Origin of the sequence: Pseudomonas sp., assembly GCF_040514055.1 — a bacterium.
Lineage (GTDB): Bacteria > Pseudomonadota > Gammaproteobacteria > Pseudomonadales > Pseudomonadaceae > Aquipseudomonas.
The window spans coordinates 114,617-226,864 of the sequence record NZ_JBEVDL010000079.1; the positions used below are offsets into that span (position 1 = coordinate 114,617).

The following is a 112,248-nucleotide window of genomic DNA, read 5'->3' on the forward strand; positions in this document are numbered from 1 at the left end:
AGCTGCGGGTGCAACCCGACCTGGACCACGGCGCCATGCTGATCGGGAAATTCCAGCTGGTCGGTGGCGTCCAGCTCCGCCTCGAGCTTGAGGGTTTCCACCGGCGGGCCTTTCAGGCGCAGTGGCTCGCTCAGGGCGGCGCTGCCGCCGGTGCTCTGCGGTTGCAGGCTGCGGGTCAGCAGGTCGGGGGTGTACTGCAGGGTGATCACCCGCAGCACCGCGCCGCTGGACGGGTCGATCAGGATCAGGCCGCCCTTGAGCAGCCGCGGTGACGTGCTCAGACCGGTCATGCCTCGCGCTCCTCTGATTTGGCGTCGCCGAACAGGCTGGACAGCATGCTGCTCGGACTGAGATTGAGCTCCGCCGGCTCCGGCTTGATATCGGAGAGTTTCGGCATGCGGAACCCCTCGATGCTGTCGTAGTGCAGCGGCATGCGCACGCCCAGGCTGAGCCCGGTATCGAATTTGCCGCCCAGCAATTCCCAGGTCTTTTCGGTGCGGACCTTGAACTTCCAGACCCCGGCCTCGGCATACACCCGGGCGTTCAGCTTGGCCGCCAGCACCACGCTGCCGCCGATATAGGCGCTGGCATCGACGCTGAACTTGTCCTTGCTGTAGGCGATTTCACCGCCCAGTTCGGCCTTGCCTTCCAGACCGGCGCTGGCCTCCACGTTCAAGCCGCCGCCGACCTCGGCGATATAGGCGTCGATCACCACGTCGGCGCCGACCTTGCCGGAGATGCCGCCGCCGGCCGGGATGCTGGCCTTGGCCTTGAGCGAGAAACTGAAGTCCGGGTTGTCCTCGAACGGGCTGAACTTGACCGCGGCCTTGATCCCGGTGAGCACCCCGGGACCGACATAGTAGTAATACCCCAGGCTGCCCCAGAGCTTGACCTTTAGCCCGATGGGCCCGATCGAGGCGCCGGGGATCGGAATGCTACCGGAGGCGGAAAAGATCGGCGTGACCTCCTTGCGCTCCGGAAACCGCTTGAACAGCTGGATATCCGGAAAACTCAGCTCGCCATCGAAGGTGATCTTCTGGTTCTCGTCGACCGTGATCGCGGCGCTGGCGACCATGTCCTTCTTGATTTCATAAGACAGCCGGCCCTTGCCGGTGATTTTTTCATTGGGGTGCAACTCGACGACTATGTTGCCTTTGGCGCGGCCCTTGTCGATCTTGATATCGCCCTTGCCGTAGACTTTTTCCTTGCCGTTCTTGTTCTCGTAGGTGGCGTCCACCGTGCCGTCCAGACCGGCAAACGCGAAGCCGGCCTCGCCCTTGGCGACAAACAGCTCGCCGTCGTACCAGAGGCTGGCCTGGATGGGCTTGAGGTAGGGACTCTTGACCTTGATCTTGCCGCGTCCCTGGAAGATCCATTTGCTGCGGGTGTAGTTGAGCTCCAGGGAGGCCTCGTTGCCTCCCGGCAAGTCCAGGTTGACCTTGCCGGTGGCGTCGATCTTGCCGCCCTTGAGGAAGACATCGACCGCGCCGCTCTTCACATAGGGGATCTTGCCGGCCATCTGGCCGGACTCGATATGCACCGCCCCGCTCCACTCGCCGCCCTGGTATTTGACCTCGCCCTTGGCCTCGTCCACCCCCGGCAGATAGACGAACAATACGCCGTTGAACAGCAGGCCATTTTCGTCGGCGCTGACCTCCACTTTGCAGGCCGCGAGTTTCGTCGCGCCGCCGAACTCGAACGCAATGCTGCCCACCGGCTTCAACTTGGGTGCCAAGTCCAGCGCCAACGAGGCCTCGGTGAGTTTCACCCCGGCAAAGGGCGGTTGCAGCTTGCTCTTGTCCAGCGGCGCCTTGAGGCGGAAATAATCCGGCCCGAAGGACACCTCCAGGCGTTTGAGAAATGGCACCTTGGTCGGCGTGATGTAGCCCTCCCCGGCCACGCCACCGGCGACCTGCTCGAGCTTGGTAAAGCGTCCAGGGCTCAGGTAGTCGTAGGTAAAGGCGATACCGGCATCTTTCTTGGCCTTGTCGGAGAGCTTCAGGCTGCCGTCCTCGGCCACGTCCAGCCCGACCTCCTGACCTTTGGCCGGCAAGGTGATCGGCAGGCGCGTGCGATCACGGGCGTCGATCTGGGCGCCAATACTGTCCTTGCCCTTGCCACGGCGGTGCAAGGTCATCAGCAGCAAACCCGGGATGATTTCGGCACCCGCCACATTGGCCGGCTCGCCGGACTCGAAAATCGGCGGGTTCTTGGTTTTTTCGCTGACCCGCAGCACCACGGTGTTGCCACCGGCCATGATCGGATAGTCGATCAGGATTTCGGTGGACTTGTCGGCCTTGCCCTCCGCCGTGGGCTTGCCGAGTTTTTTCGCCGTCTCGCAGCAGGGCCCGCATTTGCCGGCCGCCTTCATCTTGGCGTCCTTGAACACCAGCCGGACCTGAGCCGGGAGTTCCTCGCCCGCCTCTTCCATCTTGCCGGCGATGCTCTGGGCCAGGCCGAACACCTGCTGCTTGATCAGGCTGCCGCTCATACCGTTGTCGGTGCGGTCGAGGACCTGGATGTTTTCCTGGGTGTTGTCGCCGCCAACCTGCAGCTCGATGATATGGTCCATCTCGCAGGTACCGCCGGCCGCCTTGGGGAACTCGGCATCGCCGCCGGCCTTCTGCCAAGCCGCGTTCAGCGCATCGCCGGCCTTCCAACCGCGCTTGTTCAGCCAACGGGCGCGCAGCTCATCGGAGCTCACGCGCATCTGCCACAGGCCCGCCTCCTGGGCCTTGCTGCCGGCCAGGGTGATGGTGCCGCGCAGCGCACGGGCCTTGGACTTGCTTTGCCACTCCTTGAGCACCGGACCTTTGACCTCGTGCAACTCCAGGTGGTCGACCTCGAACGAGGCCAGCTCCTTATCCTTGGTCCCGACCTTGGCCGTGGTCTTCTTCTCCGGCGTGACCTTATGCCCAGTGGTCATTTCCACATCGCGGTAGCGGCTTTCGATCTCGTGATCTTCGCTTTTGCCAGTCCCGGGCGCGGGTGGTGCCGCCGGCTTGGCGGGTTTGCGCGACAACCGCGGCCCGCCCTGGCTCAACTGACCCGATGCCAGCGGCTGGCCGCGCATCACCGTGTCAGCCGCCACATCGGCCTCGCGCTCCAAACGCCAGTAGTCGGCCCCCTGGTCCGCCAGGTTGCTGATGCCCGCGCGCTGAAGGCCCTGCTGTTGCAGCGTGTGGGCCAATTCGTGAGCCAGCAGATGACGGCCCTCGGCGCTGTGCGGTTGATAACGCCCATGGTCGAAGACCATATGCTGTCCAACGGTGTAGGCCTGGGCATCCACGGCCCGAGCCGAGGCGGCGGCGGCACTGTCGTCATGCACCCGCACCCCGGCGAAATCGCTGCCGAAGCGATCTTCCATAAAGGCCCGGGTATCGGCATCCAGGGGACGGCCGGGGCGCGACAGGGTGTCGTCGACGGCAGCGGGCAATGCCGGCTGCGCCTGGTTACCACCGCGCCGCTGCAGGGCCGGGCGCGCCGCGCAACTGTCGCACTCACCGCTGGCGCCCGCGGAAGCCCCACAGGCGCATTTGCGTTGCAGCAACAGGCTGTGCGTGGCCTTGTGCGGCGGGGCCTTCGACGAGGCCGCTTCGCGCTCAGCGGGTGGAACCAGGGCATGTTCGGCCATGACGCTCCTCAGGGCTGCAACTGTTCGGCGATCGCCCGTGCCAGGCGGCGGCCGGTGCGCTCAGGGCGTTCGCCCGGCGCCAGGAAAAAACGCGGAATCTGCAGGCTCTCGGTCTGCCGACTGGGTCCGCCGGCCGGCGCTTGGCTCAGCAGGCGTGACAACTCGCGTTCGAACGCGCCAGCCAGCCGCGCGCCCTCGCGCGGCGTATACCCGGGCAGTACCAGACTGCCTATCTGCAGACGGAGCGCCGGAGCGCTGCTGGCCGGCGGCAAGCCACGTGACGGCCCGGAAGCGAGGGGGCTCATGCCCAATCGCCTATTTCGGCCATGGGCAGGGGCCGTTCCAGCTTGGCGAACTCCGATTCCGCCGCCAGTCGCAGGTGCCCCATGCTGATAGGGCTGTCCTGGTCGGCCGCGAGAAACGCCGCATTCAACGCCAGGTTGCGGATGTGTCCGCCGGACAGCGACAACCGCGCCAGCTTGTCGATGTCCAGGCGGGCCACCGGCGTGGCAGCGGGAAACACCCGTGCCCAGATGGCACCTCGCGCCTGGGCATCGGGAAATGGAAACTGCACGATAAACCGCAGGCGCCGCTGGAAGGCAGTGTCGATGGCCTGCTTGAGGTTACTGGTGAGTATCGCCAACCCGCGGTAGGTTTCGATTCGCTGCAGCAGGTAACTGACTTCCAGGTTGGCATAACGATCATGGCTGTCGCGCACCTCGCTGCGCTTGCCGAACAAGGCATCGGCCTCGTCGAACAGCAGGATGGCACCGCTGGTTTCCGCCACCGCGAACACCCGCGCCAGGTTCTTTTCCGTTTCGCCGATGTACTTGCTGACCAGCGCCGCCAGGTCGATGCGATAGAGGTCCAACTGCAATTCGTTGGCCAACACCTCCGCGGCCAGGGTCTTGCCCGTGCCGCTGCCGCCAGCGAACAGGGCACTGATGCCCAGGCCTCGACCGCTGCGGGCGGCAAAGCCCCACTCGCGATAGACCCGGGTGCGCTGGCGCACCTGGGCGGCAATGGCCCGCAGGCTGGTCAGCGCGGCGTCAGGCAAGACCAGGTCGGCCCAGTCGGCGCGAGCCTCGACCCGCTCCGCCAGGTTCTCCATGCCCCGGCGTGCTTCCGCTCGGCAGGCGTCCCAGAGTTGCTCGGCAGTCAGGCCCGCGTCGACGCCACAGTATTGGCTGACGCGGGCTATCGCGCCGCTGGACAACTGGAACTGCTCGGCGAGGGAGCCCAAATGGCCGTTGAGCCCATCAGCCTGTACGCCCAGGCAATGCTGCCAGGTTTGCAGCCGAGTGCCCGCGTCCCCCCCCAGCCAGGCCAACGGGCGCTGCGGCCGGCGCAGGGGCAGGTGGGCCGAGCCGGTAACCAACACCAGGCCCTGCAGGTGCTCGATAAAGTCGCCGAGGCGCTTGTTTTCCAACGTGCTGGACTGCTCCACATCCAGCCATAACAGCGCATTGTGCAGCAGGGCCTCACGCTCCCAGAGCCGCGCCAGCTGCTCACGCTCCAGTGCCGAGGCCGGCAGGTTGTGCTCGGCCAGACGGAACAGTTTCAGCTCCAGCTGGACCGCCAGGGTATGGGCGCAGCTTTCCCCATCGCCCTGTTCCAGTCGCGCGACCACGGCTTGCGACAGGTTCGCGGCCGCCTGCCACTCGAGGCCAAGCAACGCCACTTCACTGTCGAACGGCACGTTCTCTGGCGAGGGCAGCGCCTGTAGGCGAAACCAGGGTTCCAGACGGGGCTCGACATAACGCAAGCCCGCGATCCGGTGCAGGGTCGATTCGTCCACCAGCAGGCGGGCGTGCAGCGGGCCACCCGCACCCACCGGTTCCAGCAGGTTCCAGCGCCGCAGCCGGGCGGCCGGCGTGATCGCACTCCAGTCAGCGTGGGGCAGCAGCAACAGGGCCAGGTTGAAACTCAACCAGGGTTTTTCCGGATCGCCCTGGGCCTTGGCCAACAGGGGGCGCATCCGCGTGTCGAGCTCGGGCGCCGCCGCCAGCAACAACAGGTCCAGCTCGAAGCGACTGAGTTCCAGGCACTCGCCCAGCGCCGCCAGCGCCGGCGGCACCTCATGGTAGGTGCCCAGCGGCGCCGGTTGGCCCGCCAGCCGCAGGTTGATGTAGAGCATCAGCTCTTCCAGCGCCGTGGCCAGCGCCCGTCGATTCTGCGCGAACTCATGACGCACGCTCATGGTGCCACCTGCGGGCCGCTGAAACGCCCCTCGCCATCGACCTGCAACGGGCTGCTGCCGGCATCCACCTGCAGACGTGCCAGGTAGTTGCCCTGCACCACCTGCCGGTAGGCAATGCTCAGGGTCGTGCTGGACTCGGCGGGCGGGACAATGCCGTTGCCGTCGCTCAGGGCAAAACTGTAGGCATGTGGCGGTCGGTCATTCGGCGGCGCCAGCTCATTGAGCAGCAGGCGCACCCGCTGCCGAGCATCGACCGCTGGCGTGCAGTTCACCGTAATGACCCCCGAGCGGTAGATCACGCCGTTGACCGGCGTGCTGATGCCCCCTGGCTCGACGGTGAAATTGGCCTCGGGGTTAAGGACAAAGGCCTGCAGGTTGGATTCCACGCCCCGGTGCGCGACGGCAGGCGACCCCATCAACTGCGGATGCACCACCTGCACCGTGCAGACACCCGCGCGCAACCCCGGCGCCAACACGGGCGGGCCTGGCACGGGCGGTGGCAGCAGAAAACCGAACTCCAGGCGATCGTTGTCGAGTTGCTGCAGCGCGCCAGTCAGGTCGAGCCCGTTGACCCGCAACAGCACCTGCGGTGCTTTCAGATTGGCGCCACTGAGGCTCAGCAGCGAGCTGGGCAGAATGGGCACCGCCGCGCCATCCAGCGCCTCGACCCGATCCAGCCGCGGTGCACGCAAGGGCAGCGCATAGAGGTTGCGTGAACGCACGGGCAAGGGAGTCCGCGCACTGCGGCTGGATTCCTGCAGCAGCACGCTGATCAGGTAGGCGGCGCTGGGCCGTGCCGGCACCTGGATCGCCGACCAGATACGCGACAGTTCATCGGTGTTGTGATTGAGCGGTGTGATCCGCAGCTGTTCCACTTGGTCCGCCAACCCGGCCAGCTCCAGCTCCTTGGGCAAGTTGGGTTTGTTGGCACCCGGCTTGAGCGCGGCCCGAATGCCCTCGCGACCGAGGCCGGGCGTTTCATGCAGGATCTGCATGGCGGCGCCCAGCAGGATCTCCGCCTGAAAGTCGGCAACGCCATAGGCGCTCAACAGGAAATGCAGATCCAGCGCCAGTGGCGGGTTGGCGATCCGCTCGCCACGGCTGTCGCGACTGGGCAACCCCTGATTGGCCCAGCCGGGATTGCGCGTCTGGTTGTAGAGGAACAGGTTGAGCTGGCAGCTGTTGGCATCCAGGTCGATACGATCAGGCGCGATGCAGCTGACGGTCGGGGTGCCTCCCAGAACATCGTCGAGCTTGAGCGCGGCGAAGCCATTGACCAACAGCTGCTGCAGGGCCGCGGCGGTCGCAGCCAAACCAAGTGCGCTGCTCATGGGCGCCCTCCCCGGCCATTACGCTCACTCAGGTAGGCCTCCAGGGATTGCGCGTCACGACGCGTCACGGCGCGTTCGGGGGGCGCCACCTGCGCGGGGGGCGCCGACGCAAAGAGCTCGATACGGCCGATGCTGATTTCCACGACGGGTACGCTGGCCGGCTCGCGAGCTGCGGCGACCACCAGCGGCGCTGGGGGGGGCGACGCCAAGACGCCGGCCATCGGACTCGCCGCCGCGGTGGCGACTGGCACCAGTCGCTCGACACGCTGTTCGATCAGTTCGCGAGTCACCCGGTCCCGTTCAACGGATTCAATGGAGTGGACCGTTGCTGTCGTCGGCCCGGCCTCCGGCTGCGCGACCGCACCCAAGGGCGTCTCCCTGGTCGCCGCCATCGGCGTAGCCGACAGCGCCCCCGACAGCGGCACCGGTTGGGACAAACTGGGCTGGGTCACCCGCGGTATCGCCGCCATCACCGACAGCTCAAGGGGCTCGATGGCCGCTGGCACTTGCCTCTCGCGAGGCAGTTCCGCCCTGACGGCAGGCTCGGGCAGATTCGCGGCCAGGCTGTTCGCCCCCGACTCCGACTGACTCGGCATTCGGGCGGACTCGACCTGCCGCGGCGCAACCCATTCACTTACCTCCGGCGGGGTGTGCGGCGGCGCCGTCAAGGGCGCCTGCGTATCCCCCTCGAAACGCGACAGTCGCCGCGGGCGAAGGGTGGTCGGGGCCAAAACCCGGCGCGCCAGCAAGCCGAGAAAGTCGTTCATGCAAGCACCCGGGCCAGGTAGCTGGCGCGGCGGGCCGGGCTCAACGCCAGCACCTGGGCCTCGCTCCAGCCGTAGCTGTGGGCCAGCAGGTGAACTTGATCGAGGGTCCGCTCCGCCCATTGCCCCAGGCTTTCCAGCAGGAAACCGCCAATGTCGAACGCCTCGCGCCAGGCGCCGCTGCAACTCGGGCAGACCAGCTCCAGCTCCAGCGCCGCCTGGGGGTCCAGCGTCGCCATGGCCTCGACCAGTTGCGTCCGTAACGCGTCGGGGAGCTGCTCGAACCTGATAGGGACACCGTCCTGTTCGGCGCTCAGCACGCAGCGCCGCAGCAGCCGCTCGCGGGCCTCCTCCAATGACTCGTCGGGGTCGAGGGTCGCCAGATCGTCACTGCAGACCAAGCGGTAATCCACCCGGTAGTTCAGCCAGTCGAGTTGCAGGGCGCAGGTGTCGAGTGGCGACAGCGGTTGGCGCAACGCCTCGCTACTCAGCGCCAACTCCAGGACCTCACCACAGCCTGGGCAAGGCACCACGGCATTGAGCTGGGGGCCGAACAACGCGGTATTCAGCTCCAGCAGCAGCGCATCACGCCGCCCAATCGCGAGCTGCTGGGCCGCCGGCTGCCCATCGGGCAGCAGTGGCGCCAGCAAGGCACAAGGTTGCAACACCGGCGCAAGCGTCCGGCTGTGCTCCCAAACGTCCAGCCAGTCGGCGGCGCTGAGTGCAGGCATGGTGGTGGTCTCCCTTGGGCGAAAGCGCGGAACCGGCTATACCGGGCGCCTGCCATCCTTGACGGGGCAAAACGCCGACGCGGCAAAAACCATCCAGGTTTAGGCGATGTCCTTTAACTCGGTTCGATAAAACTCGGCTCGCTGGGCTCGACCACCTCGTAGTCGCGCTCCCACCCTTCGTTCTCCAGCTTCAATCGCGCGATGGCCACCGCGTTGGCGTTGGCGTCCAAATCCGGCAGCGACTGGAACTCACTGACCCAGCAGCGAAACACCTTGTAGCTCAAGGCCAGTTGTCCGGCTTCGTTGTACAACTCGATGATCAGGTCCTTGCGAAAATCCTTGAGCGAGACCTCCGCGCCCAGCCCCGAGGCAAAATTCCACACCTTGTTGGCCCATTTTTCGAATTCGGTATCGTGGGTCACGCCGCGCTCGAGCGTAATCGCCTCGTACTCGGTGCGGCCAGGGGATTTGCGGCTGCTGCTGGGGTCGCCCCCTTCGCGGTGCTTGACCACTTCGGTGGTGCGTTTTAGAGCCGAGACCTTGCTGATACCGGCGACATAACGACCATCCCACTTGACCCGAAATTTGAAGTTCTTGTACGGGTCGAAGCGCTGGGCGTTGACGGTGAATTGGGCCATTGTGCTGTTCTCCCTACCTGCCTGGCGGGCCTATGGCCCGCGCGAAATCGACCACCCCGCCTCGTAGGGCGGAGCGTCCCTGATCAAACCTGGATCTGCCCAGCCAACTGCTGGATCTTGATCACCACGAATTCCGCCGGTTTGAGCGGCGCGAAGGCCACCAGGATGTTCACCACACCCCGGTTGATATCGTCCTGCGTGGTGGTTTCCCGATCGCACTTGACCAGGTAGGCCTCGCGCGGTGTCTTGCCTTGAAAGGCGCCCTGACGGAACAGGCTGTTCATGAACGCCCCGAGGTTGAGGCGGATCTGGGCCCACAGCGGCTCGTCATTGGGTTCGAAAACGACCCATTGGGTACCGCGATACAGGCTCTCCTCGAGGAACAAGGCCAAGCGCCGGACCGGCACGTACTTGTACTCGGAGGTCATCTGGTCAGCCCCCCGCAAGGTTCGCGCCCCCCAGGACACCGCGCCGTACACCGGGAAGGTGCGCAGGCAATTGACGCCCAAGGGATTGAGGCTGCCGTTCTCCCGATCGGTGAGTGAATAGTGGGTCGCTTGCACCCCAACCAAAGTGGCCTCGGTACCCGCCGGCGCCTTCCAGACGCCGCGTTCACCGTCGGTACGGGCATACAACCCGGCGATGGTGCCGCAGGGTGCACTCAGGCGCAGCCGGCCATTCTTCAACGGATCAGCGATAAACACCCAGGGGTAGTAGACCGCCGCATGATCCGATTTGGGCAACGCGGTACCGGACACCGCGGCGACCATCTGCTCGGGCGTGGTCACCGAGGCGGGCGCATCGATCACGAAGAAGGCCCGACGCTCCTCGCAATAGGCCGCCGCATCCATCAGCACACCGGTATCGGTCACTCCGGGCAGGCAAAGAATATTGAACAGGTCCACTTCCTCCAGCGCGTACAGGCCCTGGCGGGTCGCACGATCACCGATAAAGGCGGGATACAGGTCGGCGGCCGTATACGGGGTTTCGCTGCCGCCTTTCAGGGTCTGATTGGCCGGTTGGCTGCTGACGGCCCCACCCAGCAGGTGCAGCTCGCTGGCGATGCTGTTGAGCGGCGCGGCACTGATCGCCAGGCTCGACGCGGCCCCCTGGGTGCCGGTGGCCAGCACCAGGGTGCTGCCCACGCGTTTTGCCCGGAAGTGCTGGTAGGCGGGGTGCGCGGGTTTCAGTGCGCGTACCGCGGCCTGAAGCCGACTGGCCACATCCTCCAGTTTGGCATCGAGGTCCGCCCCCGCTGCCGCCGCATCCCCGATGTTCACAGTGTCCGGGCCCACCCCATCGAGGCTGATGCGCAGACTGTTGTGGGTGGCATCCGGCAGGGCATTGAGGTCCGCCGCCGCATACGCCGCACTGGTCAGGGTGGCCGGTTCCGGGATGGGCATCGGCCGCAGGCTGGCCACTGCGTCGACGTCGACACCGCCGCCCTCGCTGCCCAGCTTGAGCACACCGCTGGCATTGTTCTTCTGCCCCGGCAGAATCCGCACGCTGGAAAACTCGCCGCCGACACCGGCGGTCATAAGGATTTGCTGCGTACTACCAGGACGGGCACAGGTGAAGGCCGAATAGGCGGTCTGACTGTTGGCCTGCGCCCGCACCTTGGTCTCGATGGCGGCGCACAGGGTATCCAGCCGCTGAGTAGGCGTTCCGCCGCCGACATCCGCCGGCAAGTTGATCTGCACGATCACCGGGGCCAGACCATTGACGCTGACACGAAACTCCCGGTGGCTGGCATCCAGCAAAGTCGCGACATCCGCCAGGGTGGCGCTGCGCGAGGTGCCGGCGGGCAAGGCATCGAGATCGGCCTGACTGGCACTGCGGGTCAGCCGCACCAGTTGGGAAACCCCGTTGACCTGATCCACTGCATAGCGGGCGTCAGCCGAGTTCAACGAGACATTCGCATAGGCCTCCGAGCGTGAATCACTGGCACGTAACAGGGTCAGGTTAAAGGTGCTGCCCGGATTGCTGGTGAGGTGATCGACCCGCACTTCGATGCCGTTGCCCGCGGACCCAGCGTCCAGTGCCAAGACTTTTAGCACATCGACCAACGCCTCGTTCTGCAGCGTCAGCTCGGCGCTGGTGGCGCTTTTAACGATTCGGATGGCATACGCCTCGGTGCCACCGTTCTGGAAGAACTGGCGTACCGCATAGCCCATCTCGGAGTCGACCGCCAAGCCCCCGAAGCGTCGCTCGTAGTCGGCGAAACTGAACAGACGTTGGGCGCGGTTGATCGGCCCTCTCGGCGCGGCACCGGCAAACGCGGCTACCGAGGTAGCGACACCCGTCAGGGTACGTACCCCACTGGGTAGCTCTTCGATATAGACGCCGGGATAGCTGAGTTGTGCAGGCATGCGGGGACTCCTTCCTGGATAGAAGCGGCAGTCGAATAGAGTGCTTTGAGGCTTTCAGATAGGGGGTCGCTAATACGACCCGGTTCCCTACAACTCGACTAGATCCGCATCCCATCCACAGCGCGGAAGACTGTTGACGATCTGAAAACCAAACAGGTATTGCCTGATGATTCTTTTGCTGCCCAAAGGCACAGATAGCTATAGATCGCTTTATTGATTACGTAAAACCCCTTGTAGTTATATTTTTTGGCAATCGGAAAAACTTAGCGGCGATTGATTAAAAGCCATTAAATAGCCATGTATAAAAACGCTATAGAGTTTATTTTAAATATAAATAACGATGTAATTTGACGCCTTCCCATTGACGCCATTTCCCATACGCCGCGGTTGTCCTGAGGCTGCACAAGAAGGGCCAGCCGAGGGCGCCAGGACGGCCTCCCAGGTCGGGATACGCGGTTCAATGGGCGACTCGCTGGGCACCACTGTCCCGGTAGCGGCGCATGCGCGGGGCGTTTGCCCCGCGCCCGACGAAAGCCCCGGCACATCCACGCTGCGGCGCAGGCGGCCAAACAAGCGAGCTCAGACTGCGTAGCCGCACCGAAGGAGTGACCCAGTGAAGCCAAAGCGCCGAGGTGGCCAGGCTGCAACAGCCGCAGGCCCTAGGCTTTAACCGGAATCAACTCCGGTACCCGGGTAATCGTCGGCAGCTGCAAGTACTGCCAGATATCGCTGTCGGTCTTCAGGCTGTCATCCAGCAGCTCCAGCAACCAGGCCAGACCGATACCCCCGAACAGACCGACCAATAGCACGCCGATCAGCACCAACCAGAGTTTTGGACTTACTGGCCGATCACTGGCCACCGCCCAGTTGACCACCGAGACGTTACCGATCTGCGCCCCCGCCTGAGCGGATTGGAAGCGGGTTTCCTCGTTTTTCTCCAAATACAACTTACGGGTATCGCGCAGCACGTCCAGTTGTTGGACCAGCTGTTTGTACTGCGCCTCGGAGGCGTTCAGCTCCGCCATCCGTGCCCGCGTCTCACCTTCCAGCGCCTGCCAACTGGTCAATGCCTGCCGATACCCGGCGAGCAGGGCTTCGTTTTTCAGCAGGTCATCGCGCACCCGGGCATGCAGCGGGTTGATGCCCTGCTGGGAAGAGCCATACCGCTGCGCCTGCTGACGGGTCAACAAGCCGTCGACCACGCTGATCTCCTCGCGTAGGGTCTGCAACCGCGGATCGCTGCTGGAGAACCGCGCGCCGATATCCGCCTCCTGGCGCTTGAGGTCGGCCAGTTGTTTGTTCATTTCGCTGATGGCAAAGCTGTTGGAGGTCTGGGCTCCGCTCAGCTCGGTGGTCGATGGCATTGACGCCAGTTGTGCGCGGAGCACCTGGCTCTGGCGTTCGCCCTGCTGCACCGACACCCGGAATTCATCCAGGCGCTTACGGACATCGTCCAACCGGTCGATCTGCAGGCTGCGCTGGCGCTCCACATCGACGATCTGTCGTTGGTCGCGGTACTGCCGGACCGCGGCCTCGGCTTCGGCCAGTTGCTGGTTCATCTGCCCCAGCTGCTCGGAGAAAAACGCCGTCTGCTCACGCTGGAAGATCCTTACACGCTCGGTGAGGTAGCGCTGCACCAACGTATTGACACCCAGCGCAGCCGAGTGCGGATCCTTATTGCGCAGCGACACCTCGATGATGTTCGAGCTTTTGAGCGCCGTCGCACTGAGATCGTTGCGCAGGCGATTGACCGCCTTGTCGACCAGGCTACGGTTGGCCGACAAAGGGAAAAAATAATCCTCCACACGGCCGTACCACCGGGTCAGGGTTTGCGCCACGCCCTTGGGCGTATACCAGGGGTGCTGCAGATCGATACCCGGAAACAGCACTGCTGGAGTCAGCTCGTCCACCACTCGGCGGGCCAGGGTGGCACTGGTGAGAATGGCCGCTTCCGAATGCAATTGCTCCTCACGGACCACCGACATCATGGGCGTGCGGAACTGACTGGAGGCCAGCGCGGGCATGTAGATATCTTCCTGACCGATACGCACCAACAACCGCGCGGTCGATTCATAGGTCGGGGCGATCAGCGAAAGGCCGGCGAAGCCGCCGGCCAGTGAGGCTAGAAAAAAGCAGACGACTACTAGCTTGCGTTTGAACAAGAGGTTGAGAAGGTCTCGAGTAGTCATCGTAGCTTCCTGCTAGTGGGTGAAACTGCGGAACATGCTGGCAGCGGGACGTTCGGAGCCATCCTGGCGATAAAAACCGAACGTGCCCATGCCATCGGGTGAGGGGTAGTCCTCAAGGGCGAACCAATAGACCCGCTGGACGTTGGCGGCCAAGTTGCGGATGCCAATGCCATAGGGAATCACGGTCAAGCGTGAAAGGATGAATTGCAGGGTGGTCTGCATGCGGTCGGCGGCGCCCTGCTCAGTCAGACCCAGGTGTTGACTGCCAACGATATAGCCCATTTCGGTGATCCAGATCGGCTTGGGCGAGCCCTTGAGCGTCATCAGCAGTTGCAGGTTGAAGACTTTGCCCAGGTAGCCCGGGTCGGTGACGCTGCCCACGACCCCCAAAGGCGCAAACTGCGGCTGGTCGGCATCCATGGCATCGGGCTGGCGGATGCCATCGCGCCAATCGAATACATAGGGGTGCACGGCCATGACGTCGAAGGTGTTGCCATAGGCGCTGTCGGCCTCCCACAGCTGCCACAGGAACAACACATCGGCTTTGGACAGTCCGGCATGCACCAGCTGGATACTGCCCCGCACGTCGGCGGTTTCCTGCTGTACCCGACGCATTAACCAGGCAAAACTGCCGGAGTTCGGCTCAGGGCCCCAGAACTGCTTGAGGTTCGGCTCATTCCAGATCTGCCAGTGCACGATCGGGGTAAAGGGCACGCCCGCATTGCCTCCCGGCCCGTAACGCTTGATCGACGCCTTGACGAACCGCGCGTAGGCGTCAAACGCCGCTTCCGCCGGTGCCATTTCATAGACATCGTTGGGCTTGATTCCCGCCACCTGCGCCCAATTGGGCGCGTAGTGAATGATCGGCAACAATTCGATGCCCTCCTGATGGGCAACCTGCACCAAGGTGTCAAGTTGCTGCCATTGGTACTGCCCCCGCACCGCTTCGACCTGACGCCATTCCCAATCCAATCGCACGCTTCTGACCCCCAGGGATTTGGCTTTCCTGAAACGACTGCTCAGGCTTTGGCTATCCCCAGGGCCCCACATGGTGTTCAAGCCATAACTCAAGGGAGCGGCCGGGGACGGTACGGCCCAGGCCAGCAGGCACAGGGACAACAGGGCGGCCAACAGCCGGGGCAAGGGGCTGGATGAATACATATTTTTTATCAATGTCAGTACTCCACACCTATGACACGGATTGAACGCTACCGGGCCCATCCCGGTACTGCCATTCAAATCGCCCCCGGAGCCTACACACAAGCGCTCCATTACGCGCCCAACTAGCCAAATTTAGCGATAAGCGGTAGATTTCACTATTGACATTTATAATAAATGTAATATCAAAAAAATATCATTTCATAGCCATCAGTCGTCATCGTCATCGTTTTCCTCGATGACATAGTTGACCCCGAACCCGAGCTGCACCCCTTTGAACAGCACCAGATCGGTGATGTACTGCTGCACCCAGAGGTTGGCATTGGCGATGGGGGAGCGCGGCACGTAGATGACATCGGAGGGCGACAGGGCGACCTGAAGGTCCGGCAGCCCCTGCTCCACCGCCTGATCGCTGAGGTTCAGGTGGTAGGGTTGCGGCTTACCATCATCCCCCTTGCGAATCAGGATGATCGAATCCATGTAAGCCGTGGGCAGGTTGCCACCGGCGCGGTAGATCGCCTGCAGTACCGACATGCCACCCTCCAATGGCACCACCTGGGGCACGGCGACCTGGCCGCCGACATAGGCACGAAAGCCTTTGAATGAGCGAACCATCACCGAGACATTGGGTTTCTTTATGTAGGGCCGGTATCGGCTCGTCAGCTCTTCATCCAGCTCGTCCGGGGTCAACCCAGCCACTTTGACGTCGTCGAGCAACTGCAGGGTGATAAAGCCATCGGGGCGAACCGAAGCAGTCTCGTTCAGCTCCCGGGTGTAGAAAAACTTGATGTCCAGGTCATCCCCGGGGCGAATCCGGTACTGCTGCTCCGCAACTCCTCCGGCCGTGCCCACCAAAGGCAACCCTTCGGCACCCGGCAACTGCGTGACCTCGATCGATGAGCAGCCACTTACGACCGCCAGCAGCATCAATCCCACGACGTGTCCCGCGCGAATCCAATATCCATTTGCTTGCGCCACAGTACGTCCTCCCTTAGAGCCACCGGTACAACCAATCGGGAATGAAATTGGCGCTGCGATTGAGCACCACACCGAGAAACTGGCCCCCGCTTTCTTCAAGCCGGTCCCGCACATGGCGGGCCACCGGACGCCGTGTTCGACCGGCCTGGGCGACCAGGATGATGCCGTCCAGCACCTTGGCCGCGACCAGCGCAACGGAGGTGACAGTGGGCGGCGGCATGTCCCAGAGCACGACCGGGAATCGCTCGTGCAAGCGGGTCAGCAACCGGCGCAGCTCCTCGTTCTCCAGGCTGAACAGGCGCAGGCCGGTGTTCAGCGACAAGCGCGTTCGGGCCACCAGGCTGCCGCTCGACACCAGGTGCTCGAGGTCCCCATCGAGGCGATGGTCATCGCGACCCTCGGTGCAAAGCTCGATGATCAGCACTTGCCCGAAGACCTCCGCCAGGTGACTGGCCGCCTGCTGGGCAACAAAGCTGGCGCCCACTCCCCGTGCAACACCGACCACCATCAACTGACGCATCGGACGCGTGCGGTTTTCGCGCAACACCCGCGCCATCAGCTCCTGCATCGGCCGGGTCAATTGTGGGTCCTGGCTAGCCGCCAGCCCCAGCGTTTCCTGATTGACTAGAATATTCATAGACCACCTCCCTGTAGGGCTACCCTGGCCGAGCCGTGGATAGGCGCTTGCCCAGTTCGATAACCGGTTTTTCCAACCAACGGTGGGTAGCCAACCCCACCGCGATAGCCAACACCGCCGCCAGCCCGATCGCCAGCCCCCCTGCCAGCGGGGACACATCGAGATAGGGAAAAACCTTGCCGCACACGGCCAGCACAAACGGATGGGACAGGTACAGGGAATAGGACGCATCGCCCGCCTGTACCAACCAGTCGCGCGTCAGGGGCATCCGTCCCTGGGCACGCAAATGCCGCTCGCGGTTGAGCAGCGCCAACAGCACAAAGCCGTAACCGAACCCGAATGCCAGTACCCGCAGCGGCCATTCGCGATTGATTGAGCCAGACTCGGCAAACACCGCCCCCACCAGCAGGCACAGCGCGCCCAATGCCAATGGACGCTTCCAGCCATCGGATGGACGGCCCACCCAGTACCGGTACAGGCAGGCGCCCAGGGTGAACTGGGCGATGTAGAGGGACAGCAGGTGGTAGTCCCAAAAATCCACGCCGGTGTAATGCCGCAGCAACCACTTGGCGAACGCCAACAAGGTCAGGGTCAGCAGTACCGTGGTCAGCCAGGGCGGCGATAAAAAACGCGCAACGACGAATACCAGGCTGTAGAACACCAACTCGTGCTCGAGCGTCCAGCCGACGAACAACAAGGGCAAACCGGGCTGCGGCAGGATCAACAATGAGCGCAGCACCGACCCCCAATCGTGCTCACCTGAGCCCATGGTCATGGCCGGGTTGTAGAGCCAGAGCACGACGACCAGCCCGATGAAGAACATGGCCATCGGGTAAATACGAATGAACCGGTTGATCAGCCAGCGGCGTGGCTCGAACGGCATACCAAAGGTGATATAGGTCATGATAAAGCCGCTGATCACAAAGAACAGATCAGGGGCCGAGTAGCCGATGCAGCGGGAAAACAGGCTATGGAAATCCGCCCAGCCGGGCAGTTTGCGAGCAACGTCCTCGACGTGGAACGCCAACACCATCAACACCGCGACGCCACGCAAACGCTGCACACTCAAGAGCTCGTTCTTCAACACCCGCGACTTGTCCCGCGGCCTCGCGTACAGCCCGCTGACCCCGCGCCAGAGAGCCGTCATGGACGCCCCCCGCCCAGAGACCGGCTCGAGGAACGCGGATCGGGCCGGGGCGGGGACGGCCGCCTTGCCGGAAGCATCCTCATGTTCTGTCACTCCGCACCTGCCCCCCAGGTCAGTGGCCGCCAGATGGGCAGGGATTCATACAGGCGATGCAACCGCGCCACATGCGCCTCCCGAGTATGCTGATGGGTCACCAGGACCCGTCCCGCCTGGCCGAGCCCGGGCAAGCGGGCGCGTTCGGCCAGCGCATGCTGCAGCCACAGCGCCAGGCTATCTGTCGAGGCGTGCTCGGTGAGCCAGCCGGTGACGTCATGCAGGACATAATCGGCAATCCCTCCCACCGGGAACGCCAGCACCGGCGTCGCGAAGGACAGGGACTCGATGCCTACCAGTGGCCCCGGATCGTCCCAAATCGAGGGCAGCACGAACAGATCGGCCCAGCGGTAATAGCTCGCCAGCTGGTCCTGGGGCACCCACTCGATAAAGTCGACCTGAGCCGCGATGCCCAACCGTTGCGCCAAGGACTTGGCCTGCGACAATCGCGGGCCGGCGGCAACTGCTTTCAACTGCCAGGCGCCCTGCACCCGAGCCAGGGCACGCAACAGCACCTCCAGGCCCTTGCCCTTGATCGCCTGGCCGGCAAACAGCAAACGCAAGGTGCACGGCGCTGGCGCATCGGCCAAGGCGTCGTCGGGGGGACCTCCGTAGCCCAGGGCCTGGCGATCGAAACGACTGAAATAGGGCAGCACGTGCACCTTTTCGGCGGCGAATCCATTGAGCAGGAGCACCTGGCGCATATGCTGACTGCCCACCACGGCCATGGCGAACTCCCGATACAGCGCCCGCTCCCGCAACTTGCCCGGCAAATTCGCCAGGCCGGGCCGGTAGCCGCCGGGCAACGGCGGAGCAATGCCGCAGCCATAGGCCAGGCATGACCAGCCCAGCGGACGCTGGCAGCGGTCCCCTGGGAAGCGCCGACGTCCACGCCGCAAGCACAGCGAGCTGTAGTCATGGAAGGAGCGCAACAGCGGCACCTCCAAACGCGGCAATGCTTCGAGCAATGCCAGCGCGCTGCACAGGTGCACGTGCACCAGCGTCGGTTGCCAGGCGTGCATGCGGCGCAAGGCCTCGGTCGCACCGCGGTCCGTGGTCAGGGGCTCGCTCGCCAACCGCAGCAGCTCCAACCCTGCCGTATCCAGGTGCGCCGGCAGCGTGAGGCTGGCGTGGGCAACCGCCACCTGATCGCCATGGGCGGTAAGCGCCCGGGCCAAAGCCAGCACGTAGTTGGGCAAGCCGCCGATGCCCAGGGTCTCCACCAGCAACAGGATCCTCATGGGCTACCCCCCTCGGCGGTCGACGTTCGCGCAAGCCCATCCGAAGCCTCCGCCTGCTGCAGCAACCCCAGAGACAGCAGCAAGACCAGCAGAAAATGCATGTTCTGCAGCAGCAACATGTCGACCATGGCAAACACCAGGTACGCGCTCAGGGTCCCGATCGCGGCCAGGGTGAAGAGATTCGCCTCGCCAGGGTCGGCCGGCGACCAGCGCCGCAGCAGCGCCCGCCCGACCGACCAGAGAAACCACAGGTAGGCGAGCAAACCCAGGGCACCGGTACCGGCCAGTATTTCCAGAAAGGTGTTGTGGGCATGCAGGGACGGGTAGCCCAGCTCGACATTCAAGGCCACCGGATGAGCAAAAAACGCGTCGCGAAAGTTGCCCAAACCGACCCCCAGCAACGGGTGTTCGGCAAACACCTGCCAGACGACGCCCCAGAGGATCAAACGGTCCTGAACCGCAGCCTGACGGCCCGGCACCAGCCCGGACAAGCTGCCATCCCAACCGGGTAGAAAGCCCAGGACCATGACTCCCGCCACAACCGTCAATGTCGCCAGCCACAGCAGCGGTGCGCGCCAGGCGGGCTTGAGCATCAACAGCATCACCGTCGCCACCGTCACCGCCCCCAGCAGGCCACCGCGCGACTGGGTGGCCGCCAGACCGGCCAGGCTGATCAGCAGGCTCACACCTGCCAACCGGCGTAACCAGACCGTGGCGGCCCGCAGCAGGTGCGCGATCGACACGCTCATGGTCATCACCAGGAACATTGCCAGCCCCTGGGCGCCGCCAAAGGTGCTACCGGCCCGGCCGGAAATATCGAAGGTATGGCGGATCTGGGCCTGATCGCCGTCAGGTACCGGCACCCCAATGCCCAGCATTTCGGTCAAGCGCTGGCCGTCGCGGGCCCACTCGATCAGACCGTCCAACGCAAAAAGACTTGGCACCACCAGCAGCAGCACAGCGACAAACCGCCAGAAGCGCGGATCCGGTGTGAATACCAGCAACAGCAGCGGCAACACCACGAACCATTCGACGATGCGCAGCAGTTGCTTGAGGCTGCCCTGCCAGGCGATCGACGTCGCTTGGGCCAGCGCCACGGCCAGGACAAACGGCAGGACCGCCTTCACCAGTACCGGCAGGTGCAACCGGGCGTTTCGGCGTAGCAACAGCCCGGGCAGCAGCAGGCACCACAGCAGCACTATGCCGTCAGCGGTATTTAACGGCAGCCCTGCCAGCGTTCGCTGCACGGGCAACGCCAGGCTCACGACAAAACCCAGCAGCAATAGACTCGGCCAGCGAACCACCGACAACAGGCCGCACAGGGACATCCCCAACAGCAGTCCCGGCACCGGCCAGGCCACCGTAATCAGACTGATGCCAAAGCCCAGTAGCAGGCTGACGGCCAGCGCCGGCGCGGCCAGCATCGACAGCGGTCGTTCAGCGATCATCCGCGGCTCCCGGCAGGCTGAAGGGGTTGAGCCCGAGCACGCGCATGTTGGAGCGCAACAGCGCGGCAGCGGCGTCGCGCCGGCTCGGGCGCAACAGCCACTGCAGCGCGGGCCGCAGGCTTGTCAGCAGAATCATCAGATCGGTCAATAGCTTGAGAACACAGAGCTCCCAGGGATGACAGTGCTTGCGGTACAAGCGATAGCGGCTGCGCCGAAGCTCGTAACGCATGCGCAGTGCTGTCTCACTGAGGGTCTGGTGCCCGCGCAGACCCACCGGCAGCCGCCCGGAGGAGCTGCCCCCGTGGTGCAGCACCCGGACATGCGGCAGCAGCCACAGCTGCCAACCGGCCCGCCGGGCGCGTACGCACCAATCGACGTCCTCGTCGTACATGAAAAAGCTCGCGTCCAGCAGACCGACCGTACTCAGCAACGCCCCACGCCACATCATGCAGGCGCCATGCAGGCGCTCCAGCGTCACCGGCCCCTGCTGCCCGGCAGCCGGGTACTGGGCGCCACAGATCGCACGGCGCAACATCTCCAGCAGCGAGGGAAATCGGCTGGGATAATCCTGGTCGGCGTGGTCCGAGGCGTTGACCACCCGCGCGCTGACGGCCCCGACCCAAGGGTTATCCAGCAGGGCATGCAACATACCGTCCAGCGTACCGGCTTCGACCCGCGCGTCACTGTTGAGCAACAGCACAAAATCACAGCGGCAGTCTCGCAGCACCTGGTTGTTGCCCGCAGCGAAACCCAGGTTGTCGGGGCAGGCGATAACCCGGACATCGGGATGGGCGGCGCCGATCACCTGGACACTGCCGTCACCCGAGGCATTGTCGACCACGACGATTTGCAGCGCGGCGCAACTGGGCGCAAAGGCCTTAAGCGAGTCGATGCACTCGATCACCAGTAGCGGGGTTTTGTAGTTGACGATCGAGACGATCAGACTATGCATGGGAATGCCCCTCTCGCCTCGCCCAGGCGCCGACCAAGGGCCCGGCAGTAGTCGCGCAGCTGCGCTTGCCCGCAGCCCGCAATCGCAAACGCCTGGGTTGCTGCGCCAATGTCCAACCAGAACGGATCGTGCTCGCGTAGCTGGCTGACCACCAGCTCGCCTCCACCAAAACCCTCGATCAACCATTGGGCGATACGACCGGTTGGCGTGCCCTGACCAGCGCCGATGTTGAACAGTCCCGGCCGCAGTCGTCGAACGATGCCGGGCAACCAGCCCGCCAGCACCTCGACCGGCAGAAAATCGCGCTCGACAAAGGGGCTCATGTCCAGCGTCACCCGCCCTCGTTCGAGCAGGCCGCGCTGGGCGAGGGCAAAAAAACTCTGACGTCCTTCCTGGATTTCGAAGCCGCAGATATTGCTCAGGCGCAGCACGGTCAGGCGCGGTCCTAGCAGGGCCGATAGACGCTGCTCGGTCATCAACTTCGCCTGTCCATAAAGGGTGGCGGGGCGCGCCCGTGTGCGCTCCTGAAGACGGCCACTGAACGGAGCAGGCCCGTACACCTGACGCGAACTGAGCATCAGATAACGGACCCCAGGCATCTCCAGGACCCGCTGCGCCAGATGCATATCGACATCCAGGGCGGGGTTATAGGGCGAGCTTTTCAGCTGGGGATCGTAGGCGCAATTGATCAGCGCGCTGGCGCCTGTCAACCACTGATCGGACCCCAGGGCTTCGCTGGTCCTGACAAAGCTCCAGCCGGCGGTTTCCTTGCGCTGGCGCAGGCTACGGGCAATAAAGCTGTTCCGACCGACCACGACGACCGTCATGCGCGCCCCCACTGAGCCGCCGCGCAAGTAGGCAGAACGGACTCAGAACGCATTTTTGCCTCCGAAGCCGCCCAGCAGTGTTTTGCAGACAATCCAGATATCCAGTTCGATGGACCAGTTCTGGATATAGAGAATGTCGTAGGCAAAGCGCTCGGTCAGATGCGCCTCGGTAAAGGTGTTACCCCGCAGCCCATTGACCTGAGCCCAGCCGGTGATACCGGGATGCACCTTGTAGCGTTCGGCAAAGTCAGCCTCCACCGCCTCATAAGGACGCTGTCCGGCCTTGACCCCCGGCGGATGTGGGCGCGGTCCCACCACCGACATCTGGCCCAGCAGCACATTGATGAATTGGGGCACCTCGTCGAGGCTGGTCCGGCGCAGGAACGCCCCGAGACGCGTCACTCGCCGATCCTCGCGTTCCGTCAGGCGTACCGCTTTGCTGGCACCGGCAGGGTCGTAGCGCATGCTGCGGAATTTATAGATCTCGAACAGTCGATTTCCGAGCCCGTAACGCAACTGCCTGAAGAATACCGGTCCCGGGCTTTCCAGCTTGATCAGCAGGGCGATCAGCACGCCCAAGGGCAAGAACACCAACAGCGCCGACAGCGAGAACAACAGATCGAATAGGCGCTTGAGGACACGCCCCGAAAAGGGCAGGCGATTCACGCCCAGCACCAGCATCTTGTGCGGCCCCTCGCTTGGCCAGTGCGCAAAGGTATGACGCAGCATCGGCAGTTCCGGCGCAACGTAAATATTCTCGAGTTTCACCCGCAGCCGGGAGGCCAACTGACAGGCCCGTTGCGCCGCACTGCTGGGCAGCGCGATGATTACGCCGTCCAGGTCGGGCGGCAGCCGCTCGAGCTCGAACGTACTTGCCAGCAAGGGGAACGGCAGGTTCCTCAGGTCGATGCGGGACAGGCGGTCATCGATAAAGCCGACAACCTCGATGGCCGGCTCATGCTCGATCAGATAACGTGCGCTCGCCTGGCCGAACTCCCCCGCGCCGAGAATCGCCAGCCGAAACGGGCGGTTCCAGGGCCTGAGCAGCCACGCGATCAAGCCCCTGGCGCCCAGCGATCCGAGGCTCGCCAGGCCAAACAGTGTCCCCAGGAACACAGGTCCGGCTAACGCATGCCCGGCCAACCCGAGCAACAGCTGGACGCCACCAACCAGCAACAGGCTTTCGAGCAGCGTTCTGATGGTCACCAGAATCCCCGACAGTCCAGGGCCGCCCAGCGCGGCGTATGACTGCAGCGGACGACAGGCGCTGGCCGTCGCCAATAACAGCCCCCATAACCGTGGATCCGCCACCGTTGGAACGGCGAGCGCGGTACAGAGGGCGAGCGCACAGTAAGTCGCCAGCAAGGCCGAAGCCGCTTGCGTCAGGCGAAACAGGAGAATGCCGACGCCTACCGGGGCAGACGAAGTGCTGATCGCCGAATTGATCACCGGACGCAGCAGCGATTGCGGCAGCCGATACTCGGCGCCGCCAGGATGGGGCTGGTCGAGGGTATTGGTGCGACTGTCCATGTCCATCCGTCCTTGCTCATCCTGAGCTCAGGGCTGTTTGATCCACCGCGGGCATTACGCCCTACTGAGCGAAGCCCAGGTTCACTCCGTTATGAACCGGCCTCCACAACGTAACCATCCGCGGCGCCCTGCAACAGGGCGAGGCTGTTATCGAGCAGCGGCGGCGGCGCGAATAATTCGCCGTAGCGATCCAGATGGTTTCGGTACCACTCCACCAACATGCCAAGGTCTTCCACCAGTCGATTTTTCGGGGTCCATCCCATTTGCGCCAACTTCCCCCAGGAAATAGAGTAACGGCCATCATTAAAAGGGCGGTCCGCCACGAAATCCGAAACGTCATCCAATGATTTTCCGAAGAACGCACAGACCAGTTCCGCCACCTGCAGGTTACTGTACTCTTCACTGGTCCCGATGTTATAGGTCTCCCCGACTACGCCTTGATCGGCGATAAATACCACCGCTTCGGCGAAGTTCTTCGCGCTGAGGTAATGCCGACGGTTGCTGCCATTACCATGCAAGGGCAAACGGCGTCCCGTCAACATATGGCAGATAAAACGCGGAATTATTTTTTCGGGAAACTGCCGCACACCGTAAAGGTTATTGGCTCGAATAATCACGATAGGCTCGTGATAGGACTGCACATAGCCGCGCAGAATCATTTCCGCGGCGGCTTTCGACGAAGAGTAGGGATTGGTCGGGCGTAGCACGTCGTTTTCAACCGCCGCACCGCTCATGACCTCGCCATAGACTTCATCAGTGCTGACATGCACCACCTTGGGCACTTTTTCCTGGCGACAGGCCTCCATCAAACTGTGAGTGCCCAACACATTGGTGCGGGTGAACTCCAGGGAGTTGCCAAAAGAGTTGTCGACATGGCTTTCCGCCGCCGCATGGATCACCAGACTCGCCCCCTTAACGGCACGTCGGCAAAGCTCCAGGTCAATGATATCGCCAACCAGCAATTGCACCCTCTGCGAGAAAACATGATGGGATATGTTCCGCACGTCTCCGGCATAGGTCATCTTGTCGAGGACCACTATGCGGGCTTCTGGAAATTGTTGGCAGACTTCATCGACGATATGCGAGCCGGCAAAACCGGCACCACCGGTAATGACTATTTTGCGCATCTAACACCCCTCTTCCTCCCGCCCTCGGTATTTAAACCGCCGCACTGGAGGTTTCGACGATAAGCAGCACTCGCAACTTTGCAAATACCGCCCGACTTTAGAGAAAGCATTGACCGCACAAGAAAAAACAGCTGTGCACCGAAGCCAACCGCACGCTTTTCTGACCGTATCGATAGCACTAACAGTGACTGCGGATACGACCCAGGAACAGCAGGACCAGTACCAACAACGACGCCAAATTAACACCCGCGTACATCGCGCCCAAGACCTTAAGCGACAAATGGTCTGAAAACACTACTGCCGCGAACACCGATAGCGACAGCGCCGTGGCATGGTAGTAAAGATTGGTGACAGGTGCCCTGACGGCAAGCAGCGCAAGTTGTAACGGCGCTGATACAGCTATTGAAACTACCCCCACCCCCAACCAGGCCAAGGCTGTTCCCGCCTCGCGATAATCCACACCATAGACCAGTTCCAATAAGGATCCACCCCATCCCAGGCATATCAGGGCATAGGCCAAGGACGGCAGCAGGAAATACACTAGCCGCCACGCGGTATAGTGCGCCAACTCCCAGCCACGCACCGCTACCGCGCGCTGCATGAAATGAGGTCGAAAATAATTGGTCAAGCCCACCAGCAGCGGGTTGATCAGATTGGCCAAGGTGCTGCAGGCGGCGAACAGGCCCGCCTGGCGCGCGCCACCCCCGACGAGCGCCAACCAGGGATACAATTGCACGCTGGCAACATGACAGGCGCCACCGACCATCAGCCAACGCCCGTACTGGGCAAACGCCCGGATCCATCGGGGTGCCTGTGTGCCCAAGCTTGTCGGCTGCCTACGCAGATGGCGCGGCAGCAGGTACAGCAAGGGCAGCCCTGCGGCCAGCAGGATCGCGACAAAGGCGGTCCACGCCGACAATTCGCCGCAGAACCCCAGCCCGCCGACCAGCAGCACCTGTAGGCAAGCCGACACTGCATCCAGGCGCCAGGCCTGGCGCAACAGGCCCATCACATAGCAATGCCGTCTCAGCAGCTCCCGCAGCACCAGCACCAGCATCGCGGCGGGAACGACCACGGCCAGCCCGTCCAGACTCTGCAACCCCAGCGCCAGGCTCAACCAGAACAGTGTCGCGACCAGCAACGCGATGCCGACGACACCCGTCAGCGCGGCGCTGAACAGCGGCGCCTCGACCTCCTCCCCGCGGGCAGTGAAATAGGTGTAGGGCGTGGCGATCAAGGTATCGCTTAAGGAGATCGCCAAAAAGCAAAAGGAATAACCCAGGGCAAAGGCGCCCAGCGCCTCCTGGGACACCAGTCGCCCCAGCGCGATCGCGCTGATAAAACTGGCGATGCTCTGCACCGCCTGACCTGCCACCACCCACACTGCCCCCGAAAGCCGGGGCTGCAATCCATTGCGCGCCTGTGCGTCCATGGCCACTCCATCCCTCGATACCGCCCCTGGGATCGGCCGCTCGGGCCACCCCTCTACGCGCGAAAGCCAACCCTCCCGGCCCGACCTCGCCTGACACACCATAGCCGCTAACCGGCCGTATAGAAGCCTGCAACGCAGTTCAAGGCGAGGTTCGCCGGCTTACCCGCGGATAACGAAGGATGTTATGTTGGCCCGCCCGCGCTGCAGCCCCCGCGTCACCATGAGAGTCAGATGAGTAATCACAAGATCGGCATCCGCCTCAAGAACACGGAAAGGATCCTGCTTGCCGCCGAACAGGTGTTCGCCGAGCAGGGTTTCGCCGGCACTTCGATGCAGGACATTGCCCAGCTGGTAGGCCTGCCCAAATCCAACCTGCATTACTACTTTTCGACCAAGGAAGAGCTGTACCGTGCGGTATTGCTCAGCCTGCTGGAGTTCTGGAAGCAGGATGCCCTGTGCTTCGAGATGTTCGACGATCCGCGAGTGGTCTTGACCGGCTACATTCGCGCCAAAATGAACCATTCACGCAGTCGACCCCATGGTTCCAAGGTCTGGGCCGACGAGGTGATCCATGGCGCCCGGCACCTGGGCAACGCACTGGACGGTAATCTCTACGACTGGGCCAAGATCCAGGAAGCGAAAATCCGCCAATGGGTCGACGACAAGCGCATTCTGCCGGTGGAGCCCGCCTACCTGCTTTACATGATCTGGGCATCCACTCAGCACTACGCGGACTTCAGTCACCAGGTCGCCATCCTCAACGACCAGCAACCGCTATCGGACCTGCAATACGAGCGCGCCGTGCAAACGGTCACCAGCGTCATACTGCGTGGGATTGGCCTGGAGCCCTGACCGGTTCTACTTCCCCAGGCTCGCCGGGCATGGTCTTTTCACCGGGCTCCTTGCCCTCGCGGGCATGGTGTTCGATCACCGCATTGAGCTCGGCGCCAAAGAGCAACACGGCCGACGAGATGTACAGGTAGAACAGGAAAATGATGATCGCCCCGATACTGCCGTAGGTGGCGTTGTAGTCGGCGAAATTCTGTACGTAAAAGCCGAACGTCACCGACGCCGCGATCCACACCACCACGGCGAGCACCGAGCCAGGCGTGATAAAGCGAAACTCCTGCTCGACATCGGGGGCAACGTAATACACCCCGGCGACCACGACCATCAACAGGACCACCACCAGGGGCCAGCGTAACCAGGACCACAGCACCACCACGATCTGCTCGATGCCGACTTGATAGGCCAACCAGCCCATTACCCGCGGTCCCACCACCATCAGGGCCGCCACCAGCAACAACGCAACGGCGATCAGCACCGTATACAACAGCGACAGCGGGATACGTTTCCAGGCCGGCCGTCCCTCCTGCACGCCGTAGGCGCGATTCATCGCATCCATGGTGGAGCGCACCGCGGCCGAGGCCGTCCACAACGCGACCAAGATGCCCACGGAAAACAGGCCCGCCTTCTGGCTTTGCAGCTGGTCAATGGCAGGATTGATCAGTTCCACCGCCGCCTGGGGTAACACCAGCTCCGCTTGCTGGCGCAACCAATCGAAGAAGGGCTGCAGGTCCAGCACACTGATCAGGGCGATCAGGAACAGCAAAAAGGGAAACAGCGAAAAAAACAGCTGGAAGGCCAAGGCCGAGGCGTAAGTCGGCAACTCGTCAGTGACAAAATCCTTGACCGTGCACTTAAGCAAGGTACCGGCACCGACACCGCGAAGGTCCGGAAAAAACATGACATCTCCTTGATCGCTCGGGCTTTCACCCCTCTTTGATGATGGGACGGCCGCAGGCCACAGGAGTTCGCGCGAAATTTCAGGGGCTTCCCAAGCGTCGCGGCGTTGCCCGCCATGCGGCATGGTCTACTGGCTGTTCGCCAAGACAGCAGTGACTATGCTTGATGGGAGGTCCGCGGGTGGACCGGGGGGAGATCTGCATGCGCGCCGTGATTTCCGCAACTTGCCTGGGCCTGGGGTTATCCGTCGCCTGCATGGCGGCCGAAGTGGTGACCCTGACCAATGGCGAGTATCCGCCATACCAATCCGAGCATGCCCCCCACTATGGCATTGCCTCCCATGTGGTTAGCGCGGCCTTCGCTCTGGAAGGGGTCACCGTCCAGTACGTTTTCCTGCCGTGGAAGCGCGCCTACCAGGAGGCCGAGAACGGACGCTACGACGGCTCCCTGGTCTGGACCATCGAAGCCTCTCGCCAGCAGACATTCCATTTCAGCGACCCGGTGTTCGACGGTCAATCGGTGTTTTTCCAGTTGAAGAGCAACCCGTTCAGCTGGCACAGCTTCGATGACCTGGTGGACAGCAAAATCGGTGGCACCCTGGGTTATACCTACGAATTCGAGAAAGACCCCCGAATTAAGGTCGAGCGGGCCAGGACCGATGTGGAGAACTTCCGCAAGCTGCTGGCCGGGCGTTTCGACCTGTTTCCCTCCGACCTGCAGGTGGGTTACGCAGTCTTGAAGCAAAATTTTTCCGCCGAAGAGATCGCCCGCATCACCCACAATCCCAAGGTCTACAACAGCACCACCTATCATCTGATCCTCAACCGGCAGCACCCGCGCAATCAACGACTGATCGCTGTGTTCAACCGCGGCCTGCAGAAGCTGCGCGACTCGGGCAAATACGCTGAGTACTTCGCGCTACCACCCTAAGGTGCTACCCCACAGCCGGACCGGCGCCCTGTTTTGACAGGGAGACGAGCGATTGGGCAAAACGCCGCACGTTCATCTAATCGCAATCTGCGCACGGCACCCTGGCAGCCCTTCCCACCTTGTATTGGAATAGGCATGTCCATGCTCAAACCCCTGACCCTCGTCCTGCTCACCAGCCTGCTCGGCGCTTGCGTCCTAGCCCCGCAGGACAGCGGCAAACCCAGCGAAGCCAAGCTCAACAACGAGGACTGGTACCAGGTCCGCAGTGAGACCCAGCTTTACCTGTTCGACGACCAGCAGGTGTTCCAGGACTTCCTGCGCACCGGCCGCGCGCCTTATGTGAAAGACCTGGGGCAACAGGACAAGTATGGCCAGGCCATCCTGCTCGGCTTGCGCGCCGAGGATCAGAACACGCCGCTGGAGCAGCTGAGTGCCTACCGCTTCCTCCAGGTGGCCCAGCCGCCCGCAGCGTCCTTCTACGGCGAGATCCGCCAGGAAGGGGTGATTTATGTGTTTGCCCGCTATGGCGACATGGTCGACATGAACAAGATCGGTGAGCCCACCTTCAGCCATACCGAGATCGGCAGCGGCCCCAAGGGGGAGCGGGTGGTGTATGTCCTGGCCAAGGAAGAAACCAAGCCAGTGGAGCAAATCAAGCGCTTCCAAGCCCGCTATAAGGGCGCCTAAGCCGCACCACAGGCTGGGGGCTGGGCCGTGCGACCCCCACCCGCAAGGACGCTCTTTCGCCACGCGTCGGCTCTGCTAGGATTGCGACTTTGCTCGCCGGAGCCGCTCCACCATGCAGCCACTGCAGTCCCAGCACACCCAAGCCTATCTCGCCCACCTGGGCTCGCCGGACACGCGCCATCTCGATCGCCCGACACTGGACCTGTTGATCCAGGCGCAGCTGCAACGGGTGCCGTTCGAGAACCTCGATGTGCTGCTGGGCCGCCCCATCGTACTGGACACCGAGGCGCTGCTGAGCAAGGTGGTCGAGCAGGCCCGCGGCGGCTATTGCTTCGAAGTCAATGGGCTGTTCGCCCGCCTGCTGTCTGCACTGGGCTACCGAGTCAGCCTGCTGGCGGCGCGGGTGCGCTGGGGGCTGCCGGACGATGCGCCGCCGACCATGCTCTCGCACCTGATGCTGCGGGTGGAACTGGTGGACGGTCCTTACCTGGTCGACGTCGCCTTCGGCGGTCCCTCGCCCTATCGCGCCATCGCCCTGCTGGACCCCGGTGCGAAGACGCCAGACTTTCCTTATCGCCTGTGCGGTCCGCAGGGGGCCGAAGGCCTGTACCGGATGCAGGTGCACTACAAGGGCGCCTGGGTGGAGATGTATCGCTTCGACCTGCAGCCCCAGGCATGGGTCGACCAGATCGCCCGCAGCTGGTACAGCTCGACCCATCCGGAGAGTATCTTTACCCAGGTACTGACCGCCGCCCGCAGCGAGGGCGATATGCGCTTGAGCCTGCGTAACGACAGCTTCAGCCGACGCTTCGCCGATGGCCAGACCGAACAGCTGACGCTTGCCAGCGCCGAAGCGGTGGTCCAGGTCCTGGCAGAACACTTTCACCTCGACCTGGGCGCGGACCGGCCGCGACTGCTCGCGCGCGTCCGCCAGCTGCTGGACAGCGCGGCGGTGGATGCCTGACCCACGCGCAGACCAGCCACGCCGTTGCCACGGCCCTGTCGACCATCGCCTGGCGGTGTATCCCATCCAGGGGAGGCGCGGCCCCGCGGCCAGTGCCGACAAGCCGGCCCGCTGCCCTGGCGCGGCGGGCAGGCATGGCGCACACTTTGGCCAACCGCGGTCGCGCATAAGCCTGTCGCGCCCTACCTCCGTATCGTTGCGAGAATCCTCTGCATGGCACCGCTGCTGTACTGGCAACTCGATGTATTCGCCGAATGTCCGTTGGCCGGTAACGGCGTGGCGGTTTTTTCCGACGCTCAGGCGCTTTCGCCCACGCTGATGCAGGCCCTGACCCAGGAGTTGCGTCAATTCGAATCGATCTTCCTGATACCCGGCAGCCAGCCGCAGCACTACGACGCGCGCATTTTCACCATGGAGGAGGAGCTGCCCTTCGCCGGTCATCCGATCCTCGGGGCCGCCGCCTTGCTCCATCACCTTCACGGCCCGCTCGCCGAGCAGCAGGCCGAATGGACCCTGCACCTGACGGCCAAGTCGGTGAGGGTCAGCACTCATAGACGGGGCCGTGGGTTCTATGCGCAGATGGACCAGGGGGAGGCCGAATTCGGTGAGCGACTCAGCCTCGCGCAGGCGCAGGCGATAGCGGCCGCGTTCTCCCTGGGCGCCGCTGCGCTGGACCCTTTCTACCCCGCCTGCGTGGTCAGTACCGGCCTGCCCTACCTGTTGCTGCCCGTCACCGCCGAGGGCTTGGCGCGGGCGCGCCAGACCCAGGCGCTGGACACGCAACTGGCATCCTGTGGTGCGGCCTTTGTCTTCTTGCTGGATGTAACCGCCCACGAAGGCCGGACCTGGGATCCGCTGGGCGTGATCGAGGACATCGCCACCGGCAGCGCCGCCGGACCAGTCGCCGCCTACCTGGTGGAACTGGGGCTGGAGCGGCCTGACCGACCCTTCACGCTGCACCAGGGACGCTTCCTCGGACGCCCCAGCCGCCTGGACGTCTGCGTCGCCGGGAATGGCCGGATCAGCGTGGGCGGCGCGGTGCAACTGCTGTCACGCGCCGAGTTGCTGATTGACAGCGACGCACTGCAGAACCCGGCACGGTAACACTAAACCATCCGTCGCCGACGGGGTCGAAGCCCCGTGGCCCAGGCACCGAAGGCACACCGCCCGAGACCTCACCCCCAGGAGTACGCAAAGATGCGCTGGCAACGAGCACGACGCAGCGACAATGTGGTGGATGCCCGCGGCAGTGGCGGCGGTGGCGGCATGCGCTTGGGCGGCAAGGGCCTGAGCCTGGGCGGCATCGCCATCGTGGTGATCATCGGCCTGCTTAGCGGACAGGATCCGATGCAGATTCTCGGCCAGTTGGCCGGACAGGCGGTACAGCCCAGTGGGGAAGTCCACAGCGAAGGCGCGCCACCGGCCAAGGATGAACAGGCGGAGTTCGTCCGTGCCGTGCTGGGCGATACCGAAGACACCTGGCGGGCGATATTCCAGCAAGCCGGACAGCAGTACCAGGACCCCAAATTGGTGCTGTTTCGCGGTGGCGTCAACTCGGCGTGCGGCTTCGCCGACGCCGCGGTCGGCCCTTTTTATTGCCCCGGCGACCGCCAGGTTTACCTGGACCTGGATTTCTTTCGCGAGATGGCGCAACGCTTCGCCGCCGCCGGCGACTTCGCCCAGGCCTACGTGATCGCCCACGAAGTCGGTCACCACGTACAAACCCTGCTGGGTGTGTCGGCCAAAGTGAACAGCGCCCGTCAGCGCGGCGAACGCCTGGAGGGCGCCAATGGCCTGCTGGTGCGTCAGGAATTGCAAGCCGACTGCCTGGCCGGCGTCTGGGCCTTCCACGCGCAGCAACGCCTGGACTGGCTGGAGAGCGGCGACCTGGAAGAAGCTTTGAACGCGGCGAACGCCATCGGCGATGACCGTCTGCAACGCCAGGGCCGCGGCCAGGTGGTGCCAGACTCCTTTACCCATGGCACCTCGGAGCAACGCATGCGCTGGTTCAAGACCGGCTTCGCCCAGGGTCAGATCGGCCAGTGCGACACCTTCAAGGCCGCGCGTCTGTAAAAGCCGGTCAACCGCCAAGCGGGGAGAGGGCACGCGTGCGGCGTTAGCCATTCCCTCGGCACGCCGCTGGTCCGGGCGACTCGCTCTGGAGTCCGCGCGGTGCCCGCTAGCGGTCGTCCAGGGTGGCGGAATAGACCTTGGGCGACATGCCGAACCAACCCTTGAACGCCTTGTAGAAGGCACTGGGCTCACTGAAGCCCAATTCGCGGCTGAGCTGCTCGACCCGGCAACCGGGTTGCGCCAGGCGCAGCACGCTGTGGCGACGGCGAACCTCCCCCAGCAGCTCGGAAAAACTGCAGCGCTCAGCCCGCAAATGACGATGCAAGGTCTGCCGGCTGATACCCAGACGACGGGCCAGCCGCTCGACCGACAGTTGACCGCCGGGCAAGTCCTGCTCGATCAGCCGCAGCACCTGACCACGTACAGTGTTCTGCGCGGGCAATTCTGCCTGCATGGCGCTGACTCGCTGCTGCATCAGACCTTTCAGGTAAGGGTTGGCCCCCAGCACCGGCAATAGCAGGTCCGTCTGCAGCCATTCCAGGTAATCGGTGGCTTCGGCGAAGCGCACCGGCACGCCGAACACCTGGCGGTAGATCGCCGGCGCCACGCGCGGCGCATGGCAAAAACCCACGGCTTGCGGCACCAGCGGCAGGCCCGTGAGCTGCCGCACCCAGCACAGTGCCGAACTCAGGCTGTGTTCGCTGATCACCGCGTGGCCAAGCAGGGGCGTCTGGAACAGAAAGTGAACACGCACTCGCCTGGCCCGAGGTTCCACCCGCAGGTGTTCGCTTTCGCTCATCACCGTGATATAGCAACGAAACAACTCCAATGCCTCACCCAGGGTCGCGCTCTGCGCGGCCAAATGCGCCACCGGTCCCCGGGTATGCAGGCCCCGTTGCTGACCGATCCGCAAACCCAACTCGGGGCCGGCGCCGCGCCTGGCCGCAAGCTGCCACAGGCGCAGCGCCCAGTGCACCGGCACGCGCATTTCCAGGTTTTCCAACTGCGCCGGCTCGATCCCCAGCTCGCGCACATCATCCGGCCCCACCAGCCCCCGGCGTTGCAGCGACAGGTAGAGGTCGAGCAGTTGCGAGGCCGTGGCGCTGGGGAGGTTCGCCATCCGCATGGAGCCATCCTGTTGGCATCGAGGGTCGCCGATTGTGCATCGCGACTGAGACCAATTGCCAGTGTCGTGCAACCGGCGGCTATCCACAGCCGCCGCGCGAGCGGCGTAGATTGACGAACAACAATAACGAGTGCCCAGCACTGGAGCCTATCGCCATGAGCCCCCCCGACCTGATCACGCTACCCCGCCTGCTCGCCCGCCTGCCGTACCTGCTGAGCCACCTGCCGGCCATTCTCAAGGGGCTGCACATCGGCAATCGCAGCCGCGGACGCAGGCCCGGTGGCTTGGGGCACTGCGTGGAGCAAGCGGCCGCCCGTAACCCGGACGGCCTGGCGCTGATCCAGGGCGACGAACAGCTGAGCTATGCCGCGTTCAACCAATGGGCCAACCGCCTCGTGCATTACCTGCACGCACGGGGATTGCGCAAGGGTGACACTGTGGCGCTGATGCTGGAGAACCGCCTCGAGGTGCTGGCCTGTGTAACGGCCTGCGCCAAGCTCGGCGTGGTCAGCGCGCTGATCAACAGCAGCCAACGCGGCCAGGTGCTCGCCCACAGCCTGAAGTTGGCCACGCCGCGGCTGGTGGTGGTCGGCGAAGAGTTGCTGGACAGCTTCCTCGCCATCGAAGCAGACCTCGGGTTGCCGGCCGAAGCCCGGGTGTTTTTCGCCGATCGGCCGACCTGGCGCGATCCCGGCCGCGCGCCGGCCGGCTGGCAGCATCCGGCCGCCGAGCTGCATGCCTATCCCGCGCACAACCCGCAGCCGGATCAGCCCGTACGCGCCGAAGATGCCTGTTTCTACCTCTACACTTCCGGCACCACCGGACTGCCCAAGGCGGTGGTGTTCAACCACGGACGCTTTATGAAAGCCTATGGGGTCTTCGGCTTCAGTGCCGTCCGGCTCAAGCCAAGCGATCGCCTGTACGTCAGCCTGCCCTTTTATCACGGCACGGCCATGGCGGTGTGCTGGGGCTCGGTGCTGGCCGGCCAGGCCACCTTGATCATGGTGCGCCGATTCAGCGCCAGCCGTTTCTGGGACGAAGTACGGCAGCACCAGGCCACCGCTTTCGGCTACGTCGGCGAACTGTGCCGCTACTTGCTGGACCAACCGCCGCGCGATAGCGATCGCGACAACGGGATCCGCGTCATGGTCGGCAACGGGTTGCGAACCAGCCTCTGGCAGCCCTTCAAGCAGCGTTTCGGCGTCGGTCGGGTCATGGAGCTGTACGCCTCCAGCGAGGGCAATATCGGCTTTAGTAACCTGCTTAATTTCGACAACACCGTGGGGTTCTCCCCCTACCCCTACGCCATCGTTTACTACGACCGGGAAAGCGAAGCGCCGGTACGTGACAGCCGAGGCTTCCTGCAACCGGTGCGCAAAGGGGAAGCAGGCCTGCTCATCGGCCAGATCACCGACAAGACCCCTTTCCATGGCTACACCGATGCCGGCAAAACCGAGAGCTGCATCCTGCGCGACGTGTTCGAGCCAGGCGATGCCTGGTTCAACAGCGGCGACCTGATGCGCGATATCGGCTTCAAGCATGCGCAGTTCGTCGACCGCCTGGGTGACACCTTTCGCTGGAAAGGGGAAAACGTCTCCACCTCCGAGGTCGAAGCCATACTCGACGGCATCGAGCAGGTCGGCGAAGCCGTGGTCTACGGGGTGGAGATCACCAACACCAATGGCCGTGCCGGCATGGCCTGCATCCGCCTGGACGTACCCGCTCAGGACTTCGACTTCCAGGCCTTGCTCGCACGCCTGAAGCGCGAGCTGCCCGGCTACGCCGTGCCGTTGTTCCTGCGGCTGAGTGCCCAGGTAGAGACCACCGGCACCTTCAAACATAAAAAAGGACCGTTGCGCGAACAGGGTTTCGACCCGAACCGCTGCCCCGATCCGCTCTACGCCTGGCTGCCCGGCGGCGATCGCTATGTGCCGCTGACTGTCGAATTGCAGGCGGCCATCACGGCCGGCGCCTACCGCTACTGAAGCGCCGCAGCGGGATCGAACAGCGCCTCGAGCAAGGCTTGGCAATCGTGGGCATGGACATCGGTCAACTCCGGCCAGGGATTCTCCGCCAGGTTGACCAACACGCCCCGGGCACCCGCCGCCCGGGCGCAATCGAGGTCGAAACGGTAATCGCCGACCATCACCAAGTCCCGCGGAGCGACGCCCCAGTGCGCGGCCAGGTGCAACAAGCCGCCTGGGTCGGGCTTGGGTGGCGCTTCATCACGGCCGAGCACCAGCTCGGCGCTAAAGCAATCGGCCAGGCCGATAGCCTGCAGCGTCAGCAAGGCCAGTTCACGGGCATTGCGGGTCAGGATGCCGAGCCGACAGCCACGTGCCTGCAGCTCACGCACCAACTGCACGGCGCCGGCTGCCGGTTGCGCGGCCAGCGCCAGCTCGCGCTCGTGCTCCAGCAACCAGGCGTGCTTGGCGGCGGCTTCCGCGGCCGGCAAGCTCGCCAGGTGGTGCAGGATATCGGCCGCCAGAGGGATCTGCAGCGCGCGCTTGATCGCCTCGAAATCATGCACCGCCACCGTCAGGGTGCCATCCATGTCGAACACCCAGTGGCGTGAGCGGGCCAGTGCCTGGCCAGTGGAGTCGGTCATCGTCATGCACCCTGGGCTGAAAGCCCACAGCATACCCGCCCGCGCCGCATCTGCCTCGACAACCGCTCATAGGCTGCCGCTAGCGAGTCGCTGCCAGAACGCCAGCCGGCTATTTCCAGTCTTCGCGCACCCGGGTCAGCCCTTCCTGGGCCACCGAGGCCACCAGCTGACCGGCACGGTTGAAGATGCTGCCCCGGGAAAAGCCGCGGGCATTGCCGGACCAGGGGCTGTCCATGGCGTACAACAGCCAGTCGTCCATGCGCAGGTCGTGGTGAAACCAGATGGCGTGGTCCAGGCTGGCGACCTGCATGAATTTCTGGAACACCGACACCCCGTGGGGCTGCATCGAAGTGGTCAACAGGTTGAAGTCCGACGCGTAAGCCAGCAGGTACTTGTGCAGTTGGGATTCCTCCGGCAGGGCGCCATCGGCCTTGAACCAGACATACTTGACCGGCTCGCAAGGTTTCGGGTCGAAGGGGTTGATCAGCGTCACCGGACGAATCTCGATGGGCTTGGCGCTGGTGGCCCGTTCACGCATGCCTTCGGGAATCATCGGCGCCACCAGGCGCGCCAGCTCGGTTTCCGACTTGAATTGCTCGGGGCCAGGCACGTCGGGCATGGAGTTCTGGTGGTGAAAGCCCTCCTCGTCGTACTGGAAGGAGGCGCTGCAGGTGAAGATTGGCTTGCCCTTCTGGATCGCCGTGACCCGCCGGGTGCTGAAGCTGCCGCCATCGCGGACCCGGTCGACCTGGTACACCACCGGCAGGCTGGCATCGCCCGGACGCAGAAAATACCCGTGCAAGGAATGCACATGGCGGGCCTCTTCGACCGTCTGGCTGGCCGCCGACACGCACTGCCCCAATACCTGACCGCCGTACAACTGGCGAAAACCCAGGTCCTGGCTGGTACCGCGAAAGAGGTTTTCCTCGATCTGCTCCAAACTCAGCAGCGCCACCAAGTTGTCGAGTAATTGGCTCATGGGTACTTCCTCATAGATCACGGCAAGGTCAATTATCAGGGGGACGCCGGGGTGGAGCAGCCGCTGGCGAGACCAGGCACTCGTCGCCACTCCCAGGGTTCTGGATGAAATGGTAAAGGCTTTGCCCGCCGCTGTCGGCAATCCCCGCGCAATTAGTATGCCCATGGAGCAAAAAACCGCCTGGGGCGATGGCGAGCACCTCCGCGAGTTCGGCGGTACCGGTGCGAAACACCGCCGGCATGCTAGATTCGCCGCTGTTCAACCCAATGCCGCCCGCCCCATGCCTTTGCCGCTGATTTACCACGACGACTACAGCCCGCCCTTTCCGGTTGCGCACCGCTTCCCCATGGAAAAGTTTCGCCTGCTGCGCGACCACCTGATCGACAGTGGCTTGACCGAAGAAAGGGCGCTGTTGCGGCCCTCCTCGTGCCCCGCCGAGGTGCTGGCCCTGGCCCATGACCCGGCCTATATCCGGCGCTTTCTCGACGGCGCCCTGGGCCACGAGGAGCAGCGCCGCCTGGGCCTGCCCTGGAGCGAAGCGCTGGCCCGGCGCACCGTCCGCGCGGTCGGCGGTTCGCTGCTGGCCGCTGAGCAGGCATTGCGCAATGGCCTGGCCTGCCATCTGGCGGGTGGCACCCACCATGCCCACTACGATCATCCGGCCGGTTTCTGCATCTTCAACGACCTGGCGGTGGTCAGCCGTTATCTGCTGCACAGCGGCCAGGCGGACCGGGTGCTGATCGTCGACTGCGACGTGCACCAGGGCGATGGCACCGCGCGGATCCTGGCGGACACGCCAGAAGCGATCACCCTGTCGCTGCATTGCGAAAAGAACTTTCCGGCCCGCAAGGCCCAGAGCGACTGGGATATCCCGTTGCCGATGGGCATGGGCGACGATGACTACCTCAGGGTGCTGGAGGATGCGCTGAATTACCTGCTGCCGTTGTATCGGCCCGATATCGTGCTCTACGACGCGGGCGTTGACGTCCATCAGCACGATGCCCTGGGCTACCTGAAACTCACCGACCAAGGCCTGGCCCGCCGCGACGAAACCGTCATGCGCCAGTGTCTGGGCCGCGATATCCCGGTGGTGGGACTGATCGGCGGCGGCTATGACCCCGATCGCCAGGCCCTGGCCCGACGCCATGGCATCCTGCACCACAGCGCCCAGCGGGTTTGGCAGGATCTGGGCTTGTAACGCAAGCGCAGCCTTGGGGGGGCGATAAGGTCTTGATACACTGGTGGCCTCCTGCCGCTTCCTCACTGGATACCACCCCGATCATGGATGCCAAGCCTTACCAGGCGCCTCAAGCCGAACTGACCCCCAACGTGTTCTGCCGCCAGTGCGGCGCCCCTATCACCGCCAGCGCCAGTCAATGCCCCAGCTGCCACACCAGCCAAAACCTCAATCCAAAAAGCAAAGGCACCGCCGCCGTACTGGCACTGCTGCTGGGCGGGCTGGGCATACACCGCTTTTATCTGGGCCAATGGTGGGGCATCTTTTACCTGCTGGCGTTCTTTACCTGGATTCCCGCCGTGATCGCCATAGTCGAGGGCATCGTCTTTCTCTGCACCGATGACGCGCGCTGGCAACAGAAGTATGGCAACGTCAAGGGTGGCTCTTCTGCCCTGGTAGCGATAGTCGCGGCTGTGGTGGTCGTGGCCATCATCGGCATTCTTGCGGCCATCGCCATCCCTGCCTATTCGGATTACACCAAACGCGCCAGAGCGGCAGCGGAACAGGCGCAGCAACGACAATCGCAGCCACAACCCTGAGGCCCGCTCCATGCGCAGTCTGAACATCGGCCTGATCGGCGACCATGACGCCTCGGTCATTGCCCATCAGGCCATTCCCCCGGCCCTGCAACTGGCCGCCGCGGCCCTGGACGTGAATCTGCAGGCCCAGTGGCTGCCCACCGAGCACCTGGACAGCGACGCGCGTCTGCGGGGGTTCGATGGGCTGTGGGCGGTGCCCGCCACCCCCTACCGGGACATGGACGGCGCCCTACTGGCGATTCGCTTCGCCCGTGAACGGGGCGTTCCCTTTCTCGGCACCTGCGGTGGTTTCCAGCACGCACTGATCGAATACGCGCGCCATCAGCTGGGTTGGGCCGACGCCGAACATGCCGAAACCGCTCCCGAGGGCGCCCGGCTGGTGATCGCACCGCTCAGCTGCGCACTGGTCGAGGTGCAGGGCAATGTACGCTTCTCTCCCACCTCGCGCCTGGCACTGGCCTACGGTAGCGAGCAGGCGGACGAGGGCTATCACTGCCGTTTTGGCCTTAACCCGGCCTTCAGCGAAGCCCTGGCCAGCGGTCCGCTGCGGATCACTGCGGTCGATGGCTTCGGCGACGCGCGCGCCCTGGAGCTGGACGACCATCCGTTTTTTGTCGGCACCCTGTTCCAACCGGAGCGCGCCGCCCTCAAGGGTGAAGTACCACCCCTGGTCAAAGCCTTTGTCCAGGCCGTCGTTCGGCACGCCCAGACCTGATGCCACGGGACGGCCCGCCCCCGCACAGCCCCCCAGGAACGTCCGCCATGGCCGCCGTCCGCACCTTGCTCGCCGATCAATTGGACCATAGCCGGCGCAAAGCGCCGGGCCTGTCGCCGCTGAACACGCTGGTCTGCGTACTGATCCTGGTCTCCGCCCTGCTGACCATGGTCGAAACCGAGGACAGCGTCCGCCTGGGCCACGAGGGACTGTTCGACTCGATCAACCTGATCTTCAACGCCCTGTTCCTCGCCGAGTACCTGATTCGGCTCTGGGTCTGCGTGGAAAACCCCAAGTACCAAGGACCACTGCTGGGCCGTCTGCGCTATGCTTTGACGCCCGCCGCATTGATCGACCTGCTGGCCATCGTCCCTTCGCTCCTGATCCCCACGGTCAACGAAACGTTGCTGCTGCGCATCTTTCGCGTACTGCGCATCCTGCGCCTGGCGCGGCTGGGACGTTTCACCCACGCCCTGGGCCTGGTCAGCGCGGCATTGCGCGAACGGCGTTTCGAACTGCTGCTGACACTGATGGCCGCGGCCTTCCTGCTGGTATTGACCTCGACCCTGCTGTACCTGGTGGAAGGGGGCGTGCAACCCGAGGCGTTCGGCTCCATCCCCCGCGCCATGTGGTGGTCGATCGCCACACTGACCACCGTTGGCTACGGCGACGTCTACCCAATAACGGCACTGGGTCGGACACTGGCGGCCCTGACCGCCATCACCGGCATCGGCCTGATCGCCATGCCCACCGGCATCCTCGCGGCGGCATTCAGCAGCGCCATGCAACACCGGCGCGACGCAGCCGCCTCGCCACCGCCACCGACCGAGCCCTGAAGCGGTCGCCGGCCACGGCCCGGTAACGAGTGGGCCGGCTGGGGTAGAATGGCCGCCTTTCCCCAGACCTGCCGTTGCCGCCATGACCGTCGCCCCCCCTCGTATTTCTGCCGTGATCATCGGTGGCGGCCCCGCCGGCCTGATGGCCGCCGAAACCCTCGCGCAGGCCGGCGTGCGGGTCGAGGTGTTCGATGCCATGCCCTCGCTCGGCCGCAAGTTCCTGCTGGCCGGCGTGGGCGGCATGAATATCACCCACGCCGAGGGCAAGGCGGCGTTCCTGTCCCGCTATGGCGAACGCGAGAAGGCCCTGCGCGCGCTCCTGGAGCCGTTCGACGCCGATCACCTGCGCGAATGGATCCATGGGTTGGGCATCGACACCTTCGTCGGCAGCTCCGGTCGGGTCTTTCCCCGCGATATGAAAGCCGCACCGCTGCTGCGCGCCTGGCTCAAACGCCTGCGCGAACTGGGTGTCGGGCTGCACACCCGCCGGCGTTGGCTGGGTTGGAGCGAGGACGGTGAGTTGCGCTTCGCCACGCCGGAGGGCGAGCAGCGGCTCGCAGCCGACGCGGTGCTGCTGGCCCTGGGCGGCGGCAGTTGGGCACGGCTCGGCTCGGACGGCGCCTGGGCGTCGCTGCTCGCGCAACGAGGTATCGCGGTGGCGCCGCTGCGGCCCAGCAACTGCGGCTTCGAGGTGGAGGGTTGGAGCCCCTGGTTCCGCGATAAATTCGCCGGGGCGCCGGTCAAGTCCTGTGCCCTGGCCCTGGCGCCCGCGGGCCCGCGCCTGGGCGAGTTCGTGATCACCACCCAGGGCGTGGAAGGCAGCCTGATCTATGCCCTGTCCGCCGCCATTCGGCAGCAAATCGAACGCCAAGGGACGGCGACACTGCACCTGGACCTGCAGCCCCAGCGCAGTCTGGAACAGGTGCAGAACCTGCTGCGTCGACCCCGTGGCAGCAAGTCCTTGAGCAATCACCTGCGCGTGCAACTGGGGCTGGATGGTGTGCGCGCCGGCCTGCTGCGCGAGCTGAGCGACCCAGCGACGCCTGCCGATTTCTTGCGGCTAGCGGACGCGATCAAGGCCCTGCCGCTGACCCTGGTGCGCACCCGCCCCCTGGACGAGGCCATCAGCAGCGCCGGTGGCGTGCCCTTCGAGGCCCTGGACGCCAACCTGATGCTGCACCAGCTACCGGGTCTGTTTTGCGCGGGCGAGATGCTCGACTGGGAAGCCCCTACCGGCGGCTACCTGTTGACCGCCTGTTTCGCCAGCGGGCGAGCGGCGGGGCTGGGGATGCTGGCCTGGTTGCGTGGCCAACGCCCGTAGCGCACCTAGGGTGCAAGGACCGCTACTGAAGGACGGAGGATTAATGTACGATCGTTCCAACTTTGCCAGACTGCCCTTCTGGAGCGCGCCATGTCGCTGTCCTTCCGCCCCGCCCAACCGGGCGATGCCGATCAGGCCGTGCCGCTGATCTACAGTTCGGGGCCCGCCGCCTTCGACTACGTCTTCCGCCACCCGCGCCGTGGATCGGCCGAAGACTTCCTGCGCAGTGCCTTCAGCAGTCCGCAGGGGGAATTCAGTTACCGCCTGCACCAACTGGCCCTGCTCGATGGCCGCGTCGTCGCGTGCGGCATGGCCAGAGCCGGCGGTTCGAACCTCGCCCATACCCTCGCCGCCCTCGGTCAGATCCTGCGGTTCTACGGCCCACGCCATGCCGCCGGGGTGATCCGCCGCGGCCTGCAGGTCGAACGCACCGTTCAGCCGCCCAAGGCCGGGGTGTTTTACCTGGGCCATCTGGGGGTCGACCCCGCCTTGCGGGCCCAGGGCCTTGGCCAGGCACTGATCCTCGAATTGTTGCGCCAGGGCCTGCACCAGGGCCTGCCCACCGCCGCCCTGGACGTCGCGGCCAGCAATCCACGGGCCGAAGCGCTGTACACGCGCCTGGGCTTTCGCACCCGTGCCGAACGGCCTGCGGCCGTGGCAAGCATCACCCCGCATCGCTATATGGAACGTCCACTGCGAGAAGGCACGCCCTGAGGCTGGGGCCCACGCATCAATGCCAGCGGCTATGCTTGTTCTGAGCCGGCCGTATCGTCGGCGTTAGCCCGCAGTGGTGACCTGTTCGTGATACCTCTTCTGGTCTGTGATGACTCCATGATGGCGCGCAAGCAATTGATTCGCGCGCTGCCGCCGGAATGGCCGGTGTCCATCACCCAGGCCAGCCAGGGTGAAGAAGGCCTCACCGCCATTCGTCAGGGCCTCGGCGCCGTGGTCCTGCTGGACCTGACCATGCCGGTGCTGGACGGCTACCAAGTGCTGGCGCAACTGCAGGCCGAAGGCCTCCATCCCAAGGTCATAGTGGTGTCCGGCGATGTCCAGGAAGATGCCGCCCGCCGGGTTCTGGAACTGGGTGCCCTGGCCTTTATCAAGAAACCGGCCGAGCCGGAGATCGTCCGCCAGACCCTCGAGCGCCTCGGCCTGCTGCAACCCATCGCCGTCGACGACCCGGTACCGCTGGCGCAGCCACGACCGGAGTGGTTGCTCAAGGTCAATTTTCGCGACGCCCTGCGTGAGGTCACCAATATCGCCATGGGCCGCGCCGCCGCGCTGCTGGCCAAGGTGCTGGGGGTCTTTGTGCAGCTGCCCGTACCCCAGGTGAACATCTTCGAGGTCAGCGAGCTGCACATGACCTTGGTCGACGCCCAGCGCGGCGAGCGCTTCAGCGCCGTTTGCCAGGGTTTTATCGGCGATGCCATCGCTGGCGAGGCGCTGCTGCTGTTCCACGATTCCGAGGTCCGCGACATGGCCAACCTGCTTGGCTGGCAGCCACGGGACGACAACGACACCTCGGAAATGCTGATGGACCTGGCCAGCATCCTGATCGGCGCCTGCCTGGGCGGTATCGCCGAACAGATCGACGTGCGTTTCTCCCAGGGGCACCCGCAACTGCTCGGCCAGCATTCCTCCATCGAGCGGTTGATCAAGGTCACCCAGCAACGCTGGCGCAAGACCCTGGCGGTGGAGATCAGCTACAGCCTGGAAGGGCACAGCATCCACTTCGACCTGTTGCTGCTGTTCACCGAAGACTCGATCCAGCGCCTGACCAACAAGATTCGCTACCTGATGGACTGAGCCATGCCCGCGCAGATCGACATCAAAGAGGTTCACTGGCTGCTCGATATCGTGCAGTGCCTGGACGTGGGCGTGGTGGTACTGGACCGCCAGTGCCGCATCGAGGTCTGGAACAGTTTTATGGAAAACCATTCCGGCCTGGGGCCCGATACGGTGCAAGGCAAGAGCCTGTTCGAATTGTTCGGCGAAATCGACGAGGCCTGGTTGCGGCGCAAGATCGATACGGTCTTCGAGCTGGGGACCCGCGCCTTCAGCCTGTGGGAGCAGCATCCCTATCTGGTGCATTTCAAGACCTACCAGCCCATTACCGGCCAGGAAGATTTCATGTACCAGAACGTCACCCTGCTGCCCCTGGCGGCCGCCCATGGACCGATCGAGCACCTGTGCCTGGTGATCTACGACATGACGGCCGCCGCCCAGCACAAAAAACAGTTGGCCGCGCTGCGGGCCGGCCTGGACGACTCGGCGTGACGGCAGGCGTCCCAGGCACAAAGCCTAACCTTGGAAGACAGGTCGGCCCGGCGATGGTTCCCCGCTTGAGACCAAAGCGTTAACCATCGCCCACCGCGGGTGTCGGCCGTCGGCGCGGCGCTCGCGCGACTTGCACCCGGGGATTTCACGGCTTTAACTTCTTCACCGGTACAGGCGCCATGGCGCCCGCCCGCCCGGGTTTCCCGAGTGCCGATCAGCCCACAGGATGTTGCTGATGCGACCGTTGTTCCTGACCCCGTTGGTAAGCTGCCTGCTCAGTACCCCGCTGTTCGCCTTCGAGGAACTGCGGGTCACCCAGACCGGCGACAGCCTGGACGGCCGGTGCGACAGCCACTGCACGTTGCGCGATGCGGTCCAGGTCGCCAATCAACTGCCCGGCACCCAACGCATCCTGCTCGGCGCCGGTGTCTACCGACTCGAACTGCCAGCACCACAAGACGCCCAGGGCGTGCCCTACGATGAAGACGCCAACCGCAACGGTGACCTGGATATCCTCGATCACCTGCTGATCCAGGGCAGCGGCGCCAGCCAGCTCAGCGGCTCGGCCGCCAGCCGCGACCGGTTGCTCGACGTGGCGCCTGGCGTCAGCCTGGGCCTGCTCAACCTGTCACTGGAAAACGGCAGTAGCGCCTACAACGGTGGCGCCGTGCGTAACCGTGGCCACTTGCACCTGGGTAAGGTCGATGTGCGCAACAATCGCGCCAGCACCCAGAACCCCAGCTACCAGGAGATGCCCGGCGAGCTCGGCTATCGCTCCGGCCAAGGCGGCGGGATTGCCAACTATGGCACCCTGATCGTGCACGCCTCGCGGTTCGAGAACAACCGTGCCTGGGGCTACGGCGACAACAACCTGGGCCGCGGCGGCGCGATCTTCAACCGCGGCAGTCTGCAGGTACGCGACAGCACGTTCAGCGGCAACAGCGCCGCCGACGAGTCCGAACGCAGCGCAGGCGGCGCGCTCTACAATGCCGGCGTGGCGGACGTCGCCCGCAGCATCTTCAGCGCCAATCGCGGCTCCGAGGGCGGCCGCGGGTTTGCCATCGCCAACGACGACAATGGCCAGCTGAAGCTGAGCAACAGCACCCTTAGCGGGCACTATGGCACTGGTGGTGCCCTGAGTAATGGCTACTACGCCAACCCCGCGAGCAACGACCCCAGTGCCCAGTTGATCCATGTGACCATCGCCGGCAACAGCGGCTTCGGGGTGCGCAACAGCGGCCAGCTGCGTATTCGCAACAGCCTGATCGCCGGCAACCTCGGGGTCTACGAAGACGAGGTGACTAACTGCCGCAATGAAGGCCCACATTACCGCTACCAGGCATCTGGCCTGCTGCTCAACAGCGAGCCGAGCGACTGCAGTGCCGACCTCTACCTCGACTACGCGCAAACCTTCGAGCAATTGCTGCTGCCCCTGGCCGACAACGGGGGCCGGACCGCGACCTTTGCCCTGCGTCCGGGCAGCCTGGCGCTCGATGCCGCTGTGGGCTCCTGTGCCGGTCACGACCAGCGCGGCCTGCCGCGACCCCAGGACGGCGATGGCGACGGCGTGGTGGCCTGCGACCTGGGGGCGTACGAACTGACTTCACCCTGAAACCCGCCAACCGGAACGCTCGCCGCCACCCGGACGGCCAACCTATCAGCAAGGACGCCACCTATGTTCGCTCTGCCCCGCACTACGCTATTGGGTCTGATCATGGCACTGCCCCTCGCCAGCGCCGAGGCTGCCACCTGGCGGGTCACCACCACCGCAGACGGCGACGACGGCTACTGCACCCAGCAGTGCACGTTGCGCGAGGCGGTGGCCAGCGCCAACCGTTCGGTCGGCGCACAGGTGGTGCTGCTGCCGGCGGGTATTTTCACACTCAGCCTGCCGGCGCCACTCGATCCGCGCGGCGCCCCGCTGGACGAGGACGACAACCGCCACGGTGATCTGGATATCAGCGGCGAGCTGCGGATCCAGGGGGCCGAATCCCTGGCTAGCCGCATCCAGGGCGCGGGGCATGGGCGCCTGCTCGAGGTCCGCCCCGGTGGCCGCCTGGTGTTGCGCGACCTGGTGCTGGAAGGCGGCCACAGCGCGGATAACGGCGGCGCGGTGGAGAACTACAGCCAGTTGCAACTGCGCAATGTCCTGGCACGGAACAACCGCGCCATGACCCCGGATACCGCCGGGGTGCCGCTGCCCGAAGCCGAAGCCTTCGAGCATGGCCAGGGCGGCGCCATCGCCAACTATGGCGACCTGCAGGTGGTCGCCTCGCACTTTCACGACAATGTGGCCTCGGGCGCCTTCTGGAACAACAACCTCGGCCGCGGCGGAGCCCTGTTCAACCGTGGCAGCCTGCAGGTGCTCAACAGCGAATTTAACGCGAACCGGGTCGACGACCAGGGTGACCGCGGGGCCGGCGGCGCCCTCTACAACCAGGGTACGGCCACGGTCGGGCGCAGTCTGTTCACTGCCAACCGGACGGCCGAAATGGGTCTGGGCGGCGCTATCGCCAACGAGGCCGGTGAGCTGCTGCTGTACAACAGCACCTTGAACGGCAATGGCGGCGCGCTAAGCAACGGTTTTCCCGGCAATCCGGCGCTGCCCCAGGCCAGGGCCACGCTGATGCAGGTCACGGTGGCCGGCAATGCGGGATTCGCCGTGCTCAACTGGGCCACCCTGCTGCTGCGTAACAGCCTGGTCGCCGGTAACTTCGACCTCTACACCGACGGCCCGGCCAATTGCCGCAACCTGGGGCCACACTTTACCTACCAGGCCAAAGGCCTGCTGTTGAACAGCGAAGCGAGCAATTGCCGTGGCGACCTGTTTATCGACTACCCGCAGACCTTCCAGCAGTTGCTCTTTCCCCTGGCCGACAACGGCGGACCCACCCGCACCCATGCCCTGCGGCCAGGCAGCCTGGCCCTGGACGCGGCCATCGGTAACTGCAGTCAACAGGACCAGCGCGGCGTCTCCCGTCCCCAGGATGGCAACGGCGACGGCGTGACGATCTGTGACCTGGGGGCCTACGAATTGTTTCAGCCCTGAGCCCAGGAGCGAGCGCCGATCGAGGCGGTTCCTGCGGCGCGTTCTTTTCTCCATCACGAGGTAGCGTCATGCCCATGCCAACAATCGGCGGCCATTCAGTCGCCCAGCGCGTCGTCCCACTGCTGCTGACCGGAGTCTTGGCCGGCGGGTCGTTGAACGCCCTGGCCGCGGATTTTTCCGTCAGCACCGGCGAAGACCAGTTCGACGGCATCTGCAACAGCCATTGCTCCCTGCGCGATGCGGTGGCAGCAGCCAATGCCCTGCCGGGCGCCGACCGCATCCTGCTGGGCGCGGGATCCTACACCCTGAGCTTGCCGGCCGACGTGGGCGGCGAAGGTGAATCCCTCGACGAGGACGCCAACCTCAACGGTGACCTGGATATCGACGACGAGCTGAGCATCGTCGGCCTGGGCGCCGAGCAGAGTTTCGTTCGCAGCACGCCCGCCGCCCGCGACCGGGTCTTCGAAGTCCTGGGCAACGGACGCCTGCTGCTGCAACGCCTGGCGGTGGAGAACGGGCGCACCTGGTTCTACGGCGGGGGCCTGGAGAACCACGGTCAAGTGCGTCTAGATCGGGTCCACTTCAATTTCAACCGGGCCTCCGGGGCCTTCGAGCCCGGCAACGGCGGCGGCATCGCCAACTACGGCAGCCTGATGGTCGACAGCTCGCGGTTCCAGAATAACTCGTCTTCCGCGGGAGAAGGCTCGTTCGGCCATGGCGGCGCCATCCTCAACCGCGGCAGCCTGACGGTGCGCGACTCCAACTTCAGCGGCAACAGCGCCTCGGACGACGACGACGCGGCCCTGGGCGGCGCCATCGCCAACCAGGGCCAGGCCGATATCACCCGCAGCGTCTTTGTCGGCAACCGCGTGCCGACCAATGGCAGCGGCGCGGCGATCTCCAACGACAAGGGCGGCGTGCTGAAGTTGACCAACAGCACCCTGAGCGGCAATTTCGGCCCCGGCAGTGTCAGCAACGGCCAGTACTACCCGCCTGGCGGTGGCATCCCCCGTGCGCAGCTGATCAACGTCAGCATCGTCGGCAACACCGGCTACGGGCTGAACAACTTCGGCAAGTTGTCGCTGCGCAACAGCCTGATTATCGGCAACCACGACGAATATGAGGAGGAAGCGCTCAACTGCAACAACATTGGCCCGCAAGCCAGCTACCAGGCCTCTGGCCTGCTGTTGGGCAACGGTCCGGGCAACTGCACGGCCGAGCTGTACCGCGAGAACAGCCAGACCTTCACCCAGGTGCTCTACCCGCTGGCGGACAATAACAACCCGGCGTTGCCAACCCATGCCCTGCGGGCAGGCAGCCCGGCGCTGGATGCCGGCCTGGGCAGCTGCACCCAGCATGACCAGCGCGGTGCCAGCCGGCCCCGGGATGGCGACGGTGATGGCGTGGCGGTGTGTGACCTGGGGGCTTACGAGCGGCCCAAACCCTGAGATCCGCTGAAGTTCTGCCATCACTGTTGCTGTTGTCCATACCAGGAAAAATAATGCACAAACCAGCCATCTATCCAGGCACCTCGTGTGCCTGCGCCTTGCTGACCGTTGCCCTGTCCAGCCTGTCGCTGGCCGCCAACGCCCTCGACCTGGCGGTGACCACGGGCGAGGATCAGTTCGACGGTGTCTGCGCGGCCCATTGTTCGCTGCGCGATGCCGTGGTCGTGGCCAATGCCCGCCCCGGGCCCGACCGCATCCTGCTCGGGGCCGGTGCCTACACCCTGAGTTTGCCGGCCCCCAGCGGCGAAACAAAGTGGGGAGACCAACCCGGTGATACCCTGGACGAGGACGCCAACCTCAATGGCGACCTGGATATCACCGATGAACTCAGCATCATCGGCCTGGGCGCCGAGCAGACCTTCGTGCGCGGCTCGCTCAGCGCCCGTGATCGGGTTTTCGAGGTGCTGGCCACGGGGCGCCTGCGGCTGGAGCGCCTGGCCGTGGAGCATGGCCGTACCTCCTTCTACGGAGGCGGCCTGGAAAACCACGGCCAGGTCAGCCTGGACCGGGTCAGTTTCAATTTCAACGAGGCGGTCGGCACCTATGAAGGGTTAGGGATCGGCCTCGGCGGTGGCATCGCCAACTACGGTAGCCTGGTGATCGACAGCTCGCGCTTTCAGGACAACCTCTCCTTCAACTACGACAGCGCTTCTAGTGAAGGCGGCGCCATCCTCAACCGCGGCACCTTGACCGTGCGTGATTCCCGCTTTACCGGTAACAAAGCCACTGGCACCGACGAACATGCATCCTTCGGTGGCGCGATCTCCAACCAGGGCCACGCGGACATCAGCCGCAGTGCCTTTATCGACAACCATGTGAGGGAATATGGCACCGGGGGAGCGATTCACAACGGCACGCTGTGGAGCCCAGCATTTCCCAACGGCGTAGTATTGAAGCTGAGCAACAGCACCCTCAGTGCCAGCATCGGCGCGTCCGCTTTTAGCAACGGCCAGGCCTGGCCGTCAGGAAGAGCAGTACCTAAAGCCCAGTTGATCAATGTGACCATCGCCGGCAATACCGGCGGCCTGGAAAATTTCGGCCAGCTGTCGCTGCGCAACAGCCTGATCATCGGCAACTACGACTCATTCATCGAGGACGAAGCGCGCAACTGCAACACCACCGGCCCCAACGCCACCTACCGGGCCTATGGACTGCTGCTGGGCAACGGTCCGGGCAACTGTACCGCCGAGCTGTACCGCGAGAACGGGGAAGCTTTTACCCGGGTTCTCTATCCGCTGGCGGCCAACAGCAACCCGGCGTTGCCAACCTATGCCCTGCGTCCAGGCAGCCCGGCAGTGGATGCCGGCCTGGGCAGCTGCACCCAGCAGGACCAACGCGGTACCAGCCGACCCCGGGACGGTGACGGCGATGGCGTGGCGGTCTGTGACCTGGGCGCCTATGAGCGACCAAAACCCTGATCTCAGCGCTGGGATAACGGCGCGTCGGCCGAGCCCGATGATCGTGGGAAGGCCTGCGGGTGGACTTGGACGCGGGAGCGTCGCGGGCGGCTTTCCCACGCGGAGCATGGGAACGATCACCCACTTTGGCGGGTTAGCCATCCGGCTCACGCGAGCCGGATAGGCGCTATTTCTTCTTTTTCGGCCCGGTGTTGAACAGCGGCACCTTGCGCACGGCCTTGACCTGGGGACTGGCCGGCTCGTCGCTTTCCAGCCACTTGCCCAGGTTTTTCTTGCCGCCGCCACCGACCACCTTGGGCTTTTTCGGCTTCTTCGGTTTTTTCAGAACCTGGCCGCTGGCGTCGGTCAGCGGCACCCGGTGTTCGGGCTCGAAGTCCTGCTGCTCGACACGCTTCAGGGTCTGGCGGGTCAGCACCTCGATGGCCGCCAGCTGGTCGACTTCGTCGGCGCAGACCAGGGAAATCGCCTGGCCCAGGGCCCCGGCACGGCCGGTACGGCCGATACGGTGGACATAATCCTCGGCCACGATCGGCAGGTCGAAGTTGACCACCAGGGGCAGGTCGTCGATGTCCAGCCCGCGGGCGGCCACGTCGGTGGCGACCAGTATCTGCACCTCGGACGCCTTGAAGCGGTCCAGCGCCCGTTGCCGGGTGGCCTGGGGCTTGTCGCCGTGGATGCCGTCGGCGTTGACGCCCTGCTGCTGCAACAGGCTGACCAGTTGGTCGACGCCGTTACGGGTCTTGGCGAAGACCAGCACCTGGGTCCAGCGCTGGGTTTCCAACAGATGGCTGAACAGCTCGGCCTTGCGCTTTTTGTCCACCGGGATGACCCACTGCTTGACGCTGCTGGCGGCCTGGTTGCGCGGGCTGACCTCGATGCTCAGCGGGTTGTCCAGCATCTGCCCGGCCAGGCTCCGAATGGACTCGGAGAAGGTCGCGGAAAACAGCAGGGTCTGGCGTTTTTTCGGCAGCGCGGCATAGATGTCGCGCAGCTCCTCGGAAAAGCCCAGATCGAGCATGCGGTCGGCTTCGTCCAGCACCAGGGTCTGCACCTGGCCGAACTTCACCGCGTTCTGCCGGTGCAGGTCGAGCAAGCGCCCCGGGGTGGCGACCAGCACGTCGACGCCCTTGCGCAGTTTCATCATCTGCGGGTTGATGCTGACCCCGCCATAGACCGCGTAGGTGCTCAGCGGCAGGTTAACCGCGTACTCGCGGATGCTCTCGTGCACCTGTTCGGCCAGCTCGCGGGTCGGCACCAGGACCAGGGCGCGCACGCCATTGCTGGCCACCGTCGGCCCCTCCAGGGTCAGGCGCTGCAGCAACGGCAAGGCGAAACCGGCGGTCTTGCCGGTACCGGTCTGCGCCGCGGCCATCAGGTCGCGCCCCGCCAATACCGCCGGAATGGCCTGGGCCTGCACCGGCGTGGGGATGGCATAACCCAGGGAGTCGAGGGCACGCAGCAGGGGGTCGAGCAGACCGAGGGAGGCAAAAGTCATGACGGGAAACCAGAAAGGGAAATACGGATACCGCGAGTTTACCCTGCCCGGCACGCCGCGACCCGTTTCTATTCGGCCATCGTTTCGAACTCTCGGCGCCGGTTGGGTTCTGTTAAGCACGGATTCCTTCGCTGGCACGGCTTTGATAGCCAATCGCCTTGATGCCGGCTAGGGTAATGACGTCACGCGCGCTTTCAGCTCATCGATCAGGGGAACGGTAGGACCATGCAGATCACCTCGCACAGACGCACACAGGGCCGGATCATGACCTGGCTGCTGCTGGCCACGCTCCTCAGCGGTTGCGGCATCAACAACATTCCCACCTATGACGAACAGGTCAAGGCGGCCTGGGGTGAGGTGGAGAACCAGTACCAACGCCGTGCCGACCTGATCCCCAACCTGGTCGAGACCGTCAAGGGTTACGCCAAGCACGAACAGGACACCCTGACCGCGGTGATCGAGGCGCGGGCCAAGGCCACCTCCATCCAGGTCGATGCCAACACCCTGGACAATCCGCAGAAACTCCAGCAGTTCCAGCAAGCCCAGGAACAACTCAGCGGCGCCCTCAGCCGGCTGATGGTGGTTTCCGAGCGCTACCCGGATCTTAAGGCGAACCAGAACTTCCTGGCTTTGCAGTCCCAGCTGGAGGGCACCGAAAACCGTATCACGGTGGCCCGTCGCGACTTCGTACTGGCGGTGGAGCGCTACAACACCGAGATCCGCACCTTTCCCGGTCGCCTCTGGCACAGCCTGATGTACAGCGAGCTGCAGCCCCGTGAAACCTTCAAGGCCACCGCGCCGGCGGCTGAAAAAGCCCCAGAAGTGAAATTCTGATGAGCCGCTGGCGGTCCCTGCCACTGCTGCTGGTGTTGATGACCTGGGCCTTGCTGGCCCAGGCCCAGGTCGCCTTCCCCGCACTGACTGGCCGGGTGGTGGACCAGGCCCAGCTGCTCGACACCGCAACCGAGCAGGAGTTGGCGCAGCGGCTGGACGCCCATGAAAAAGCCAGCGGCCAGCAACTGGTAGTGGTCACCCTGGAAAACCTGCAGGGCTTGGGCATCGAGGAATTCGGCTATCAGCTGGGCCGTCACTGGGGCATCGGCCAGAAAGGCAAGAACAACGGTGCCCTGCTGTTGGTCGCCCGCGACGAACGCAAGGTGCGCATCGAAGTGGGCTACGGCCTGGAAGGCCAACTGACCGACGCGCAGTCCTGGGCCATTATCCAGCAGGCGATCTTGCCGTCCTTCAAGGCCGGCGACTTCCCGGCCGGTATTCGCGCCGGCGTGGCCGCGATGCTCCAGGTGCTGGGCGGTGAACCGCTGCCGGTGGCGCAGGAGCAGCCGGGCGAAGCCGGCGACTCGCCCTGGCTGATCCTGCTGGTGGTGCTGTTTTTTATCCTGATCAGCCTGGTGGGCAATGGCCGCCGCGGCTCGCTGGCCGGTGGCCTATTGGGCGCTGTGCTAAGTGGCGGCAGTGGCCGTTCCAGCGGCGGCGGATTCAGCGGCGGTGGCGGCAGTTTTGGTGGCGGCGGCGCGTCCGGCGGCTGGTAACCCTTTGCAATGAGAAGCCCATGGCGTTATTGAACGAACAGGAACAACGGCAGGTGGCCCAGGCCATCGCCGCGGTCGAGCGCACTACCGATGCCGAACTGGTCACGGTGCTGGCGGCCCGTGCCGATGATTACCGCTATGCCGCTCCGCTCTGGGCCGCGCTGCTGGCCCTGCTGGTGCCCGGCCTGGTTAACTTTTATGCGCTCTGGCTGGATGCCCGCTACCTGTGGTTGCTGCAGCTGGCGTGTTTTGCCGGCGTGACACTGCTGTTGCAACTGCCGGCCCTGAACCGCCGACTGGTGCCACGCCGGCTGCGTCATTGGCATGCCGCCAACCTGGCGCGACGGCAGTTTCTCGAGCAACGCCTGCACCACACCGACGGCGCTACCGGGATACTGATCTTCGTCTGCGAGGCCGAACGCTACGTGGAGATACTGGTGGACCGCGGTATTGCCCGGCACCTGCCGGATGCCAGCTGGCAGGCAATGGTCGCCCGCTTTACCCAGCAGGTGGGCCAGGGCCAGACCCTGCAGGGGTTTCTCGACTGCATCGCCGGCTGCGGCGAACTGCTGGCGCAGCACTTGCCCGCCAGCCATGAGCGCAACGAACTGCCCAATCACTTGGTGATCCTGGACTGAGAATTCCGCGCTGGACCCGGCGCCCTCGCCCCGCGCCTAACAGGCTCTCCCACAGGAGCGGCCCCTGGCCGCGAAACGATACTGCGCCCCACTCCCTACGCCCCCAAGGGCAGCACGCCCATGGACCCACTAGAAGCTGATATGAACCGACGGGGCGCTGCGCCTGGCCTCACCGTGGTACACCGCCTCGATATTGTTGCCCTCTGGATCCAACACGAACGCGGCGTAATAACCCGGGTGGTAGCTGCGTTCGCCAGGCGGACCGTTATCCGTGCCGCCACCGGCTAAGGCGGCCTGGTAGAAGGCGTGCACCGTGGCTCGGTCCTGAGCTTGGAAAGCCAGATGCTGCCGACCGGTCAAAACCCCCAGCGCGGCGTCACTGTCGGGTGTACTGATAAATAATTCGTCGGCCCAGAAGTAGCTGTCGGCGCTGCCGGCGATTGGGATATTCAGGGTCTCCAGGATGGCGCCGTAAAATCGCCTGGCGGCGGCAAGGTCCTGGACGACCAGCTGGATATGATCGACCAGTCGACCACGGTGCAGTTCTTGCGTTTCCATCACTCTCTCCTCTTTGCAGCCTCGGCGAGGGGCAGACCGCGTTGCGAGCGTGGACCGTGGTTTGAGTGAAGGGTTAAGCGACAACCTAACGCTGCCAGCACACCCCAAAACCATCATTGCCCCAGCCAATGTTTATAAAAGCTGGACTGAGCCTGATGGAGAAGGTTCCTAAGAGGCGATACATCACCCTGGGTTCGGAGTGAATAAATACAATTGACCCACACTAAGTGACTACTCCCCCCGCGCTGCTCAGGCACCGCGTCGCTCGCGACGTAGCGCCTCGCCTACCTTGGCCGCGGGAATCTTCTGCAAACGGCACAGCAGGCCATGGCTGAGTTGCCGCAGGCCGTGGCGTTCGCGTAACAGCGCCGCCAGGTAGCCGGTCAGGTTGGCGGCCATTTCCGCGTCGGCCATTGCCCGGTGCGCCTGGCCGGTGACCGGTAGCCGCGCCCAGGTGTTGAGCGTGCCGAGTTTGTGGTTGGGCGCTTCGGGCAGCAACCGGCGCGCCAGCAACAGCGAACAGGCGAAGGGCTGCAGGCGGGTGCGGCGGATCCGGGCCAGCTCGGCATCCCAGAACTTCTGGTCGAACGAGGCGTTATGGGCCAGCAAGGGCGTGTCGCCGACAAAATCCGCCACTGCCGCCATCACTTCGGCGGCCGGCGGCGCGGCGCGGACCATGCGGGTGCTGATGCCCGTCAGTTGCTCGATAAAGGGCGGCACCGTGACGCCAGCGTTCATCAGGCTCTGGTAACGCGCGACGATACGCCCGTTTTCCAGGATCACCGCGGCGATTTCGGTGGCGCGGGCGTTCTGTCCAGGCGACAGCCCAGTGGTTTCAAAGTCGATTACGGCGATGCGTTCCAACGTCAGTCCTGCAAGTAGTAGGTTCAATTCTTCAACAGCAGGCTGCCTTCGATCGGCACGTAGCGGCTGGCGGCGCGGATCAGGGACTGCGCGGTCAGCCCGGGGACGCCATAGGCGACCGCCGTGACCCCATGCCGGCTCCTGATACGCTCGAGCAGCATATCGAAATCGCCGTCGCCGGAAGCCAGCACCACCTCGTCGACCTGGGACGCGGCGTCCATGATATCCATGGTGATGCCCACGTCCCAGTCGCCCTTGGCCGAGCCGTCGCTGCGCTGGATAAAGGGTTTGAGTTTCACGGTAAACCCCAGGTTGCGCAGGATCTGCTGAAACTGCTGCTGCTTGGCATCGCCGCGGTCGATGGCATAGGCGTAGGCTTCGACGATCTGCCCATGCTGGCTGATATCGGCCCACAATGCCGCGTAGTTGAAATGGCAGCCGTGGGCCTGGCGCACCGTGTAATAGAGGTTCTGGACATCGGCGAATACGGCGATCTTTTTCACCGGCACTCCTGGTGGCGCGGTTGCGCTATGGCGGGCCACTGGGCCTGGGTTAAAGTCGGCCCCCAGTATGCCAGCCCGACGGCCGCTTGCCGCAGCCTTGTCGCGCCGGCGCGTGAAATCACCCTGGCCATCTCGCGGAGCCTGCCATGCCCCACACTACCCCAGTCGTCCCGCGCATGGCCCCACCGGCCCTGCTGATCATCGACCAGCAGCAGGGCATGCTCGCCCCTCACCTGGGGCCACGCAATAACCCGGCTGCCGAGCAGCGCATGCTGGACCTGCTCGGGCACTGGCGCCAGCGGCACTGGCCGCTGCTGCATGTGCGGCATATCTCGCGCTCGGCGACCTCGGTGTTCGCTCCCGGCCAGGTCGGCGCGCTGTTCCAGGCGGCCTTCGAACCCGGGCCGGAAGAAGCCTTGTTCGAGAAAAACGTGCCGGACGCCTTTGCCCAATCCGGGCTGGAACGCTGGCTGCGGGTACGTGCCCTCGACCAGCTGGTGATAGTCGGGGTATCCAGCGAAAACTCCGTGGAGTCCACCGCCCGCAGCGCCGGCAACCTGGGGTTTCGTGCCTTTGTCGCCGAAGACGCCTGCTACACCTTCGCCAAGAATGACTTCCACGGCCATGCGCGCAGCGCCGAGGAGGTTCACGCCATGGCCATGGCCAACCTGCACGGTGAATATGCCCAGGTGCTGGACTGCGCCGCGCTGCTGGCGCGCTTCGCGGACTGAGGAAGGGCGGCCGATCGGCGCGCGCTGGCATTGGAGGCCAGGTCGCCTTGGGCTACAGTGGCGGACTGATTTCCTTGCGCGACCCCCTTATGAACCCGCTCCCGATCCTGCGTGACGCTTGGTACTTCTTCAGTCGCAACCTGGGTGATATCGCCCGTCTTTGCCTGCCCCTGATCATCCTGGAAAACCTGGCCCAGCAAGGAGCCCTCGCCTGGGCCAGCGAAGCCAGCGCGCCCACCTACCAGGTGCTGATCGGCCTGTTGTTCTACCCAGTCTACAGCGCGGCGCTGATTCTCTACCTGGATGCCCGCAGCCGCGGCCTGCGCCCGCGCGCCCGCGACCTGCTGACCATGGCGATGTGGTTGTGGCCCACCTTCGCCCTGCTGGTGGGGCTGTGCACCCTGCTGATCATGCTGGGTGCCTCGCTGCTGCTGTTGCCAGGGCTCTGGGTGATGATCAAGCTGGCGTTCGCCGAATACCTGCTGGTGCTGCGTGGCCTGACGCCACTGGAAGCCCTGAAGGAAAGCTACCGGCAAACCACCGGCCATTTCTGGACCCTGCTGTTCTGTGTGTTGACCGTCATGCTGCCGCTGCTCGCGCTGGACTGGTGGAGCTACCCCGGCGAAGGCCAGACGGCCAACCTGCCATTCACCTTGCTGCTGGACTCCCTGAACGGTTTCCTGCTGCTGTTTTCCACCGTGGTGCTGTTCCGCGTCTTTATGCTGTTGCAGGAACCCCAGGTAAACGACGCCTGAGCCCTCGGCGCCTGGGTGGCACCCACCCGGACGGGCCCGTCTGGACTAGGCTGTGACAACGCCATCAAGGAGGATCCCCATGAGCAACCCCAGCATCCTGTCCCATCTGTCCCTGGGCACCAATCAGTTCGAACGGGCCGTGGCCTTTTATGAGCGGGTCCTGGCGACCCTCGGCTGCAAACGGCTGATGGCACACCCCGGAGCAGTGGCCTTTGGCCGTGACTACCCGGAGTTCTGGATCCAGGCCCCGATCGATGGCCAGCCGGCCACGGTCGGCAATGGCACCCACTGCGGCTTCGTCGCCGACGATCCGGCTGCGGTACGCGCCTTCTACCAGGCCGCCCTGGAGGCCGGCGGCCGCGGCGAAGGCGAACCCGGGCCGCGCCCGGACTATGGCGCGCCCTACTACGGCTGTTTTGTCCGCGACCTCGATGGCCATAAGATCGAGGCCGCCTACTGGGACATCAACCTGGCCACGACCGGTAACGGCGAGGCCCATCAGCACTGACAGCTACCGGCGTGGGGCTTCGCGGGCATGGCCCATAGCTTCGCAACGCCGCTCGCAGGGCTGTTGTGGATAGCCGGTTTTCCGCCACTGCGACTGCCCCCATGACCGGGTTAAACGACTCAACAGCGTACCGTACCCGGGCGACGAACCTCGCCCCACGCCACCAAGCGCCTAAGACTGGCTGGCGGCCGCCACTGACCGTCTAACACTCCTATCCGTAATCCGGACCTGGCAGCCCCTAGGGTTTACGCCGTTTGCCGGTAATCATCGACAGCGGCAGGTTCTCGCGCAAACGGTAGCTTTCCAACAGCTCCGCGCCAAGGTGCAGCTCCACCAGACCGAGCAAGGCGTTGGCAAAAACCGCATGCAGCTGCAGGGGCGGGTCCGCCCCCCAGAAATAGTCGACCTCCTCCATCAGGAAGCCGGTGACACCCAATCCGGCCAGCAGCAATAGCATCAGAATCATTACCAGGCCGCCAATCGGAGAATGCCCCAGGCGGTGATAAGGCCGCCCGCCGATCAAGGCCCGAGCGTGTTCGATCAGGCGCCCAGGGCGCGGCCAGAAATCTGACCACCGCGCCGGGCCCGGGCCGACAACCCCCCACACCAACCGGATCAGCAGCCAGGTCAGGGCGTAGTAACCCAGCCAGCGGTGCCAACCATCGCCCTCTTCGGTAAAGAAGTAGTTAGCGACAAAGACACCGGCCAGGGACCAGTGGCACAGGCGCACCAGCGGGTCCCAGAGGAGCAGGGTAGCGCTGGGCATCAGTCCTCCACTTCTTCCTTGACGACCTTGCCGCTCACCGGATCGAAGTAGATCTCGACCTTGCGCTTGTCCTTGTCGAAGCCGTAGATCTCGTAGCAATTGCCGCCAGTCACCTGAACTTGTTGATCTGGTAGCCCTGGCTTTTCAGCTGCTCCTGAAACCTTGTCTCGTCCTGCCATTGGGCCTTGTCGGCAGTGGTGCATTCGGTTTTTGCAAAGGCCAGGGGGCTGGCCAACGTCAGAGTCAGCAGTAACAGGTGGCGCATGGGCACGTCCTCGTGATGGCGTGCCAATCAGAGCTTGCAGCCTGCAACCTTGCAGGCCCCAAACCAGCTTAAGCCACCGTACAAAACCTGCCAAACGAGGTCCACCAGTGCCCGCTCAGCCGCCCAGCGCCCGCCGGGCGGCGGGCAGTACGCGCGCCAGCAGCAGCCAATCGACCACGCCGATCACCAGCAACGAAGCACCGACCAGGGGAAAGGCCAGACCGAGCAGCGCCACGATCACCAACGCGGTTTTCCACAGCGGCAGGTCATGGCGCAACGGCGGCACGCCCAGGCGGCCCTGGGGCCGGCGCTTCCACCAGAGCACCAGGCCACTGACCGAGCTGAGCAGGATCATCAGGCAGACCGCCAGCATCAGCAGTTGATTGGCCAGGCCAAAAAACTTGCCCTCGTGCAGCATCACGCCCATTTCCACGCTCCTGGCCAGGCCGTTGTAGTCGCGCCAGCGGATATCGGCCAGCACCTTGCCGCTGTATTGGTCGAGATGCAGGGTGGCGTCGTTACGCGGGTCATCGGCGAACACGGCAATGGTGTAGACCGCTTCCGCACTGGTGGGCAAGGTCACGCTGTAGCCCGGCACCACGCCTCGCTCGTTGGCGATCCGCACCACCTGCTCCAGGCCGATGGGCGGCATCGCCAGGGCGCCATGGGCACTGTGTTCGCTGCCGCCGGCACGGTGTTCCGCATGAGGGTCGGAGGTCGGCAGCGGGGTGTTTTCCACCGCCCAGGCCACGGTCTGGCCGGTGACGGTATTGAGGCTGCGTGCCTGTACGTCAGACTGCGGCACCGCGTTCCACATCGCCGCCGGAAAGCTATTCCACACGTCGGCGAACTTGGCGCCCCAGAAGCCGGTCCAGGTCATTCCGGTCAGCAGCATAAACAACAGCAACAGCGAGCCCCAGAAGCCGGTAACCGCGTGCAGGTCGCGCCAGAACAGCCGTCCGCGGTTGGCCAGGCGCGGCCAGAAGATCCCGCGCAGCCCGTTGCCACGCGGCCACCAGAGGTACAGTCCGGACACCACCAGGACGATTGCCCAGCCGGCCGCCAACTCGATCAGGCGATCGCCCAGGGTGCCGATCAGCAGCTCGCCATGCAGCCCGCGCGCCCAGGCCTGCAGGTTGTTCTGCGCGTCCTGCTCGCCCAGCAACGTACCGCGGTAGGGGTCGATAAACAGGTTGAGCTCGCGGCCATCGGCCCCCAGCACAAACTGCGCGCTGCGCCCCTCGGTCAGCGGCGGCAGGTACTTGTCCACGCTCGCCTGCGGGTAGGCCTGACGCACCCGCAGCAGCAGCTGGTCGGCGCCCAGGGCTTCGCCGGCGGGCTCGACCTGCAGCAGCTCGGGGTACATCAGCGCGTCCAGTTGCGGCTTGAACAGGTAGAGGATGCCGGTCAGCGAAAGCATGACCAAAAAGGGAATGACAAACAGCCCGGCGTAAAAATGCCAACGCCAGGCCTGCTGATAGAACGACGTACTGTCCTTGCTCATGGAAAAACTCCTGGTCGTTGCCGCTGAAACGCCTGTTGCGAGAGAGGATTCAATGCTGGTGCACCTGGGCTTGCTCGGCCGGCGCCTCCTTCTGCACCGCGACCTCCACCTGCACATCGCCGGCTTTCTCGAAATGCAGGGTCAGCGCAAACCGCGTGCCGTCGCGCAGCGGCTGTTTCAGGTCGAACAGCATGACGTGGTAGCCCATGGGGGCAAACACCGCCTCCCCTCCCGCTGGAACATCCACCGCCGCCACGTGTTCCATCTTCATCAGGCCATCGCGATTGAGGTGCTGGTGCAACTGCGCCTTGCCGGCGACCGGGGTATCGGCACCGAGCAGGCGGTCGGCGCTGGCACCCTGGTTGTGCACCACGAAGTAGGCCGCGGCGGTGGGTGCCGTGGGCGGCATTTCCCGCGACCAGGGATGGGCGATATGCAGGTCACCCTGGCTGTACTCGTGGGCCTGGGCGAGCAGGCTCGGGACCAGGCAGAAGGCGAACAGCAGGCTTTTGGTCAGGTGCGTCATAAAACTCCCGGTTTTCTTGGCAAGTCGCAGCCCACTGGGTTGCAGGTTGGATGATGTCCCGGCAGCCCGCGCCGGGTCGGTGGATTCGCAGGCATCGCGCGTGCTCATAACCGCCACTCCAGGCCGGCGAACAGGCTACGGCCATCGCCGGGCATAAACTGCGCGCTGTCCTGACCACGGGCGTCGGCGATCACCCCCGTGGTGGCCACGTAGGCCCGGTCGGAGAGGTTGCGCCCTTCGATGAAAAAGCCCAGCCCGTCGCCCGGGCGATAGCCGCCCTTCACCCCCCACAGCGCGTAGCCGTCGCTGTACAGGCTCTGGGCATGGTCGACCGCATAGTGCACGGGCACCCATTCGACGGTGGGGCCGGCATACCAGCCCTCCCGCTGCCACAGCACCTCGCCGCGCAGGAACTGACTGGGCACACCGGCAATGCGGTTGTCGCCGTAGACCGGGTCGTCCTCGAAGCGAAAATCGTTGAGCAGGTACTGGCCACGCAGGGTCAGGGCCCCCAGGGTCAGCGTCGCGCCCAGCTCGACCCCCTGGTGCAGGGTGCGATCGGCGTTGACGGTGCCCAGCGGGTTGCCGGCCGGGTCGTTGAGGGACAGCAGCTCATCGCGAATCTCGCTGCGATAGAGCGCCAGGTCCAGTTCCAGGTCATCGCGGTTCCAGCGCAGGCCGGCTTCCAGGGTAGTGGCCCGCTGGGCGTCATTGGCGGTGATCACGCTCCCCCCGGTCAACTCGCTGAGGGTCGGCGGTTCGAAACTCTGGCTGAGGTTGCCAAACAGTTGCACACCGTCGGCAAGGTCGTGACGCAAGCCGATACGGCCAATCCGCCCCAGGTAGCCGCGCTCGAACGAACTGTCGGCCGCCCCCAGGGGGTGGCCGCTGGGACCGAACCGCATGGGCAGGCGGTCGTCCACTTCGCGCTCGCTGCGCAACCAGGCCAGTCCTCCCAGCAGCGCCCAGCGTTCGGCCAGCGGCACTTCCAGTTCGCCGAAGGCCTTGAGGCTGCTCGCGGTCTGAGCCAGGGCATCCACCTGCGGGCCCTTGCGGCCCGCCTGGTTGACGAAATTGTCCTGCCAGTTGCGCCCCTCGAGCGCCTCCAGCCCGCCACTCCAACGCCAGCCCAACGGCGTCTGCCAGTGGTACGCCAAGCGCGCGCCGAAGTCCTCGCTGTCGACCTGCAACACCTGGTAAATGGGGTGCCACAGGGTTTTCTCGCTGTAGAAGGTCGACAGCTCCAGGCGCTGGTCGTCGCCCAGGTCCAGGCTGGTCAGGTTGCCCAGGCGGTTAAGGGTGAAATCGCGCTTGTGCTGGTTGAGCCGGCTGGCGGCATTGGCCTGTCGGGGGTCGTCGCGCACTTGGGCCTGGGTCAGGCTGCCGGGTATCTGCGAGTCGGTCTCCACATGGCTGAGGTAGAAACGGGTCGACAGCCGCTCGTTCAGGCGACCGCCGAGGTTGCCGAAGTAACGCTGGTTGGCCTGTTCAGCATGGTCGCGATCGCCGTCCTGGGCGGAATCGGACAGGCTCAGGTAACCATCCCAGTCGCCGAGCGCACCGGCCAGCCCGGTGAACAGGCGCCGGTAACCAAAACTGCCAACTTCGCTGCGCAACGCGAACGGCGCCGCCGTACGTCCGCTGGGGCTGACGAAGTTGATCGCGCCACCCAGGTTGGCGGCGCCGTAGGACCAGGCGTTGGCGCCACGCAGCACCTCGATATGATCCAGGGCCAGCGGCTCGATGGCCTGGAAATCGCCGCTGCCATCGGCCAGGTTGAGCGGCGCGCCGTCCTGCAGCAGCAGGATGCCACGCTGGTGGAAGGTGCGTTGCAGCCCGGAGCCACGGATCGACAGGCGCGACTCCTCGGCCCCCGAGCGCGGCTGGATAAACACGCCGGTGGCCAGCCCCAGGGCATCCTGGGGCGAACTGCTGCGCCCGCTCTTGTAGGTTTCGGCATCGACCAGGCCGGCGCCACCGGGAATACGGGCAAAGTCCTCGCGTTTGTGCGCCAGGGTTGGTGCGGTCGGGTCGTACTGACGCTGGGCGGTGACCCGGCTGTCTTGCAGCTCAAGGGGTTCGGCCTGCAGCGACGGCGTCAGGCCGACGGCAAGCAAGCCGAGTACAGGTAAATGGCGCATGCGCCGTTCCTTTGCTAACTGAGTGTGGAGGCAGCCCCAGCACCGACCAGCGGTCGCCAGGGGCGACGACGGGGCACAGCGTTGGGGGCCGGCATGGGCGTCGCACGCGACGCGCAGGTGCTACCCGGCCGCAGGCCTCGGGGGCCAGGCGACACGGCAGCGGCCGTTCAGGCGAGGAAGGGAGAGGCGCGAGGGTTGGCCGAGGGCCAGGTGTAGCGAGGCGGCGCCTTGCACCGCTGCTCGGGGGTTGGTGCCGGGCAACGCGCGGGACGGCGCAACCAGCTCAGGCAAAACAACAGGGCCAGGCCAAGCCCCAGGCCCAGCCCTACACAGACCAGGCCGCCCAGCAGACTGCCCAGGCCACTGCCGGCCTGCCCGGCAAATCCCTGGTCGAGTCCCGGACCGCTGTTGCCCTCGGCGGAGCAATAAAGCCCACCGATACCACTCAGTTGCAGGCCGGCCATTTGCCCATGGCCGACGCTGCAGGCGAGCGCACTGAACAGGATGCAAAAATACAGCATCCAGGCGGTCAGTACTCGGGAGTGGCGGGCCAGTTTCATGGCGATAACTCTACCAGCGCGATGCGCCGAGGCAAACCGTGACAACCTGCCGCAGTCGCTTTTTTAACGATTTGACTCCGGCCTTCGATCGACTTGCTCAGGTCAGCCAGGGCGCGCGCTTGAGCAGCTGGGCGCAGCGCCCCTGGACGAATTCGCGCAACAGGTGCACCGGTTTGCTCAGCTGGGCGCGGTGGGCGCAGATCAGGTTTAGCGGCGCGGGCTCGCCCAGCAGCCCCGGCAGCAACACGCGCAAGCGGCCGGCCTGAACATCGCCTGCCACATCCAGCCAGGATTTATAGACCAGCCCCGCGCCCGCCACGGCCCAGCGGCGCACCACATCGGCGTCATCGCTGACCCGGTCGCCGCCGACCTTTTGCCCGACCTCGTGCGGCCCGTCGCGAAAGCGCCAGTGATCGTGCGCCCGGCCGCCCAGCATATAGAGCAGGCAATTGTGCTCCTGCAGTTGTGCCACCGACTGCGGCTCGCCGCGCCGCGCCAGATAGGCCGGCGCCGCGCACAGCACCCGGCGGTTCTCGGCCGCCACCGGCAGGGCGACCAGGCTGGAGTCTTCCGGTGCGCCATAGCGCAGGGCGATGTCCACCGGCTGGCGGAACAGGTCGCTGTTGCGGTCACCCAACAGCAACCGCAGGCTTAGCAACGGATGTTCGCACTGCAGCTCGTCCAGCCAGGGTAACAGGGCATTGCGGCCAAAATCCGAAGGAGCGGACAGCTGCAGCACACCGCTGATCTGCGCCCTGCCGCCCGCCAGTTGCTGCTGGCCCTCGCGCAGGCTGGCCAGGGCTGCGCGGGCGTGCACCAGGTAGGCCTCGCCCTCCGGGGTCAACCGCAGGCTGCGGGTGGAGCGCGCGAACAACCGCGTTTGCAACTGGGTCTCCAGGCGTTTGAGCGCGGCACTGGCCACCGCGGGCGACAGATTCAGCTGGCGCGCCGCGCCCGACAGGCTGCCGGCATCGGCGGTGTGCACAAAGGTGGCGAGGTCATCGAGACGCAGCACTCCGGCCTCCATTTTCAATGCGGCGTTGAAAGACCCTCTCCTATTACCCGGTTTTTCCAGCGAACGAAATAGCCCAGCATGATTTCACTCAACGGAGACCACCGCCCATGCCCCTGACCCTGATCGCCACCCTCACCACCCTGGACGCGCCGAGCCCGGCCCTGCTCGAAGGTCTGAACAGGCTGATCGCCGCGTCCCGCGCCGAACCCGGTTGCCTGCAGTACGACCTGCATCTCCAAACGGACAATCCGCGGGTACTGGTGATGATCGAGCAATGGCGTGATGCCGCGGCACTCACCGAACACCAGGGCAGCGCGCATCACCAGGCGTTCGGCCAGCACTTCGGCGCCCTGTTGCAGGGCGTTGTGCTGCAACACCTGCAGCGGATTGCCTAACTTTATCACCCGGAGTTTTCCATGAAAGCCGTCGCCTATTTCAATAGCCTGCCCATCGACCATGCGGACGCGCTGCAGGACGTTCAACTGCCCGAACCCACGCCGGGCCCGCGGGACCTGCTGGTCGAGGTCCGGGCCATTTCGGTCAATCCGGTGGACACCAAGATCCGCCGCAACGTCGCCCCGGAAAACGGCGCGGCCAAGGTCCTCGGCTGGGACGTGGCCGGGGTGGTCAGCGCCATCGGCAGCGCAGTCAGCCTGTTCAAGGTGGGCGACCCGGTGTATTACGCCGGCTCCATTGCCCGTGCCGGCGGCAACAGTGAACGCCATGTGGTGGACGAACGCATCGTCGGCCATAAACCGCACAGCCTGAGCTTCGCCGAAGCCGCCGCGCTGCCGCTGACCGCCATCACCGCCTGGGAACTGCTGTTCGAGCGCCTGCAACTGGCCGAGGGCACCAGCGCGCTGCCGCGCCAGCTGTTGATCGTCGGCGCCGCCGGCGGAGTCGGCTCGATCCTCACCCAATTGGCGCGCCAGCTGACCGACGCAACGGTGATCGGCAGCGCCTCGCGCAGCGAAACCCAGGCCTGGGTACGCGACCTGGGAGCGCACCAGGTGGTGGACCACAGCCGCCCGCTGTTCGAAGAACTCAAGCGCCTGGGCCTCGGCTCGGTCAGCCACGTGGCCAGCCTGACCCAGACCGACCGGCACTACGAGCAGTTGGTCGAGGCCCTGGCGCCCCAGGGCCGCCTGGGGCTGATCGATGATCCGGCCGTGCCACTGGACGTGCTCAAGCTCAAGCGCAAGAGCCTGTCATTGCACTGGGAGCTGATGTTCACCCGCGCGCTGTTCGAAACCCCGGACATGATCGAGCAACACCACCTGCTCAACCGGGTTGCCGAGCTGGTCGACCGCGGCGTGCTGAAGACCACCCTGGGCGAGCATTTCGGCCGCATCGACGCCGCCAACCTGCGCCGCGCCCATGCCCTGCTGGAAAGCGGCACGGCCCGCGGCAAGATCGTCCTCGAAGGGTTCTGATGCTGAGGTTTGGCAGTGGGAAACCCAGGGGTGGATAAGGTCCTTCCTATCCACCCTGACCGACCGCTGGAGGGACAGAACCTCATCCACCCTGGTGTCACGCATGGCGCTTTGGCGACGTCCGCCACCAAGATTCGCTCCGACGAGTAGGCTGTACTGGCCGGAGGCAGTACACCACAGGACTTTCAACCTGGAATGCAGACCACGGCCACATACGGTGGGCTGTCGCTGGACAGCGCGCCGAGACCACCCTACGTCCTCGCTGAACAGCGCCCTTGTTCGCCGGGCATTATGACGGTAGCTACACAACTGCCAGGGCAGTTTTTGCCTTAAAGAAGCACAGCCAAACGGGCGAAAAGGCCCGTCCTAGACGGACCTAGCCACCGTCAGTCGCCGACTTGATCCCGGTCAGCAAAAGTCTCCGGGCACGGGTTTACACTGCTATTCCTCTCACCGGGAGCAGTTGCCATGCAGATTCAACTCAGTCCCATCACCACCTACCAGGGCCATCGTTGGCAAGTCAGCCTGGACCGCCACTGCGTGAGCTTTCGCAGCGAGGCAGAAGCCCGCGCTTTTATCGCCACCTTGCAGGCACGCTTGCAGGCGCCTCATCACCTTCCCCATGAGCGACAGAGCGAGGCCGGCTGAATCCGGCGCAGGGTTTCAGGCCCTGGCCGTGCTGGTCTCCAGCTGACCGCTGTACCAGGCCAGTACGGCGGCGACCAGGCCGCACAGGGTAATCACCAGGGCCATGGGGACCGCACTGCCGTCGTGCAGCAGACCGACCAGGGCCGAGGCGCCCGCCGCCACGCAGAACCCCAGGCTGCCCATCAGTGCCGAGGCGCTACCGGCCTGGTGACCCTGCTTGGCCATGGAACAGGCCGAGGCATTGGGAATGATGCACCCCAGGGTGGCGATACTGATAAACAGCGGCACCAGCAGCGGCCACAAGGCGGCCGGTTTGAGCAAGGTCAGCACCAGCAGCGCCACACCACTGGCGGCATGCAGCCAGACGATGCGGCGCAGCCAGAAACCCGGCCCGCCATAGCGCATCAGCCGCGCGTTGACCTGGGCCGCCAGGATAAAACCGGCGGCGTTGCTGCCAAACAGCCAGCCGTAGTGTTCCGCGGGCACGCCATAGAGTTCGATAAAGACAAAGGGCGAGCCGGCGATATAGGCGAACATGCCGGACATGGCGACGCCGCCCGACAAGCCATAGGCGAGGAACTCGCGGTCGCGCAGCAGGCTCAGGTAGCGCCCCAGGGTACCGCGCAAGGGTTGCCGCGGCTCGTGCGGGCTGAGGGTCTCCGGTAGCCAGAAGGCCAACGCCAAGCCGACCAGGGCACTGAACAGCGTCAGGCAAACGAAGATCGAGGCCCAGCCGAACTGGGCCAGCAGCAGCCCGCCGGCCAGGGGCGCGAGGATCGGCGCCACGCCCATCACCAGCATCAGTTGCGAAAAGGCCTTGGCGGCATTGACCGGGTCGCACAGGTCGCGCACCACCGCCCGCGACACCACCATGCCGGCGCAACCGCCCAGGGCCTGGACGAAACGCGCGACGATCAGCGCCTCCAGGCTCTCGGCCAGGGCGCAGCCGATCGACGCCAGGCTGAACAGTCCGACGCCGAACAATAGCGGCAGGCGCCGCCCATAGCGATCGGCCAGCGGGCCGTAGGCCAGCTGGCCGATCGCCAGGCCGGCGAAGTAGGCCGCCAGCGACAGCTGGATATGCTCGACATCGGTGGCGAACACCCGCGCCAGGGTCGGAAAACTGGGCAGATAGAAATCGACGGCCAGGGGGCCAAAGGCGCTTAGCGCACCAAGAATCAGGATAAGACGTGGGTGCATGGGGCCTCGTTGGCTGACCGCAGAAATTCAGGAAATATGCAATGCTGTGGCGAGCCGAGCGCTTCGTCAGCGGGGTGGGAAGGCCTTATCTTGGCCTGCTATTTCGAACTCGACACCGAGAGTCGCCCGCAAAAGCTCGCGGGTTGCACCCGCCTACCCCGAGCGGCAACGCACCCCCCGCAGGCTTCACCGAAGCGATTTTTCTCAGGGTGGGGCCGCCCAGGTGAGCCGTGCGGAAAGCCGGTCTGGCCAACCACGCCGCACTCGCCGCGCGGCGTAACCCGCGCGAACGGCCCCCAGGTGCTAGCCCGCCTCAGGCTCCTTGCCCAGCGCCACCGGCGTCTTTTTCTTGCGCCCGAGCTTGTCCGCGCCGGCTTCCACCAGCAGGTAGAACATCGGGATCATAAAAATCGCCAGGAAGGTGGCCGCCAGCATGCCGCCAATCACGCCGGTGCCGATCGAATGACGGCTGGCCGAACCGGCGCCACTGCTGATCGCCAACGGCACGACCCCCAGGATAAAGGCCAGCGAGGTCATCACGATCGGCCGGAAGCGCAGCTTGGCCGCCTCCAGCGCCGCGTCGAAGATGCTCATGCCCTGGTCGCGGCAGAGCACCGCGAACTCGATGATCAGGATCGCGTTCTTCGCCGCCAGGCCGATCAGGGTGATCAGCCCGACCTGAAAGTACACGTCGTTCTCGATACCGCGCAGCCAGATCGCCAGGATCGCGCCGAACACCGCGAAGGGCACCGCGGTGACCACCGCCAGGGGCAGGGTCCAGCGCTCGTACTGGGCCGCCAGGATCAGGAAGACCATGATCAGGCCGAAGATAAAGGCCGTGCTGCCCGAGCCCTGGGTCGCCAGCTCCTGGTAGGCCGAACCGGTCCAGCCGATGCCATAGTCGCTGCCCAGCACCTCGCCCGCCACCGCCTGAATGGCGGCCAGGGCCTGGCCAGAGCTGTAGCCCGGCGCCGGTCCGCCGAGAATCTTGGCCGCCGGGTAGACGTTGAAACGCGCATAGGTATCCGGGCCGAGAATCCGCCGCACCTTGACCAGCGACGACAAGGGCACCAACTCGTCGGAGGCCGAGCGCACGTAGACCTGGGACAGGTCCTCGGGCTTGCTGCGGAAATTGGATTCCGACTGCAGGCTGACCTGGAAGGTCCGGCCGTAGAGGGTGAAGTCGTTAACGTAGTAGCTGCCGAAAGTCGACTGCATGGCGGTGAACACGTCGTTGATCGGCACCCCCAGGGCACGCGCCTTGGTCCGGTCCAGATCGATGTAGTACTGCGGCACATTGGCGTTGAAGGTGGTCTGCAAGCCGGCCAGTTCCGGGCGCTTGCCGGCGGCGGCGAGGAAGGCCTGGACCTTTTCCGCGAGCTTTTCGGTGCTGCCACCGGAGCGGTCCTGGATAAAGCCCTCGAAACCGCCGGTGGTACTCATGCCGGTGATGGGTGGCGGATTGAAGGTCATCACCAGACCGTCCTTCTGCGCCGCGCCCATGCCCATGAAAGCGCCCGGCAGGTTACGCGCGTCCAGTTCGGCGGTGGTGCGTTCCTTCCAGTCCTTGAGCGGAATAAAGGACACCCCGGCGTTGCTGCGGGTACCGAAGGTCAGCACGTCGAAACCGGCGAAGGTCACCACGTCCTCGACGGCCGGGTGTTTCATCAGCTGCTGGGTGACCTCGCTGGTGAGTTTCTCGGTGCGCGTCAGCGAAGCTGCGGGGGGCAGGAAATAGGCGTTGATCACATAACCCTGGTCCTCGTTGGGCACCAGCGAACTGGGCACCCGGCCAAAGAGCACGACCATCACCGCAATCATGCCGCCGAACAGCAGCAGGCCGACCAGCGAGCGCTTGAGAAAGAACCGTACACCGGCGGTGTAACCCTGGGTCATGCGGTCGAAGAATCGGTTGAACAGGCGAAACGGCGCGGCCGGTTCATGGTGCCCAGGCTTGAGCAACAGGGCACAGAGGGCCGGACTCAGGGTCAGGGCGACGATGCCGGAGATCACCACAGATACTGCAATGGTGATCGCGAACTGCTTGTACATCTCCCCGGCCAGGCCGCCGAGAAAACCCACCGGCACGAATACCGCGCACAGCACCAGGACGATGGCGACGATCGGGCCGGTGACCTCCTCCATGGCCTTGATGGTGGCTTCCCGCGGACCGACCTTGTCGGTGGCCATCACCCGCTCGACGTTCTCGATCACGACTATGGCGTCGTCGACCACGATGCCGATGGCCAGCACCATGCCGAACAGGGTCAGCAGGTTGATGGAAAAACCCAGCAGGTACATGCCGGCGAAGGTGCCGATCAGGGACACCGGAATCGCCAGCACCGGAATCAAGGTGGCGCGCCAGTTCTGCAGGAAGATAAAGACCACCAGCACCACCAGCACCAGGGCCTCGAAAAAGGTGTGGATCACCTCCTCGATGGAGACCCGGACGAACTTGGTAGTGTCATAGGGGATCTTGAAGGTCATGCCTTCGGGAAAGTTCTTGGACAGCCGATCCAGGCTGCTCTGTACCGCCGCGGCGGTGTCCAGGGCATTGGCGCCCGGCTGCAGGTAGATGCCGAACGCGGCGTTCTGTTGACCGTTGAGCGAGGTCATCAGGGAGTAGTCCTGGGCACCCAACTCGATCCGCGCGACGTCCTTGAGCAACAGGCTGGCACCGTCGGAGTCGGTGCGCAGGATCACGTTCTCAAACTCCTTGGGGTCGGTGAAGCGGCCCTGGGTGGTCACCGTGTAGGTGAAATCCTGCTCCTGCTCGAGGGGCTGCTGGCCGAAACTGCCAGCGGCAAACTGCGAGTTCTGCTCACGGATGGCCTGCACCACCTCGCTGGACGTCAGGTTGTACTGCGCCAGTTTGTCCGGGCGCAGCCAGATGCGCATGGAGTAGTCCTTGGAGCCGAACTGGCGGGCGTCACCGACACCCGGAATGCGCTTGAGCTCGTCGATCACGTTGATCAACGCGTAGTTGCTGATGTACACCGGATCCCGGGAGTTGTCCGGGGAAAACAGGGTCACCACCTGGAGAATGTCCGAGGACTTCTTCTCCACCTTGACCCCTTGCCGGCGCACTTCTTCCGGCAGCTTGGCCAGGGCGGCCTGCACCCGGTTGTTGACGGCGATGGTGGCCTGGTCCGGGTCGGTACCCACCTTGAAATACACCGACAGGCTCATGGCGTTGCCGCCGGAGTTCGACTGCTGGTAAATCATGCCGTCGACGCCGTTGATCGACTGCTCCAGGGGCGCGGCCACAGTCTCGGCGATCACCTGGGCGCTGGCGCCCGAATAGCTGGCGCTGACCGAGACCTGCGGCGGCAGGATCTGCGGGTACTGGGCGACCGGCAGCGAGCGCATGGCCATCAGCCCGGCAAGCACGATGACGATCGAGATGACCGCGGCGAACACCGGCCGGTCGATAAAAAAGCGAGAGATCACGGGCGCTGCTCCTTAAGGCTGCTGGGCGCTGGGGCTGGCCGAGGCATCCGCTGCCTCGCTGGCATTCACCGGCGTATCCGGCCGTACCTTGGGCAGGCCTTCGACTATCACCCGGTCACCGGCGCCCACACCGCTCTCTATCACCCAGCGACCGTGGGCCGTTTGTCCGACAGTGACCGGGCGCACCCGGGCGATGCCCTGCCCGTCCACCACGTAGACGAACGTGCCCTTGGGCCCCTGGGCCACCGCACGCTCGGGCAGGGTGACGGCCTTGGGCAGCGAGATGCCCTTGACCAACAAGCGCACGAATTGCCCGGGCAGCAGTTCCTGTTGCGGGTTGGGCACCACCGCCCGGGCACTGACGGTGCCGGTGCCGCGGTCGATCAGGCTGTCGGTGAAGTCCACGAGGCCCTCCACCGGGTAGCTGCTGCCATCGCCGAACTTGACCTCGACATTCAGCTTGCCGTCCGCCGGCAGCTGCAGGGTGCCATTCTGCAAGCCGATGCGCAGGCGCTCGGCTTCGGCATCCGGGTAGGCGAAGTTGACGAAGATCGGGTCCAACTGGGTCAATTGCGTCAGCAGGCTGGAACTCGGGTCGGTGGCGGCCACCAGGCTGCCCTCGGAACGGGTTTCCTTGCTGGTCATGCCGGTGATCGGTGCCTCGACCGTGGTGTAGTCCAGGTCGATCTGCTTGGCCTGCACCTCGGCCTGGGCGGCCTGGATATTGGCTTTGCTCTGCTCGAAATTGCTGATCGCGTTGTCCAACTCGCTCTCGCTGGCAAAGCCCTTGCCCTGCAGCTCGCGAATCCGCTTGAGGTCACGCTCGGTCTGGCGAAAACGCGCCTGCTCCTGGGCCAGGGCCCCCTTGGCGCGAGCCAAGGCGGCGGCATAGATACGCGGATCGATGCGAAACAGCACCTGGCCCTTCTGCACCCGGCTGCCTTCCTGGTAGGTGCGCTCCTGGATGATACCGTTGACCTGGGCCCGCACCTCGACCTCGCGGTAGCCGGCGGTACGCCCGGCGTACTCCAGCACCAGTGGCAGCGACGCCACCTTGGCCGTCTCGACCACCACCGCCGGCGGTGGCGGCGCGGCCTGGGCCGGGGCGTCGGCGGCGAAAACCGGCAGGCACAGGACCCCGCTCAGGCTCAGAACCTGGAGCGAACGAAACAGCGGGCGAGCAAGCGACATGTGGATCTCCAGGACAACGCGGAGCAGGTAGCAAAAAGGGGTCACCATGCTAGTTACATACAATAACGTTTGTAAACAAAACTTCTGTCGCACAATCGCTACACTCTGTTTCCCAAAACAGAGCCTAGCCACTGAATAGCCAGCAATCATGCGCCGAACCAAAGAAGACGCCGAAAAGACCCGCCATGCGCTGTTGGCCGCCGCAGAGCAGCTGTTCCTGGAAAGAGGCGTGGCCCATACCTCCCTGGAACAGATCGCCCGCGCCGCCCAGCTGACCCGTGGCGCGGTGTATTGGCATTTCCAGAACAAGGCCGACCTGTTCCACGCCCTGCTCGAACAGGTGCGCCTGCCGCCAGAACAACTGACGGAGCGCCTGTGCGCCTGCCTGGACCTCGACCCGCTGACCACCCTGCGCGACCTCTGTGTGGAGGCCATCGAGAACCTGGTGCGGGACGAGCAGAAACGGCGGATCTTCACCATCCTGCTGCACCGCTGCGAATTCACCGACGAACTGCGTGAAGCCGAGACTCGCCATCACGCCTTTATCGCGCAATTTATCGACCTGACCGAACAACTGTTCGAGCGCGTCCGTGTCCGCCTGCGCCCCGGCCTCAGCCCACGCCTGGCCTCCCGCGCCCTGCATGCGCAGATCATCGGCCTGTTCACCGACTGGACCCGCGACCCGGACCTGTTCGACCCGCTGCAGGACGCCGCGGCCCTGATCGATGCGCTGTTTCACGGCCTGGTGCACGACTGGCAGTAAAGGCGCTGCACGGCGAGGCGTAGGGTGGTCTCGGCCCGCGTTCCAGCGACAGCCCACCGTGTTGCTAGGCATAGAGCTGTATTTCTCCAGTGACGTTACAGTTGCGAACCTGACCTCAAGTATTCGGACGACGCAAACCGCCCCTTTTCAGAAGGCCGAGCCCACTCGTTGTGCAGGGGGTCGAGCGGCAAGGATGCCGCGAGAGTCGTGATGGGCCAGGGATGGCCCTTCGCGACGGGCCCTCGGATCAATGAGGGGGCGAGGGTACCTGCCGCAGGCGGGCCGAATGTCAGGGGCAAGCCTTTTGGGTTAGTTGTGGGGCGCCTGCAAGGGCGCCTGCCAAAAGTGACCCGCCGTCAGGGCGGAACCCGAGGTCGGTACCGATATACAGGCACTGTTTGTGCGCCGAACTGATCAGCCCAGATCTCTGACCACATCGTTTCAGGGCAGATACAAGGCTATTAATCGCTGCACCTTGCCTACTCCTGGGCCACCACCCACTCCAGATTCAACTCGGCCTGCCAGGCGAAACGGGCGAAGTGGCTGCCCACCACCTCTTCCAGGCGCTGGCGCTCCTCCGCCTGGCCGGCCTGCACTTGCAGGTCCAGGTGTTCGGCGCTGGCGCTGAGCAGGCAGAGGCCAAAGGGAAATTCGATGCGACCCTGCTGCTGATCGAACTCGACCGGCAGCTTGTGCTGGAAGTGCTTGCACAGCCGGCCGATATAACGGGCGGCGCTGGGCGTCGGCACCTGGGCCGTGGCGATAAAGGTCATGGCAACTCCTGGATCAGGCCACCGGGCTTGGCCGGTAACCCTGGTGTGAAGGGCTGGGCGATTCAGGCCGCGACGGTAAAGCGCCGGCCAGGGTGCTGGGGGGTTTCAAGCTCATCGATCAGTGCCACCGCCAGGTCGGCCACCGAGATAGCGGCGGGCTGCTCGCCGTCCATCAGCAACTGGTCGCCGCCCACCCGGTAATGGCCGCTGCGCTCGCCCGGTTGCAGCAGGGCCGGCGGCGACAGGAAGGTCCAGTCCAGGTCGCGTTCGTCCCCCAGCAGATTAAGCAGCTGGCGCGCCCCTTCGGCGCCCTCCTTGTACTGGGCGGGAAAATGTGGCGTATCGATCAGCTGCAGCCCGGGAGCGACATACAGGCTGCCAGCACCGCCGACCACCAGCAGGCGCTTGACCCCGGCCGCCTTGGTCCCGGCGATGATCGCCTGGCTGCCCTGAAGAAACCGTGCGCGAATCTCGGCATCGCCCCAGCCGGGGTTGAAGGCGCTGATCACCGCAGCATGACCGGCGACGGCCGCGGCAATGCTGTCGGCCTGGTAGGCATCGGCCTGTACCGGCAGCAGGTGGGCGTGGACCGGCAATCGCTCCGGGTGGCGCACCAGGGCGCTGACCTGATGGCCGCGCGCCAGGGCTTCCTGCAGGAGCGCGGCGCCGACAAAACCAGTGGCACCGATCAGGGCGATTTTCATAAGGACTCTCCAGGGGGTGGGGCAACGGGGGGTCTATGATCGCCTCTGGATAAAGTCGGGATAAATAGGCTAAAAAGGCTTTCACTCTTAAGCAAAACTAATGAATGAGGGCCTAATGGAGCAGCTTAAACGCATGGTGGTGTTCGCCACCGTGGTCGATCGCGGCTCCATGGTCGCGGCCGCCGAGGTGCTGGGCATGAGCCCCTCGGCGGTCAGCCAGCAGATCCGCAAGCTGGAGCTGAGCACCCAGATCAGCCTGCTGCACCGCACCACCCGCAAGCTGACCCTGACCGAAGCCGGCGCGCTGTTTTACCAAAGCTGCGCCCAGGTCCAGCAGCTGGCGCAGCAGGCCGAGCAGCGCCTGGCGGAGCTGCGCGACGCGCCGGTCGGCGAGCTGCGGATCGCCGCCCCGGTGGGGTTTTCCGGCCGCCCCATTACCCAGGCGCTGATGCCGCTGCTGCAAGCCCACAGTGGCCTGAGCCTGAAGCTGTTTTTCAATGACGAGCAGATCGACCTGGTCGAACAGCGCATCGACCTGGCCATTCGCGTCGGCCGCCTCGAGGACTCCAGCCTGGTCGCCCGGCATATCGGCGACTCGCGCATGCTGCTGTGCGCCGCGCCGGCCTACCTGGCGCGCAAGGGGCCGGTGAGCCATCCCGAGCAGCTGCCCGGCCAGGACTGGCTGGCGCTGAACAATGAGTCGCTGGCGCCGCTGCTGCTGCGCGGCCCCCAGGGCCAGGAATACAAGCTGCGCATCGACAGCCGGGTCAGTTGTAACAATATTCTTGCGCTGCGGCATTTCACCCTGGCCGGCATGGGGATTTCCCTGCAGCCCCAGCAGGAAATCCGCGAGGAACTGGCCGATGGCCGGCTCCTCGCGCTGCTGCCGGACTGGCAGGCGCCGTCGTTTGGCATCTATCTGGTGACCCCGCGGCGGGATGCGCAACCGGCCAAAGTGCGCTATGCCCTGCAGGCCTTGCAGCGTCATTTGCTGCCCGGCCCGTAGTGCCCTTGTACGATCAACGGTCGCCATCTGCTGGGCGTCGAGGGACGATTGCCGTATAACGTGCATCAACAGCGTGTTTGGCCTTACAGGACCCTCGATAAAAGCTGATGAAGACTCCTAAACGTATTGAGCCTCTGATCGAGGACGGGTTGGTGGATGAAGTGCTGCGCCCGCTGATGAGCGGCAAGGAAGCAGCGGTGTATGTGGTGCGTTGCGGCGAGCACCTGCGCTGCGCCAAGGTCTACAAAGAGGCCAACAAGCGCAGTTTTCGTCAGGCCGCCGAATACCAGGAGGGTCGCAAGGTCCGCAACAGCCGCCAGGCGCGGGCCATGGCCAAGGGCTCGAAGTTCGGCCGCAAGGAAACCGAGGACGCCTGGCAGAACGCCGAGGTGGCGGCGCTGTTCCGCCTGGCCGCCGCCGGCGTGCGGGTGCCCAAGCCGTACGACTTCCTCGAGGGCGTGCTGCTGATGGAGCTGGTGGCCGACGAGTACGGCGACGCCGCGCCGCGCCTGAACGACGTGAGCATGGAGCCGGACCAGGCCCGTGAATACCACGCCTTTCTGATCCAGCAGATCGTGCTGATGCTCTGCACCGGCCTGGTGCATGGCGACCTGTCCGAATTCAACGTGCTGCTCTGCCCGGACGGCCCGGTGATCATCGACCTGCCCCAGGCGGTCGACGCAGCGGGCAATAACCACGCCTTCAGCATGCTGGAGCGCGATGTCGGCAACATGGCCGCCTACTTCGGGCGCTTTGCCCCTGAACTCAAGCGCACCAAATATGCCAAGGAAATGTGGGCCCTCTACGAGGCCGGCATGCTCCATCCGGCCAGCGTCCTGACCGGCGAGTTCGACGAGCCGGAGGTGATCGCCGATGTCGACGGAGTGATCCGCGAAATCGAGGCCGCGCGCCTGGACGACGAACGCCGCCAGATAGGACGTGCCGAAGCCGAGGCACCGAGCACCAAGAAGTCCGAAGAGCCGCCACCGCCGCCCTGGATGCAGTAGCGCTCGCTCGATATGAAAAAAGGCCATTAATGGCCTTTTTTCTTTTGCCGCTCAGGCATGCGGGCTGTTTATCCGACGCGGCCGACAGGCGTGATCGACCACTGATGGACGGCATTTGCGCGCGGTGCCTGGGAGGGATCGATGCTGGGGGCAGCATGGGAGCGATTGGTGCCACGTGCAGCATGGGTATCGCTGCGCTCAACCCATCCTACGCGCCTACCGGGCCCATCCGGCGCGAGGGCCCGGCGTGCCTAATGGCAGTGGCTGCCGGACGCCAGGTCCTTGAGGATCGGGCAGTCGGGGCGCTCGTCGCCGTGGCAGTGCTCGACCAACTGCTGCAGGCTGTCGCGCAGCCCCACCAGTTCCTCGATACGCCGGTTCAGGTCGTCGACATGGGCCCTGGCCAGGGCCTTGACGTCGGCGCTGGCGCGCTGCCGGTCCTGCCACAGCGCCAGCAGCTGGCCGACTTCCGCCAGGGAAAAACCCAGGTCGCGGGCACGCTTGATAAAGACCAGGCGGTTGAGGTCGCCGGCGGCGTAGTGACGGTAACCGCTGTCGCCGCGTTTCGCCGCCTGGAGCAAGCCGATGCTCTCGTAGTAGCGGATCATCTTGGCACTCAGGCCGCTGTGGCTGGCTGCTTGACCGATATTCATCACGGATGCCTCTCGCGGGTCGCAGGGAAAATCACGCCGGGCGCTGGTCGGGGTCAATCTGTACAGCTATTTCGGGCGTCCAGGTCTTGAGCAACAAGGCATTGCTGACCACGCAGACACTGGACAGGGCCATGGCGGCGCCGGCCAGCACCGGGTTGAGCAAGCCAAAGGCCGCCAGGGGAATGCCGATCAGGTTATAGACAAAGGCCCAGAACAGATTCTGCCGGATCTTGCGGTAGGTAAGACGGGCGATCTCCAGCGCCGCCGGCACCAGCCGGGGGTCGCCGCGCATCAGCGTAATGCCGGCGGCATGCATGGCGGCATCGGTGCCGCCGCCCATGGCGATACCGACGTCGGCGGCCGCCAGGGCGGGCGCGTCGTTGATGCCGTCGCCGACCATGGCCACCACGTGCCGTTGTCTCAGCGCGCTGACCTTGGCCGCCTTGTCGGCCGGCAATACTTCGGCCTCGAAGGCCGGCAAGCCGAGGGCGTCCGCTACCGCCTGGGCGCTGCCGCGGTTGTCGCCGGTGATCAGCAGGCTGTCGATACCCCGCGCACGCAACGCCTGGATCGCCTGCCCCGCACCGGGCTTAAGGCTGTCGCCAAAGGCGAACAGGCCCAGTACACGGGCCTGTGGGGCCCGTTCGAGCAGCCAGGACAGGGTCCGCCCCTCGGCCTCCCAGGCCTCTGCGGACGGCCCCAACTCACCGGCCTCAAGGCCGCTTTCCGCCAGCAGGCGGCGGTTGCCCAGCGCCAGTTCCCGTGCGTCGAGACGCCCGGCGATGCCACGCCCGGCCAGCACCTGGCTGTCCTGCACCGCCGCCGGCGATACGCCACGCTCCGCGCAGGCCTGCAGCACCGCCTTGGCCAAGGGGTGTTCGCTGCCACGTTGCAGGCCACCGGCCAGGCGCAGCAGCTCGTTATCCCAGTTGTCCCCTTCCCCGTTCGGGCGCTGTTCGTCATCCCCGCGCAGGCGGGGACCCAATAAATGCACGATACGCGGGCTGCCGGAGGTCAGGGTCCCGGTCTTGTCGAACGCCACCAGGGTCACGCCATGAGCGATCTCCAGCGCCTCGGCGTCCTTGATCAGGATGCCGTGGCGAGCCGCCACACCGGTACCGGCCATGATCGCCGTGGGCGTGGCCAGCCCGAGGGCACAGGGGCAGGCGATCACCAACACCGCCACCGCATTGATCAACGCGTTCTCCAGCGTGCTGCCGGCCAGCAGCCAACCGCCCAGGGTGGCAAGGGCCACCAGCAGGACCAGCGGGACGAACACCTGGCTGACCCGGTCCACCAGCTTCTGGATCGGCGCCTTGGCCGCCTGGGCGTTCTCCACCAGGCGAATGATCTGCGCCAGCACGGTTTCCGCACCGACGGCCGTGGTCCTCACCAGGAGCAGACCTTCGCCGTTGACGGCGCCACCGGTGACCCGGTCGCCCGCCTGTTTCGGCACCGGCAGGCTTTCGCCACTGATCAGCGCCTCGTCGGCGTGGCTGCGGCCTTCCAGCACGTCGCCATCCACCGGGAAGCGTTCACCGGGCTTGACCCTGACCAGATCGCCCAGGCGCAGCTCGGCGATGGCCACCGCTTCTTCCTGGCCATCACGAACCCGTAGCGCCCGCTCCGGGCGCAGCGCCTCGAGGGCGCGCAAGGCACTGGCGGTCTGGCGTTTGGCGCGGCTCTCGAGGTACTTGCCGAGCAGGACCAGGGCGATCACCACCGCCGAAGCCTCGAAGTACAGGTGCGGCATGCTCGCCGCTGGCGCACGCCACCACAAGTACAGGCTCAGGCCATAGCCGGCGCTGGTGCCCAGGGCAACCAGCAGGTCCATATTGCCGCTGCCGGCACGCAGGGCGCGCCAGGCGGCCCGGTAAAAGCGCGCGCCGAGGACGAACTGCACCGGCGTGGCCAGGGCGAACTGCACCCAGGCCGGCAGCATCCAGTGCAGCCCGAACGGCTCCAGCAGCATGGGCAACACCAGGGGTATCGCCAGGGCCAGGGCCAGCAGCAGCTGCCAGCGTTCGCGCCGTAACGCATTACCAGGGGCTGGCGCCTGCTCGCTGTCCAGACGCCGCCCCTGGTAGCCGGCAGCGCTCACCGCCTGCAGCAAGCCGTCGAGGTTCGGCGCACCGGCCAGGCTCAGGTGGGCGCGTTCGCTGGCCAGGTTGACACTGACCTGGAGTACGCCAGGCACCCGCTGCAAGGCCCGCTCGACCCGGCCGACGCAACTGGCACAGGTCATGCCTTCGATGGCCAGCTCGAGGTGCTGCTGCGGCACGCTGTACCCGGCGTCGGCAACCGCGGCGACCAGATGGGCCAGGTCGGCGCCACTGCTGTCGATGCGGGCCCGCTCGCTGGCCAGGTTGACGTTGACCTGCTGTACGCCGGGTACCTTGCGCAGGGCGCGCTCGACGCGACCGGCACAACTGGCGCAGGTCATGCCGACGATGGGCAAGTCTAAGGTCGTGGCGGTTGTCATGGGCAGTCCTCCAATGTCAGCGCATGATCAACCCTGACACGATGGCAAGGTCAAGCCCTGACGCCGGTCAAACAAAACGCCCTGCAGGCCCTTGACCTTGCCACGGGGGTAAGCCGGAGACTGTCCACCCGTCGCTCACACCCTTGGAGGAGTCCATATGCACGCCGTGGAAAATCATCTGTTCAGCGTCACCGGCATGACCTGCGGTCATTGCATCAAGGCCATCACGGCGGCCGTGCGGGCCAAAGACCCAGCGGCCGAGGTGCAGGTCGACCTGGCGAATGGCCAAGTGCAGGTGCGCAGTACGCTGCCGGCGGCGGCGCTGATCGCGGCGATGGACGCTGAGGGTTATCCGGCGCAGCCGGCCTGAGCGGTTTGCCCAGGCCGGCGGCGGCAAGGTTCAGGCCTTGGCCGCCTTGAGCGAGGCCGCCTGTTCGGCGGCCTTCGCCTCACTGGCCCGACGTCCCTGGCGCCACTGGGGCAGACCGATCAGCACCACCGCGCTGATGATCACCGCCATCGCCAACCACTCTTCGGGGCCGACCTGTTCCCCGGCGAAGACGATGCCGAGCAACACCGCCACCACCGGGTTGACATAGGCGTAGCTGGTGGCCGCCGCCGGGCGCACATGCTTGAGCAGGTAGAGGTAGGAGCTGAAGGCGATGATGGAGCCGAACAACACCAGGTAGGCCAGCGCGCCCCACCCTGCAGCGGTGGGCCATTGCTCCAGGCGTTCGCCGCTGAGCAGGCTGCCGCCGAGCAGCACCACGCCCCCCACCAGCATCTGCGCCGCGCTGCCCATTGGCCCCTGGGGCAGCGTCAGGCTTTTGCCCCACACCGAACCGAAGGACCAGGCCGCCGTGGCGAACAGGATCAGGGCGGCACCGGCCGGGCTGGCCTGCAGGTTCGACCCCAGGTTGAGCAGTGCGATGCCCAGCAGGCCAAGCACGATGCCGGCCCATTCCAGCTTGGTGTTGCGCAGGCCCCAGAACAAGCCGAACAACAGGGTGAACAAGGGCACCGAGGCCACCACCAGCGCCGCCACGCCCGATGCCACGCCCTGGTGTTCGGCCACCGTTACCCCACCGTTGCCGCAGGCCAGCAGCAGGAAGCCGATCATGCCCGCGCCGCGCCACTCCTGCGCAGTCGGGTTGGGCACGCCACGCCAGCGCAACCAGCCGTACATCAAGCCGCCGGCCAGCAGAAAGCGGATCCCCGCCATCAGCAACGGCGGCCAGGATTCCACGCCGATGCGAATCGCCAGATAAGTCGACCCCCAGATCAGGTAGAGCGCCGCAAAAGCGCCGATCAATGCAAAAGGAACACGCGTGGACATGGACGGGACTCGACAGGCCGGAGAAAATGAAGCCCTAGTGTAGGGCGCCGCCTTCGAGCGTTTAAGATGGGCCGCACGCTTCTGCCCCGGCGGCGCCTCATATTCCACGGAAATGTCGCGCCCCGACCGTCGTTTCAACACCTCTGCCTTGCGAGTGCTACATGGACAGGTACGACCGCCTCATTCTCAGCGCCCTGATCGAGGACGGCCGCCTGTCCTTCGCCGAGCTGGCCCGGCGCGTCAACCTGTCGCCCCCGGCGGTGGCCGAACGGGTGGCCAAGCTGGAAGCCAACGGCGTAATCCGCGGCTACCGGGCCCAGGTCGACCTGGCGAAGATCGGCCTGCCCATCGAGTGCCTGATCGAAGTCAGCATCAGCGAGCACAAATCCCAGAGCGCCGCCCTCGAGGCCCTGGCGGCCATGCCCGAGCTCAGCCGCTGCCACCTGATCACCGGCGAGGCCTGCCTGGTGGTCCAGGGCGCGGTGGCCTCGATGCCCGAGCTGCAGGCCCTGATCAACCGCATCTCGGTCTACGGCACCAGCAAGACCTCGTTGATCCTCTCCAGCCCCTTCAACGACCGCATGCCGGGTCCGCTGCGCACGCCGAGCAACGGTCAGCGCTGAAACCGAGGTTTCAACGCTCGAGAATCGCGGTCACACCCTGGCCGCCCGCGGCGCAAATGGAGATCAGGCCGCGCCCCTGCTGCGCCACGGACAACAGCTTGGCCAGGTTGGCGACGATGCGCCCACCGGTGGCGGCAAAGGGATGACCGGCCGCCAGCGAGCTGCCCTTGACGTTCATCCGGCCGAGGTCCAGGGCACCCAGCGGCGCCTCCAGGCCCAGGCGCGTACGGCAGTACTCGGCATCCTCCCAGGCCTTGAGGGTGCACAGCACCTGGGCGGCGAAGGCCTCGTGGATTTCGTAGAAATCGAAGTCCTGCAGGCGCAAGCCATTGCGCGCCAGCAGGCGCGGTACCGCGTACACCGGCGCCATCAGCAGGCCTTCGCGGCCCTCGACGAAGTCCACCGCCGCCGTCTCGCCATCGCGCACATAGGCCAGGATCGGCAAGCCACGGGCCTGGGCCCAGTCCTCGCTGGCCAACAGCACCAGCGCGGCGCCGTCGGTCAGGGGGGTTGAGTTGGCTGCCGTCAAGGTGCCGCGCGGGCCCTTGTCGAATACCGGTGCCAGGGCCGCGAGTTTCTCCAGGTCGATGTCCGGGCGCAGGTTCTGGTCACGGTTCAGGCCAAGGTAGGGCGTCAACAGATCGTTCTGCCAGCCTTCGGCATAGGCGGCGGCGAGCTTCTGGTGGCTGGTGACCGCCAGGCGGTCCTGCTCCTCGCGACCGATGCCCCAGGTCTGGGCCATCTGCTCGCAATGTTCACCCATGGACAAGCCGGTACGGGGTTCGCCATTGCGCGGCAGGGCCGGCACCAGGTGCCGTGGGCGGATCTTCAGCAGCGTCTTGAGCCGGTCCGCGGTGCTCTTGTCGCGATTGGCCTGCAGCAGGATGCCGCGCAGTTCCTCGTGCACCCCGATCGGTGCATCGGACGTGGTGTCGACGCCCCCGGCGATACCGCAGTCGATCTGCCCCAGGGCAATCTTGTTGGCCACCAGCAGCACCGCTTCGAGGCCCGTGCCACAGGCCTGTTGCAGGTCGTAGGCCGGGGTTTCGGCGGCCAGGCGCGAGCCCAGCACGCATTCGCGGGTCAGATTGAAGTCCCGCGAGTGCTTGAGCACCGCACCGGCCACCACCTCGCCCAAACGCAGGCCGTGCAGGTTGAAACGCTCGACCAGGCCGTCCAGCGCGGCACCGAGCATCGCCTGGTTGCTGGCAGTGGCGTAGTGGCTATTGGAGCGGGCGAAGGGTATACGGTTGCCGCCGACGATGGCGACGCGACGAGGCGGATGCATGATCAGTCCTTTCGGTAATGGGGCCTGGCCCACAGGCTAGCCTGCCAGCCGCAGCCTGCATTGGCCCAACCGCGCCCGCGCGGGGCGAAGCGGTCAATGCAGGAAACATCCAGCCGACTACAGTGGTCAGACTTTGAGTCCCCCGCGCAGGAGCCCGTTCCCCATGTCCGACCGTTATCTCGACCTCGCCACCTCCACTGTGGGCCAGCGCCTGGTCGGCGCCCTCGGCCTGCCGACGCCGGTGCGCCTGGAGCGCTGGCAGAGCGGCCGCATGCATCCGGTGGACGGCGCGCTGCTGCTCGGCGGGGCCAGCCTGGCGGCCAGCCTCGCTGACGGCTGGCAGCGCCTGAGCGACCAGGGCTTCGCCAGCGAGGCGGGTCGCTTCGACCTGCCGGTCTGGGACCCCGAACAGGGCCCGGCGCTCAAGGCACTGCTGTTCGATGCCAGTGCCTTGAGCCGTAGCGAAGACCTGGATCAGCTGCGGCGCTTCTTTCAACCGGCACTGCGTCACCTGACCCAGTGCCCGCACCTGGTGATCCTCGGCCGGCCACCGGAATCACTGGCCGACCCCATGGCCGCCAGCACCCAGGCGGCGCTGGAAGGCTTCAGCCGCTCCCTGGCCAAGGAACTTGGCCAGGGAGGCACGCTGCAACTGCTTTATGTCGACGCGGGCGCCGAAGATCAACTGGAGGGCGCGCTGCGCTTTTTCCTCTCGCCAAAAAGTGCCTATGTGTCCGGCCAGGTCCTGCGCCTGCGCGCGTGCGCGGCGCGGGTCGCGGACTGGACCCGCCCCCTGGCCGGGCGCCGGGCGCTGGTCACCGGTGCCAGCCGCGGCATTGGCGCGGCCATTGCCGAGACCCTGGCGCGCGACGGCGCCGAGGTCTGGCTGCTCGACGTGCCCCAGGCCAGCGACGCCCTGCAGGCCCTGGCCGCGCGCCTCGGCGGGCACCCCATCGCCCTGGATATCAGCGCGGCGGACGCGCCCCAGCAACTGCTCCAGGCGTTGCCACAGCCCCTGGATATCCTGGTGCACAACGCCGGCATCACCCGCGACAAGACGCTGAAGAACATGGATGACAGCCTCTGGAACAGCGTGTTGGCCATCAACCTGCAGGCCCCGCTGCGATTGACCGAGGCGCTGCTGGACGGCGGCGGCCTGGCCGACCACGCACGGCTGGTGCTGATCGCCTCCATCAGCGGCATCGCCGGCAACGCCGGGCAGACCAACTACGCCGCCAGCAAGGCCGGCCTGATCGGCCTGGCCCGGGCTTGGGCGCCATCACTGGCGAACCGCGGCATCAGCATCAACGCCGTGGCACCGGGTTTTATCGAAACCGCCATGACCGCCACGATTCCCTTCGCCCTGCGCGAGGCGGGCCGCCGGATGAACAGCCTGGGCCAGGGCGGCGTGCCCCAGGATGTCGCCGAAACGGTGGCCTGGCTGGCCCAACCTGGCTCTGGCGCGGTCAGTGGCCAGGTGCTGCGGGTCTGCGGGCAAAGCCTGCTGGGTGCCTGATGGCAGGATCCTCAGTGTTTGCCGCGCTTGCGAAACTCCACCGGAGTCTCGCCCACCCAGCGCTTGAAGGCGCGATAGAAGGTGCTGGGTTCGGAAAAGCCGGTGCGCTCGACTATCACTTCGATGCGCTCGTCGGTGTCCAGCAGCAGTTGCTTGGCCAGACGGCAGCGGTGGTCGGTGACCAGGTCGTTGAAGCGCACCCCGGCCAGCGCCAGGCGCTCGCGCAGGCGCCGGGCCGGCATCTGCAGGCGGCTCGACACCTGTTCGAGGGTCGCGCCCTCTTCCAGCAACAGCTCGGCGATCAGCCCGCGCACCTGACGCACCAGGTCCAGGCGCTCGACCTCGCTCAGCTGCCGCCGCGCCAGCGCCTCATGGATGCGCAACAGGTCGGGCGCGGCATGCCGCGACGCGCGGTCCAGCACTGCCGCATCGAACTGCAGCGCGTAACGCTCGGCCCCCAGTTGCACCGGACAGCCATAAACCTCGGCATAGAGCTCGCTGGGGGCCCCGTCGGCGTGCTTGAGCTGCAGCCCATGGGGACGAAACGCTCCCTCGGTCAGGCCGCCGAACAGGCGGATCACCGCACCCGCGAACATTTCCGGAAAGTGCCGCGGCACCGGCGCCCCGAGTTCGAGTACCAGGGTCGCCTGCGTGCCGTCGACCTGCAGCTGCGCGTGCAGTGTCTCGGACAACAGCCGCAGGTAACGCAGCGCATGGCGCAACCCCTCGCCAAAGGTCGCGCTGGAGAGAAACAGGTACTCCAGCAACAGGCCGCTGAAGGGGGGCAGAAAACGCGCCAGGTACAGGCCGATGTGCTCCTGGCCGCACTCGGCACTGGCGGCGGCCCAAAAGGGTGCCTGGGCGGCGTGAGGATAGCGTCCTGCGGGCAGGCCGCCCGGTGGCAGGCCCAGACGCGCCAGGACCCGATCAGGGTCGACCCCACTGCTGCGCAGGGCCTCGAGCACCAGCCGCAGCAGGGCCACATCGTCGGTCAGATCGCGCATTGTTGTTCTTTTTCTGAAGGCGGGAGCGGAAAGCCGCGGCCGCCATCTTAGGCAGTTTTACCCACGCGGCTCAAGCCAGGTGCCCTCGCCGGCCCTGGTGCCGCTTTCCCCAGGAGTCCACGGATGCCCAGCGACTGGCTTGATCTTCCCGCCCCGCCCGCACTGCCCTTGCTTTATGCCCGCGCGGTGCTGCGCGGCGGCGTGCGCGGCGACACACTGCCCAGCCAGGGCCTGCGTTGCCCGGTCAGCGTGGAGCCCGCGCACCTGGAGCGCTACCGACAGCTCTGCGGTTTCGCCGAAGGCTCCCTGCTTCCGGCCACCTACCCCCATCTGCTGGCGTTTTCGCTGCAGCTGAAACTGCTGACCGGGCCGAGCTTTCCGTTTCCCTTGCTGGGCCTGGTGCACCTGGAGAACCGTATCCGGGTGGTCCGCCCCCTGGGCGGACTCGGACCCTTTGTCGCCAGCGTGCAGGTCCAGCACCTGCGGCCCCATGAAAAGGGCCAGGTGTTCAGCCTGCTGACCCGCCTGGAGGATCAGTTGGGGTTGCTCTGGGAAGGCGACAGCCTGCTGCTGCGGCGCGGTCCCCCGATGGAGGGCGGGCCGGCGCCACACAGCGAGGAGCCCGCCCTGCCCTTGGCAACGTTGGCGCAGTGGCCAGCGCCGGCCGCCATTGGCCGGCGCTACGCACGGCTCTCGGGCGATTACAACCCGATTCACCTGAGCGCGCTTAGCGCCCGCGGGTTCGGCTTTCCCCGGGCCATCGCCCACGGGCTGTGGAACAAGGCGCGGCTCCTGGCCGCGCTGGGCGAACGCCTGCCCACGGCCGGCTACAGTGTTCAGGCGCGCTTCCAGAAACCGCTGCTATTGCCCGGCGAGGTCAGCCTGCTGGCCAGCGAGGTGGCCGACGAAGGGCACTTCCGGCTGCAGAGCGATCCGACCACGCCGCATATCAGCGGCGGCTGGCGGCTGATCTGAAGGCCATTGAACACGCCACGACACGGCCAGCGGGGGCATAATTAACGAGATTGCTTAGGAGCTGCGATGAACCTCGACGAACTCACCACCCGCCTGCATGCCATTCGCGAACGCAACGACTGGCGCGGCTTTCACAGTCCGAAGAACCTGGTGATGGCTGCCAGCGTGGAGATGTCCGAGTTGCTGGAAATCTTCCAGTGGTTGTCCGAGGAGCAGTCACGTCAGTTGTCGCCCGAGCAACTGGAACATGCCGGCCAGGAGGTCGGCGATGTAGTGCTCTACCTGTTGCTGCTGTGCAGCGAATTGGGTATCGACATGGAACAGGCGGTGCGCGCCAAGCTGGCCGACAGCGAACGGCGGTTCGCGCCATGAGCGACCGGCATTTCGATCAGTTGGCCACCCGCTTCGCGCAGAAGATCTACGGCGGCGCCAAAGGCGCGATCCGCCTGGCCGTGCTCCAGGCCGATCTCGACGAGGTGCTCCCCGGGCGGCCGCTGCGGGTTCTGGATGTGGGTGCCGGGCTGGGCCATATGGCCTTGTGGCTGGCCGAACGGGGCCACCAGGTAACACTCGCCGAACCCGCCGAGCCGATGCTCGAGGGCGCACGGGAACGTTTTGCCGCTGCCGGGCAGAACGCCACGTTTATCCAGGCGCCCTGGCAGGACCTGCTCGGCCGCCTGACCGAACCTTACGACCTGGTGCTCTGCCACGCGGTGCTGGAATGGCTGGCGGAGCCCCAGGCCATCCTGCCGGTGCTGCACCAATTGACGCGGCCCGGCGGCTGGCTGTCGCTGGCCTTCTACAATAAGGATGCACTGATCTACCGCAACCTGCTCAAGGGTCATTTTCGTAAGCTGCGCAAAGAGGAGTTCGCCGGCGAGAAGCAGAGCCTGACGCCGCAGCGACCACTCGATCCGGGCGAGCTGGCGATGCAACTGGCGGGGCACTGGACAGTCCAAAGCCGCAGTGGTGTGCGGGTGTTCCATGACTACATGCCCATGGACTTTCAGGCCAAGGCGACACTGCCCGAGCTGCTGGAAATGGAGTTGGCGCACCGTCGCCATCCAACGTTTATGGGCCTGGGACGTTATCTGCACTGGGTCTGTCGACCGCTCTAGCAACAGCCGTGACCGCCCACCGGAGGGGCCACTGAGATGGCGATCGGCTTTACCGGCCCGGCTCTGGCGCTCGCCCTGCTGCTGAGTGCCTGCCAGGGCGACAACCCCTACCGCTATTCGTCGACGCTGCCGGCAGCGCGCGGCGCGCCGGACTGGAGTGCCTACCCCGCGGCACCCCGGGACTTCAGCGCCTACCGCAGCTGGCGCTGGCGGGATTCAGCGCCGCGGATCGACGCGTCCTGGCGCGATGCCAGCGGGTTGCGCGAGCGCATCGCCGAGACGCTCGATCGGCGCGGCCTGCGCCCGGCGCGCCCGGGCCAGCCCGCCGACCTGGAGGTACAGGCCCGGGTCACGAGCGAACAGCGCCTGTACCGTTACGCGGACAGTGACCGCTATTCACGCTACGACCCGTATCAAGACACGAACCTCTACTCACCGACCTGGCATACCGCGGCCGAAGAGGTGCTGGTGGTCCACATCGAGCTGTACGATACCGCCGAGGGCCAGCAGGTCTGGCAGACCCGCGCCGAAGCACCGGCAAGCGCCCGGGATGCGCTGCGCAGCGCCGTACAAGCAGCCTTGGCCGATTACCCACCCCGCTGAGCACCCTGTGCCACAACGGGCCCCACGCTGATGTCAAGGGAGTACGCAGCATGCACGCTCGCTCATTGATCCTGGCCTTCGCCTGGCTATTGGCGGCCTGCCAGGGCCCGCAGGTCGCCCGCGACTACGACCCGGCCCGCGATTTCAGCCGTTACCGCAGTTGGGCCTGGCAGGAGCCCGGCGTCCGTTATCGACCCGACGAGCCGCAACTGGCCAGCGACCTGACCAGCGACCGGCTGCGCCAGGCGCTCACCGAGCAGCTCGACCAGCGCGGCCTAAGGCCGGCCGTGGCGGGCCAGACGCCGGACCTGCGGGTGCAGGTCTGGTGGATACTCGAGCAGCGCCAGGAGCAGGTCGTACACGCCTACGGCTCGCCCTGGGGCAATGGCTGGGGCCCCGGCTGGAACGGCTACTGGGGCGGCCCCGTGTTGACGGAAACCCGCAACCTGACCTATCAAGTAAATACCCTGCAGGTCGACCTGTTCGACGGCAAGGATGGCAAGCTGGTCTGGCGCGGAAGTGCCGAACAGCCTCGGCATGACCGGCAGCAAACGCCTGGCGAACGCACGGCGGCCATCGGCCAGACGCTGGCCCAGGTGTTGGCCCAGTACCCGCCGCACTAACCCTGTTCTTTTTTTGGAGTGACACGCATGGATGCGCTGACCCCTTACCTCGCTCATCGACCGGCCAAGACCACCGACCTGGCGGCCGTCGCCGCTTTTGCGCAAACCCCCGAGGAGCTGTTCTTCTGCTATCCCACGGCCACCTGGCCGCTGGACGCCGATCAGTTGCAGCGCTCGATGACCACCCGACGCGACAGCACCCTGGCCTTGGTCGACGAGCGCGCGGTGGGTTTCGCCAACCTCTACCAATGGCGACACGGCAAACACTGCGCGCTCGGCAACCTGATGGTCGCGCCCGGTCAACGCGGCGTCGGCGTGGCGCAGTACCTGGTTGGCGCCATGGAGGAGTTGGCCCGCACCCACTTCCAGGCCCGCTACTTGAATGCCTGCTGCTTCAACGCCAACAGCCCGGCCCTACGCCTGTACCTCAAGCTCGGTTTCCAGGTCACGGGACTGGCCGAACAGCTCGATCATCGCCAGCAACGGGTAGTCCTGGTGCAGCTGCAAAAAAACCTGCGGCCAGGCCCCATCGCCGCCTGACGCTGGCGAGCGCAGCCAGGGGACTGTTCGGGCATACTGGCCGACCTTTTTTGTCGGAGACACGCATGCCCGCCCCTGCCTGGTGGTTACTCGCCCTGCCCTTTATCGCCGGAGCCTGCCTGCCGTTGCAGGCCGGCATCAATGGTCAGCTCGCGCGGCAGTTGAGCAGTACCTTCGCCGCAGCGCTGATCTCCTTCGCCGTGGGTACGCTGGCGCTGCTGCTGATCGTGCTGCTGCAGCGGGAAACCCCGGGAATGGCGACCCTCAAGGGCCTGACCTGGTGGCACTGGAGCGGCGGCCTGCTCGGGGCATTTTTCATCACCTGCGCCGCCTTCGCCGGCCCGCGCATCGGCGCCCTGCTGTTTATGACGCTGGTGCTGGCCGGTCAGCTGGTGATGGCGCTGGGCCTGGACCACTTCGGCTGGGCGGGCTTTCGGCAGGCCCTGGTCAGCCCCGGCAAGATCGCCGGGCTGCTGTTGATCTTCGCCGGGGTCTGGTGTATTCGCCGCGGCTGAAGCGGTAGAACAGGTTCGGCTCGCTGACCAGGTACAGGTTGCCATGGCCGTCCAGGGTCAGCCCCTCGGCCTGCGGCACACTGCGCCCAAGCCCGGCGAAACCACGCAACAGGGAGCGGGTGGCGATCAGCTCACCCTGGTCGCTCAACTCCACCAGCAGCCTGGACTCGTCGCTGAGCAACAACAGATGGCCGCTGGCGGCATCGAAATGCACCGCGGACAGGTCGGTCACCAGGGCCTGGTCAAGAACCCAGGCGGAGCGGTCGAGCACCGCCAGATCGAAGGCGCCGTGCACGCTGCGGCGCAGGCCCTGGATTTCATAGAGCGCCAGCGGCGAGCGCTCCTTGACCACGTACAGCCGGTCACCCTCGCGGTCATAGGCCACGCCTTCGAAACCGTTGTTGCCACCCGCACCCAACCCCAGGGTAAAGGCGCGGTAGTCGGCACGTTCAAGCGGACCGGAGCGGGTGGGCAACGGCACCACCACCAACGCGTGGCTGCGTTCCTCGACCAGCAGCAACAGGTCGTCGCCCAGCAAGGTCAGGTCTTCGACGTCCTGAAAGCCATTGAGCCCATAGCGCTCCAGCACCGCGCCGCTGGTGCTCAGCAACTGCAGCTGCGGTGGGCTGTTGACCACCGACCAGAGCTGATCCCGTTGCGGGTCGTAGACCACACCGGAGAGATTGCCGTCGATACCGGCAAGCGGCAACGCCTGCTGGCGGACGCGCAAGCCGGCCAGTCCAACACCGGCAGGGCTGCTGTCGCGCTGGGCATTGGCCAGCCACAGCGACAGATGGCGGTGCAATTGCAGGGCCAGTACCTGCTGCACCAACAGTGCCAGTAGCAGGAACAGGCCGATCTGCAGCAGGCGAGTGGGTGCCGATCGCCATGCCCGGCGCCTGAGTGCATAGCTCATCGATAGGAACCTTCACAGCCAGGGAGTCAGCCCAAACTGCGCGATCGACATGTCAGTTTTACCTGCGGCCACTCCCCCCGGCAAAAAGCCAAATTGCCATCATCGTAAAAGCGTGTTTATGCTCAGCTTCGTCGATCGGTACGCGCACCCCATGGCCACTGTCCAGCTGCCCCAACAAACCGAGGTTTTCAGCCTCTGGCGTGAAGCCCAGGACACCCGTTCGCGGACCCGCCTGGGCGGCATCTATTACCTGCTGGCCTGGCTGCTGACGTGGCTGTTCGGCGTCGCCCCGGCGGATCAAGGGGTGCTGGGCCTGGCCGGCAGCCTGTTGTTCGCCCTGCTCTTCGCGCTGCGCCTGCTGCACCGATTGCCCCTGGAGGAGGATGCGACGCTGCTGCAACGCTGGCTCGATCGCCACTGGACGCTGATCCTGCTGACGGCGCTGGCCTGGGGCTCGGTGCACGCCTGGGTGCAGTTGAGCCCGGCGTTTGCCTCCTCACGGGCCATTGCCACACTGGCCACCGTGGCATTCAGCACCGCCATGACCTTTAACTTTTCCATGCGCAAGGGCCGCGCGGTGCTGGCCATTCTGCTGCTGTACCTGCCCGGCCTGATGGCCCTGGCCAGCGCAGGCGAGAGCCAGCGCGCCGCCTTGATCACCCTGACCTGTTACCTCAGCTACCTGCTGCTGGCCCTCAATCGCAGCCACCGCGAGTACCGGGCCACCCTGCTGCTGGAGCTCGAGTTGATGCAACAACGGACCGTGCTGGAGCACCTCAGCCGCACCGACAGCCTGACGCAGCTGGGCAACCGCTACCTGTTCAACAACCTGTTTCCCGCCATGGTCGCCAACTGCCAGCGCCAGGGCGGAACGCTGGCGCTGGTGTTGCTGGACATCGACTTTTTCAAACGGGTCAATGATGAACATGGCCATGGCACGGGCGATGCCTGCCTGTTCGCCTTTGCCGAGCGCATGCGCGAGGTATTCCGCCGCGACAGCGACGCCCTGCTGCGCCTGGGTGGCGAGGAATTCGGCGTGCTGATGCCCGACACCAGCCTGGAGCAAGCCTGGCAGTTGGCCGAACGGTTCCGCCAGGACCTGGCCCATAATGGTTTCCAAGTGCAGGGCCAGCGCCTGCCGCTGACCGCCAGCCTGGGCATCGGCTGTTTCGAGCCGGGACGCGACGCCAGTGCAGAACAGTTTTTCAAGCGGGTCGACGAAGCGCTGTACCGCGCCAAGCTCGAAGGTCGCGATCGCCTGGTACTGGCCGTACTCGATTGACTCAATGACAGGTCGACAAGGCAAACGGCGGCGAACCCTTTAAACTGAGTGGAGCGAGACCGGCACCGACGCCGGCGCTGCGGTTATCCGTTCCGTTGCCTAGAGGTTCGCATGTCAGCCCATCACAGTGGCAGCCAGTCCCTGCAGCTCCTGTTGTTTCGCCTCAGCAGCGGACGGCTGCTGGGCATCAATCTGCTCAAGGTGCAGGAAATCATTCCCTGCCCCACGCTCACCCAGCTGCCCGGGGCCCACCGCAACGTCAGTGGCGTGGCGCAGTCACGCGGTACCTCGCTGGTGGTGATCGACCTGAGCCGCGCGATTGGCGACCGGGTTCCCCAGGACCTGCGGTCGGGCTGCCTGATCATCACCGAGCTGAGTCGTTCCAAACAGGGTCTGCATGTGCAGAGCGTGGAGAAAATCGTTTATTGCGATCCACGTGAAGTACGCCCGCCGCCCGCCGGCAGCGGTCCACGTGCCTATATCACCGGGGTCACGGAAATCGCCGGGGCCCTGGTGCAGATTCTCGATATCGAACGCATTCTGCACGAGCTTGAGCCGCCTTCGGCGGCGGCGGCGCCACCGCTGGACGCCCAGGAGGGCGAGCTGCTCCAGGGCCGCCGCGCGCTGCTGGTGGATGACTCCACGGTCGCCCTGCACCAGACCTTGAACGCCCTGCGCGCCCTTGGCCTGGATTGTCAGCCGCTGCGCAACGGCAAGGAGGCCCTCGACGAGCTGCTGCGCCGCGCGGGCACGCCGCAGGCCATCGAAATCCTGGTGTCGGACATCGAGATGCCGGAGATGGACGGTTACGAGTTGACCCGCGCCGTACGCAACAGCCCCAGCCTGAAAGGGCTTTACGTGTTGCTGCACACCTCCCTGGACAGCACCATGAATACCGACCAGGCGCGCCTGGCGGGTGCCGACGACGTGCTGACCAAGTTTTCCTCCCAGGAGCTGGGCAAGGCGCTGCTGCGTGCGGCGCGGTCCCTCGACAGCTGAAACGCGCCGGCGACGACGCTAGTGGCCTGTTTGGTTAGTTGGTTAACTTAAGTTCGGATGCCTGGGGTTCTGAGACAAGGCGCTGGGACGAGTCATAGCCGGCTATGGCGAGGAGCAGCAACGCCATATCAGGACGTCAGGCGCCGAAATTGACTAATCGAACTAGGCAAACAGGCCACTAGAGCCGGAAGCGGCCCACCTGGGTCGCCAGGTCATCGGCGAGGTGCCGCAGCGTCTGGCAATCCTCGCGGCACAGCCGCACCTCGCTGGCGGTCGCATGGGCGAGGTCGGCGATCCCCTGCACGTTGCGGTTGATCTCCTCGGTAACCGTGGACTGTTGCTCGGTGGCGGCCGCGACCTGGGTGTTCATGTCGCTGATGCGCTCCACCTGGGCGGTGATTTCGCCCAACGACTGGCCGGTACGTTGGCTCGCCTCGACGCCAGTACCGGTGGCGGCCTGGCCGGCCCGCATGGAATCGACGGCCGTTTGCGCCCCGTTCTTCAGGCGCTGGATCATCTGCTGGATCTCGCCAGTGGAGGCCTGGGTACGGCTGGCCAACGTGCGCACCTCGTCGGCCACCACGGCGAAACCGCGCCCCGTTTCGCCGGCCCGGGCCGCTTCGATGGCGGCATTCAACGCCAGCAGGTTGGTCTGCTCGGAGATCCCGCGAATCACCGCCAGGACCTGGTCGATGGACGCCACCTCCCTGGCCAGTTCCGCCACCGCGCCCGCGGTCTGACCGATCTCGCCGGACATCTTCTCGATATGCACGATGGAATTGCCCACCACCTGGCGTGCCTGCAGGGCCTCGTCGCGGGCACTCTGGGAGGCCTCCGCGGCGTGGCTGGCGTTGCGCGCGATTTCCTGCACGGTCAGGCCCATTTCATGCACCGCGGTGGCCACCCGGTCGGTCATCTCCTGCTGCTGGCCGGAACGCCCCACGGTGTTTTCCACCACCTGGGCCACCTGGCCCACCGCGCCGCGCAAGCGCTCGCTGGTGGCCAGCACCGCGCCGATCAGTTCGCGCTGGCTACCGACAAAGCTATTGAAGCCTCGGGCCAGATCGCCCAGTTCATCGGCCCGACTCTCATCCAGTCGCCGCGTCAGGTCGCCGCCACCACCGCCGATTTCCATCAGGGCCTGGGTGACCTGGCGGATCGGTCGCACCAAACCCGCGGCCAGCCAGACCAGCAGCCCCAGGAACAGCAGCGCCACCGCCACGCCGATCAGGCTGCTGATCCACAACGCCTGGCGCGCCTCGGCATAGATTTCAGCCTCGGGCACCTCGCTGACCAGCACCCAATCGAGGGCCTGCAGGGGCAACGCAATGGCCAGGAACGCTTCGCCGTCGCGCTGAAAAGACACTGCGCGACTGGACTTGCCCAGCAGCCCGCGCGCCGCCTCGGCGCCGACCAGCTGGCTGAGTTCGCGCCTGTCGTTGAACTCCGACTGCGGATGCACCTTGACCTTGCCCTCGGCGCTGACCAGGTAGACCCGTCCCGCCTCGCCGAACTGAAAGTCACGCACCATGTCGGACATCGCCCCCAGGCTAAACCCCAGGCCTGCCACGCCGAGGGTCTTGCCCGCGACGCTGATCCGCTGGTTGATAAACAGGGTCGGCTCGCGCGTGGTCTGGTCGATATCGATGTCCAGCGAGCGCGTCTTGCCACTGTCGATAAACCCATAAAACCAGTTGTTCTCCGCCGGTCCGCGACTGAGGCGGCGATCCAGTCCCTTCCCCGTCAGGTAATGGCCGCTGTCCAGCGCCACGATAAAGGTGGTCAGCGCCTTTTGCTGGACCTGCACGCCCGCCAGGTAGCGGCCGAAGGCCTCTTGCCGCGCCGGCTCCTCGCCACTGCTCAGCCAGTCGCTGACCAGGCTATTCTCGGCGATGCCGCGGGCCGCCGTCAGCGGCTCGGCCAGCACCCGCTCGAGATCATTGCGGATGGCCAGGATGCTTGCCGGCAACGCCTGCTCGATCAGGTAACGCTCGGCCAGGCGATTGACCACCAGGCTATAGAGACCGGCCACGATCAAGATACTGCTCAGCAATGCCGCCCCCATGCTGAGAATCAACTGCCAGCGAATACTGCGTTGCCAAAAGCGCATGGGTTCACCCTTCATCGAGACCATAAACTGGATACAGCATTGTGCACAATAAATGCACCAAAAGCCTTATCCGGTTTATCGACCTTAGCCGATGGTCCCGCAGGGCGATTGCGCGCCATCGACCGACGGTCGTCCTGATGCGGGCCGCCTCGAACATTAATCGCTCAGGCTGAACTCCAGCTGGGCGGTCTGGCCCCCTTCATCCAGCACGCTGAGCTGATAGCGGCCGCTGCGCTCGAACAGCGGGTTGATCGTCTCCTCGCCGCGGCTGCTGGCCAACGGCGCGCCGTCGAGGAACCACCAGTGCCTCCCCGTGCCACCCAACACCGACAGCTGCAGCCGCACCGGCGCGCCGCCGACCCGGCGCAGGCTGTCGCCTTCGTTGACCCCGACGATCGACAAGCCGGCGGCCGGCGGCGGCAATGCCGGCGGGCAACGCGGATCGACCGCCCCCAGGCGTTCGCCGCGCCGCTCGCGGCGGGCCAGCCAGGGCTCCAGCGGTGCTGGCCATAACGCGACGCGTCGTTCACGGGCGCCGGGACAAGTCGCGGCCACCCTGCGCCCCTCGGCATTGACCCAGACCGATTGCAGCAGTCCCAACCCCATGGGCTGATCGAGGCCCTGCAGGGTAGGCGGCGTGGTGCCCTCCAGTGTCCAGGCGAAGCGTTGGCGTCGGCAATTGTCGTCGCCGGGCGGCAGCGGCTGACCCAAGGGCCAGCAGATCGCCGCGACCCCGATGCTCGGCGGCACCGGCTCGGCGGGCGGCGGCAGGCCGCGTTGCTGGTCACGGTTGACCAGCAGGTCGTGCACCTGCAGCAGCAGGGGCGCCGCCGAGGCCAGGCCGAATTGCCCCGAGACCGGTGTACCGTCCGGTCGACCGATCCAGATCCCGATCAGGTAGCGCGGCCCGACCCCGATCGCCCAGGCATCGCGAAAGCCATAACTGGTGCCGGTCTTCCAGGCCAGGCTGGGCCGTTGCACCAACTGCGCTCGCGGATCACGGTCCGGACGGGCCTGGCCACTGAGGATGCGGCGGACTATCCAGGCGGCGCCCGGCGACAGCAGCTCGCGCTCTCGCAGCGGGTCGTCAGGCTGAAAGCGCAGCAAGGCGGTCTTGCCACCACGGGCCAGGGCGCTGTAGCCGGTCACCAGTTCGTCCAGCCGGCTGCCGGCACCGCCCAGAATCAACGCCAGGTTGGGCGTTGCCAACGGAGGCAGCGCCAGGGGCACGCCGGCGCCGCGTAATTCACCGGCAAACCGCTTGGGTCCGTAGGCCTCCAGCAGTTGCACCGCCGGCAGGTTGAGCGAGGTGGCCAGCGCCTGGCTGGCCGACACCGCGCCGCTGAAGCCCGCGGAGAAATTGCCGGGGCGGTAATCGCCGTAACGCCGCGGCACGTCCTGCAGCAGGCTTTCCGAATGGATCAGCCCTGCATCCAGGGCCATGCCATACAAAAAAGGTTTGAGCGTCGAGCCGGGCGAGCGCTGCGCACTGATCATGTCGACATGGCCAAAGCGTTGGCGATCAGCCAGGTCGACCGAGCCCAGATAGGCGCGCACCGCCATGGTCTGGTGGTCGACCACCAGGATGGCGGCCGAGGTATAGTCCGGCAGGCGCGCCCGCCAGCCCAGCAGCAGCTCTTCCAGCCGCCGTTGCAAAGCCGCATCCAGGGTGGTGCGGATCAGGGGCGGACTGCCGGGACGGTTCAGCCGTCGCGCCAGCAGCGGCGCCAGACGGGGCTCGCGGCGCGGGGCCAGGAGTACCGGTTCCTGCAGCGCCTCGTCCACCGCCAGGCGCGGCCACACGGCGAATTCGGCGACCCGGCGCAGCACCTTGTCGCGGGCCACTTGCGCCCGCTGCGGATGGCGATCCGGGCGCAAGCGACTGGGCGCCTGGGGCAACACCGCCAGCAGCGCGGCTTCGGCGCGGGTCAGCTGACTCGGCGGCTTGCCCAGGTAGGCCCAGCTGGCCGCCGCCACGCCTTGCAGCGTGCCACCGAAGGGCGCCCGGTTGAGGTACAGGGTGAGGATCTCCTCCTTGGACAGGTGCCATTCCAGCTGCGCGGTGCGCCACAACTGGCGCAGCTTGCCCAGCAGCGTGCGAGGGTGCGGCTCGAGCAAGCGCGCCACCTGCATCGACAGCGTGCTGCCACCCGACAGCACGCGCCCGCCGGTGAGGTTCTGCCAGGCCGCGCGTCCCAGTGCCAGCGGATTGACCCCGGGATGGCGATAGAACCAGCGATCCTCGTAGGTCAGCAGGGCCTCCAGGTAATAGGGCGATACCTGGTCGGGGCGGATCGGATAGCGCCAGACGCCGTCGCCATCGGCAAAGCGCCAGAGGGGTGTGCCGTCCTCGGCGAGCACGACGCGCGCCAGATCGTCCCCCGGCAGCGGCAGCGGGAACAGCCGGTCGGCCACCGCCAGCAGCACTACCAGCAGAGCGGGCACGGCGATCCAGCGCCGCCAGGGTCTGAATCTGGCCAGCAGTGCGCGCGGCATGGGGCGAAGGCAGGTAAACACAGAAGGCAAAGGCGGCTGTCCGGCGGGATACGGCGCACAGCATAAGGGAGCGCGAGCAAAAGGGCAGCCCGCAGTGGCCGCACCGAGCACTGCCCCAACGTTATGGTGCGTTTTCAGGAAATGCCCGCCTGGGCCTTGGGCTGCAAAACGTTTTTTGCCCAGAAGAAGCGCCGGTTGTCCGGCCGATCCTGGGTCAGGGAATGCACCTGTGCTGGTGCGAAAGCGGAAACCCAAATGCGATGACGTGCCCGGATACCCGCCTGCGCGGGTATGACGGTGTGACGATATGCGACGCGCCTGCAGCCCCGGCTGAACAGCTTCGTAGGCTGGGTTAGCGGCGCAGGCATTAAATCGACCGGCCCCCGATCGGGTAAGGGCGCCGCGTAACCCACGCGCAGCGCGGGTATAACGGGGGCCTGAAACTGCCCTAGGCTGCCAACGCGGCACGGTCGTAGTTTTTGGCATAGGCGTTTTCCACGCCGGGGAGAATTTCCAGGATCTGGAAGTAGCGGTCCCAGAACGGTGTTTCCCGCAGGTCCTCGACCAATAGTTCATACGCATGGTGATCGGTGGCCTCCCACATCCACAGGTCGGTGACCCGCGCGCTGTAGAACTCGATGTCGAAGAAACGCAGCGTGACCCGGCCCTTGTAGCGGGTCAGCACGGGCTCGAAGTGCTCGCCCAGCAAGCGAAAACGCTCATCGATGCTAAAACCCAGCCACTCCGGCGTGGTCTTGACCAGCATAAAGACGCTTATCACGACCGGTGCCGCCGCGCCGCCAAGGTCCAAAGTGTCAGGGGTTTCAGAGGTGTTCATGGTTGTATCTCCAGGTTCAAAAGGGATAACAGCCCGGCTAGAATATGAGTCTTTACTCACATTCGACCACTCGCATACGCCCATGGCCACACGCCCCTCCCGCCGCTCGCTGGACCCGCGCAAATCGCCGGCCCAGGCCCGTTCGACCGACACGGTCAACACCCTGCTCGAAGCCGCGGCTCGCATTCTGGAAACCCAGGGCTTCGCCGGTTACACCACCAACGCCATCGCCGAGCGCGCGGGCGTCAGCATCGGCTCGCTGTATCAGTACTTTCCTGGCAAGGATGCCCTGACCGTGGCGCTGGTCGAGCGGGAGACGAGCACGCTGCTGCGCGAGATCGCCGCCGCGAACCAGGCCGCCAGCGCCGCCGACGGCTTCGAGCGGGTGATCGCCGCGGCGGTGGCGCACCAGATGCGCCGGCCGGCCCTGTCCCGGCTGCTCGACTTCGCCGAGGCCCGTCTGCCCCTGGACGCGCGCAACGCCCGGGTCGCCGAGCGGATCCAGGGGCAATTGCTGGCCCTGCTGGAACGCCCCGACTTGTCCCTGGGCGCGATGCTGATACCGCTGCCAACGCTCGCCCACGATCTGCTGGGGCTGATCAAGGGCCTGATCGACGGTGCCGGTGAACGCGCAGAACGGGATGCCGTGGACCTCGAGCAACGGGTCCGCCGCGCGGTATTCGCCTACCTGCAGGCCTCGCGCAAACGCCAGGTGTAAAAAAGGAACTCGGCTGCCATCATGCAGCCCAAGCTGCGGACTGGTACCGCCAGCTCCCCCCTTTTTCCTCAGGACCCTTCCATGCAGACAGGCGGTTTCTTCGAATGGCTCGGCCAGGCACTGGGCGCCGTGATCCGTTTTATCGTCGAGGGGCTCGGCTGGCTCTTCGACCTGTTTGCCAACGCCGGCAGCAGTTTCCTCCATGGCCTGTCCAGCGCCCTGGGTCTGCAAACTTCGGTATTGAGCCTGGTGGCCCTGGTGATCGGCCTGCTGTTGCTGGCCGCCGCCGTCCGCGCCTTTATCAAACGGTCCTTTGTGATGGGCACGATTTGGGCCCTGCTCGGCCTGTGGCTGCTGAGCTGGCTAATCAATTAAGGGCTGCGCCCAGCGCCTGGCGTTGGCGAAGGCCGTGTTAAAAACGCCCCAACCCGCTCACAGACGGCAGGCCGAATGATCGATTAGGATGCAGCGCTTTGAGCCCTTGCCCCCTTCATCGACTGCCCAGGTCTAACGATGCACAAGCTCATCTTTACCGCCATTGCGTTGCTCGTCCTCCTCGTGGTGTTGGTGTTCGCTTCCGCCAAATTCTATTTCTGGCAGCCCAGCCAGTTCACCGCAGACTCCCTCGCTTACCGCCTCAAGGTTCACTCCGCGATAAAGGCGTTCCCGGTCTGGGCGCCAATCGCCCCGCCGCTCTATCTATTGCGCGTGGCAGATGGGGCGCAGCGCTCGCTGGTGGCGATGACTTATCACAGTGAACTCGAGCAGGACGATCTGCTGGACCGAATCCAGGCGCTGGGCTTTACCTGCGCCCCGGCGCTGGAGCAGGTTATCCAGTGCCTCAATAAAACAGATTCACTGCATGAAGTGTCGGTGTCGTTAAGCCGAAAAAAACCTGGCGAAAAAATACGGATTGAAACCACGTTCATAGGATATGGCGATGAGTAAGAGAGAGGACATAGTGGATGGACGCGACGATGCCAACCTGCAGAAAAAATACGGGCTGATCTACACCTGTCGCGCCGGCTGGATTGACCTCGGACATCTCAACCCCTCCAACCCGCGCATCGAAATAGGGGCGGAAAATCTCTGGAAGCAGTTGACCCATGAAGGACCGGCGATTGTCGATGCAGCCTGCGGCCCTGCACCCTTCATGGCAAGCGGGCTGCAGACGCTGGCTCATCACCTCGGCAAACCCGAGCGTTGCAGCAGCGACCCCGCGTACAAGTTCCCCGACGGCAAAACCGGTTTCCAAGTGGTTTTCAGGCAGGACCACGCCGGCTATCCGGGCAAACCCGGGTGCGAGGGCCGCTACATTGTCAAGCACGGCCTGCGGGACGACCAGAAGCGGCAAATCGCCCTGGCGATCTTCATGGAAGTGTCCCACCGTTTCGAGAGTTTTCAGAGCGCTCTGAGCCTGGTGACCAACAGCGGTTACAGCCAGGAGGACCTGGTGTCGAATCTGATCGGCTTTTATATTGGCATTGGGGAAATTGAAAAACTGGCCGCATTAAGGCTGTGCCACCCGGTTTCTGCCGCGACCGCCTACAAGATCTGGGACCGCGAAGGCGCCGTCGGCGCAAACAAAAACACCCAGTGGCAACCCAGGTACGCCTCCTCCACAGTGCTAATCGATGAGCAACAGTGCCGTGACGAATGCGCCCTGGTGCCCAAAGGTTTTCCCGACGCATTCACCCGCCTGCAGCCGGCGATCAAGGGCTCGCATTTCTACGAACTTCCTTGAACAGCGCCGGGTCTGTCCAACGTTGGATGATCGCCTCCAGAGTGCCATTGGCCTTGAGTTTGTCCAGGCTGCGCTGGAAACGCTTGGCCATGCGTTCGCCGCCTTGGCGAAAACCGACGTAGCGCGGTTCGACCGACAGCGGCGTGGGCAGGAACTCCAGTTGCTCCAGCACCCCCTGTTGCGCGGCGATGGTCTGCAGCAGCAGTTGGTCGCCCACGATCAAGTCCACACGCTTGGCCACCAGCATGCGCGGCAGCATGTCCGAGCGCGTGGCACTGCTATCGACCTTTAGGCCGGCGTCGTCGAAGCGGCTGCCGTAGGCATAACCCGCCACCGTGGCAATGCTGTAAGGACGCAGGTCGCTCAGCTGGCTGAAGGCGATGGCGCAGCCGCGACGGCAGGCGAACACCGACCGTCCTTCGCGAAACGGGCCAACCAGCAGGTACTGGGCGCGTCGCTCGGGGGTGTCGAGAAACTGAAACGCCAGGTCCACCTGGCCATTGCTGAGCAGGCGCTTGACCCGCTCCCACGGCAGCATCTTGAAGTCGTAAGCCACCTGCACGTCGTCCAGGATGGCCGTCACCAATTCGACATCCAGCCCCGTGGGTCCGCCATTGAGCGGGTCGGTGTAGTTGTAGGGTTGATAGCCTTCCTCGGTCGCCACATGCCAGGTTTCGCTGTAGACCAGCGAACTGAACAGCAGACAGGCCAGCAGGCCGCCCCAGCGATAGCACCCCATTCCACGACTCTCCGAAAACGCCACGCCTGCCGGGCGCGGCACGGCTACCTGGCCAACAGGACCGCGTGCCCTCTTAGCTAGCGTAGCGGTTCAGCCGCCGGGATGACGCAGCGATTGCGACCTATCGTCTGGCGCACGCGGCCCAGGGCGTCCCCGGGCCGGGCGCTCAGGTCAGGGGGCGTCCTGGCCGCGAATCACCAGGCGCGCCGGAGTCTCGCCCAGGGCGTGCCAGGCGGGCCGGTACATGGACTCGACCTGGGGTGGCGGTACCCGGTAGGTGCCCGGTGTCACCGCCCGGGCCAGGTAGAGCAGATGAACCGTGTCATATCCGTTGACGTCCACCGCCGCCACATAGCGGTCATCACGGAACTCCTGGTGTTTCAGGCCGGCGTTCTCCAGGGACTGGCGCCACTCTTTCACCTGGGCACTGGCATCCTCCAGGCTGGCAGCGCTCTGCGCCAGGTTCTGGTTTTCCAGTTCCAGGCCGGCCGGCAGCAGGTCCACCACCAGGGCATCCGGGACCCGCTGCTTGGCCGCCAGTGCCAAGTGCACCAGCACCAGCTCACCGCTGACCAATTGCTGCAGGTCGAGCGGCTTGCCGTCCAGGCCCAGGTACTCGCGGCGGATGCTGAGGTTTTCCGCACTGGCCTGGGGCGCCGTCGCGGGATAACCGGACAGGGTCAATTGCTGGTAGAGCGGCGTGTTGCTGGTGTTGCGCAGCGTCAGCGGAGCGGCCAAGGCCGCGCCTTCGAGCTTCAGCTCCGACTGCTCATCGCTGAGCACCTGGTCCAGACCCGGGGTGGTCAGCTGCGCCGTCCAATCGCCTTCCGGTCGGCCGAGCAGGCCGCGACCGGCCAGGTACAGGGCGTTGCGCTCCTGGGTCGACAGGTAAGGGCTGACGGCCAATTCGTCCGACAGTTTGAACAGCCTTTCCTCACGCGCGCCCTTGGCCAGGTCGTGCTCCTCGAGCAGCGCCAGGATCAGCGCTTGGTCGCGTAACGGGCTGCCATAGTCGGCCAGCCAATCCTCGGCCTGGCGCGCACGGCCCAAACCGATGCTCAGGGCCTCGTCGGCCCGCGGCTGGTCGCCCATTTTTTGCAGTGCCACCGCCAGTTGCACCAGCGGCAAACCGGACAAGGACAACGCGCGCCGTTCATAGAGTTCGCGCAGCGCCCCCAGCGGCGCCTGTTGGCTGCGAGCCAACACGTAGCCGGCGTAGGCCTGCACGGCGAAGCGGGTATGTTCGGCGTTCTCGCTGTAGTTGACCTCGATCAGGCTGCTTTCCTGCAGGTAGCGCAGCAGCCGGGCGCTGGCATTCTCCAGCGCCTGGGGCGGCACGGCGAAGCCTTGCTCACGGGCCCGCAGCAGGAAGTCGGTGACATAGGCGCTCAGCCAATACTCCTCCTCGCTGTCCGCCCCCCACAGGCCAAAGCTGCCGTTTTCCCGCTGCATACCCAGCAACCGCTCGATACCCAGCTCGATGGAACGCCGGCGCTGCTCTTCGGGCTCGCCGACCAGGCCCAGCCGCTTGAGGCTGGCGGCATCGGCATAGAGCGAGGGATACAGGCCACTGGTGGTCTGCTCCAGGCAGCCGTAGGGATAGGCTTTTAGAGCACGAATCTGCTCGCCGAGGTTCAAGGGCGGTCGACTGGACAGGGCCAGGCGGCTCTGGAGCCCGGCCGGTTCGAAGGCCTCGAGGGTCCCTGCGGGCAGGCTCCAGGGTTCGTCCTTGAGTAGGGTGCGGAACTGTTTGACCTGGGCCGGGTAAGCCGGCCGAATACCCAGGCTCCAACTCCGGCTAAAGGGCGGCAGGGTCTCACCGGGCAGGTCGAGGCCTTGCACCTTGACGTTCAGTCGACCCTGGCCATAACCGCCCAAGGCCCGCACCGGAATACGCAGCGTGGTGCGTTCGCCCTTGGCCAGTTGCAAGGGCGCCACCTGGGCGCCCGGGCTTTGGATCAGGCTCAGTTGGCCTTCGGTGCTGATCTGCACGTCCAGTTTTTGCGTCTGCTCGGTCAGGTTGCTCAGGTCCAGCGCCAAACTGGTCTCGTCGCCGCCGGCCATAAAGCGCGGGGCCGACAACTCGGCGACCAGGGGCGCGGCGACCACGGTCTTGGCTTCGGCCATGCCATAACGCTCGTCGCTCCAGGCCTGGGCCATCAGGCGCAACTCGCCGTTGAAGTCCGGAATGTCCAGGCTGACCACCCCTTCGCCTTGGGCATCCAGGCTGATCGGCTGGCTTTGCAGGGCGACGATCAGCACGCTGGTGTCCGGCCGCTTGCCGCCGCCGGCCAGGCCCGCGTCACCGCCGTAGGCCAGGCTGGCCAAACGGCCCTGGCCCGCTTCGATCAGCTGCCCGTAGACGTCCAGTTGATCGACGCCGTAGGCCTTGCGCCCAAAGAGCGCGGCGAACGGATCGGGCGTCGGGTATTCGGTGATATTGAGAATGCCGACGTCCACGGCGGCCAGCAGCACCTGCACCTGCTTGGGCACACTGCCGTCGGCGTTGAGCGCCTTGACCTTGACCTGCAGCGGTTGCCCGGGACGCATTTTTTCCGGGGCCTGCAGGCTCAGCGCCAGTTTGCGCGGCGCCCGCTCCAGCGGCAGGTGCAACAAGCCCACCGCGCGTTTCGGGGTGATCGCCGCCTTGCGCTCGCCGGGCCGCACGATCAGCGCGCTGACATACAGGTCATGTCGCGCCCAGTCCTTGGCCAGGGGGATGGAAAAGGCCTTGCCTTCGGCCGGAACCTCGATTTCCTGCCACCAGAGCGGCCCATCGCTGGACTCGACCAACAGGTAGCCGGTGCCCGCCGACGGCGGCGTCACGGTGACCGTGGCGGTGTCGCCCGCCGCGTAGGCCGGTTGGTCCAGCGCCAGTTTGACCTGGTCGGGCCGCACGGCCCCGCCGTCGGCGTTGTCCTGCCAACGGTAGCCGGCCCAGAAGCGTACGCTGCTGACCAGGCCGGTGCTCGGGTCTTCCACCTCGACCCGGTAGGGGCCCCACTCCACCGGGAAGCTGACCTTGGCCGTCGCGCCCGCTTGCAGGTTCAGGGTTTCCTCGCTGAGGTTGAGGAATTTTTCGTTGAAGTGGTAGCTCCAGCCCTCGCTCTCGGCGAAATTCCAGTAATAGTCGCGGCGCTCGCGCACCAGGCGCACCTTGAGGTTCTCGGCGGCCAGTTTGTTGCCGGCGGCATCGGCCATCAGTAGCTCGAACTCGGCCAGGCCGTCGGCATCGATTTCCTCGCCCTCGAACAACGCGCGGATACCCGGCAGCTGCTTGGCCGGCCAGACCGGCTGCACCAGCCGCCGGGTGATCGGACGGCCGCCGGACTCCTGCAGGCTGGCCTGCAGGATCAGCTTGAGCGGCGACTTGGCATCGGCCCAGCGGGTTTCGACCTTGAGCAGGGTCTTGCCTTCGGCGTCCAGCGTAACCTCATCCAGTTCCAGGTCCTGGGTCAGTTCTTCCTCGGTCACCGAACCGAACTGGTAGCCGGGCAACGCCGCCACCGCCTCGCGCAGCGGCCGCACATACACCTGCCCGGTCAGGCGATTGCCGGCGGCAGGCGCGCCATACAGGTAGCGCCCGCTGACATTGAATTCAGCATTGTCCGAGGGGGTGAACGGCGTGTCGCTGCCCTTGAGTTCCAGCGCCAGGCGTTCCGGCAGGAAGTCCTCCACCAGAAACTCGTACAGCTGGGGTTTGCCGTCGCCCAAGTCGAACAGCAGTTGCCAACGCCCGGTGGGGGCTTCAGCGGCCAGTTGCAGCTCGTATTGATAGAGTCCGGTGGCGCCAGCCTCCCAGACAAACTTGCGGCTGACCTGCTCATCGGGTCGACGCACCTCGACATTCACCGGCTGGGCCTTGACCGCCACGCCGTCGGCGTCGCGCAACAGGCCATTGAGCAGCACGGTCTCGCCGGGGCGATACAGGTCGCGCGGGCCGAACACGAAAAACTGCAGGGGGTGCGCCTTGGGGCCATCGATCTTGAATTCGGCCAGGTCCAGGGCACTGCTGGCCAGGCGCAACAGGCTAACCTGGTCGCCCTGACGGGCCAGCAGCACATCCGCCTTGGGGGCCAGTGGCATCTCGGCGTGCCCGGCCGCATCGGTGGCCGCGCTGGCCAGTACCCGACCGCTGGCGTCAAGCAGCTCCAGGGCCACCTTGTCCAGCGCCTTGCCGCCGTCCAGGGCCTGGGTGAACACATCCAGGCGGTTTTGGTAGCGGTGCGCCGACAACCCGATATCGCTGAGGGTGAACAGGGTCGCCGGTTGCGAATAGTTGTAGTTGCCCGCCGCGCGCATCACCGCCAGGTAGACCCCTGGGGTCTTGAACGGCTCGAGCCCGCTGATGGGCAGCAGCAGGGTTTCACGGGTGTTGCGGGCCGGCTTCAGGTCAAAGCGCCCGCCGTAAACCAGTTCCGCCATCGGCAGCAATTCCTGGGCGGCCCAGTACTCCATGCTGCTGCTGCGGCCCCATTTGGCGAGGAAGGCCGGCACCGACTGGTCCTTGATCCGGAAGAACTCGACATTGACCGTGTCGACGTTCAAGGCGATCACCGGCAGCCCCTCAGCCAGGCGCGTGGGCAACAACGAACCGCGGCTGGCAAAACCAACGCTGGCCTGCAGATCGCGCGTGACCAAGCGGCTGACCTGTTCCTTGGCCAGGCTGCTGCCGTTCACGCCACGCAAGCCGGCATCGACGGTCAGCACCAATTTACGCTGGGGCTCCAGATGGCGCATGCGCAGTTCCATCAGGTTGTCAGACAGCTCCCAGGCGCCATCGACCTTGCCGTCCACGCGATCCACCAAGTGCAGGCGCTCGGCGAATTTCTGCTCGGGATCCAGGGGCACGGAAAAGGTCACCGACAATACGCTGGCCCCGTCCAGTTGCACTTCGGAGGCATCGACCAGGGTCAGCTCGCGGCCGGCGTATCGCTTGGCCAGCGCCACCAGGTCGTGCTCGGCCTTGGGGGCTGTGGGCTCGGAGGTCGCGGGCGCAGCCACCGGCTCGGCCGTGGCGCTCTGGGCGGGCGGGGCGCTGCTGGCGGCGTGCTCGGAGGTGGAGGAATCACAGGCGCTGAGCAAGCTCAGAGTGAGTGCCAGAAACAATCCGAGCTTGGGCATTGCGGGCTCCCGGGAGAGGGCGGTGGCGAAGGCCGCACTATAGCCGAGCGCCAGCACAGCGACGAGCTGAATAACACCGAAGCCACGACCTGCGCACAGGCTCGGAGCGTCGCGCTGGCGGCGGCCAAACCACCTGTTGATCAGCGGCGCAACAACCCTGTGCGGGCCGATATACTGCGGCGTCTGTCCGGAGCCTGCCATGCACCTTCTACGTCACGCCTGGTGCCACCCGCCCACCCACCGCCGGGTTTGGGCGCTGGCGGCGCCGATGATCCTGAGCAACCTGTCGGTGCCCCTGGTGGCCCTGGTCGACAGTGCCGTGGCCGGCCACCTGCCATTCGCCCACCAGCTCGGCGCGGTGGCGGTGGGCAGCGCCCTCTATGTGCTGCTCAGCGGCGTCCTGGGCTTTTTGCGCATGGGCACCACCGGTTTCGCCGCCCAGGCGGCCGGCCGCGGCGATGCGGGGGCATTGCGCCGGGTGCTGCTGCAGAGCCTGGCCCTGAGCCTCGGGCTGGCGCTGCTGCTGGGGTTATTGGCCTGGCCGCTGGCGCAGTCGGCCCTCGACCTGATGGCACCCTCCGCGGCGCTCGACCAGCAGGCCCGGGCCTTTTTCCAGGTGCGGCTGCTGGGACTGCCGGCCGGGCTGGCCAACTATGCCCTGGTCGGCTGGTTCCTCGGCACCCAGAACGCGCGGGCGCCGCTGATGATCCTGCTGGCTACCAACCTGAGCAACGCCGCCCTGGCGGTCGGCCTGGTGATCGGGCTGGATTGGGGGGTGACCGGGGCGGCCTGGGCCGCGGTGATCGCCGAGTGGGGCGGCGCGCTGCTCGGCCTGACGCTTGCCCGCCGGGCGCTGCGCAGTCATCCCGGCCGGATCGACTGGTCGAGCCTGCGCCTGTGGCGCCATTGGCGGCCGCTGCTGGCGGTCAACCGCGACATTTTCATCCGCAGCCTGGCGCTGCAACTGGTGTTCTTCCTGGTCACCGTCCAGGGCGCTCGCCTGGGGGACGCCACCGTGGCCGCCAACGCCCTGCTGCTCAACGGTCTGCTGGTGTGCGCCTACGCCTTGGATGGCCTGGCCCATGCGCTGGAGGCCCTCTGCGGGCACGCCATTGGTGCCGGCGATCGCCTGGCGCTGCGCCGCACCCTGGTGGTGGCAGGCGGCTGGGCACTGCTGGCGAGTGGCGCCTTCGCGGTGTTTTTTGCCTGCGCTGGCGGCTGGTTCGTGGCCCTGCAAACCGATATCGACGACGTCCGCGCCGTGGCCCAGGACTACCTGCCGTACCTGGCGCTGCTGCCGCTGATCGCGGTCTGGAGTTACCTGCTCGACGGCCTGTTTATCGGCGCCACCCGGGCCCGGGAAATGCGCGACGCCATGCTCCTGGCGCTGGCCTTGGCGTTGCCGCTGGGCCTGGCCCTGCAAGGCTGGGGCAATCATGGCCTGTGGCTGGCGTTTCTGGGTTTTATGTTATTACGCGGCCTGATCATGGCGCTCTATGCTGGATCCCTGACGCGCCGCAACGGCTGGACCGAGCGGACCGCTTGAGTCCTTCACCTCGACCCCAGGAGCGAGACCGACCATGGCAGACGCCATCGCCGCCTACCTGCACTACCTGTCGATTTTCCTGCTGTTCGCCTTGCTGACCCTTGAGCATCAGCTGTTCCGCCTGCCGCTGGACCTGCCCCGGGCCCGCAGCCTGTTTCGCGTGGACCTGGCCTATGGCGTCAGCGCCGGACTGGTCCTGGCGACCGGCGCGGCGCGCGTGCTGTGGTTCAGCAAGGGCCTGGACTATTACCTGCACAATGGCCTGTTCCACGCCAAGTTAGGCGTGTTCATCCTGGTGGGCCTGATCTCGGCCCTGCCGACCTTCACCTTTATCAACTGGCGTAATGACCTGAAGGCCGGCCAAGTGCCAACCCTGAGTCCGCGCCAGGCCGGCCTGGTGATGCTGACGATCCGCCTGGAACTGCTGCTGTTGCTGTGCATTCCGCTGCTCGCGACCCTGATGGCCCGCGGTCACGGCACCCTGGGTTGAAGCGCAGCATGGCCTGTTTGAAGGCATGAAAAAGCCCGGCCGTAGCCGGGCTTCGGGTCCCTGCCTCAGGACGACAGGTAGGAGGAGCGGGTCAAGCCCAGGCGCAGCGCATCCAGGTACTGGGTGCGCTCACCGGGGGTGATGCGGGCACTGGCGACCTTGTCCCGGTAGTGAGTCATCAACTCCTCCGGTGACAGGTGCACGTAGCGCAGCATGTCCTCGATGGTGTCGTGGGTCTCGATGCCGGCGTGGTACACGCTGCCGTCCGGGTTCTGGTAGATGTTCACCGAGTCGGTATCGCCGAACAGGTTGTGCATGTCCCCGAGAATCTCCTGGTAGGCGCCCACCAGGAAGATGCCCAGCAGGTAGTCCTCGCCCTCGCGCACCTCATGGACCGGCAGGCTGGTCTCGATGCTCTGCTCGTCGACATACTGCTTGATCTTGCCGTCGGAATCGCAGGTCAGGTCCTGCAGCACCGCGCGACGCAGGGGCTCTTCGTCCAGGCGATGCAGCGGCAGGATCGGCAGTACCTGGCCGATGGCCCAAGTGTCCGGCAGGCTCTGGAACACCGAGAAGTTACAGATGTACTTGTCGGCCAACTTGTCGTTCAGCTCGTCCAGCACCTGGCGGTGGGAACGCTGACGGGCCTTGAGCGAGTTGTGCAGGCGCCGGCAGACGGCGAAGTAGCACTGCTCGGCCAGGGCCTTCTGGGTCAGGCTGATCTTGCCGTCGGCGTACTGGGTGGCCACGTCGCTCATGTAGTGGGTGGCGCGCCAGTAGGTCTCGGTGACCATCTCGATATCGGTCGGACCCAGCAGATCGACCAGCCACTGCACGGTCTCGGGCAGGCTGTCCTTGTTCTCGATCAGCGGCACGTCGTCGTTGTGCTTCTCCACATCGGTCACCTGCACCACCAGCATGGCGTGGTGCGCGGTCAGCGAGCGGCCACTTTCCGAGAAGATGTGCGGGTGCGGCAGCTCCTGGGCGTCGCAGAACTCCTTGAGCATGCCGACCACCACCCCGGCGTAGTCGTCCATGTCGTAGTTGATCGAACTGGCGTTGCGCGAATGGGTGCCGTCATAGTCCACCCCCAGGCCGCCACCGACATCGATATGGTCGACCGGCAGGCCCAGGCCGCGCAGCTCGCCGTAGTAGCGGATGGCTTCCTTGAAGCCATGCTGGTAGTCCGCCAGGTTGGCGATCTGCGAGCCCATGTGAAAATGCAGCAGGCGTATGCCCTGGTCGAGCTTGGCCGCCCGGAAACGCTCGACCACCGACAGCAGTTGCGCCGCCGACAGGCCGAACTTGGATTTTTCGCCACCGGTGTCGGCCCATTTGCTCGACGCCAGGGACGACAGCCGCACGCGCAGGCCAATCTGGGGCGCGACCTTCAGCTCGGCGGCCTCCTCGATCACCAGCTGCACTTCGGACTCTTTTTCGATCACGATAAAGACGTTGTGCCCGAGTTTCTGCCCGATCAGTGCCAGGCGGATAAATTCGCGGTCCTTGTAGCCGTTGCAGACGATGGTGCCGCCCTTGGGCGCCAGGGCCAGGACCGCCAGCAATTCGGGCTTGGAGCCCGCTTCCAGGCCGATCGAGACGTTCTGCGTGGCGATGATGTTTTCCACCACCGCCTCCTGCTGGTTGACCTTGATCGGATAGAGTGCGGTGTACTCGCTCTGGTACTCCAGGCGGGCGATATTGGCATCGAAGGCGCCGGTCAGCTGGCGCACCCGGTCCTGCAGGATATCCGGGAAACGCACCAGCAGCGGCAATGACAGCCCGCTCTGGCGCAGCTGTTCGACCTGGGCAAACAGGTCGATCGGCGCGCTGCCGACCCCGTTGGGCCGTACCTCGACCCGCCCGGCGTCATTGATCGCAAAATAACCGGCGCCCCAATGGCGGATGCCATAGACGCTGCGGCTGTCCGCGACTGTCCATTGGCTACCGTCATCTTTACGTGTGCGTCGTACGGACATCGAGGGTCTCCCTGAAAAGAGTGGCACCGGCCGGGTAACGGCCGAGCGAAGCAGAGTATGCGAGCAATGGATGAATGGGGTTGACCTGCCGACGGCCCGGGAGGTTCGCACGCCCAGGGCGCACGGGCCCGAACCGGACGATCAACCGCCGGATTTTTTCGCTTTGAAACCGCGTTTGAGCAGCTCGTCGAGCAACAGCTGCACATGATCGCCCTGAATCTCGATCACCCCGTCCTTCAGTGCACCGCCGCAGCCGCAGCGCTTCTTCAACTCACTGGCGAGGCTCTTCAGCGGTTCTTCGGCCAAGGGCACGCCACTGATGGTGGTCACGGTTTTACCGCCACGCCCCTTGCTCTCGCGGCGCACGCGGGCAATACCGTCACCGGCCGGGAGCGTCGCCGATTTGCACAGGCAGGCCTCCAGCGGCTGGCTGCAGTCCGGACAATGCCGGCCGCCATCGGTGGAAAAGACCAAACCGCCTAAGGCGGCGAAGGAAGCAGCTTTCTTGACCACCGGGTAATCCTCGTTGGGGTCAGAAGGACCATCGCGCTCGACACGCGGCAAAGATGGACCTGAAAGCGACAGGCTGACCAGGGTCAGCCGCGAAGCCCCACTCTGGCAGGGGCAGCGCACCCCGGCTGGGGGCCGGGGCTTGAAAAGCCGCGCAGTGTAACGGCAAATTCCTCCGCTGCTAAGGGCCTTGATCAAGGAAATGCTCAGCCGGCGGCCGCGGGGCCGGTGCCCTGGCGAAAACGCTGCAGCGCCGCCAGTGAATCCGGGCAATAGGGTTTGCTCGCGGTTTCGCGCAATGCCTCCTCCAGCGCAATAAACCGGGCTTCCAGCACCTCTTCCGGCTGCAGCAGCAGCGGCCCGTCCCACACCGCGGAAAAAGCCGTGCACCATAACCGGCTGCCCTGGTCCTCGAAGTAGAAGTGCGCGTGCTGGCGCAATTCCACCCCGCTTACCCCAAGCTCTTCGCGCAGCTCACGGCGCGC

Annotated in this window: 103 protein-coding genes and 2 pseudogenes (2 of these 105 only partly in view); 49 read left to right on the forward strand and 56 right to left on the reverse strand. The window is 65.3% G+C overall.

What is annotated here, in order from left to right; translation table 11 throughout:
- From ABWY06_RS21195 to ABWY06_RS21295, 21 genes are all read right to left on the reverse strand, one after another.
- Positions 1 to 290 carry the start of a hypothetical protein gene (locus tag ABWY06_RS21195; protein WP_353927562.1) on the reverse strand. The gene continues 367 nt to the left of window position 1, outside the view, so only the first 290 of its 657 coding nucleotides appear in the window; its start codon is at positions 288 to 290; its stop codon lies off the left edge, out of view.
- Positions 287 to 3,634 (reverse strand): eCIS core domain-containing protein, encoded by a 3,348-nt coding sequence (locus tag ABWY06_RS21200; RefSeq protein WP_353927563.1) that lies wholly within the window; start codon positions 3,632 to 3,634, stop codon positions 287 to 289. Before ABWY06_RS21200 ends, ABWY06_RS21195 begins: the two co-directional genes overlap by 4 nt.
- Before the next feature lie 8 nt (positions 3,635 to 3,642).
- On the reverse strand, positions 3,643 to 3,939 hold the full coding sequence (locus ABWY06_RS21205) for a hypothetical protein (RefSeq protein ID WP_353927564.1): 297 nt from the start codon (positions 3,937 to 3,939) through the stop codon (positions 3,643 to 3,645).
- Complete coding sequence (locus ABWY06_RS21210; RefSeq protein ID WP_353927565.1) at positions 3,936 to 5,834, reverse strand: ATP-binding protein; 1,899 nt, start codon at positions 5,832 to 5,834, stop codon at positions 3,936 to 3,938. The genes ABWY06_RS21205 and ABWY06_RS21210 overlap by 4 nt, the downstream gene beginning before the upstream one ends.
- Positions 5,831 to 7,165: a Pvc16 family protein gene (locus ABWY06_RS21215; RefSeq protein WP_353927566.1), complete on the reverse strand. Its 1,335-nt coding sequence runs from the start codon at positions 7,163 to 7,165 to the stop codon at positions 5,831 to 5,833. Before ABWY06_RS21215 ends, ABWY06_RS21210 begins: the two co-directional genes overlap by 4 nt.
- A complete protein-coding gene (locus ABWY06_RS21220; protein WP_353927567.1) occupies positions 7,162 to 7,932 on the reverse strand; it encodes a hypothetical protein in 771 nt (256 codons plus the stop codon). The genes ABWY06_RS21215 and ABWY06_RS21220 overlap by 4 nt, the downstream gene beginning before the upstream one ends.
- Positions 7,929 to 8,660 (reverse strand): hypothetical protein, encoded by a 732-nt coding sequence (locus tag ABWY06_RS21225; protein ID WP_353927568.1) that lies wholly within the window; start codon positions 8,658 to 8,660, stop codon positions 7,929 to 7,931. Before ABWY06_RS21225 ends, ABWY06_RS21220 begins: the two co-directional genes overlap by 4 nt.
- Positions 8,661 to 8,773: 113 nt before the next feature.
- Positions 8,774 to 9,298, reverse strand: coding sequence for a phage tail protein (locus tag ABWY06_RS21230; RefSeq protein ID WP_353927569.1), 525 nt, complete (start codon positions 9,296 to 9,298; stop codon positions 8,774 to 8,776).
- A gap of 83 nt (positions 9,299 to 9,381) precedes the next feature.
- Positions 9,382 to 11,667: a phage tail sheath family protein gene (locus ABWY06_RS21235; RefSeq protein WP_353927570.1), complete on the reverse strand. Its 2,286-nt coding sequence runs from the start codon at positions 11,665 to 11,667 to the stop codon at positions 9,382 to 9,384.
- 659 nt (positions 11,668 to 12,326) lie between these two features.
- A complete protein-coding gene (locus ABWY06_RS21240; protein ID WP_353927571.1) occupies positions 12,327 to 13,856 on the reverse strand; it encodes a GumC family protein in 1,530 nt (509 codons plus the stop codon).
- 12 nt (positions 13,857 to 13,868) lie between these two features.
- On the reverse strand, positions 13,869 to 15,017 hold the full coding sequence (locus ABWY06_RS21245) for a glycoside hydrolase 5 family protein (RefSeq protein ID WP_353927572.1): 1,149 nt from the start codon (positions 15,015 to 15,017) through the stop codon (positions 13,869 to 13,871).
- 207 nt (positions 15,018 to 15,224) lie between these two features.
- Positions 15,225 to 15,941, reverse strand: coding sequence for a polysaccharide biosynthesis/export family protein (locus ABWY06_RS21250; RefSeq protein WP_353927693.1), 717 nt, complete (start codon positions 15,939 to 15,941; stop codon positions 15,225 to 15,227).
- 64 nt (positions 15,942 to 16,005) lie between these two features.
- Positions 16,006 to 16,629: a tyrosine-protein kinase family protein gene (locus ABWY06_RS21255; RefSeq protein ID WP_353927573.1), complete on the reverse strand. Its 624-nt coding sequence runs from the start codon at positions 16,627 to 16,629 to the stop codon at positions 16,006 to 16,008.
- A 19-nt stretch (positions 16,630 to 16,648) separates the two neighbouring features.
- Complete coding sequence (locus ABWY06_RS21260; RefSeq protein ID WP_353927574.1) at positions 16,649 to 17,776, reverse strand: acyltransferase family protein; 1,128 nt, start codon at positions 17,774 to 17,776, stop codon at positions 16,649 to 16,651.
- Positions 17,777 to 17,865: 89 nt separating this feature from the next.
- Positions 17,866 to 19,110 (reverse strand): glycosyltransferase family 4 protein, encoded by a 1,245-nt coding sequence (locus tag ABWY06_RS21265; protein WP_353927575.1) that lies wholly within the window; start codon positions 19,108 to 19,110, stop codon positions 17,866 to 17,868.
- Complete coding sequence (locus ABWY06_RS21270) at positions 19,107 to 20,558, reverse strand: O-antigen ligase family protein (protein WP_353927576.1); 1,452 nt, start codon at positions 20,556 to 20,558, stop codon at positions 19,107 to 19,109. The genes ABWY06_RS21265 and ABWY06_RS21270 overlap by 4 nt, the downstream gene beginning before the upstream one ends.
- On the reverse strand, positions 20,548 to 21,510 hold the full coding sequence (locus tag ABWY06_RS21275) for a glycosyltransferase family 2 protein (protein WP_353927577.1): 963 nt from the start codon (positions 21,508 to 21,510) through the stop codon (positions 20,548 to 20,550). The genes ABWY06_RS21270 and ABWY06_RS21275 overlap by 11 nt, the downstream gene beginning before the upstream one ends.
- Complete coding sequence (locus tag ABWY06_RS21280; RefSeq protein WP_353927578.1) at positions 21,498 to 22,337, reverse strand: NAD-dependent epimerase/dehydratase family protein; 840 nt, start codon at positions 22,335 to 22,337, stop codon at positions 21,498 to 21,500. Before ABWY06_RS21280 ends, ABWY06_RS21275 begins: the two co-directional genes overlap by 13 nt.
- 42 nt (positions 22,338 to 22,379) lie before the next feature.
- Positions 22,380 to 23,867 (reverse strand): exopolysaccharide biosynthesis polyprenyl glycosylphosphotransferase, encoded by a 1,488-nt coding sequence (locus ABWY06_RS21285; RefSeq protein WP_353927579.1) that lies wholly within the window; start codon positions 23,865 to 23,867, stop codon positions 22,380 to 22,382.
- 89 nt (positions 23,868 to 23,956) lie between these two features.
- Positions 23,957 to 24,994, reverse strand: coding sequence for a GDP-mannose 4,6-dehydratase (locus ABWY06_RS21290; RefSeq protein WP_353927580.1), 1,038 nt, complete (start codon positions 24,992 to 24,994; stop codon positions 23,957 to 23,959).
- Positions 24,995 to 25,172: 178 nt separating this feature from the next.
- A complete protein-coding gene (locus ABWY06_RS21295; RefSeq protein ID WP_353927581.1) occupies positions 25,173 to 26,426 on the reverse strand; it encodes a lipopolysaccharide biosynthesis protein in 1,254 nt (417 codons plus the stop codon).
- Positions 26,427 to 26,657: 231 nt separating this feature from the next.
- Here ABWY06_RS21295 and ABWY06_RS21300 point away from each other — a divergent pair, with 231 nt between their 5' ends.
- Complete coding sequence (locus ABWY06_RS21300; protein ID WP_353927582.1) at positions 26,658 to 27,278, forward strand: TetR/AcrR family transcriptional regulator; 621 nt, start codon at positions 26,658 to 26,660, stop codon at positions 27,276 to 27,278.
- On the opposite strand, the gene ABWY06_RS21305 is transcribed toward ABWY06_RS21300, so the two are convergent.
- Positions 27,247 to 28,173: a YihY/virulence factor BrkB family protein gene (locus tag ABWY06_RS21305; RefSeq protein WP_353927583.1), complete on the reverse strand. Its 927-nt coding sequence runs from the start codon at positions 28,171 to 28,173 to the stop codon at positions 27,247 to 27,249. The two genes, ABWY06_RS21300 and ABWY06_RS21305, sit on opposite strands and share 32 nt — an antisense overlap.
- 200 nt (positions 28,174 to 28,373) lie before the next feature.
- On the opposite strand from ABWY06_RS21305, the gene ABWY06_RS21310 reads away from it, so the two are divergent.
- From ABWY06_RS21310 to ypfJ, 5 genes are all read left to right on the forward strand, one after another.
- Positions 28,374 to 29,102 carry a substrate-binding periplasmic protein gene (locus tag ABWY06_RS21310; RefSeq protein WP_353927584.1) on the forward strand — a complete coding sequence of 243 codons (729 nt, stop codon included), beginning with the start codon at positions 28,374 to 28,376 and terminating at the stop codon, positions 29,100 to 29,102.
- Positions 29,103 to 29,237: 135 nt separating this feature from the next.
- Entirely contained in the window at positions 29,238 to 29,789 is a 552-nt protein-coding gene (locus ABWY06_RS21315) for a hypothetical protein (protein WP_353927585.1), read from the forward strand.
- Positions 29,790 to 29,901: 112 nt separating this feature from the next.
- Complete coding sequence (locus ABWY06_RS21320) at positions 29,902 to 30,753, forward strand: arylamine N-acetyltransferase family protein (protein WP_353927586.1); 852 nt, start codon at positions 29,902 to 29,904, stop codon at positions 30,751 to 30,753.
- Between the two features lie 213 nt (positions 30,754 to 30,966).
- Positions 30,967 to 31,857 (forward strand): PhzF family phenazine biosynthesis protein, encoded by an 891-nt coding sequence (locus tag ABWY06_RS21325; protein ID WP_353927587.1) that lies wholly within the window; start codon positions 30,967 to 30,969, stop codon positions 31,855 to 31,857.
- A 93-nt stretch (positions 31,858 to 31,950) separates the two neighbouring features.
- On the forward strand, positions 31,951 to 32,826 hold the full coding sequence (ypfJ, locus tag ABWY06_RS21330) for a KPN_02809 family neutral zinc metallopeptidase (RefSeq protein ID WP_353927588.1): 876 nt from the start codon (positions 31,951 to 31,953) through the stop codon (positions 32,824 to 32,826).
- A gap of 106 nt (positions 32,827 to 32,932) precedes the next feature.
- On the opposite strand, the gene ABWY06_RS21335 is transcribed toward ypfJ, so the two are convergent.
- On the reverse strand, positions 32,933 to 33,952 hold the full coding sequence (locus tag ABWY06_RS21335) for an AraC family transcriptional regulator (protein ID WP_353927589.1): 1,020 nt from the start codon (positions 33,950 to 33,952) through the stop codon (positions 32,933 to 32,935).
- A 155-nt stretch (positions 33,953 to 34,107) separates the two neighbouring features.
- On the opposite strand from ABWY06_RS21335, the gene ABWY06_RS21340 reads away from it, so the two are divergent.
- Entirely contained in the window at positions 34,108 to 35,937 is a 1,830-nt protein-coding gene (locus ABWY06_RS21340; protein ID WP_353927590.1) for a long-chain-acyl-CoA synthetase, read from the forward strand.
- Here ABWY06_RS21340 and ABWY06_RS21345 read toward each other — a convergent pair.
- Together ABWY06_RS21345 and tesB are read right to left on the reverse strand one after the other, a co-directional pair.
- Positions 35,931 to 36,560, reverse strand: a complete 630-nt coding sequence (locus ABWY06_RS21345; protein WP_353927591.1) for an HAD family hydrolase — start codon at positions 36,558 to 36,560, stop codon at positions 35,931 to 35,933. The two genes, ABWY06_RS21340 and ABWY06_RS21345, sit on opposite strands and share 7 nt — an antisense overlap.
- Before the next feature lie 109 nt (positions 36,561 to 36,669).
- Entirely contained in the window at positions 36,670 to 37,539 is an 870-nt protein-coding gene (gene tesB / locus ABWY06_RS21350) for an acyl-CoA thioesterase II (protein WP_353927592.1), read from the reverse strand.
- 280 nt (positions 37,540 to 37,819) lie between these two features.
- On the opposite strand from tesB, the gene ABWY06_RS21355 reads away from it, so the two are divergent.
- From ABWY06_RS21355 to ABWY06_RS21410, 12 genes are all read left to right on the forward strand, one after another.
- Positions 37,820 to 38,737, forward strand: coding sequence for a histone deacetylase family protein (locus ABWY06_RS21355; RefSeq protein ID WP_353927694.1), 918 nt, complete (start codon positions 37,820 to 37,822; stop codon positions 38,735 to 38,737).
- An 83-nt stretch (positions 38,738 to 38,820) separates the two neighbouring features.
- On the forward strand, positions 38,821 to 39,315 hold the full coding sequence (locus ABWY06_RS21360) for a TM2 domain-containing protein (protein ID WP_353927593.1): 495 nt from the start codon (positions 38,821 to 38,823) through the stop codon (positions 39,313 to 39,315).
- 10 nt (positions 39,316 to 39,325) lie between these two features.
- Positions 39,326 to 40,030, forward strand: a complete 705-nt coding sequence (locus ABWY06_RS21365) for a CTP synthase C-terminal region-related (seleno)protein (protein ID WP_353927594.1) — start codon at positions 39,326 to 39,328, stop codon at positions 40,028 to 40,030.
- A 47-nt stretch (positions 40,031 to 40,077) separates the two neighbouring features.
- The gene (locus ABWY06_RS21370; RefSeq protein WP_353927595.1) at positions 40,078 to 40,866 is read left to right on the forward strand and encodes an ion transporter; all 789 of its coding nucleotides are present in this window, start codon (positions 40,078 to 40,080) and stop codon (positions 40,864 to 40,866) included.
- An 82-nt stretch (positions 40,867 to 40,948) separates the two neighbouring features.
- On the forward strand, positions 40,949 to 42,187 hold the full coding sequence (locus tag ABWY06_RS21375; protein WP_353927596.1) for a TIGR03862 family flavoprotein: 1,239 nt from the start codon (positions 40,949 to 40,951) through the stop codon (positions 42,185 to 42,187).
- A 90-nt stretch (positions 42,188 to 42,277) separates the two neighbouring features.
- Positions 42,278 to 42,901: a GNAT family N-acetyltransferase gene (locus ABWY06_RS21380; RefSeq protein ID WP_353927597.1), complete on the forward strand. Its 624-nt coding sequence runs from the start codon at positions 42,278 to 42,280 to the stop codon at positions 42,899 to 42,901.
- 87 nt (positions 42,902 to 42,988) lie between these two features.
- On the forward strand, positions 42,989 to 43,996 hold the full coding sequence (locus ABWY06_RS21385; protein WP_353927598.1) for a response regulator: 1,008 nt from the start codon (positions 42,989 to 42,991) through the stop codon (positions 43,994 to 43,996).
- Positions 43,997 to 43,999: 3 nt separating this feature from the next.
- Entirely contained in the window at positions 44,000 to 44,467 is a 468-nt protein-coding gene (locus tag ABWY06_RS21390) for a PAS domain-containing protein (protein ID WP_353927599.1), read from the forward strand.
- Positions 44,468 to 44,702: 235 nt separating this feature from the next.
- Positions 44,703 to 46,079 carry a choice-of-anchor Q domain-containing protein gene (locus ABWY06_RS21395; RefSeq protein ID WP_353927600.1) on the forward strand — a complete coding sequence of 459 codons (1,377 nt, stop codon included), beginning with the start codon at positions 44,703 to 44,705 and terminating at the stop codon, positions 46,077 to 46,079.
- Positions 46,080 to 46,142: 63 nt separating this feature from the next.
- Positions 46,143 to 47,516 carry a choice-of-anchor Q domain-containing protein gene (locus ABWY06_RS21400; protein ID WP_353927601.1) on the forward strand — a complete coding sequence of 458 codons (1,374 nt, stop codon included), beginning with the start codon at positions 46,143 to 46,145 and terminating at the stop codon, positions 47,514 to 47,516.
- Between the two features lie 68 nt (positions 47,517 to 47,584).
- Positions 47,585 to 48,964, forward strand: a complete 1,380-nt coding sequence (locus tag ABWY06_RS21405; RefSeq protein WP_353927602.1) for a choice-of-anchor Q domain-containing protein — start codon at positions 47,585 to 47,587, stop codon at positions 48,962 to 48,964.
- A 53-nt stretch (positions 48,965 to 49,017) separates the two neighbouring features.
- Positions 49,018 to 50,442 carry a choice-of-anchor Q domain-containing protein gene (locus ABWY06_RS21410; RefSeq protein WP_353927603.1) on the forward strand — a complete coding sequence of 475 codons (1,425 nt, stop codon included), beginning with the start codon at positions 49,018 to 49,020 and terminating at the stop codon, positions 50,440 to 50,442.
- 166 nt (positions 50,443 to 50,608) lie between these two features.
- Here the strand turns inward: ABWY06_RS21410 and rhlE1 are convergent, their stop codons facing one another.
- A complete protein-coding gene (rhlE1, locus tag ABWY06_RS21415) occupies positions 50,609 to 51,937 on the reverse strand; it encodes an RNA helicase RhlE1 (protein ID WP_353927604.1) in 1,329 nt (442 codons plus the stop codon).
- A 225-nt stretch (positions 51,938 to 52,162) separates the two neighbouring features.
- On the opposite strand from rhlE1, the gene ABWY06_RS21420 reads away from it, so the two are divergent.
- The 3 genes from ABWY06_RS21420 to ABWY06_RS21430 are packed head-to-tail and all read left to right on the forward strand — an operon-like array spanning position 52,163 to position 54,125.
- Entirely contained in the window at positions 52,163 to 52,771 is a 609-nt protein-coding gene (locus tag ABWY06_RS21420; protein ID WP_353927605.1) for a LemA family protein, read from the forward strand.
- Positions 52,771 to 53,487 (forward strand): TPM domain-containing protein, encoded by a 717-nt coding sequence (locus ABWY06_RS21425; RefSeq protein WP_353927606.1) that lies wholly within the window; start codon positions 52,771 to 52,773, stop codon positions 53,485 to 53,487. The genes ABWY06_RS21420 and ABWY06_RS21425 overlap by 1 nt, the downstream gene beginning before the upstream one ends.
- Positions 53,488 to 53,507: 20 nt before the next feature.
- The gene (locus ABWY06_RS21430; protein ID WP_353927607.1) at positions 53,508 to 54,125 is read left to right on the forward strand and encodes a TPM domain-containing protein; all 618 of its coding nucleotides are present in this window, start codon (positions 53,508 to 53,510) and stop codon (positions 54,123 to 54,125) included.
- Between the two features lie 129 nt (positions 54,126 to 54,254).
- Here the strand turns inward: ABWY06_RS21430 and ABWY06_RS21435 are convergent, their stop codons facing one another.
- The 3 genes from ABWY06_RS21435 to ABWY06_RS21445 all read right to left on the reverse strand — a co-directional run bounded on the left by ABWY06_RS21435 (position 54,255) and on the right by ABWY06_RS21445 (position 56,050).
- On the reverse strand, positions 54,255 to 54,683 hold the full coding sequence (locus ABWY06_RS21435) for a VOC family protein (protein ID WP_353927608.1): 429 nt from the start codon (positions 54,681 to 54,683) through the stop codon (positions 54,255 to 54,257).
- A gap of 249 nt (positions 54,684 to 54,932) precedes the next feature.
- Positions 54,933 to 55,547 carry a 3'-5' exonuclease gene (locus tag ABWY06_RS21440; RefSeq protein WP_353927609.1) on the reverse strand — a complete coding sequence of 205 codons (615 nt, stop codon included), beginning with the start codon at positions 55,545 to 55,547 and terminating at the stop codon, positions 54,933 to 54,935.
- Between the two features lie 23 nt (positions 55,548 to 55,570).
- Entirely contained in the window at positions 55,571 to 56,050 is a 480-nt protein-coding gene (locus tag ABWY06_RS21445; RefSeq protein WP_353927610.1) for an NYN domain-containing protein, read from the reverse strand.
- A gap of 146 nt (positions 56,051 to 56,196) precedes the next feature.
- Here ABWY06_RS21445 and ABWY06_RS21450 point away from each other — a divergent pair, with 146 nt between their 5' ends.
- The 3 genes from ABWY06_RS21450 (at position 56,197) to ABWY06_RS21460 (ending at position 58,044) form a co-directional block, all read left to right on the forward strand.
- Positions 56,197 to 56,781, forward strand: coding sequence for a cysteine hydrolase family protein (locus tag ABWY06_RS21450; RefSeq protein WP_353927611.1), 585 nt, complete (start codon positions 56,197 to 56,199; stop codon positions 56,779 to 56,781).
- Between the two features lie 89 nt (positions 56,782 to 56,870).
- Entirely contained in the window at positions 56,871 to 57,536 is a 666-nt protein-coding gene (locus tag ABWY06_RS21455) for a DUF7847 domain-containing protein (protein WP_353927612.1), read from the forward strand.
- 73 nt (positions 57,537 to 57,609) lie between these two features.
- The gene (locus tag ABWY06_RS21460) at positions 57,610 to 58,044 is read left to right on the forward strand and encodes a VOC family protein (RefSeq protein ID WP_353927695.1); all 435 of its coding nucleotides are present in this window, start codon (positions 57,610 to 57,612) and stop codon (positions 58,042 to 58,044) included.
- A 238-nt stretch (positions 58,045 to 58,282) separates the two neighbouring features.
- Here ABWY06_RS21460 and ABWY06_RS21465 read toward each other — a convergent pair whose 3' ends face one another.
- The 7 genes and pseudogenes from ABWY06_RS21465 to ABWY06_RS21495 form a co-directional block, all read right to left on the reverse strand.
- Positions 58,283 to 58,810, reverse strand: coding sequence for a cytochrome b/b6 domain-containing protein (locus tag ABWY06_RS21465; RefSeq protein WP_353927613.1), 528 nt, complete (start codon positions 58,808 to 58,810; stop codon positions 58,283 to 58,285).
- Positions 58,810 to 59,075: pseudogene (locus ABWY06_RS21470) on the reverse strand (PepSY domain-containing protein). The gene ABWY06_RS21465 and the pseudogene ABWY06_RS21470 overlap by 1 nt, the downstream one beginning before the upstream one ends.
- Before the next feature lie 115 nt (positions 59,076 to 59,190).
- Positions 59,191 to 60,579, reverse strand: a complete 1,389-nt coding sequence (locus tag ABWY06_RS21475; protein WP_353927614.1) for a PepSY-associated TM helix domain-containing protein — start codon at positions 60,577 to 60,579, stop codon at positions 59,191 to 59,193.
- Positions 60,580 to 60,628: 49 nt separating this feature from the next.
- Complete coding sequence (locus ABWY06_RS21480; RefSeq protein WP_353927696.1) at positions 60,629 to 61,105, reverse strand: copper chaperone PCu(A)C; 477 nt, start codon at positions 61,103 to 61,105, stop codon at positions 60,629 to 60,631.
- A 104-nt stretch (positions 61,106 to 61,209) separates the two neighbouring features.
- A complete protein-coding gene (locus tag ABWY06_RS21485; RefSeq protein ID WP_353927615.1) occupies positions 61,210 to 63,246 on the reverse strand; it encodes a TonB-dependent receptor family protein in 2,037 nt (678 codons plus the stop codon).
- A 167-nt stretch (positions 63,247 to 63,413) separates the two neighbouring features.
- On the reverse strand, positions 63,414 to 63,806 hold the full coding sequence (locus ABWY06_RS21490; protein ID WP_353927616.1) for a DUF2946 family protein: 393 nt from the start codon (positions 63,804 to 63,806) through the stop codon (positions 63,414 to 63,416).
- Between the two features lie 97 nt (positions 63,807 to 63,903).
- On the reverse strand, positions 63,904 to 64,821 hold the full coding sequence (locus ABWY06_RS21495; RefSeq protein ID WP_353927617.1) for a LysR family transcriptional regulator: 918 nt from the start codon (positions 64,819 to 64,821) through the stop codon (positions 63,904 to 63,906).
- Positions 64,822 to 64,928: 107 nt separating this feature from the next.
- Between ABWY06_RS21495 and ABWY06_RS21500 the strand changes: the two genes are divergently transcribed.
- The 3 genes from ABWY06_RS21500 (at position 64,929) to ABWY06_RS21510 (ending at position 66,902) form a co-directional block, all read left to right on the forward strand.
- On the forward strand, positions 64,929 to 65,216 hold the full coding sequence (locus ABWY06_RS21500; RefSeq protein WP_353927618.1) for a putative quinol monooxygenase: 288 nt from the start codon (positions 64,929 to 64,931) through the stop codon (positions 65,214 to 65,216).
- A 21-nt stretch (positions 65,217 to 65,237) separates the two neighbouring features.
- Positions 65,238 to 66,254: a zinc-binding alcohol dehydrogenase family protein gene (locus tag ABWY06_RS21505; protein WP_353927619.1), complete on the forward strand. Its 1,017-nt coding sequence runs from the start codon at positions 65,238 to 65,240 to the stop codon at positions 66,252 to 66,254.
- Between the two features lie 468 nt (positions 66,255 to 66,722).
- Entirely contained in the window at positions 66,723 to 66,902 is a 180-nt protein-coding gene (locus ABWY06_RS21510; RefSeq protein WP_353927620.1) for a hypothetical protein, read from the forward strand.
- A 15-nt stretch (positions 66,903 to 66,917) separates the two neighbouring features.
- On the opposite strand, the gene ABWY06_RS21515 is transcribed toward ABWY06_RS21510, so the two are convergent.
- The 3 genes from ABWY06_RS21515 to ABWY06_RS21525 all read right to left on the reverse strand — a co-directional run bounded on the left by ABWY06_RS21515 (position 66,918) and on the right by ABWY06_RS21525 (position 72,743).
- Positions 66,918 to 68,102, reverse strand: coding sequence for a Bcr/CflA family multidrug efflux MFS transporter (locus ABWY06_RS21515; protein WP_353927621.1), 1,185 nt, complete (start codon positions 68,100 to 68,102; stop codon positions 66,918 to 66,920).
- A gap of 303 nt (positions 68,103 to 68,405) precedes the next feature.
- On the reverse strand, positions 68,406 to 71,552 hold the full coding sequence (locus tag ABWY06_RS21520) for an efflux RND transporter permease subunit (protein WP_353927622.1): 3,147 nt from the start codon (positions 71,550 to 71,552) through the stop codon (positions 68,406 to 68,408).
- 12 nt (positions 71,553 to 71,564) lie between these two features.
- Positions 71,565 to 72,743 (reverse strand): efflux RND transporter periplasmic adaptor subunit, encoded by a 1,179-nt coding sequence (locus ABWY06_RS21525; protein ID WP_353927623.1) that lies wholly within the window; start codon positions 72,741 to 72,743, stop codon positions 71,565 to 71,567.
- Between the two features lie 148 nt (positions 72,744 to 72,891).
- On the opposite strand from ABWY06_RS21525, the gene ABWY06_RS21530 reads away from it, so the two are divergent.
- Complete coding sequence (locus ABWY06_RS21530; protein ID WP_353927624.1) at positions 72,892 to 73,506, forward strand: TetR family transcriptional regulator; 615 nt, start codon at positions 72,892 to 72,894, stop codon at positions 73,504 to 73,506.
- Positions 73,507 to 73,985: 479 nt separating this feature from the next.
- Here ABWY06_RS21530 and ABWY06_RS21535 read toward each other — a convergent pair whose 3' ends face one another.
- Positions 73,986 to 74,279, reverse strand: coding sequence for a DUF2218 domain-containing protein (locus ABWY06_RS21535; protein WP_353927625.1), 294 nt, complete (start codon positions 74,277 to 74,279; stop codon positions 73,986 to 73,988).
- A gap of 62 nt (positions 74,280 to 74,341) precedes the next feature.
- Complete coding sequence (locus ABWY06_RS21540) at positions 74,342 to 74,983, reverse strand: NAD(P)-dependent oxidoreductase (RefSeq protein WP_353927626.1); 642 nt, start codon at positions 74,981 to 74,983, stop codon at positions 74,342 to 74,344.
- Between the two features lie 115 nt (positions 74,984 to 75,098).
- Here ABWY06_RS21540 and ABWY06_RS21545 point away from each other — a divergent pair, with 115 nt between their 5' ends.
- Positions 75,099 to 75,989, forward strand: coding sequence for a LysR family transcriptional regulator (locus tag ABWY06_RS21545; RefSeq protein ID WP_353927627.1), 891 nt, complete (start codon positions 75,099 to 75,101; stop codon positions 75,987 to 75,989).
- Positions 75,990 to 76,096: 107 nt separating this feature from the next.
- Positions 76,097 to 76,996, forward strand: a complete 900-nt coding sequence (locus ABWY06_RS21550) for a PA4780 family RIO1-like protein kinase (protein ID WP_353927628.1) — start codon at positions 76,097 to 76,099, stop codon at positions 76,994 to 76,996.
- 251 nt (positions 76,997 to 77,247) lie between these two features.
- Here the strand turns inward: ABWY06_RS21550 and cueR are convergent, their stop codons facing one another.
- Both cueR and ABWY06_RS21560 read right to left on the reverse strand, forming a co-directional pair.
- Positions 77,248 to 77,649, reverse strand: a complete 402-nt coding sequence (gene cueR, locus ABWY06_RS21555; RefSeq protein ID WP_353927629.1) for a Cu(I)-responsive transcriptional regulator — start codon at positions 77,647 to 77,649, stop codon at positions 77,248 to 77,250.
- A gap of 31 nt (positions 77,650 to 77,680) precedes the next feature.
- On the reverse strand, positions 77,681 to 80,137 hold the full coding sequence (locus ABWY06_RS21560) for a heavy metal translocating P-type ATPase (RefSeq protein ID WP_353927697.1): 2,457 nt from the start codon (positions 80,135 to 80,137) through the stop codon (positions 77,681 to 77,683).
- Between the two features lie 151 nt (positions 80,138 to 80,288).
- On the opposite strand from ABWY06_RS21560, the gene ABWY06_RS21565 reads away from it, so the two are divergent.
- Positions 80,289 to 80,501 (forward strand): heavy-metal-associated domain-containing protein, encoded by a 213-nt coding sequence (locus tag ABWY06_RS21565; protein ID WP_353927630.1) that lies wholly within the window; start codon positions 80,289 to 80,291, stop codon positions 80,499 to 80,501.
- 30 nt (positions 80,502 to 80,531) lie between these two features.
- On the opposite strand, the gene yedA is transcribed toward ABWY06_RS21565, so the two are convergent.
- Positions 80,532 to 81,467: a drug/metabolite exporter YedA gene (gene yedA, locus ABWY06_RS21570; protein ID WP_353927631.1), complete on the reverse strand. Its 936-nt coding sequence runs from the start codon at positions 81,465 to 81,467 to the stop codon at positions 80,532 to 80,534.
- 161 nt (positions 81,468 to 81,628) lie between these two features.
- On the opposite strand from yedA, the gene ABWY06_RS21575 reads away from it, so the two are divergent.
- Positions 81,629 to 82,090 (forward strand): Lrp/AsnC family transcriptional regulator, encoded by a 462-nt coding sequence (locus tag ABWY06_RS21575; protein ID WP_353927632.1) that lies wholly within the window; start codon positions 81,629 to 81,631, stop codon positions 82,088 to 82,090.
- Between the two features lie 10 nt (positions 82,091 to 82,100).
- Here the strand turns inward: ABWY06_RS21575 and ABWY06_RS21580 are convergent, their stop codons facing one another.
- The gene (locus ABWY06_RS21580) at positions 82,101 to 83,378 is read right to left on the reverse strand and encodes an acetyl-CoA C-acetyltransferase (protein ID WP_353927633.1); all 1,278 of its coding nucleotides are present in this window, start codon (positions 83,376 to 83,378) and stop codon (positions 82,101 to 82,103) included.
- Positions 83,379 to 83,541: 163 nt separating this feature from the next.
- On the opposite strand from ABWY06_RS21580, the gene ABWY06_RS21585 reads away from it, so the two are divergent.
- The gene (locus tag ABWY06_RS21585) at positions 83,542 to 84,894 is read left to right on the forward strand and encodes a 3-oxoacyl-ACP reductase (RefSeq protein ID WP_353927634.1); all 1,353 of its coding nucleotides are present in this window, start codon (positions 83,542 to 83,544) and stop codon (positions 84,892 to 84,894) included.
- Positions 84,895 to 84,905: 11 nt separating this feature from the next.
- Here ABWY06_RS21585 and ABWY06_RS21590 read toward each other — a convergent pair whose 3' ends face one another.
- Positions 84,906 to 85,898: an AraC family transcriptional regulator gene (locus ABWY06_RS21590; RefSeq protein WP_353927635.1), complete on the reverse strand. Its 993-nt coding sequence runs from the start codon at positions 85,896 to 85,898 to the stop codon at positions 84,906 to 84,908.
- 123 nt (positions 85,899 to 86,021) lie between these two features.
- Here ABWY06_RS21590 and ABWY06_RS21595 point away from each other — a divergent pair, with 123 nt between their 5' ends.
- The 7 genes from ABWY06_RS21595 to ABWY06_RS21625 all read left to right on the forward strand — a co-directional run bounded on the left by ABWY06_RS21595 (position 86,022) and on the right by ABWY06_RS21625 (position 90,272).
- Entirely contained in the window at positions 86,022 to 86,873 is an 852-nt protein-coding gene (locus ABWY06_RS21595) for a MaoC family dehydratase (RefSeq protein WP_353927636.1), read from the forward strand.
- Between the two features lie 66 nt (positions 86,874 to 86,939).
- Positions 86,940 to 87,245 carry a nucleotide pyrophosphohydrolase gene (locus ABWY06_RS21600; RefSeq protein WP_353927637.1) on the forward strand — a complete coding sequence of 102 codons (306 nt, stop codon included), beginning with the start codon at positions 86,940 to 86,942 and terminating at the stop codon, positions 87,243 to 87,245.
- The gene (locus tag ABWY06_RS21605; RefSeq protein ID WP_353927638.1) at positions 87,242 to 87,991 is read left to right on the forward strand and encodes a methyltransferase domain-containing protein; all 750 of its coding nucleotides are present in this window, start codon (positions 87,242 to 87,244) and stop codon (positions 87,989 to 87,991) included. Before ABWY06_RS21600 ends, ABWY06_RS21605 begins: the two co-directional genes overlap by 4 nt.
- Positions 87,992 to 88,027: 36 nt before the next feature.
- A complete protein-coding gene (locus ABWY06_RS21610; protein ID WP_353927639.1) occupies positions 88,028 to 88,594 on the forward strand; it encodes a DUF4136 domain-containing protein in 567 nt (188 codons plus the stop codon).
- Between the two features lie 50 nt (positions 88,595 to 88,644).
- Positions 88,645 to 89,217 (forward strand): DUF4136 domain-containing protein, encoded by a 573-nt coding sequence (locus tag ABWY06_RS21615; protein WP_353927640.1) that lies wholly within the window; start codon positions 88,645 to 88,647, stop codon positions 89,215 to 89,217.
- A gap of 27 nt (positions 89,218 to 89,244) precedes the next feature.
- A complete protein-coding gene (locus ABWY06_RS21620; protein WP_353927641.1) occupies positions 89,245 to 89,757 on the forward strand; it encodes a GNAT family N-acetyltransferase in 513 nt (170 codons plus the stop codon).
- 65 nt (positions 89,758 to 89,822) lie between these two features.
- Positions 89,823 to 90,272, forward strand: coding sequence for a DMT family transporter (locus ABWY06_RS21625; protein WP_353927642.1), 450 nt, complete (start codon positions 89,823 to 89,825; stop codon positions 90,270 to 90,272).
- Here the strand turns inward: ABWY06_RS21625 and ABWY06_RS21630 are convergent.
- Entirely contained in the window at positions 90,205 to 91,188 is a 984-nt protein-coding gene (locus ABWY06_RS21630; protein WP_353927643.1) for an SdiA-regulated domain-containing protein, read from the reverse strand. The genes ABWY06_RS21625 and ABWY06_RS21630 overlap by 68 nt on opposite strands.
- 118 nt (positions 91,189 to 91,306) lie before the next feature.
- On the opposite strand from ABWY06_RS21630, the gene ABWY06_RS21635 reads away from it, so the two are divergent.
- Together ABWY06_RS21635 and ABWY06_RS21640 are read left to right on the forward strand one after the other, a co-directional pair.
- Positions 91,307 to 92,470: a GGDEF domain-containing protein gene (locus tag ABWY06_RS21635; protein ID WP_353927644.1), complete on the forward strand. Its 1,164-nt coding sequence runs from the start codon at positions 91,307 to 91,309 to the stop codon at positions 92,468 to 92,470.
- Between the two features lie 111 nt (positions 92,471 to 92,581).
- The gene (locus ABWY06_RS21640) at positions 92,582 to 93,469 is read left to right on the forward strand and encodes a chemotaxis protein (protein ID WP_353927645.1); all 888 of its coding nucleotides are present in this window, start codon (positions 92,582 to 92,584) and stop codon (positions 93,467 to 93,469) included.
- 178 nt (positions 93,470 to 93,647) lie between these two features.
- On the opposite strand, the gene ABWY06_RS25995 is transcribed toward ABWY06_RS21640, so the two are convergent.
- From ABWY06_RS25995 to ABWY06_RS21655, 4 genes and pseudogenes are all read right to left on the reverse strand, one after another.
- Positions 93,648 to 94,385, reverse strand: a complete 738-nt coding sequence (locus ABWY06_RS25995) for a methyl-accepting chemotaxis protein (RefSeq protein WP_502948237.1) — start codon at positions 94,383 to 94,385, stop codon at positions 93,648 to 93,650.
- Between the two features lie 126 nt (positions 94,386 to 94,511).
- Positions 94,512 to 95,603: pseudogene (locus ABWY06_RS26000) on the reverse strand (HAMP domain-containing protein); the annotation flags it as partial.
- Between the two features lie 132 nt (positions 95,604 to 95,735).
- Positions 95,736 to 98,075 carry a peptidoglycan glycosyltransferase PbpC gene (gene pbpC, locus ABWY06_RS21650; protein ID WP_353927647.1) on the reverse strand — a complete coding sequence of 780 codons (2,340 nt, stop codon included), beginning with the start codon at positions 98,073 to 98,075 and terminating at the stop codon, positions 95,736 to 95,738.
- A 448-nt stretch (positions 98,076 to 98,523) separates the two neighbouring features.
- The gene (locus ABWY06_RS21655; RefSeq protein WP_353927648.1) at positions 98,524 to 98,913 is read right to left on the reverse strand and encodes a darcynin family protein; all 390 of its coding nucleotides are present in this window, start codon (positions 98,911 to 98,913) and stop codon (positions 98,524 to 98,526) included.
- Positions 98,914 to 98,995: 82 nt separating this feature from the next.
- On the opposite strand from ABWY06_RS21655, the gene ABWY06_RS21660 reads away from it, so the two are divergent.
- The 4 genes from ABWY06_RS21660 to ABWY06_RS21675 all read left to right on the forward strand — a co-directional run bounded on the left by ABWY06_RS21660 (position 98,996) and on the right by ABWY06_RS21675 (position 101,375).
- Complete coding sequence (locus ABWY06_RS21660) at positions 98,996 to 99,631, forward strand: TetR/AcrR family transcriptional regulator (RefSeq protein WP_353927649.1); 636 nt, start codon at positions 98,996 to 98,998, stop codon at positions 99,629 to 99,631.
- Positions 99,632 to 99,712: 81 nt separating this feature from the next.
- Positions 99,713 to 100,006: a hypothetical protein gene (locus ABWY06_RS21665; RefSeq protein WP_353927650.1), complete on the forward strand. Its 294-nt coding sequence runs from the start codon at positions 99,713 to 99,715 to the stop codon at positions 100,004 to 100,006.
- A gap of 138 nt (positions 100,007 to 100,144) precedes the next feature.
- Positions 100,145 to 100,579, forward strand: a complete 435-nt coding sequence (locus tag ABWY06_RS21670; RefSeq protein ID WP_353927651.1) for a hypothetical protein — start codon at positions 100,145 to 100,147, stop codon at positions 100,577 to 100,579.
- Positions 100,580 to 100,592: 13 nt separating this feature from the next.
- Positions 100,593 to 101,375, forward strand: coding sequence for a hypothetical protein (locus ABWY06_RS21675; protein WP_353927652.1), 783 nt, complete (start codon positions 100,593 to 100,595; stop codon positions 101,373 to 101,375).
- Here the strand turns inward: ABWY06_RS21675 and ABWY06_RS21680 are convergent.
- Both ABWY06_RS21680 and ABWY06_RS21685 read right to left on the reverse strand, forming a co-directional pair.
- Positions 101,344 to 102,114, reverse strand: coding sequence for a substrate-binding periplasmic protein (locus tag ABWY06_RS21680; RefSeq protein ID WP_353927653.1), 771 nt, complete (start codon positions 102,112 to 102,114; stop codon positions 101,344 to 101,346). The two genes, ABWY06_RS21675 and ABWY06_RS21680, sit on opposite strands and share 32 nt — an antisense overlap.
- Before the next feature lie 171 nt (positions 102,115 to 102,285).
- Positions 102,286 to 107,238 (reverse strand): alpha-2-macroglobulin family protein, encoded by a 4,953-nt coding sequence (locus ABWY06_RS21685; RefSeq protein WP_353927654.1) that lies wholly within the window; start codon positions 107,236 to 107,238, stop codon positions 102,286 to 102,288.
- Positions 107,239 to 107,437: 199 nt separating this feature from the next.
- On the opposite strand from ABWY06_RS21685, the gene ABWY06_RS21690 reads away from it, so the two are divergent.
- On the forward strand, positions 107,438 to 108,784 hold the full coding sequence (locus tag ABWY06_RS21690; protein WP_353927655.1) for an MATE family efflux transporter: 1,347 nt from the start codon (positions 107,438 to 107,440) through the stop codon (positions 108,782 to 108,784).
- Positions 108,785 to 108,818: 34 nt separating this feature from the next.
- Positions 108,819 to 109,274, forward strand: a complete 456-nt coding sequence (locus ABWY06_RS21695; protein WP_353927656.1) for a DUF2214 family protein — start codon at positions 108,819 to 108,821, stop codon at positions 109,272 to 109,274.
- A 65-nt stretch (positions 109,275 to 109,339) separates the two neighbouring features.
- On the opposite strand, the gene speA is transcribed toward ABWY06_RS21695, so the two are convergent.
- The 3 genes from speA to ABWY06_RS21710 form a co-directional block, all read right to left on the reverse strand.
- The gene (gene speA / locus ABWY06_RS21700) at positions 109,340 to 111,253 is read right to left on the reverse strand and encodes an arginine decarboxylase (protein ID WP_353927657.1); all 1,914 of its coding nucleotides are present in this window, start codon (positions 111,251 to 111,253) and stop codon (positions 109,340 to 109,342) included.
- A 141-nt stretch (positions 111,254 to 111,394) separates the two neighbouring features.
- Positions 111,395 to 111,766: a translation initiation factor Sui1 gene (locus tag ABWY06_RS21705; protein WP_353927658.1), complete on the reverse strand. Its 372-nt coding sequence runs from the start codon at positions 111,764 to 111,766 to the stop codon at positions 111,395 to 111,397.
- Positions 111,767 to 111,969: 203 nt separating this feature from the next.
- A protein-coding gene (locus ABWY06_RS21710) for an NUDIX hydrolase (RefSeq protein WP_353927659.1) crosses the window boundary here: on the reverse strand, positions 111,970 to 112,248 show its 3' portion. 273 nt of this gene lie beyond the right edge of the window; only the last 279 of its 552 coding nucleotides appear in the window; its start codon lies off the right edge, out of view — the gene reads right to left on this strand; its stop codon occupies positions 111,970 to 111,972.

Bases quoted from the DNA above. Each gene is read 5' to 3' on its own strand.
- ABWY06_RS21200 (WP_353927563.1), bottom strand. From the start codon at position 3,634: ATGGCCGAACATGCCCTGGTTCCACCCGCTGAGCGCGAAGCGGCCTCG.
- ABWY06_RS21205 (WP_353927564.1), bottom strand. From the start codon at position 3,939: ATGAGCCCCCTCGCTTCCGGGCCGTCACGTGGCTTGCCGCCGGCCAGC.
- ABWY06_RS21210 (WP_353927565.1), bottom strand. From the start codon at position 5,834: ATGAGCGTGCGTCATGAGTTCGCGCAGAATCGACGGGCGCTGGCCACG.
- ABWY06_RS21215 (WP_353927566.1), bottom strand. From the start codon at position 7,165: ATGAGCAGCGCACTTGGTTTGGCTGCGACCGCCGCGGCCCTGCAGCAG.
- ABWY06_RS21220 (WP_353927567.1), bottom strand. From the start codon at position 7,932: ATGAACGACTTTCTCGGCTTGCTGGCGCGCCGGGTTTTGGCCCCGACC.
- ABWY06_RS21225 (WP_353927568.1), bottom strand. From the start codon at position 8,660: ATGCCTGCACTCAGCGCCGCCGACTGGCTGGACGTTTGGGAGCACAGC.
- ABWY06_RS21230 (WP_353927569.1), bottom strand. From the start codon at position 9,298: ATGGCCCAATTCACCGTCAACGCCCAGCGCTTCGACCCGTACAAGAAC.
- ABWY06_RS21235 (WP_353927570.1), bottom strand. From the start codon at position 11,667: ATGCCTGCACAACTCAGCTATCCCGGCGTCTATATCGAAGAGCTACCC.
- ABWY06_RS21240 (WP_353927571.1), bottom strand. From the start codon at position 13,856: ATGACTACTCGAGACCTTCTCAACCTCTTGTTCAAACGCAAGCTAGTA.
- ABWY06_RS21245 (WP_353927572.1), bottom strand. From the start codon at position 15,017: ATGTATTCATCCAGCCCCTTGCCCCGGCTGTTGGCCGCCCTGTTGTCC.
- ABWY06_RS21250 (WP_353927693.1), bottom strand. From the start codon at position 15,941: ATGCTGCTGGCGGTCGTAAGTGGCTGCTCATCGATCGAGGTCACGCAG.
- ABWY06_RS21255 (WP_353927573.1), bottom strand. From the start codon at position 16,629: ATGAATATTCTAGTCAATCAGGAAACGCTGGGGCTGGCGGCTAGCCAG.
- ABWY06_RS21260 (WP_353927574.1), bottom strand. From the start codon at position 17,776: ATGACGGCTCTCTGGCGCGGGGTCAGCGGGCTGTACGCGAGGCCGCGG.
- ABWY06_RS21265 (WP_353927575.1), bottom strand. From the start codon at position 19,110: ATGAGGATCCTGTTGCTGGTGGAGACCCTGGGCATCGGCGGCTTGCCC.
- ABWY06_RS21270 (WP_353927576.1), bottom strand. From the start codon at position 20,558: ATGATCGCTGAACGACCGCTGTCGATGCTGGCCGCGCCGGCGCTGGCC.
- ABWY06_RS21275 (WP_353927577.1), bottom strand. From the start codon at position 21,510: ATGCATAGTCTGATCGTCTCGATCGTCAACTACAAAACCCCGCTACTG.
- ABWY06_RS21280 (WP_353927578.1), bottom strand. From the start codon at position 22,337: ATGACGGTCGTCGTGGTCGGTCGGAACAGCTTTATTGCCCGTAGCCTG.
- ABWY06_RS21285 (WP_353927579.1), bottom strand. From the start codon at position 23,867: ATGGACAGTCGCACCAATACCCTCGACCAGCCCCATCCTGGCGGCGCC.
- ABWY06_RS21290 (WP_353927580.1), bottom strand. From the start codon at position 24,994: ATGCGCAAAATAGTCATTACCGGTGGTGCCGGTTTTGCCGGCTCGCAT.
- ABWY06_RS21295 (WP_353927581.1), bottom strand. From the start codon at position 26,426: ATGGACGCACAGGCGCGCAATGGATTGCAGCCCCGGCTTTCGGGGGCA.
- ABWY06_RS21300 (WP_353927582.1), top strand. From the start codon at position 26,658: ATGAGTAATCACAAGATCGGCATCCGCCTCAAGAACACGGAAAGGATC.
- ABWY06_RS21305 (WP_353927583.1), bottom strand. From the start codon at position 28,173: ATGTTTTTTCCGGACCTTCGCGGTGTCGGTGCCGGTACCTTGCTTAAG.
- ABWY06_RS21310 (WP_353927584.1), top strand. From the start codon at position 28,374: ATGCGCGCCGTGATTTCCGCAACTTGCCTGGGCCTGGGGTTATCCGTC.
- ABWY06_RS21315 (WP_353927585.1), top strand. From the start codon at position 29,238: ATGTCCATGCTCAAACCCCTGACCCTCGTCCTGCTCACCAGCCTGCTC.
- ABWY06_RS21320 (WP_353927586.1), top strand. From the start codon at position 29,902: ATGCAGCCACTGCAGTCCCAGCACACCCAAGCCTATCTCGCCCACCTG.
- ABWY06_RS21325 (WP_353927587.1), top strand. From the start codon at position 30,967: ATGGCACCGCTGCTGTACTGGCAACTCGATGTATTCGCCGAATGTCCG.
- ypfJ (WP_353927588.1), top strand. From the start codon at position 31,951: ATGCGCTGGCAACGAGCACGACGCAGCGACAATGTGGTGGATGCCCGC.
- ABWY06_RS21335 (WP_353927589.1), bottom strand. From the start codon at position 33,952: ATGCGGATGGCGAACCTCCCCAGCGCCACGGCCTCGCAACTGCTCGAC.
- ABWY06_RS21340 (WP_353927590.1), top strand. From the start codon at position 34,108: ATGAGCCCCCCCGACCTGATCACGCTACCCCGCCTGCTCGCCCGCCTG.
- ABWY06_RS21345 (WP_353927591.1), bottom strand. From the start codon at position 36,560: ATGACCGACTCCACTGGCCAGGCACTGGCCCGCTCACGCCACTGGGTG.
- tesB (WP_353927592.1), bottom strand. From the start codon at position 37,539: ATGAGCCAATTACTCGACAACTTGGTGGCGCTGCTGAGTTTGGAGCAG.
- ABWY06_RS21355 (WP_353927694.1), top strand. From the start codon at position 37,820: ATGCCTTTGCCGCTGATTTACCACGACGACTACAGCCCGCCCTTTCCG.
- ABWY06_RS21360 (WP_353927593.1), top strand. From the start codon at position 38,821: ATGGATGCCAAGCCTTACCAGGCGCCTCAAGCCGAACTGACCCCCAAC.
- ABWY06_RS21365 (WP_353927594.1), top strand. From the start codon at position 39,326: ATGCGCAGTCTGAACATCGGCCTGATCGGCGACCATGACGCCTCGGTC.
- ABWY06_RS21370 (WP_353927595.1), top strand. From the start codon at position 40,078: ATGGCCGCCGTCCGCACCTTGCTCGCCGATCAATTGGACCATAGCCGG.
- ABWY06_RS21375 (WP_353927596.1), top strand. From the start codon at position 40,949: ATGACCGTCGCCCCCCCTCGTATTTCTGCCGTGATCATCGGTGGCGGC.
- ABWY06_RS21380 (WP_353927597.1), top strand. From the start codon at position 42,278: ATGTCGCTGTCCTTCCGCCCCGCCCAACCGGGCGATGCCGATCAGGCC.
- ABWY06_RS21390 (WP_353927599.1), top strand. From the start codon at position 44,000: ATGCCCGCGCAGATCGACATCAAAGAGGTTCACTGGCTGCTCGATATC.
- ABWY06_RS21395 (WP_353927600.1), top strand. From the start codon at position 44,703: ATGCGACCGTTGTTCCTGACCCCGTTGGTAAGCTGCCTGCTCAGTACC.
- ABWY06_RS21400 (WP_353927601.1), top strand. From the start codon at position 46,143: ATGTTCGCTCTGCCCCGCACTACGCTATTGGGTCTGATCATGGCACTG.
- ABWY06_RS21405 (WP_353927602.1), top strand. From the start codon at position 47,585: ATGCCCATGCCAACAATCGGCGGCCATTCAGTCGCCCAGCGCGTCGTC.
- ABWY06_RS21410 (WP_353927603.1), top strand. From the start codon at position 49,018: ATGCACAAACCAGCCATCTATCCAGGCACCTCGTGTGCCTGCGCCTTG.
- rhlE1 (WP_353927604.1), bottom strand. From the start codon at position 51,937: ATGACTTTTGCCTCCCTCGGTCTGCTCGACCCCCTGCTGCGTGCCCTC.
- ABWY06_RS21420 (WP_353927605.1), top strand. From the start codon at position 52,163: ATGCAGATCACCTCGCACAGACGCACACAGGGCCGGATCATGACCTGG.
- ABWY06_RS21425 (WP_353927606.1), top strand. From the start codon at position 52,771: ATGAGCCGCTGGCGGTCCCTGCCACTGCTGCTGGTGTTGATGACCTGG.
- ABWY06_RS21430 (WP_353927607.1), top strand. From the start codon at position 53,508: ATGGCGTTATTGAACGAACAGGAACAACGGCAGGTGGCCCAGGCCATC.
- ABWY06_RS21435 (WP_353927608.1), bottom strand. From the start codon at position 54,683: ATGGAAACGCAAGAACTGCACCGTGGTCGACTGGTCGATCATATCCAG.
- ABWY06_RS21450 (WP_353927611.1), top strand. From the start codon at position 56,197: ATGCCCCACACTACCCCAGTCGTCCCGCGCATGGCCCCACCGGCCCTG.
- ABWY06_RS21455 (WP_353927612.1), top strand. From the start codon at position 56,871: ATGAACCCGCTCCCGATCCTGCGTGACGCTTGGTACTTCTTCAGTCGC.
- ABWY06_RS21465 (WP_353927613.1), bottom strand. From the start codon at position 58,810: ATGCCCAGCGCTACCCTGCTCCTCTGGGACCCGCTGGTGCGCCTGTGC.
- ABWY06_RS21475 (WP_353927614.1), bottom strand. From the start codon at position 60,579: ATGAGCAAGGACAGTACGTCGTTCTATCAGCAGGCCTGGCGTTGGCAT.
- ABWY06_RS21480 (WP_353927696.1), bottom strand. From the start codon at position 61,105: ATGACGCACCTGACCAAAAGCCTGCTGTTCGCCTTCTGCCTGGTCCCG.
- ABWY06_RS21485 (WP_353927615.1), bottom strand. From the start codon at position 63,246: ATGCGCCATTTACCTGTACTCGGCTTGCTTGCCGTCGGCCTGACGCCG.
- ABWY06_RS21490 (WP_353927616.1), bottom strand. From the start codon at position 63,806: ATGAAACTGGCCCGCCACTCCCGAGTACTGACCGCCTGGATGCTGTAT.
- ABWY06_RS21500 (WP_353927618.1), top strand. From the start codon at position 64,929: ATGCCCCTGACCCTGATCGCCACCCTCACCACCCTGGACGCGCCGAGC.
- ABWY06_RS21505 (WP_353927619.1), top strand. From the start codon at position 65,238: ATGAAAGCCGTCGCCTATTTCAATAGCCTGCCCATCGACCATGCGGAC.
- ABWY06_RS21510 (WP_353927620.1), top strand. From the start codon at position 66,723: ATGCAGATTCAACTCAGTCCCATCACCACCTACCAGGGCCATCGTTGG.
- ABWY06_RS21515 (WP_353927621.1), bottom strand. From the start codon at position 68,102: ATGCACCCACGTCTTATCCTGATTCTTGGTGCGCTAAGCGCCTTTGGC.
- ABWY06_RS21525 (WP_353927623.1), bottom strand. From the start codon at position 72,743: ATGTCGCTTGCTCGCCCGCTGTTTCGTTCGCTCCAGGTTCTGAGCCTG.
- ABWY06_RS21530 (WP_353927624.1), top strand. From the start codon at position 72,892: ATGCGCCGAACCAAAGAAGACGCCGAAAAGACCCGCCATGCGCTGTTG.
- ABWY06_RS21535 (WP_353927625.1), bottom strand. From the start codon at position 74,279: ATGACCTTTATCGCCACGGCCCAGGTGCCGACGCCCAGCGCCGCCCGT.
- ABWY06_RS21540 (WP_353927626.1), bottom strand. From the start codon at position 74,983: ATGAAAATCGCCCTGATCGGTGCCACTGGTTTTGTCGGCGCCGCGCTC.
- ABWY06_RS21545 (WP_353927627.1), top strand. From the start codon at position 75,099: ATGGAGCAGCTTAAACGCATGGTGGTGTTCGCCACCGTGGTCGATCGC.
- ABWY06_RS21550 (WP_353927628.1), top strand. From the start codon at position 76,097: ATGAAGACTCCTAAACGTATTGAGCCTCTGATCGAGGACGGGTTGGTG.
- cueR (WP_353927629.1), bottom strand. From the start codon at position 77,649: ATGAATATCGGTCAAGCAGCCAGCCACAGCGGCCTGAGTGCCAAGATG.
- ABWY06_RS21565 (WP_353927630.1), top strand. From the start codon at position 80,289: ATGCACGCCGTGGAAAATCATCTGTTCAGCGTCACCGGCATGACCTGC.
- yedA (WP_353927631.1), bottom strand. From the start codon at position 81,467: ATGTCCACGCGTGTTCCTTTTGCATTGATCGGCGCTTTTGCGGCGCTC.
- ABWY06_RS21575 (WP_353927632.1), top strand. From the start codon at position 81,629: ATGGACAGGTACGACCGCCTCATTCTCAGCGCCCTGATCGAGGACGGC.
- ABWY06_RS21580 (WP_353927633.1), bottom strand. From the start codon at position 83,378: ATGCATCCGCCTCGTCGCGTCGCCATCGTCGGCGGCAACCGTATACCC.
- ABWY06_RS21585 (WP_353927634.1), top strand. From the start codon at position 83,542: ATGTCCGACCGTTATCTCGACCTCGCCACCTCCACTGTGGGCCAGCGC.
- ABWY06_RS21590 (WP_353927635.1), bottom strand. From the start codon at position 85,898: ATGCGCGATCTGACCGACGATGTGGCCCTGCTGCGGCTGGTGCTCGAG.
- ABWY06_RS21595 (WP_353927636.1), top strand. From the start codon at position 86,022: ATGCCCAGCGACTGGCTTGATCTTCCCGCCCCGCCCGCACTGCCCTTG.
- ABWY06_RS21600 (WP_353927637.1), top strand. From the start codon at position 86,940: ATGAACCTCGACGAACTCACCACCCGCCTGCATGCCATTCGCGAACGC.
- ABWY06_RS21605 (WP_353927638.1), top strand. From the start codon at position 87,242: ATGAGCGACCGGCATTTCGATCAGTTGGCCACCCGCTTCGCGCAGAAG.
- ABWY06_RS21610 (WP_353927639.1), top strand. From the start codon at position 88,028: ATGGCGATCGGCTTTACCGGCCCGGCTCTGGCGCTCGCCCTGCTGCTG.
- ABWY06_RS21615 (WP_353927640.1), top strand. From the start codon at position 88,645: ATGCACGCTCGCTCATTGATCCTGGCCTTCGCCTGGCTATTGGCGGCC.
- ABWY06_RS21620 (WP_353927641.1), top strand. From the start codon at position 89,245: ATGGATGCGCTGACCCCTTACCTCGCTCATCGACCGGCCAAGACCACC.
- ABWY06_RS21625 (WP_353927642.1), top strand. From the start codon at position 89,823: ATGCCCGCCCCTGCCTGGTGGTTACTCGCCCTGCCCTTTATCGCCGGA.
- ABWY06_RS21630 (WP_353927643.1), bottom strand. From the start codon at position 91,188: ATGAGCTATGCACTCAGGCGCCGGGCATGGCGATCGGCACCCACTCGC.
- ABWY06_RS21635 (WP_353927644.1), top strand. From the start codon at position 91,307: ATGCTCAGCTTCGTCGATCGGTACGCGCACCCCATGGCCACTGTCCAG.
- ABWY06_RS21640 (WP_353927645.1), top strand. From the start codon at position 92,582: ATGTCAGCCCATCACAGTGGCAGCCAGTCCCTGCAGCTCCTGTTGTTT.
- ABWY06_RS25995 (WP_502948237.1), bottom strand. From the start codon at position 94,385: ATGACCGACCGGGTGGCCACCGCGGTGCATGAAATGGGCCTGACCGTG.
- pbpC (WP_353927647.1), bottom strand. From the start codon at position 98,075: ATGCCGCGCGCACTGCTGGCCAGATTCAGACCCTGGCGGCGCTGGATC.
- ABWY06_RS21655 (WP_353927648.1), bottom strand. From the start codon at position 98,913: ATGAACACCTCTGAAACCCCTGACACTTTGGACCTTGGCGGCGCGGCG.
- ABWY06_RS21660 (WP_353927649.1), top strand. From the start codon at position 98,996: ATGGCCACACGCCCCTCCCGCCGCTCGCTGGACCCGCGCAAATCGCCG.
- ABWY06_RS21665 (WP_353927650.1), top strand. From the start codon at position 99,713: ATGCAGACAGGCGGTTTCTTCGAATGGCTCGGCCAGGCACTGGGCGCC.
- ABWY06_RS21670 (WP_353927651.1), top strand. From the start codon at position 100,145: ATGCACAAGCTCATCTTTACCGCCATTGCGTTGCTCGTCCTCCTCGTG.
- ABWY06_RS21680 (WP_353927653.1), bottom strand. From the start codon at position 102,114: ATGGGGTGCTATCGCTGGGGCGGCCTGCTGGCCTGTCTGCTGTTCAGT.
- ABWY06_RS21685 (WP_353927654.1), bottom strand. From the start codon at position 107,238: ATGCCCAAGCTCGGATTGTTTCTGGCACTCACTCTGAGCTTGCTCAGC.
- ABWY06_RS21690 (WP_353927655.1), top strand. From the start codon at position 107,438: ATGCACCTTCTACGTCACGCCTGGTGCCACCCGCCCACCCACCGCCGG.
- ABWY06_RS21695 (WP_353927656.1), top strand. From the start codon at position 108,819: ATGGCAGACGCCATCGCCGCCTACCTGCACTACCTGTCGATTTTCCTG.
- speA (WP_353927657.1), bottom strand. From the start codon at position 111,253: ATGTCCGTACGACGCACACGTAAAGATGACGGTAGCCAATGGACAGTC.